The sequence below is a fragment of the Pseudenhygromyxa sp. WMMC2535 genome (assembly GCF_011083025.2).
This window is the reverse complement of sequence record NZ_JABJWV010000001.1, coordinates 5,646,373-5,761,715: the sequence shown is the minus strand read 5'-3', so window position 1 is coordinate 5,761,715 and position 115,343 is coordinate 5,646,373. Positions and strand designations below refer to the sequence as shown.

Sequence of the window (115,343 nt, the reverse complement as noted above, 5' to 3'; positions counted from 1 at the left end):
GCGAGCTCGAGCTCGAGGCCTGCCTGGGCACCGAGCCCGATCCCGATCCCTGTGAGGTCGCGTTCGAGGCCTGCATGATCGACAACCCCGACGAGCCCGAGGTCTGCGAGCTCGAGCTCGAGGCCTGCCTGGGCACCGAGCCCGATCCCTGCGAGCTCGCGTTCGAAACCTGCATGCTCGACAACCCCGACGAGCCCGAGGTCTGCGAGCTCGAGCTCGAGGCCTGCCTGGGCGGCACCCCCGATCCCGACGCCTGCGACCTCGAGTTCGCCATGTGCGTGGAGGTCGCCTACGACGAGGAGGATCTCGCGGCCTGCGAGGCTCAGTTCGACGCCTGCATCGACGACTGAGCGACGGCTGCGCTCGACCGAACTCGAGCGCTCGAGCCTCCGCGCGGGGTATTGGCGCGGTGTACTCTGCGACTGGCAGGGCACCGCGCTATCCTGTGCGGAGGCAGCCATGTCCAACTCGACGTCACTCACCAGTCACACCAAGCGTAGACACCCCCACCCACTTCGCTGCGGGCTTCCTGGCCGGGGGGGATTTTGGATGAAGACCTGGCTGTCGCGGCTCGCTAGAGCGGCGATCGGTTTGAAGGCGCGCCGTCAGGTGCGTCTTGGCGGTTCCGTGGCTAGGAGCGAGGCCGAAGCTGTGGTGGACCCACTGCGAGCGCCGAGCGACAACGACCACGGGGCCGCCAAGATGTGCCTGGCGGTGCGAATTCAAACCGGTCGCCGCTCTAGCGTGCTCGCCCTGATGACAGCGCTGTCCTCACTGAGCGCGTGCAACATCGTCCGCATCCAGGAGCGCTCGATGGCCCGCAAGCTCGAGCGCCGCGGGCTCCAGCAGCACGACACATCGCTCGGCGAGGACCGCCTGCGCTATTGGGAGGGTGGCGATGGCCCGCCCGTGCTCTTGCTTCACGGCTTCGGCGCCCACGCGATCTTTCAATGGACGCCGCAGGCGCGTGCGCTCGCCCAGAGCTTTCGCGTGGTGATGCCCGATCTGCTGTGGTTCGGAGGCTCGAGTTCGACGCTCGCCGACTATTCGCTCGATCACCAGCTCACGGCGCTGCTCGCCCTGCTCGATCATCTCGGGATCGAGCGCGTCCACGTGATCGGGGTGTCTTACGGCGGCCTGTTGGCCTACGAGCTGGCGGCGATCCATCCCCAGCGCGTCGAGCGGGTGGTGATCGTCGACAGCCCAGGTCGAGTCTACAAAAGGGAGGACTACCAGGCCCTGCTGACACGCTTCGAGGTCGAGGACTTTGGTGAGGTCCTCGTCCCGGACACGCGCGCGGAGGTCGAGCGCCTGTTGGCGATCGCCAGCTACCGACCTCCCCCCCTCCCAGGCTGGGCCGCGGACTCGGTGCTCGAGGAGCTCTACAGCAAAAACCAGCGAGAGCAGCGCGGCCTGCTCCAGGCGGTGGTCGCCGAGGCCGACACCGCCAGCGAGCGCCCCGGCGCGCTCACGCAGCCGACCTTGCTGGTCTGGGGCCGAGAAGATCCCATCTTCCCCCTCGGCCTCGGTGAGCGCCTCGAAGCCTCCCTGCCCGCGGCCGAGCTCGTGGTCCTCGACGAGGCCCGCCACGCCCCCAACGTCGAGCACGCACGCGAGTTCAACGCGCTCGTCGAGGCCTTTCTGCGCGGCGACGAGTGAGACCGAGCGAGCGGCGCTGTCCCCAGCGCCGACCGCGGCCGGGCTCAGGCTCCGGTCATCCGGGCGCGGCCGCGAACGCCCCGTCTTTGGTGCCCCGCCCCGGGGCTGCTAGATTCGCGCGCAGATGAGCAAGCAGCGCCTCGCCCTGATGTACGGCGGTCGATCCTCTGAGCACGAGGTCTCCATCCGCAGCGCCACGGAAGTCATCGCCGCCGTCGACCGCGAGCGCTTCGAGCCGGTGCCCGTGGCCGTGACCCGCGAGGGCCGCTTCAAGACCGGCCTGCCCCACGAGGCCCTCGACCGCATCGCGCTCACCGGCGAGGACGTCGAGGACCTCGGCATGCTGCTGCGCTCCTGCGACTGCGTGTTCCCGCTGCTCCACGGACCCCACGGCGAGGACGGCACCTTTCAAGGCCTGTTCGAGGTCTTCGGCGTGCCCTACGTGGGCTCGGGCGTGCTCGCCTCCTCGATGTGCATGGACAAGGGCGCGTTCAAGCACCACGTCGGCAACGCCCCCTTCGACGTCCCCGTCACCCCGGGGGTCAGCATCGACGTGCAGATCGAGGGCCACGAGCACGCCATCGCCCGGGCCAGGGGCGCCGCCGCGGAGCTCGGCTTCCCGGTGTTCGTCAAGCCCGCCAACCAGGGCTCGTCCGTGGGCGTGAGCCGGGCCGACGACGCCGCCACCCTCGAGGTCGCCCTGGATCTCGCGCTGCGCTACGACAGCCAGGTGATCGTCGAGCGGGGCCTCGACGCCCGCGAGATCGAGCTCGCCGTGCTCGGCGACGGCGGGCCCGAGACCATCGTCAGCCAGCCCGGCGAGATCATCTTGCCCAAGGGCCAGTGGTACACCTACGAGACCAAGTACGTCGACGACGTGGCCCGCTACGCGATCCCGGCCGAGCTCCCCGAGCAGAGCGTCGAGCTGCTGCGCGCCCTGGCCCTGCGCGCCTTTCGAGCCACGCGCTGCACCGGCCTCGCCCGCGTCGACTTCCTGGTCGAGCGCGACTCGCTGACCCCCTGGCTCAACGAGGTCAACACCATGCCCGGGTTCACCTCGATCAGCATGTACCCCAAGATGATGGCCCAGGCCGGCGTGCCCTACTCGGCGCTGATCACTCGCCTGGTCGAGCTCGCCATGGCCACGCACGGCCGGCGCTCGACGCTGAGCATGGTTCGCTAGCGAATTCGCATGCGGCCAGCGCCCGGGTCTGCACGAGGCCCCCGCGCCCGAGCGGCTTCGCGCTCCGCTCGCTTGGACTCGCCACCGGGGCGTGGGGTTTCGGCCCTCGCTCATGCCACCGGGCAGCCTCGCTGGCCCTGACGCTGGGCTATGCTGGCGACCATGGAGCCGGAGCTCGCAGCGACCGCGACCCCCGAGGGCGAGGGAGCGAGCGGCTCCCCCCCGGGCGCCAGCGAGGCCCTGCCCACGCTCCACCGCGGCGGACAGATCTCGCGCTACCTGCTGCTCGAGCGCGTCGGCGCCGGGGGCATGGGGTTGGTCTGGTCGGCCTATGATCCCGAGCTCGATCGCAAGCTGGCGATCAAGCTGCTGCGCCCGCGCGAGTCTTCGTGTGTGGGCTCGCCCGAGGCCCGGGCCCGGCTGCTCCGCGAGGCCCAGGCCATGGCCCGGCTCAGCCACCCCAACGTGATCGCCGTCCACGACGTGGGCGAGCACCACGGCCAGGTGTTCGTGGCCATGGAGTACGTCGAAGGCGGCACCCTCGACGACTGGCGCCGCCAGGCCGCGCGCCCATGGCGAGCGATCATCGAGCGCTTCGCCCAGGCCGGGCGCGGGCTCGCGGCGGCCCACGGCGCGGGCCTGGTGCACCGCGACTTCAAGCCCGACAACGTGCTGCTCGGCGACGACGGGCGCGCCCGGGTCACGGACTTCGGCCTGGCCCGCTCCCTCGACGGCGAGCCCGACCCGCTGACCCCGACCGACGAGTCCGAGCCCGGCCGGCCCCGCGCCGACACCTTCGAAGACGTCGAGTACAGCAGCTCGAGCGGGCTGCGCTCGGCGCTGACACGCACCGGGGTGATGCTCGGCACCCCGGCCTACATGGCGCCGGAGCAGTTCGACGCCCCGACCCAGGCCGCCGCCCGCGTCGACGCGCGCAGCGATCAATTCTCGTTTTGCGTCGCCCTGTGGGAGGCGCTCTACGACCAGCGCCCCTTCACCGGCCACAGCCTGCGCGAGCTCGGCGAGGCCGTGCGCGCCGGGGACATCGTCGCGCCCCCGGCCGAGGCCCACGTCCCCGGCTTCCTCGAGCAGGCCCTGCGCCGCGGGCTGAGCGTGGACCCCGAGCGGCGCTGGCCCGACATGGAGAGCCTCGTCGCCGAGCTCGAGCGCGACCCCGCCCAGGGCCGCCGGCGCTGGCTGGCCGCTGGAGGTCTGGTCGCCTGCCTCGTCGGTGTCCTGAGCCTCGCCCCGCTGCTCGGCCCGCGACCCCAGCCCGAAGCCGCGCCGCTGTGCCCCCGGGCCGTGCAGCAGCTCGAGGGCGTGTGGGGTCAGGGCCACCGCCGCGTGCTCGAGGCCGCCTACGAGCCGGCCGAGGCCCGCGAGCTCGCCGAGGTCCTCGATCGCTACGCCGAGGACTGGCTCGACATGCACGCCGACGCCTGCGGCGACACCCACCTGCGCGGCGAGCAGTCCGAGCGCATGCTCGACCGCCGCATGCAGTGCCTCGACGAGCGCAAGCGTCGGCTCGCGGCCAGCGTCGAGCTGCTCACCGACACGGCGGCCCGCCCGACCCTCGACGAGGCCGCGCTCATCGTCGGAGAGCTGCCCAGCGTGGCGCGCTGCGGCGACCCCGACTACGTCGACTCGCAGCTGCCCCTGCCCGACGACCCCGCCGCGGCCGAGGAGGTCCTGGCGATCCGCGACGAGATCGCCGTCGCCCGGACCTTGCTCGACGCCAAGCACGGCTCCGAAGCCACCAAGATCTTCGAGGCCGCCCGCCCCCGCGCCGCGGCCCTCGAACAGCGCCCGCTGCTCGCCCAGATCGACGCCGAGCTGGCCGTCGCCACGCTCGAGGGCAGCTCCGAGTCGAGCAGCTCCTGCGAGCAGCTCGAGCGCGCGCTCTTCGAGCTCGTCGAGACCGGCCAAGACGAGCTCGCCGCCCGGGCGGCGATCAAGCTCGTCTTGTTTCGTTCTTGGCGCCGCGCGATGAGCATCGAGGAGATCGAGAGCTGGCTCGCGCTCGTCGAGGCCTGGCACGAGCGCAGCAAGGCCCCGCCCATCGAGCGCGCCCGCGCCCAGCTCGCCGCCGCCCAGGCCTACCACCTCTCCGGCGAGCGCGAGGGTGGCCAGGCGCGGACCATGGCGGCGCTCGAGCTGCTCGGCGTCGACGCGGACTTTGGCGGCCTCGGGGACCTCAGCCTCGGCGAGGCCAACGTCGCCGCCGCGGCGCTGAACATGCTCGGCGTGTGGCACTACCACCACGGGGAGTACCGCGCGATGCTCGAGGCCCTCGAGCAGCTCGACCACCTCCAGCGGATCTACCCGATCCGAAACAAGGCCCAGCGCCTGCTCGTGGTCAACAACACCGCGACGACCAAGTTCAACCTCGGCGAGTGGGGGGAGACCCAGGCCGGCTACGCGAACATGCGTCGGCTGCTCACCGGCGACCGCAGCATCGACGACTTCGACAGCGCCTACCTGCTCACCAATTTCGTCGAGCTGTGGCTCGCCCAGGCCCAGGTCCTCGGCGACGACCCCCGCGATCTCGACGAGCAGCTGATCGCGGACATGCTGCGCATCCTCGGCGTCGCCAATGACGCGAGCCACGACGCCGTCGAGGAGGGGCTCGTGCTCGCGGCGCTGTTCTACATGCGCCGCGGCGAGCTCGAGCGGGCCCACGAACTGCTGGCCCACAGCCCCATGGCCGAGCTCGAGCGCCGCGAGGATCTCGGCAGCGCCCGGCCGATGCTCGCCCACGCCGAGCTCGCGCTGCACGAGCGCGACCCGACCCAGGCCCTCGCGATCTTCGAGCTCGCCGAGCGCCGCGCCCTCGCCAACGGCCCCGCCGAACAGCCGATCGTTGGCCTGGCCAGGACCGGTCAGGCCCAGGCGCTGCTCGAGCTGCGCCGCCCGGCGCAGGCGGACGAGCGCCTCGACGCCGCCATGGCCAGCTGGGATGGGTTGTGGGCCGAGCACGACCCCTACGGGCACCCCTGGGCGACGCTGACCCTCGATCTGATGGTCGCGCGCAGCACCAGGCAGCCCCAGCGCCAGGCCGAGCTGCGCGAGCGCGCGGCGGCCATTCGCGCGCGCCTGCGCCGTGAACTCGAGGGCGGCGGCTCGCCCTCCGCGGCACCGCGCGCACGCTGAACGCCGGCCGCCTCTGCGTCGGCCCAGCGCTCGACCCGGGCGCGCGTCGGCTCGCGGCGCGCGCTTGCCCGCGCTGCGCAAACCAGCCACCCTCCTCCCCCATGCCCGACGCCAACGTCGAGACCGTCCGCGATCCCCAGCCCCAGCGCGTCCTCTCGGGCATCCAGCCCTCGGGGGTCATCCACCTGGGCAACTACTTTGGCGCCATCGCCCAGCACATGGCGCTCCAGCACGAGTTCCCCGGCGAGTGCTTCTACTTCATCGCCGACTACCACGCGCTGACCACGGTCCGCGACGCCGAGGCCCTGCGCAGCAACGTCTTCGACGTCGCGCTGACCTACCTCGCCTGCGGCCTCGACCCCGACAAGGCCCTGCTCTTTCGCCAGAGCGACATCCCCGAGGTCACCGAGCTGACCTGGCTGCTGGCCACGGTCACCAACATGGGCCTGCTCGAGCGCGCCGTGAGCTTCAAGGACAAGGCCGAGGCCGGGATCAAGCGCAGCACCGGGCTGTTCTTCTACCCCGTGCTCATGGCCGCCGACATCCTGCTCTATCAGTCGACCATGGTCCCCGTGGGCAAGGACCAGATCCAGCACGTCGAGATGACCCAGGACATGGCGACCTACTTCAACGAGGCCTACGCCAAGGGCGCCGAGCAGCCGCTGCTGCGCCGCCCCGAGTACCGCCTGTCCAAGGCGCCCTACGTCCCCGGCGTCGACGGGCGCAAGATGAGCAAGAGCTACGGCAACACCTTGCCGCTCTTCGCCAGCGGCAAGCAGCTCAAGAAAGCCGTCGGCGCCGTGGTCACCGACTCCACCGCCCTGGGCGAGCCGCTGACCGTCGAGGGCAACAACGTCTACGCCCTGCTCGAGTTGTTTTGCGAGGCCGACGAGCTCGCCGAGATCCGCGGCTACTTCGAGGCCGGGCGCCGCGGCGACGATCCCTTTGGCTACGGCCACGCCAAGCAGCTGCTCGCCGCCAAGATCAGCGAGCACTTCGCCGACGCCCGCGAGCGCCGCGAGCACTACCAGGCCCACCCCGAGGAGGTCGAGGCCGTGCTCCAGCGCTCGGCCGAGCGCGCCCGCGCCATCGCCCGCGAGACCCTCGACGCCTGCAAGCGCGCCTGCGGGCTGCTGTGAGCGTCACCCTCGTCGGCGGCGAGCGCCTCGCTGGCGAGCTGGCCGCGCTCGCGCCCGTGGCCGAGGCAATCTTTGGCGCCGGCCAGCGCACGCCAGGGTGGTTCGCCCGCAAGCTGCGGCGCGAGGGGGTCGAGGCCCGGCTGTGCACCCTGGCGGTCACCGGCGACGCGCCCTTCACCCGCGAGCGCGTCGTCGGCTACGCCCTGCTCGGACGGGCGGCCTCGCTCGGTGATCGAGCCCGCGGCGCAGGGCTCGGCCTGCTCCCGGCCCTGCGCGGCCGCGGCCTCGGTCGCCAGCTCATCGAGGCGGCCTGCGCCCGCGCCCGCGCCCACGGCTGCGCCCACGTCGAGTTCCTGGCCGAGCCCAGCCCGGCGCGCTGGTACGCGGACCAGGGCTTCGTCGCGCTGCGCGAGGAGCTGACCTTGCTCGTCGAGGCCGAGGCCGACGCCCCCCACCCGAGCTGGGCCACGAGCGAGGACGATCTCCCCGAGGCCGACGCCGCGTGGTCGTGGATCCCCGAGTGCTGGCGACGCACCCCCGCCAGCGAGCGCGAGTGCCTCGTGGCGCACTGGCGCGGTCAGCAGCTGCGCGCGTGGCTGTCCCGCGAAGGCCGGGCCGTCCTCGCCCAGCGCCTCGAGCTCTCGTGCGCGCCCGCGCTGCGAGATCACGAGCGCGATGAGCTGATCCGCGCTGGCGTCCTCGGGCTGGCGGCACACGCTGGCGAGCGCCCCCTGGTGCTCTACCCCTGCCCCGCCTCCGCGCGTTGGCGAGAGGGTCTCGCGAGCGCCGTGCTCCAGCGGGCCTTCGTCATGTCCCGCACGCTGTGACAGTGGACAGGGCCCCGGCCTCGCACTAAGCCGAATTCGTCGGCTCATGGCGAACATTCGAGGCAGGAACACATACATGGTGATGGCCACACTTGCGGCCACATTGACATTGTCGTGCACCATGAACAATCCGGCCTTCAATCCCTCGGATTCGGACTCGGGCTTCGATCTCGACACTGGCGTCGACACCGAGCTCGGCCCGGAGGAGGACGAGCACGAGTGGGGCGAAGAGACAGCCGAAGAGGGCGAGGGCGACGAGGGCGAGGCTGGAAATGGGGATGAGGGTGAAAGTGAGGACGAGAGTGATCCCGACGCTGGAGACGGCGACACCGTCGGCTGTGACACCGCCTTGCTATCCCCGCCAGATCCGGCCATGGCCTGCATCCCCGCCGGCCCTCGGGTGATGGGCTGCGCGCAAGACAACCCCGCCAACTGTGCCCCCGACGAGCTCCCGGCCCACCCCGTCGAGCTGTCGAGCTTCTTCGTGGACCGCTACGAGGTCAGCGTCGACGACTACGCTGCCTGCGTGGCCGAGGGCACGTGCACCAGCTCGGCCGACAAGCAGGGCTGCAACACCCTCGACACCCCCGCGCTCCCGATCAACTGCGTGTCTTGGTATCAGGCGCAGGCTTACTGCCAGTGGCGAGGCAAGCGCCTGCCGACCGAGGCCGAGTGGGAGCGGGCCGCCGCGGGCTCCGGCTCCACCACCTACCCATGGGGCTGGGACGCCCCCACTTGCGAGCGCGCCGTGATCTACGGCTGCGATGGTCTCCAGGCCGTCGACAGCCTCGCCGAGGGGGCCAGCGAAGACGGCCTGCACCACACCATCGGCAACGTCAGCGAGTGGGTCTCCGACTGGCACTCGCCCTCGTACTACGAAGACAGCCCGGTCCACGACCCCGGCGGGCCCGAGGCCGGCAACAGCAAGATCGTGCGCGGGGGCTCCTTCGAGACGGCCTCGCTGTGGGAGCTCGAGGTCTACGATCGCGGGCTCCCCGTCAGCCCGGACCTCCAATCCCCGATGTACGGCTTTCGCTGCGCCGCTTCGCTGGCGCTCTGATCCCCGGGGCCCTCGGCCGGCTATGCTCGGGCGTGGCCGAGGACACCCGAGCGCCCGCGCGCGAGCAGCCGAACCTCGCCTACTACCTCGCCTGCCGGGGTCGCTGGCGCTGCGCCCTCGACATGCAGGTCCGCGACCGCGCCCGCCTGCGCGACAGCGAGATGTCCGTGTTCGACCGCGCGACCCTGCGCCTGGTCTCGGCCTGGCCGGCGTGGCTCGGCCGCCTGCGCCTCGACACCTCCGTGCACTTCGAGGGCCCCGTCGTCGTCCACGCCACCCGGGTGCGCTGGCTGGGGATCCCGATGATGCTCAGCGTCGAGCGCATCGAGCTCGGAGACGACGGGCACAGCTTCACCCTCGCGGGCGAGCAGCGCGTCGCACCGCTGTGGTGGCGCGCCCGCTCCGTCTCCGGCGCGGGCGAGGTCGACGAGGACAGCGCGCACGCGCGCTACAGCCTGACCTGGCTGGGCGCCCCCCTCCATCAGTCCACCGTCCGCGAGGGCGACCGTCTGGCCCTGCGTCAGCGCGGGCCCGGCTTCGAGGGCACCCAACACCTGCGCCGCTTCTCGACAGAAGTCGGCATGAAGAAATCACCATGAAGGGCTCTCCATGCGCACCACGCCCGGAACCTTGCACCTGCTGATCGGCCCCGTCGGCGCGGGCAAGTCGACCTACGCCAGGCGCCGCGCGCTCGAGACCGGGGCGCTCTTTTTCGATCTCGACGCGTGGATGGTCCGGCTCTACGGCGCCGACGAGCGCCCGGCCGAGGGCACCCTCGACTGGTATCTCGAGCGCCGCGAACGCTGCCGCGGGCTGCTCTGGGACACGACCTGCGACGCCCTCGGCTGCGGCGTGGACGTCTTCCTCGAGCTCGGGCTGATCGGGCGAGGCGAGCGTGAAGACTGCTACCGAAGGGCCCGCGCGGAGGACCTCGAGCTGCGCGTCCTCCTGCTCGACGCGCCGAGGGACCTGCGGCGCGAGCGTGTCCTCGCCCGCAACGACGCGCCGGGGCCCTTCACGCAGATCGTCCCGCCGGCTTTCTTCGAGCGGGCCACGGACGCCTGGGAGCCGCCGAGCGCAGACGAGCGCGACGCTTGGGAGATCGTCAGCCTCTGAACCGCCGGCCCGAGCGCATCTCGCGTGCTACCTTGCATCGATGCGCTCTCGCTTCGTGCTCGACTCGCTCTTGAGCGTCACTTGCTTCGCCCTGGCCTGCACGGACGACGCAGACGACACGGGCGACACCCTCGCCGAGGAGAGCGGGACCCAGGACGAGGCGACAGCCGAAGGCACGAGCGCCGAGTCAGAAGATGACAGTGACGACTCGAGCTCCGGCTCCGAATCCGATTCCGACTCCGATTCCAGCTCTGATACCGACGCCGACGCCGACGCCGACGCCGACGCCGATTCCGACGCCGAAGCCGAAGCCGAAGAGAGTGACGAGAGCTCGAGCGAGACCGGCGATCCCCTCGACCCCTGCACCTGCGCCCAGCCCTGGACTTTCGTCGGCGCGCTGACCATCGACGCCGCCAACCCGGCCCAGCTCGAGCCCTGCCTGACCCGCATCGAGGGCAACCTCGACGTCGGCAACGTCGCGGGCCCCGAGGCCCTCGCGGGCCTCTCACACCTGCGCGAGGTCACCGGCCTGACACTGATCGACGACACCCCGCTGACCGACCTCGAGCCCTTCTCCTGCCTCGAGTCCGTCGCCAGCAACCTCTTCATCACCGACAACGACCACCTGACCAGCCTCCACGGCCTCGAGCGCCTCTCCCTGGTCAACAACCTCACCATCCAAAACAACCCCGCGCTCACCGATCTCAGCGGCCTCGAAGGTGAGATCAGCAGCACGGGCTTGCTGGTGTTAGCGAACAACAACGCCCTCGTGCACCTCGACGGCCTCACCGGCCTGAGCGGCGCGTTCAACTCGGTGCGCCTCTACGGCAACGCCTCGCTCGTCGACCTCCAGGGCATCGAGGGTCTGTTCAGCGGCGTCGTCCCCCGCCAGCTCGAGATTCACGACACCACCGCCCTCGTCAGCCTGTCCGGCCTCGAGCAGCTCGTCGACGTCCCCCGCTTGCTGCTCGAGAACGTCGACGGCCTGAGCGAGCTCGACGCGCTCGGCGGCCTCGAGCACATCGGCGACCTTCGCCTGTTCGAAAATGACCTGCTCACCGATCTCGGCGGCCTCGACAGCCTCGCGGCGGTCGAGTGGATGTTCATCCGCGACAACCCAAACCTCACCACCTTGGCCGGCGCCCCCGCGCTGACCGACATCGACCACCTCGAGCTGACCCGCAACCCCGCGCTGGTCGACTTCATGGACCTGAGCGCCGCGGCGATCCAGGCCCAGCGAGTGATCCTCGACGACGATGATCTGCTCACGGGTCTGCCCGAGTTCACGGGCGTCAGCGAGAGCCCCGTGTACCTGAGCATCGCGCGCTGCGACGGGATCGACGGCCTCGAGGACCTCGCCGCGATCACCAGCCTTGGCGGCCTCGAGGTGACCGAAAACCCGCACATCGACTCACTCGCGGGCCTCGAGCAGCTCGGCGACATCAACCGACTGATCATCTCCAACCAGCCGGAGATCACCGAGCTGAGCGCGCTCGCCAACCTCGACACGATCCAAGGCTGGCTCGAGCTTCGGGGCACCGGGCTCGTCGATCTCGCCCCTCTGGCTGGGCTCCAGACCCTCGGCAACCTGTGGCTCGAGCAAAACCCCGCGCTCGCCTCGCTCACGGGGCTCGAGCAGATCAACGTGATCCCGGGCGACGCCAGGCTGTCCGCCAACCCCTCGCTCCTCGATCTCCACGGCCTTTCTGGGCTGCAGGAGGTCGGCGGGGCTCTCGAGCTGGGCGCGTGCACGATCACCGAGTTCAACAACCAGGGCTCGGCCACGGGCACCCCGGCGCTGCACAGCCTCGCCGGGCTCGACCAGCTCGAGCACGCCGAAGGCCTGCTGATCGCCGGAAACTCGCAACTCACCAGCCTCGCCGGCGCCCCAGCGCTGACCAGCGTCGGCGAGCTCGACATTCACGACAACGCCAACCTCAGCGCGGCAGAGATCGACGCCTTCATGGCCGCCATCGACATCTCCGAGGCCAGCGTCTGCGACCTGGGCAACTTCGACTGCGACTGGTGTCAAAGCGGCTTCATCCCCCAGTGATCCGACACTGACCCGAAACTGGACCCCCCCTGAGGGCGCGCTCACTCGCAGTACTGCGCGGCGCCCAGGGAGCAGGCCCGGGCGTAGAAGCGCTTGGCGTCGCGCTTGCTCTTGCGCACTCCCTCACCCTGCTCGTGGAGCTTGGCCATGCCCACGCAGCCAAAGGCGTAGCCCTGATCGCAGCCGCTCTCGTAGCGAGCGCGGGCTTGCTCGGGGTCCGCCGCGACCCCGCGCCCGCGGTGATAGGCGAGGCCCAGCCACACGCAGGCCACGGGCTCGCCCGCCGCACAGGACGCGTCCAGCAGCTCGAAGGCCCGGGCGTAGTCCGGCTCGACGCCGGTGCCGGTGATCAAGATCTGCGCCTCGTGGGTGCAGGCGACGGTCGCCCCGGCCGCGCAGGCCTTGGCGTAGCGATCCACGGCGGCCGCGAAGTCCCTGTCCACGCCCAGGCCGCGCATGTAGTAGGCCCCGAGCACCATGCAGTCTTCGGGCGCGCCGGCCTCGCAGGCGGTCTCGCGCAGGGATCGGCCGCGAGCCCACAGCGCCGCGGCGTCCTCGGCTCGGGCGGGCTCGTCCTCGAGCCAGGTCGCCAGGACCTCGCAGCCTTGCTGATCCCCGAGATCGCAGGCGTAGCGGAAGTAAGCCTCGGCCGTGCTCCGGTCCTGCTCGACCTGCCAGCCGAGGGCAAAGATCTGCCCCGCCAGGGTGCAGCCCGAGGCGCTGCCCTCCTGACAGCCGTAGCGCGCCAAGTCTATGGCGAGCTCCGAGTCCCCGACCTCGCCCTGTGGCCCGTCGATGAACGAGACCGAGAGCGCCGTGCAGGCGTCGGGGCTGCCCAGCTCGCAGCCGCGTCGCCAGTAGCGCGACGCGCCCTGGCCAGGGCTGGGCGACTCCGCCAGGTGTAGGCCGACGCGGTAGCAGCTGCGCCCATCGCCGGCCCGGCAGGCGTCGGCGAGCAGCGCCGCGCCGCCGTCGCGGTCGACGGGGAAGCCCAGGCCCTCGAGGTGCATCCAGCCCAGGTTGCCGCAGGCCACGGCGTCCCCCGCCTCGCAGGCCGTGGCGAAGAGCTCACCGGCCCGGCCGAGGTCGCGCTCGACCCCCGCGCCCAGGGAGTAGAGCAGGCCCAGGCCGCCGCAGGCGTAGGCGTCCCCTGCCCGGCAGCCCTGCTCGTAGAGCGCCGCCGCGGCGGCCTGGTCGACGGCCACGCCGATGCCCGAGACGTGCGCCGCGGCCAGGGTCGTGCACCCCCGGGCCTCGCCGAGCTCGCAGGCCTCGCGCAGCCGCCGGGCGCCGCCCTCGACGTCGGCGGGGATCCCATCGCCGAGCAGCTGCGCCACGCCCAGGTGCACGCAGGCATAGAGATAGCCGCCCGCGCAGGCCCGGTCGTCGTAGCTCGCGGCGAGCGAGGGATCCTCGACGCGGACCAGCTCCCCGCGACCGACGCAGGCCTCGAGGTCCCCCCAGTCGCAGGCCCGGCCGTAGAGCGCATCGGCGAGCTCGAGGTCGGCGGGCACGCCCACGCCCTGGACGTGGAGCAGCCCGAGCGCCGCGCAGCTCGACGCCTGCTCCTGGGAGCACTCCTCGCGCAGGTACTCCACCCCGCGGGCGAGCAGCAGCTTGGACACCCCGGGGTTTTCGAATTCGACGAGCTCGCCCAGGCCCACGCAGGCCCGGCCCTCGCCCGCGTTGCAGGCGCTCTCGTAGAGCCGGCTGGCGCGCTCGCGATCCTCTGGGACGCCGATCCCAAACTCGTAGCTCGACCCCAGATAGGTGCAGCCCCCGGGGTAGCCCGCCGAGCAGGCGCGCTCGAAGAGCGCGACGGCCCGACCCGGATCGCGGGCGGTGCCGATCCCCACGGCGAACATCCGCCCGGCCGCGAAGCAGGCCTCGGGCTCGGCGCTCGAGCACCGGCGCTCGCAGCTCAGGGGATCGTCACAGGCGGCCACCGGCGGCTTGCAGCCGAGGGCCACCAGTCCGAGGATCAGAGGAGCGCTCCGGAGCCTGCCCATGCCCCCCGAGGATACCCGAAGCGCTCCCCTCCGCGGGAGACCGATACAATGCCCTCGCCCATGCCCTCTCGCCCTCGCCTCGTCCCCGCGGCGCTCTCGTGGGCGCTGAGCCTGAGCGCGCCAGCCCTGCTCGCGCCGGGGATCCTGGGCTGCGCCGGCAGCCCGAGCGCGTGGCCGGAGGACGGCAAATTCGACGATCACAGCGTCGCCCGCCTGCGCTCCATCGAGCACTTCGAGACCCTCGCCGCCCGCAACGAGACGGGCGCGGCCGTGGTCAAATTCGTGATCGTCGGGTTTGGAGATCCGCACCAGCAGATCCGCTACCTCGACGGCCGCTTCTACGAGTTTCACGACCAGTGGTACTGGTTTCGCCTCGCCAACGGGCACCGGGTCCCCGGCGCGCGCGGGCGGCCGCTGACGGACCAGCACTTCGAGTCCGTCGCGGCGGTCACCGAGTGGTCTCGGACCAAGCGCGCGCCCTTGCCCCTGGGCCTGCGGACCGTCGACGAGCGGCTCTACTCCGACTACTTCTACGAGATCGCCGTGCACCGAGAGCAGCGCGTGCTGGGCATCGGCACCTTGATCCACCTGCCCGCGCGCAGCCACCCTCAGCCCCGCGAGGCGCTGTGGGCCTTCGAGCTCGAGTACGCCGACGAGGTCGATAGCGGGGCGCTCGAGCGCTTCTTCTCGGCCCTGGGTGAGAGCCTGCCCCCGGCGATCGCCGAGGACCTGCGCTTCATCGCGCGCTCCCCCGCCCAAGAGCAGCTCGTGAACCGCCTGCGCGCCCGCGACAAGCCCCTGGCCGACAAGCTGCTGACCTACGCCGAGCTCGCCGTCCCCGGCGAGATCCAGGTCTACAACCCCGGGCTGATCGCCGGGCGCCTGCGCAAGCTCCCGGCGGATCCTCAGCAGGCCGCGGCGCTGCTCGCCTCCGGGGACGAGGGCGCGATCTGGATGCTCGCTCGCGTCCCCGACGAGCTGCCCACGGGCGCCGGGCTGCTCACCGGCGTGCCACAGACCCCCCTGGCCCACGTCAACCTCCTCGCCCGCGACCGCGGCATCCCCAACGTCTACCTGGGCGGGGTCATGGACGATCCCCAGCTGGACTCGCTGGCCCGGGTGCACGCGCCGGTGGTCCTGCTCGCCGAGCCCGGCGGGGTCCTGCGCATCGAGCCGATCAGCGAGGGCGCCTACGCCCGCTGGCGAGGGCTGCGAGCGAGCGCGCGCGCCCCCACGCTCACCGCCGTGGATCCGGCGGCGTGGCCCTACACTCTCGACCTCGACACGGTCGACCTCGCGGAGGTCCCCGCGCTCCGACCGGCGATCGGCGGCAAGTCGGCCGGCTTTCCCTTCCTGCGCGCGGCCAAGGTCGAACGCCCCGAGCGCCCGCTTGCGATCACCGTGCGCGCCTACGCAGAGCACCTCGCCGCGCTCCGTCCGCTGATCGCCGCGGCCCTCGACGAACCCAGCTTCGACCGTGACGGACGCCTGCGCTACCTGCTGCTCGAGGGCCGCGAAGACTTCGAGCAGCGCTTCTCGAGCGCAGCCGACCGCCGCTGGTTGGCAGACTTCGACGCTGCCCACGAAGACGCCTCGGACAAGGATCCCATCGCGGCGCTCCTGGCCCGCGGCGGCGTCAAGCGGGCGATCCGCGACGCGCCCCTGGACCCCGCGGCCGCGGCCGCGATCACGGACGCGCTCACCCAGCACTTTGGCCACTTCGCCGCCAACCAGGGCCTGCGCTTCCGCTCGTCGAGCACGGTGGAGGACGTCGAGGGCTTCTCTGGCGCGGGGCTCTACGACTCGAACACCGGCTTCTTGCACCCCGAGGCCCAGGCCAGCAAAAAAGACCGCAAGCGCAGCGTGGCCTGGGCGCTGCGCAAGACCTGGGCGTCCTACTGGAGCTTCGAGGCCTTCGAGGAGCGACGGACCGCCGGCGTCGACCACCTCGCCGGCAACATGGCCGTGCTCGTCCACGCCCGCTTCGATGACGCCCTCGAGCGCAGCAACGGCGTGATCACCTTGACCCTCGACCTCGGCGAGGACCGCCGCGGCGCGCTCCAGCGCCCTGCCCCGGCGATCGCCGACATGGAGGTCGACGTCCAGCTGGGCGCCCTGAGCGTGACCAACCCGCCCCCCGAGCGCGCGGGCGAGGTCCTCCCCGAGGTCTCTCGCGTGACCCGAGACGCCCAGGGCCGCGTGGCGATCAACCGGCTCGCCGCGTCCACGGAGCTCCCCGCGGGCGCGCAGATCCTCGACGACGTCGCGCTCATCGAGCTCCTCGACGCGACCACCGCCGTGGCCGAGCGCTGGCTCGCCGCCGAAAACCGCGAGCTCGACCACCCTCGCGCCCGCGGCAGCGTGACCTTGGACCTCGAGTTTCGTGCCCTCGCGCCGGGCTGGCCGGCCTACGCCAGCGGCGAGCAGGCGCCGAGCCGCGTGGTGATCAAGCAGGTCCGCAGCCTGGACCCCGGCCTGCCCGCGGGCAGCGAGCGGCTCCTCGACCAGCCCTTGCCCCGAGACCTCCTCGCCCACGCCGACCGCGTCGAACAACGCAAGTGCCAGAGCGGCCGCGCCTTCGTCCAGGTGGTCGAGCTGTTCACGGATCCCATGGCCGCCCATGACCTCGGCCACGCGAAGGAGCCCTTTCTGGCGCGGATCGGCGTCCGTGCCGAGGGGCTGCCTGGTGGGTCCAGGCACTTCGACCTCGACCACCAGGAGTTCATCGCCGTGAGCCACGGCCGGCTGGACCAGGGCATGCCCTGGTCACTGCGCGTCGACCTCGAGCCCACCGTGGTCCCGGCCGTTGGCATTGGCGTGGACCGCATCGAGCTCGAGGCGGGGTTGCTGCGCCTCTTTCTAGACGGACACCTGATCCTGGAGGAGCCAGCCCCCTGCACCCTCGAGCTGATGCTGAGCACGCCGCAGGTCTACCTGCGCTCGCTGCTGCCCGCTCAATGAGACGCGTGCATATGGCCAAACTTCGGGCCACTTCCAGCAAGCCAAATGCAACAGCGCCACCAGCGCACACTCGTCCCAACCCGCCCCCCTCGGCCCGTGGTCGGTTTCGCCATGGACTGCTAGGGTCCCGCCGATGTCCGCCCTCACGCGCGCCGCCGTCTTGCCCCTGAGCCTGTCCTTGCTCACCAGCTTCGCCTGCAAAGACCAGGTCGACGCCAAGGTCGAGGAGGCCAAGGCCAAGCACGACTACGTCGAGACCCCCAAGCCCCCGCCGGACGAGGGGCCCCCGGTCATGAAGGGCCACACCGCCATCGAGCGCGAGCCCCTGGCCGAGGAGCGCCACTTCGCCAAGCTGCGCCAGCTGACCTTCGGGGGCGAGAACGCCGAGGCCTACCTCAGCTTCTCCGAGGAGAAGCTGATCTTCCAGAGCACCCGCGACGACCTGAAGTGCGACCAGATCTTCACCATGGATCTGCAGGGCAACGACGTGACCATGGTCAGCACCGGCAAGGGCCGCACGACCTGCGCCTACTTCCTGCCCGGCGACGAGCGCATCGTCTACGCCTCGACCCACGCCGCCGCCGACGACTGCCTGGCCAACCCCGACCGCAGCAAGGGCTACGTCTGGAAGCTCTACGACGAGTTCGACATCTACGTGGCCAACGCCGACGGCAGCGACCCCAAGGTGCTCTCGGCCTCGCCGGGCTACGACGCCGAGGCCACGGTCTCGCCCAAGGGCGACAAGATCGTGTTCACCTCGACCCGCGACGGTGACCCCGAGCTCTACCTGATGGACATCGACGGTCAGAACGTCCAGCGCCTGACCGACGCCCCCGGCTACGACGGCGGGGCCTTCTTCAGCCTCGACGGCAGCAAGATCGTCTGGCGAGCCAACCGCCCCGAGGGCGAGGAGGAGCTCGCCAAGTACCAGGAGCTGCGCACCGAGGGCCTGGTCCGACCCACGGCCCTCGAGCTCATGGTCATGAACGCCGACGGCAGCGACAAGCGAGTGATCACCGACAACGGCGCGGCCAACTTCGGGCCGTTTTGGCACCCCGACGGCAAGCGCGTGATCTTCTCCAGCAACCTCGGCGAGGAGAGCGGGCGCGAGTTCGACCTGTTCATCATCGACACCACCGCCGAGAAGCCCGAGCCCGAGCAGGTCACCCACAGCCCCGAGTTCGACGGCTTCCCGATGTTCACCCGCGACGGCAAGCAGCTGATCTTCGCCAGCAACCGCGACCACGAGAAGGACGGCGAGACCAACGTCTTCGTCGCCGACTGGGTCGACTGATCAGGCTCGCATGAAGCGCTCGGCGTAGGGAAAGTCCGAGCCGAGCGCGTCGAGGCCCGCGAGCATCTGCGCGTCGAGGGCCTCGGCGTGGGCCGGGGAGAGAAACTCCCCGCTGTCCCCGGCTCGACCCGCGCGGACCATCTGCCCCCGGCGCGAGCCCGTCAGCAAGGGCATGCGCGGGGGCGCGAAGCAGGACTCGTGGGCCTTCATGTAGGCGAAGCCTCCGCGGCGGACGACCTCGGCCCGCTCCTCGGCGGTGAGCTTCACGTCCATGAGCGCCGCGATCGCGTCCACCGAGGCGCCCAGGTCGGCGCCGAGGTCCGCGTAGAAGAGCAAGCGAGTGTTGGGCCGCTCGCGCCAGCGCCAGTAGCCGTCCGCGTGCGCCGGCCAGTCGGTGATGAAGGAGCCCGGGCGCAGCATGTGCTCGATCCACTCCTGCGGGCTGACGTGCTCGCGCAGGCCAAAGACCCCCGTCAAGAAGTAGTAGGCCGAGACCAGGATCTCCTTGGGGTCCCGGACCACGCACAGGTAGCGCGCCTTGGCTGACCAGGGCACGTAGTCGGCCTCGAGGGCGGTCTTGATCGCCCGCATCTTCGCGGGCGCGCTTGTCCATGGGCCGGGGTCCTCGAGGCCCACGACCCCCGGCATGCGCCCGTCGGGCCAGGGCACGAGGTGGTGAATGTGGCGAAACTCGGCCGCGCCGCGGTTGGCGATCTGGGTGACCAGCTGCATCGCCCAGTTGGTCCCGGACTTGGAAAAGCAGGTCACGAACACGTCGTGGGCCTGGGGCTCGTAGCCGGCGAAGACCGCCGGCTTGCGGTCCTTCGAGGCCATGCGCTGAAGCATCGCCATGAGCACCGGGACGCCATGGCCGAGCCTGCGGCCGGCGCGAATGAACAGCTGCATGGGCAGCAGCGGGCTCAACAAGGGCGCCGTTTCGTGCATCGCTGGTTCCTCTCCCAACCCCGAGGTGGGGTGACTCGAGTCTACAGCAGCGCGCCGGCTCAGCGAGGATCGAGTCGTCTCAGCGCTCGCCCCGCTCATCCGCGACGGGCCTCACCACCTTCGCCACCTTTGCGATCCGGGCCTCGACCGCCGCCGGCGGGACCTCGCGCTGGCGAACCTGGGCGAACTTGTCGGCGAAGCTCTCGGGGTTTCCCCAGCCGGGCTCCTCGTAGCGAGCGCCCGAGCCCGGATCCACGCGGGCGTCGCAAAACCAGCTCTCGAGCGCCGGCGGCTCCGCCCGCGGATCCGCGGGGATGCTGGTGTGCACGTGGTCCGCAGGCACGCGCAGATAGGCCCTATCTGCGCTATCGCCACCCGCGCCGAGATAGGAGGCGAAGGCCATGGCGCGCTCGTCGAGGCGCAGTCCCACGGCGGCGCTGTCGACCGCCACCGCGCCGGGGGCCAGCAAGAAGCGCTCGAGCTTGCTGCGCACGACCACCGCCCGCAGCGCCTGGCCGCGGCCAAGGACGCTGTCGACGATCACACAGTCGCGCACGCTCCCATCCTCGGGGACCCGCGAGTCCCCGGCGATCCAATTGCCAAAGCGATCGCGGCGGACCTCGGCCGGATCGTCGAGCAGCGCCAGGGCCCGGGCAAAGTCTCCGCGCGCGCCGGGATCGACCAAGCTCGCGTAGACCGCCCGGGCCTGGGCGAGCTGGCCGATGTCCCCCCAATACAGGCCCTCGCCGAGGTCGATGGCCGCGATCCGCAGGGGATGGCCGCGCTCCGCCTCGATCCGCCCGCGCAGCATGCGAACGCGCTCGTAGAAGTCGGGGCAGCGCTCGAGCAGCGCGCGCAGGGCCGGATCCCGGGCTCGCTCGGCGGCCCAGGCCGCGGGCTCGTGGGTCAGGGCCTCGAAGAGGTAGCCGTCGACGTCGAGCCAGCCCGAGCAGTCGGCGAACACCGCCTCGGCGTGGCGCAAGAACAGATGCGAGAACGCGGGGCTGCCCGTGTGCACGTGGGCCCGGGCCGCGTCGCTGCTGTCGGGGTCGAGGCCCAGGCGCGCGAGCAGCTCGGCCCGCGGGCGCCGGCGCAGCTGGGTGATCAGGTCGCCGGTCTGCGGATCCACGTGCAGCCACTCCTTGTTGCGAGCGAGCTCCTCGGTGATCGGCGAGGACGCGCCAAAGCGCAGGGCGTCGACCTGGCTGAGATCGCGGTCGAGGGCCGCCAGCGCCCGGGCGGCGATCTGCGGCTCGTCTCCCCACTTCCAAGCCACGCCGCGAAAGCCGAGGCGCTCGAGGGTGTGGGCGATCAGCGTCCAGGTCCACAGCGACGCGGTCGCCCCCTCGAGCCGGATCGGGCCGTGGGGGCCGCGGATCCGCAGCGGTACGGGCAGCAGCGGCTTGATGCCGTGCAGGCGCTGGGTCAGCGGGCTCAGGCGCGTGCCCTTGCCCGGGAGCATGATGCCCAGGGCGACGCGATCGCGGTCGAGGGCCCCCTCGGCGTGGTGCGCCCGGTGGGCGTCGAGCAGCCCCAGCAGCTGGCCGCGGCGCGTACGCTCCTCGTGAACGAAGATCTCGCAGCTCCCGTCGGCGCAAAAGAGCGCCGGGCTCAGGGCCGCGAAGCGCTCGGCGATCGCCGGTCCATCGCCGCTGTTGACGATCGCCAGGACCTGCGCCGGCCCGGCGCAGCGCGGCGCCAGCTCGCGCAAGGCCGCGAGGTTTCGCCACAGCCCCGCCTTCGCGCCTTCGCGCTCACCGTCATCGTCATCATCGGCGCGAGCCCGCGGCGTCTTCGCCTGCGCCGACGCCTCCTCCACGCCCCGCGTCTCATCGCCCGCCGGGGCTCCACCTGCGGCCTCGGGATTCGCCGCGTCGAGCTCTCCTGCGCCGGGGATCCAGACCTGCAAGACCTCGACCTCGCCGCGGCCTTCTCCGTCGTCATCCCCGTCCCCCTCTCCCTCATCACCCCCCGCCTCGAAGCACAACATCGCCGCCCCCAGCTGCGCCGGCAAGAGCAGCGACTCCCCTGCCCCGGCGCTCCCCCACGGCTCGGACTCCCCCTCGAGCACCACCGCGACCCGCCCACGCAGGACGTGCAGGGTGCTCACCGAGTCCGGCCGGGCCACGGCCACGCGCTGGCTCGGCGTGGGTCGCAGGTGCTCGACCACGAAGGCCGGGCAGGCGATCGAGCGCCAGGCCCCGGGGCGCCCAGGGATCGCCCGCGGCGCGACCACGAAGTCCGCCGGGTCACTCGCCTCGAGGTTCATGGTCGAGATCGCCTGCTCGATGGCCAGCTCGCGCATGGGGAAGCGCAGGTGGTCCCAGGCGCGAAAGGTCGGCCCCGGGCGGCGAACCTCGAGCACCAGCATCGAGCGCCCCTCGAGGTTGCCCAGGGCGTGGACCTCGGCCGAGGGCGTGCTCGCGCTGATCGCCTGCGGCGGGTTGGCGTTGAAGATCACCTGACCCGGCTCGACGGGCAGCGCGTTGAGTCGGCCCAAGGTCCGGTGGACCAAGGCCACGAGCTCGCCCAGCCGCTCGCCCAGGCGCGGGCGGTCTTCGGCGCGGCGCAGCTGCGGCGCCAGGGCATCGACCAGGGCATCCACCGGCCCGCTCAGACCCGCGGCCAAGCTCGCCTGGAGCGCGCGCGGATCCACCTGCGGATCCAGGAGCTCGAGCAGCGCCTGCTGACCCTGGCGACCGGCGAGCAGCTCCGCCGCGAGGGCCTCGCCATCCACCCGCTCGCGAAAGCCCAGGCGCAGCGTGGCACCGGGCTCGCGCTCGATGACGACATAGACCTCGGGGCTGGCCGGCGGGTGGGTCTGGACCGAGAGCAGCGCCGCCACGTCCAGGGTCTTGGGCAACAGCGGCAGCCGCGGACCGTGGGCCGCGAAGAGCTCCGCCCCGAGCAGCTCCGCCCCCACGAGGCCGAGCAGCTCCGGCAAGGGCATGCTGGATCCGTCCGCGAAGACCACCGTCGAGGGGTGGGCCGCGGCCTCGGGATCCGAGGGATCCGCCGCGACCTCGAAGGCCTCGCCATAGCGTGTTTCGCCCGCGTCGGCGTCCAGACCCTTGTAGCGCAGCAGCGCTCGCCCGCCCCACGGCCGCTCGACGAGGTTGTCTCGGCGCAGACGGATCGGGCTCGCGCACAGGGCACGCGAGGCTGCGCGATCACCCGCGCGCAGAGCAGTTGCAAAGGTCGCCTCGTGCTCGCGCATGCGCCCAGAGTATCGCGGCAGATCCTCGACGCGACGAGCAGCCAAGCTCGACTTCGCGCAGCTTCGCCCGCGACCCAATTGCGACGCATACTCGGATCCTGCGCCCTCGCGCTGCGCGGGCACCTTGGAGACTGAACATGCGTCTGAAACCCAACCCTCTCGCCCTGACCCTGCTGCTCTTGCCCCTCTCGCTGTCCGCCTGCGCCGATCGGGTCGGCTTTGGCGAAGACACGACGGCCGACGACGAGATCGGCGGAAGCGGCGAGAGCGAGACCCTCGACGGCTCCGAGGACAGCCAAGACACCCTCTCCACGGGCTCGGGCGAGAGCGAGAGCGAAGGCGAGTCCGGCTCGGCCGACACCAGCTCCGAGTCCGGCTCCGGACCCGACACCAGCGAGAGCGAGTCGGGCTCCGAGTCCCTCGATACCAGCTCCGAGTCCCTCGACACCAGCTCCGAGTCCCTCGACACCAGCGAGAGCGAGTCGGGCTCCGAGTCCCTCGACACCAGCGCCGAGTCCCTCGACACCAGCGCCGACACCGACCCCGGCCTGTGCGCGGGCGCCTGCGGCAGCCCCGGCTGCGGCGACTGCCCCGAGGGCCCGCACGCCGACGTCGGCGGCAGCTACGAGATCGACGCCACCGAGGTCCGGGTCAGCGACTACGCGCTGTTCATCGACGCCGCCTACGACCCCGCCGCGCTCCCCGAGACCTGCGCCTGGAAGGAGGGCTTCGTCCCCGACAACTGGACCACCCAGCTCGACGACGACCTCGCGCTGCCCGTGACCTACGTGGACTGGTGCGACGCCTCGGCCTACTGCGCGTGGTCCGGGGGCCACCTGTGCGGGCGCATCGGTGGCGAGCCCGCGGCGCTGGACGAGCTCGACGACGGCAACCAAAACGAGTGGTACCGGGCCTGCTCCAACGGCGGCACCCAGGAGTACCCCTACGGCGACAGCTACGACACCGCGGCCTGCAACGGCACCGACCTCGGCGTCGGCGAGAAGGTCCCCGTGGGCTCCCTGGAAGGCTGCGAGGGCGGCGTGAGCGGGATCTTCGACATGAGCGGCAACGTTTGGGAGTGGACCAGCGCCTGCGAGAGCGCGGCCGACACCCCCGACAACGACGAGCAGTGTCGCTACCGCGGCGGCTCCTACTTCTCCGGCGAGACGGTGCTGCGCTGCGCCGTCGACGGGACGCGCGCCCGCGACTTTCGCAACAGCAACACCGGCATCCGCTGCTGCTACTGATCCGCGTCCCCCACATCACCGAGCCGGGCGGCGATGCGCTCGAAGACCACCCGGATCCGCCGGCTCGTCCGCAGCTCGCGGTGGCAGGTCAGCCACGAGGGAAAGACGAAAGGAGCGATGTGCTCGGGCAGCACCCGGCGCACCAGCGGCTCGGGCTCGCCGACCTCCTCCATCATCGCGCACATGCCCACGCCCTGCTTGACCAGGGCCCACTGCACGAGGTGGTTGGCGCTGCGCACCGGGAAGCGCTCGCGCCCGACCTCGAGCCCGAGGGTGGCGAGGGCCGCGATGAACTGCCCGACCTCCTCGAAGCCGATGATCTCCGCCCGCGCCGCCAGCTCCTCTGGGGTCTGCGGATCCCCGATGCGCGCGAGGTAGTCGGGCGAAGCGTAGAGCCACGCGCGGCTGTCCCGGAGCTTGCGGGCGATCAGCTCGGGGCCCTGCGGGCGAAAGTTGCGGATCGCAACGTCGGCCTCGCGGCGCTGGAGATCCGTTGTCTGGTTGGCGGCGACGATCTCGATCTCCAGCTCGGGGTGATCCCGGCGCAGCTCGGCGACGACCCCCGGCAGTAGATAGGCCGAGATGACCTCGCTGGCCGCGACGCGCACGACCCCCGCCAACGCCAGGGACTGACCCGCCGCCGCCAGCGACACCCGCGTGGCCGCCTCGGACATGGCCCGGACGTGCTCGACCAGCTCGAGGCCCGCGGCCGTCAGCTCGAGGCCCTTGCCCACCCGCTCGAACAAGGTCACGCCCAGCTCCTCCTCGAGGGCGGCGACCTGACGACCGAGGGTCGGCTGCGCCACGCCCAGGGCCCTTGCGGCCGCCGAGAAAGTCCCCTCTTCGGCCGTCACGAGGAAGGCCCGGGCCCGGTTCCAGTCAAAGGCGACGCTCTGCCAGTCCATGCAAAACCGCATGGTACCGATGCAGATATCGAAATTGAACCTTCATCCTCGCATGGCTATCTCTAAAAAGCGCGAGGGAGACGAACTCGCGTGATGTCCGCCGCGCGCATCGCCCCGCGCGTCGACAGCGCTCCTCGGGCGAATCGGAGTCAACGAGATGGAAAAAGTCTGCATCATCGGCGCCTCGGGCAAGCTCGGGCAATACATGATCGAACACGCCCTGGCCCGCGGCTATGAGGTCGTCGGCGTGTGCCGGGCCCAGAGCGTGGACAAGCTCGCCCGCTTCGCCGACCGGATCACCGTGGTCCCGGGGGCGACCAACGATCCCGCGGTGATCCAGCGCGCGGTCGCAGGCTGCGACGGCGTGCTCACGGTGCTCGTCCCCTGGGGCGTCCACGGCTACTCCACCGGCACCGCCCAGGCGGTGCTCGACCACGCCGAGCCCCACGCCCGGCTGATCTTCTCGTGCGGTTGGCACATCACCCGCGACGGCAAGGACCGCTACGGCCTCGGCTTTCGCGCCTTCGTGTGGCTCTTTGGATTGATCGCTCGACTCGTCCGCGCCGCCGACATCGACGACCAAGTCGAGGCCTGCCAGCGGATCTTCGCCAGCGACCGGCGCTGGACCGTCGTGCGCGGCAGCGGCCTCGAGGAGGGCGAGAGCGAGGGCCTGCCGGTGTGGAGCCGCCACGTCGGGGATCCGGTGCTCGCCAGCAACCTGACCCGCCGCGTGGACTTTGCCCTGTTCATGGTCGAGGCCCTGCGTGACGATGGGCTGGTCCAGGAGACGCCAGCGATCGTCGGCCGCCGCTCGCCCTCGGCCCAGGGCTACGCGCCGGATCACGGGCAGCAGGCGCTCGCGGCCTAGACCCGCACCAGGTACGCGCCATGGGGTCGAAGTGGACGCGGCCGTGGGCATGAAGCCCGAGGGATCCGTGCGCGCCAGCGGCTGGTTGAGGACTTGGGGTTCGGCCTGGCCCATTCAGGTCTTCGAAGGCCTCTGCTTCCTGCCTCATGGGTCTTGTATCGTAGCTCCGGAAACCGAGGGGGCCCTACTCTTTGTGCATTTTTTTCAACTGATCAAGTGTCAATTCTCCTGAATTCCACTTCTGAGCCAGGAGGATACCTTCATTCTGACGACTTACCTCTGCTTGCATCAACTCATGTTCCGACACCCTTGCATCTCGATTGAATGTTCGAGCGCCAGTATCAGCCTTCTCGTGTATTCCCATGTCGACACTGTCAAATGCGAGAGATGAGATATCGAGGCACAAAGACTCGTCTTTCGAATCCGCAAATTGAAGAGTCAGTTCGATGGCTGCGGAGGCATCGAGTGCTCGAGATGCGTTGGTGGAGCAGAAGTCTTCGGTTTCTGGCTCTTGATCTGCCACTAGACTAGTCATTTTCTCGATTTTTTCTTTCGAGATTTCTTGACCTGCGAGGTGGCTCCAGAGCATGTCAAGTGCATTGCGCAGCACTTTTACATCTCCCCACCCCTCAGCTGTACTAAATTCATGGTAACGAGGCAGCATTCGTTCACAGCATGATATGGAGAACGCAAGTTGCTCGGATGCGTTGAGTTCTTTTATTTTGTTGAATATGTCTTGTTTTTTCGGCATGTCTTTCCTACCGTAGTGGGCTCAGGGTTTGAACTCCCTCAGCTTTGAGAGAGGATGCGCAATTTCCACATGTTGGTCGGCTTGCAGCGGTTCCTGTAGGCGTCAAGCCAAGTTCCCGGGCTGTGGCCAGCCCTGTTGTTTCTGCATGTCCAAGGCCAATCCCTTCAATTTCGCCTTGGTGAAGAGCCGCACGCTGGGATGGACGTAAGCTGCGTTCGCTAGAGCTGACTATCCGCGTTCCTTCTTTTGTCTCCGTGACAGCAATCGTTGTTCGCCGGCGTGTTGGTTCAGGAACGAGATCATGGATTTCTTTTGCTCGGGTAGCTGCATCAACATTTCCCTTCTTCCCTTTACGCTTAATGGACCCCGCGATCAAGATCTCCCCGCCGTCCTCCGCCAGTTCCCGCACCGCCTTGCGCTGCCCTACGTGCAGGATCCCCCAGCGCAGCGCGCCGCCCACCATCTCGACGTCTCCCGAGAGGAAAAACATCGCCAGCTCCACCGAGACGACCACGTGCGTCGGTGGGTCTTGCATCGTAGCGATCACGCGTGCGCCTGCCTCCTGTGAGACCTCCAGCCGGCGCCGCTCTTGCGAGGGGTTCTCCCGCCGGACCATGGCGTCGGTGAAGCCCTGGAATGGCGGGGCGTTGAGTTGGCGCACGATCCCCGCGCCGCGGGCTCGGGCGCTGTCGTGGAGCTGCTGGATCTGCGCTGCGCTCGGGCCGATGTCGCAGGCTTGCTGATCCGCCCGCGCGCTCGCGCTGCCGCCTCCACCAATGCGTCTTTATACATGTAAAACCATTTTTAGTGCATCTGGCAGGTTTTGTATGCTCCTGGACTTCTGCTCGAGATCAGGGGGAAGCCTGGGAACTGTGTCAATCATGTCGAGCAGTTCTAGTCGCCGCTCCTCGCCCAGGAGACCATCGAGTAAGATGACCGCAGCCAAGTATCGTTCTTCGTCACTTGCCGTGGCGAGATTGTTTTGTTCAATCAGAATCTCAATTTTTCCATCTTTGAGCCGATAGAGTATGTACATCCATGGGCTTCCGTCGATAGCTATTTCTCCTCCGTCATCGCCTTCGATCGTGAAGCGAAGCATGTCCTCTCGTGGAGGTTTTGCAGGCAGAGGAGACCAGCCTTTCATATGGGGTGCCCGTGACACAATTTTTCGTGTCACGGCGAGAAGATCGGAATTTCCGTCGGGAGAGATGGCAATAAAAAGACCGTCATCATCTGAGGGGCCGATTTCCCAGGATAGATCTCCCAGGGCTTCGAGTTTTTCGCTAAGCTCGTCACAGAGAGCTTCTGTCATGTTGCAGCTAGAGAAACGGTGCGAGGCTTGACTGAACCACGTCCAAAAAAAATCTATTTTCTCATTTGGAGGGAGGTTTGATTCCATTTTCTTCCCAGTCCTTCATGCGGATCTCATTGCGTTTGTTGTCGAGGCTGTCAAGCCCGCCCTCTTTGTTCATGGCACGCTGTTCGGCTTGGCGCCCCGCAGAATTGTCGCTTGCATCATAGACGTCGAGTATTTCAGCATTTCGTCGGTCCCGGCCGTCTCGACGACCACGCCTTGATGGTTTTGACTGTTTTGTGCGTCCAATATAAGCTTTCCCGCTAGGTGTGTCACTTCCATCTACCCGATAGATTTTTCCTGTTTTTTTGCCTTGAGATTTCTTGACGGACCCCGCGATCAAGATCTCCCCACCGTCCTCCGCCAGCTCCCGCACCGCCTTGCGCTGCCCCGCGCGCTGGATCCCCCAGCGCAGCGCACCGCCCACCATCTCGACGTCTCCCGAGAGGAAAAACATCGCCAGCTCCACCGACACGACCACGTGCGTCGGCGGGTCTTGCATCGTGGCGATCACGCGTGCGCCTGCCTCCTGTGAGACCTCCAGCCGGCGCCGCTCTTGCGAGGGGTTCTCCGGCCGGACCATGGCGTCGGTGAAGCCTTGGAGCGGCGGGGCGTTGAGTTGGCGCACGATCCCTGCGCCGCGGGCTCGGGCGCTGTCGTGGAGCTGCTGGATCTGCGCTGCGCTCGGGCCGATGTCGCCGGCTTGCTGATCCGCCCGCGCGCTCGCGCTGCCGCCTCCGCCGATGTCGCTTTGTTGGGCTTGGCCGCTGCCGGCGACGCCCTCGGCGGTGCGCGTGCCGACCACGGGCACGGTCATCTCGAAGCCGAAGTCTTGGGGCTCCCTGTCGCTGCTGCTGTCGGGATCGGTGGACGCGGCCGTGGGCATGAAGCCCGAGGGATCCGTGCGCGCCAGCGGCTGGTTGAGGACGTAGGCGTAGCGGTTCCAGCCGCTGCTGCTCAGGGGATCCACCACGAAGGGATCTGCGGAGGCCATCCGGCCCAGGTGCGGGTCGTACATGCGGCCGCGCATGTGCAGCAGGCCGCTGTCCGACTGGGCTTCGTGGCCGGTGTAGCCGCGGTTGATCGGGCTGAGCGCGGCGAATTCTTCGGGCAGGGTCCAGTCTTCGGGGTCGCGGGCCTTGCCCCATAGGTCGTAGGACTGGCGGTGCTCGAGCACGCCCGCCTTGGAGCTCAGGGCGTCCGTCGAGCCGAGGTGATCCACGTGGATGTAGTGGGTGTCGCGCGTGGCTTCGAGGTCGCTGTGCGTGTCGACGACGTCGGCGATCAGCCGTTCGGGGCCGGGGATGTAGTAGTGGTGCTCGGTGGTCTCGGCGGTGCGCTGGCGTTGGTAGAGATCCGTGACGTAGATGGTTTCGCGGGGGCCGCCCTGGGCTTCGGCGTAGCGGTAGACCCGGGTCTGATCGGCGTCGTACTCGAGCTCGGTGAGCAGGTTGTTTTCGAGGAGCTGGGCCGGGGCGTCGAAGGCGGTGTAGGTGATCTTCAGGGTCTCGCCGGGGGCTTCGCGGGCGAGGAGGTTGCCCTTTGGGTCCCAGGTGTGGGTGCGGCCGTCGGCGTAGGTCAGGCGTCCGTTGGCGTCGTAGTCGTAGGCGCCGCGATCGCTGGCGAAGGCGAGGTTGCCGAGGGCGTCGTAGGCGAAGTGGCGGACGTGCTCGCTGCCGGACTTGGTGGTGGTCGTCTGGATCGGGCGGTGGAGGTCGTCGTAGCTGAAGACTTCGGACTGAGCGCCGAGCAGGTCTTGGCGGCGCAGTAGCGTGCCGTCGGGGTTCCAGTCGTAGCGCAGGTTCTGGAGGTCTCCGCCGAGCAGGGAGTGGGTTTGGATCTGCTCGACGAAGCCGCGCAGGGGGTCGTAGCTGCGGGTGGTCTGGGCGCCGTTGCCGAGGCGCTCGGTGCTGATCTGGCCGGCTTGGGTGAGGGACTCGAGGGTCCACAGCGGGGCGTCGTCGGAGCCGCGGCGGACTTCGACGAGGTCGCCACTTTGGGCGTGGAGGTTGCGGATCCAAAACGGCTCGCTGAGCTCGTTTTCGGGGTAGTGGATCTCGGCGAGGCGGTCGTGCTGGTCGTAGGCGAAGCGCAGGGCGAAGGGCTCGCCGGCGATGACCTTGGTGAGGGCGCTGAGGCGGCCGTGGGGGTCGTAGTCGTAGAGGTCTTCGTGGCCGCTGGGGCTTTGGGTGTGGGCGAGGGCGCCGATGAAGGTGGTGTCCCAGGTCCAGGTGGTCTGGCCGTCGGGGTCGTCGCGGGTGATGAGGCGGCCGAGGCCGTCGTGGGTGAAGGTGGTGAGCTGGTCGTTGGCGTCGAGGATGGCCTTGAGCTCGCCGTGGCCGTTGTAGGCGTAGCTGCGCGGGCCTTCGCTGGGGTCGTGGCTGTGGGTGAGGCGGCCGAGGTCGTCGTAGGCGAAGGACTTGATGGTGGGTGGGGCTTCGCCGGCGGGGAGGTCGATGCCGGTATGGGGAGTGATGCAGTTGGGGCGGACTTGGGTGAGCTGCTCGAAGCTCGAGTAGTCGAAGCACAGGCGCTCTTCGTCGGGGGAGCCGAGGGCGCGGACGCTCTCGACGAGGCGCAGGGCGCCGTCGTAGCGCAGGCGGGAGGCAGTGCCGCCGAGGTCGTGGTGGAGGACTTCGTGGCCGGCGTAGTCCCAGCGTTCTTCGCTGAGGTCTGGGAGGAGGTGGCGGACGAGGCGGTCGTCGTGGTCGTAGAAAAAACGCTCGTAGCCGTCTGGGAGGGTGCCGACGAGGGTGGGGAGGGACTGGGCGATGTGGTGGCCGGCTTGGTCGTAGCGGCTGTGGGTGACGCGCTCGAGGCCGTCGGCGAAGAGGGCTCGCTCGTGGATGATGCGGCCGAGGCGGTCGAGGGCGAGGCTTCGGTGGCCGTGGCCTTTTGTGGTTTGGCGGAGCTCGAGGACGGGGGCGTCGGGGTCTTGGTCCGAAAGCGCCGCGTAGCTGAAGGTGATGTCGTCGCCGCGGGGGTCGTCGCCGGCGAAGTGGCGCAGGGCGGTGACGTGGCCGAGGCCGTCGTAGTTGGCGACGAGGCGGAGGTTGTTTGGGTCGCGGGTCTCGGTGAGTACGCCAAGGCCGGGGTGCCAGCGGAGCTGTGTTTGGTGGCCGAGGGCGTTGGTGGTGGAGATGGGGAAGACGCCGTGGTCGTCGAACTTTGTGGTGTCCGTGCGGACGATGCCGTTGCCATCGATGGCGGCGCGGGTGACTTCGTTGCCGTGGGCGTCGTAGGCGTAGCCGGTGACGAGGCGGAGCTCGGCGTCGTTTGGTTGGGTCTCGTGGTGGAGCAGCGCGCCGGTCTCGGGGTCGTAGGCGGCGATGGACTCACGCGTGCGGATGGGAATGCCCGGCTGCTCGAAGCTCAGGATAGTCTTCGTGGGTAGGCCCAGGAGCCAGGTCTCGGCGTCGTTTTGGTAGCTGGTCTGGGTGCGGTAGGTGAAGGTCTCGCTGCCGGTGGAGGTCGTGCGCGTCCAGTGGGTGGGGTTGCCGAAGTCGTCGAGGGTGAAGGCGGTGTGGACTTCGCGGGTGATGCGGTGGTCTTCGTCGAGCTCCGTGAGCGTGCAGAAGTCTTCTTCGCAGGCGTCGAGTTCGTAGCGGCTGGCGAGCGTCTGGGCGGCGTAGGGGAGGTAGCTTCCCGAGTCGGTGGTGTGTGTTTTGAAGCTGTGGCTGGTGACGCGGACGACGTGGCGGCCGGTCTCGGGGGCTCGGCGGTCCTCCATGACCTGCCAGGGCATGCCCGCGAAGGGGAAGGCGTGCAGGTCGTCGTCGTAGCTGGGGTCGAAGCGGACGAGCCGGCGGTAGATGGGGAGCGCGTCGCGCCACTCGGTGGTCTCGTGGAAGCGAAAGCCCAGGCTGCGCTGGGCCTCGCGGTCTCGCCGGGCGGTGCCGTAGCGGTGCGTGAAGGTCTGGGGGGCGTCGCTGATGCCCGAGTCGACGCGGTGGGCCTCGACGAGCAGCCGGGGGCAGCGGTCGCAACGGGCGGGGTAGAGGCAGTTCGGACTATCGAGCTCGGCGTCGGCGTAGTCCTCGGGGGCGTCGATGTCGGCGCTCGCGCGGTAGTCGACCTCGATGCGCGCGCCCAGGCCGTTGGTGATGGTCTTCAGCTTGTCGGGGACTTCACCGGCGTGCGTGCGCAGCTGCCAGCTGCTACCCAGGAACACGCCGGGGTCGTGCAAGCCGTCGCCGTCGAGGTCGAAGGCGCCCACGCTGTGGACGTTGGATGCGAACTCTTGAACCGGGCTGTGAAAGACCTCGGGGTGCTCGTGCAGGACGCCTTGGCTGTCGAGATTGAAGATCGACCAGTTCCAGGTGTCGTCGTTGGGATCGCTGACGGGGGAGAGCAGATCCAGGCGACCGTCGGCGTCGTAGTCGAGCACGCCCGCGGCCAGGAAGCGGCGAAAGCCGCCTTTGCCGGGCTCGGGGCTGAGCAGCAGCCAGCCGCCGTCGACGAAGCCTGCGCCGGTGTTGCGCCACAGACGGATGCCGCCCTGCTCCGCCCAGGGCGGATCCGTGACGACGATCGTCTGCATGAGCACGCCGAGGTCTTCGGCCGTGTCGCCGGAGACCAGCTCATAGCGGAGGATGTCCGAGAGGCCGTCGCCGTCGATGTCGAGGATCTTGTCGAGGCCGAAGCCTTGCATCGAGCGGGGGAAGTCCTCGTCGAGGTAGGCGTCGTTATAGTGGGCGGTCAGGCTGGGACGCCAGCGTTGCGCGAGGTCGGGTGGAAGGCCGGTGTCTTCGAGCGAGAGGCTCCAGTCGCCGGGGTCGAGGCGCAGGGCGTGGTAATTGGGCCACTTCGACGAGGGGATCCAGGCGCCGAGCTGCGCGTCCCAGGTGGGGATTACCAGCAGTGAGGCGAGGCCATCGCCGTCGTGGTCGAGGGCGAGGAGCTTGTCGTAGACGGAGCAGGGCTCGCCGCTGTCGACGACCTGCTCCGAGATGAACCCTTCAGTGGGGAGGTTGGGGGTGAAGTGCCAGGTGCCGGTGCCGAGCTCGGGCTCGTCGAGGGCGTTTGGCAGCGAGTCGCCAGCGCAAAAGAGCAGGTCTCCGAGGCCGTCGCCGGTCTGGTCGTGGGCGGTGAACTGCCAAATGGGAGAGACGCCGGGGTCGAACTCGACTTGCTCGACGCCGCCCTCTGGGCGGGCGAGGGCGAGGTAGAAGGCGCTGCCGGCTGGTGGGGCGCCGCCGAAGTAATTGATGGAATCGCCGAGGCCGACGGCGTCATCGCGGCCGTCGCCGTCGATGTCGGCCGCGAAGAGCGGCGGCGTGGCCGGGGCGAGGTCGTCGTAGCTGGGGCCGGCGAGCAGGCCCGAGATGGGGTCTTCGTGGACGAGGTAGTGACCCAAGCCGAGGCATTGCGCGAGGTCGTCGTCGCGGGTGCTGCACGGGGCGACGGCCGTGTCGGCGTTGGGCTGAGAGGTCCAAAGCTCCCAGCCGCGGCCTTCGGGCGCGGGAGTGTTGGACTGGCCGACGGCGAGCAGGAAGTCGCTGCGGCCGTCGCCGTTGGCGTCGAGGATGGTCTGGGCGAGGACGCGGGGAGCGAGGGTGTTGGGCGTGTCGGACCAGATGCTGGCGAGGTAGGGCCAGGCGTATTCGATGGCGAAGTTCGTCTGCTGGGGGACGGTGTCGAAGTCGAGGGAGCCGGCGGTCCACGCGAAGGTGGTGTCTGGCCGGCAGACGCCTTGCGCGTCGCACTGACGGACGGCGTGGAGGAGGCTGCGGCCCGTGATGGAGGGGGTGTCGTAATCGAGTTCGTAGCGGTGAACGAGCTCGCCCTCGGCGAAGGTGCTCAGGGCCGCGAGGCGCTTGGTCTGGCGCTGCGGCGCGCCGAGGCGCCAGCCCTGGGCCGGGTCTGGGCGGTCTTCCCACTCGAGGCGGACGTGGCGGGTGAAGGCGTGGAGCGTGGTGTGGCCGCCGTACTCGAGGCTGGTCAGCCAGCGCTCGACGTCGGCCTCGCCGTCTTCGAGGAGCTCGGTCTCGTTCGTGTAGTTGAGGGCGTAGACGTTGCCGAAGCGGTCGCGGCGCTCGGCCAGAGACCAGCTGGCGAGGCCGCGCGGATGCAAGGCGACGGCGTCCCGGCGGCAGCCGTAGAGGTCGATGGTGCCGTCACTACGCCGGACCTCGAAGCCGAGACCGCCAGCACAGGACTGCTTGCTGTCCTCGGCGTGGGCGATGGCGCGGACAGACGAGAGGTCATCGCGCTTGGGCCGGTAGCGGGCGCCGGGCTGGAGGTGCTCGCCCTCGACGAGGCGCAGGCGCTGCCCATCGAGGCAGAGCGCGTCCTCGTCATCGAGGTGGACACCGCGAAAGTAGCCGTCATCAGCGAGCGTCCGCGGACAGCGGTCGATGGCCGACGCCCCCGAGAGCGCCCAACCAACGCCGAGCCCACCGTCCCCGCGCTGGCTGTCGTACTCGAGAGACAGCACCGGCGCGAAGCCGCGAGCAGCCGGCGGAAGCGCGAGCGGAACGCTGTAGCGCGCAGCCCCCCGATCATCGACCACAAAGGTCCCGGGCAGCGTCCCGACGGGCGAGGAAGCAGTGAGCTGAGGCGCGCTCTCAGCCAGCGGACCCGCGAGGGTCAAGCGCTGGACAAAGCTCGCCGCCAGCGACGTCGCACCAACCCGCGGCGGCAGCACGAGCACCACCACAAGACCGAGGAGCGCGAGCAGCGAGTTTTGACGGGCTCGACTCGGCTTCACGGCCTGCATCGCCCAAGCATCGCCGATCCCTCCCAGGAGATCAGTGGCAAACATCTTCAGTCACCCAAGACAACAACACGTTCACGCAGAGGCTTCGCACCTGGCCATGCGCGGTATACCTGCCCGAGTCATCCAAGAACTCGCGGGGCATACCAGCTTGATGACCACGGAGTGCTACATGCACCTGGCCCCGGGACTGACCCACGCTGCGATCGCTTCGCTCGAAGCTCCCCCACCGGTGGGGCTCCCTCCCGGCGGATCTTCGCCAGCGACCGGCGCTGGACCGTCGTGCGCGGCAGCGGCCTCGAGGAGGGCGAGAGCGAGGGCCTGCCGGTGTGGAGCCGCCACGTCGGGGATCCGGTGCTCGCCAGCAACCTGACCCGCCGCGTGGACTTTGCCCTGTTCATGGTCGAGGCCCTGCGTGACGATGGGCTGGTCCAGGAGGCGCCAGCGATCGTCGGCCGCCGCTCGCCCTCGGCCCAGGGCTACGCGCCGGATCACGGGCAGCAGGCGCTCGCGGCCTAGACCTGGTCTGGGCCCACGTGGGGGTCGTGGGGGTCAGCTCAGTGGCGGTGCGTCCGCCAGTAGCGGGCCATGTGCGCGAAGCAAGGCACCACGCTCTCGCGCCGCCCAGCCCCGGAGAACTCGCGGTAGAGCGTGTCGACGTTGACAACCACGCGCTCGCGGTCCAGCCAGCCCGAGAACGCGCCCATGGAGATGTCCCAGGCGGCATCGAGGGCGCTCATGCCCGCCTCGTAGCGCAGCTTGGCCTCGCCGTGCACGTACTCGAGGTAGTCACGGACCGCGCGAACGCCCGCCCGGTCCGTGAGCGGCCCGTGACCGGGGACGATCACCTGCGCGTCCATGGCCTCGATCCGCTCGCAGGCGGCGATCCAGTTGGACACGGGCCCCTCCCAGACGATCGGGTGGCCGCCGATGAACAGGATGTCGCCGGTATAGACCACGCGATCCTCGGGCACCCACACGAGCACGTCGCCCTTGGTGTGCGCCGGGCCGACCTCGATCAGCTCGACGCGCTTGTCCCCGACCTGGAGGCTGAGCGCGTCGTCGAAGGTCCGCGTGGGCAAGGTCAGCTGGATGTCCTCGAAGTCGAAGGCGCCGAAGCACGCGTCGAGGTAGGGGGCCGCGCCGACCACCGTGGCCAGGGCCTCGATACCCAGGGCGCCGAGCAGCCGGCCCACGCCCGGCGCGAGCGGGCCGAGGCGCTTGGCGATGCGCGCGGCCTTGGCGAGCTTGGCCATCACCGCCGGGGGTAGCTCGCTCATTTCTTCGGCGCCGCGCCGCGAGGCGACGATCTCGGCGTCGCGGACCAGCTGGTTGCCCCAGCAGTGGTCCCCGTTGGCGTGGGTGTTGACCACCACCTCGATGTCCCTGGCCGCGGGCACGGCCCGGCGCATGGTCGCCAACATCTGCGCCGTCAGCCCGGGCGTGAACAAGGTGTCGACGAGCAGGCTCGCCTCGCCGCTACAGATGAGCCCCGCGTTGTTGAGGCCCCAAGATCCATCCGGCTGTAGGTAGGCGAAGCAGCCATCGCCGAGATCCTCGAGCCCCTTGGCATACTTGGCATTCTTGGCATCGCGCGCAGCCATGCGCTGGGCGTACTACTTCACGCGGGTCAGGTCGAGGTCCAGGCGGTTGGGGCTGGGCTTTTCGAGCACCTCGATGCAATAGACGCGGCCGACGTCGTCCTCGACATAGAGCGTGTCTCCCGGCGCCACGCGGATCTTCTCGTGGCTGTCGTCGCCGTCGATCAGCTCGGTGCTCGAGAGCTTCTGACTCAGGCCCGCGTCGGCGAAGAACCCGGGGTTCGCGTAGGCGTAGGGCCGCTCGGGGCCGCTGTCGTCCACGGGGATGTCGTCCTCGGTGACGAAGAACAGCCAGTCGCCGACGATGGCCTCGGCCGCGCCCGGGGCCGGCTTCCAGTAGTAGAAGTCCGAGAAGCCATCGCTGTTGTCGAGCAGGTTCTCGGCAAGGTCCTCGAGGGCGACGGGGTCCGCGGCCAGGTTGCTGCGGATCTCCTCGACGATGTCCGCCGAGGACACGCCGAGCGGGACGTCGGTGAGCGAGAAGGCGATGTCGGCCTCGCCCTCGCCCAGGCCGCCGTCGTGCTGACGAACCTGGGCGAGCTCGAGGATCGTGTCCCAGGCGTAGGCGGGCGGCGGCGGGCTGCCGACGTTGTTGAAGGTCTCGAACACGATCCAGTGATCGGCGTCGATGCAGGCCGAGAAGGCCTGGACCCCCGTGCCGAGGTCGTACTCGACGCAGTGGTCGGAGATCTCGGCGGCCGCGAGCACGGTCATCTCGGCGACGACCCGCTCGAACTCCCAGGGCGGCAGGTCCCAGACCGGCGAGTTGCCCAGGGGCGCGGGCTCCTGATCGTCGCCAGCGGCGATATAGGCGTCGTTCTCGACCATGACCACGGTCATCAGCGAGATCGAGGGGTCCTCGACCAGGCCGTCGACCTGCATCCAGTCGGGGTCGTCGACGGGGAAGACGTCGGCGATCTGACTGGCCACGCTGTTGACGCTGGTGTGGCTGGCGTCGGTCATGTCGACCCCCTTGTAGGGGAGCGCGTTGAGGTTGACCTTGACCACCATCTCGAAGGCCTCTTCGACCACCGAGAAGCCCTCGGCCTCGGAGATGAAGCCGGGGTGCGTGCCGAACTCGGTCTCGACCGGGCCAAAGCGCTCGGCGAGGCCGTCGAAGTTGTTGACCACGTCGCCCAAGGTGATCGGCAAGGAATTCGGCGCGACCGCCCACTTGCCGTCGGGGTGCTCGTCGTCGATCGGACCGTCGCGCAGCTGCGTGGCCGGGTGGCTGGCGATCAGCCCCTCGACCACCGCCTGGGTGTTGGCCGCGATCGGGATGAAGGTGTCGTTGATCCCGATCTCGAAGATGTCGGCGAGGGCCCGGGCCGGGGGCAGGCCGACCGCCTGCGACAGGCCGATCAGCTCCTCGATCGAGGTGCCCGAGAGGTCGGCGTTGTCGGGGGTCATGGCCAGCAGCCGGCGCATGTTCTGGGCCGCCACCGACAGCTCGGCGGCCTCGTCGCTGGGCAGCTCTCGCAGCTGCGTGAGCGCGTTGTGGACCAGGGGCGTGAGCTCGAGATCCAGCAGCCAGACCCCGTCGAGGGTCGTCTGAGGCAAGGCGCGCAGCTCCTCGAGGCCGAGGCGCTGCTCGAAGCCCTCGACGTCGAAGCGCAGGTAGCGAAGCTCGACGCGGCGGGTCTCTTCGAGGGCGAGCTCGGCCTGGGGGAGGTCCTCGTCGACCTCCAGCGCCTCGATGCAGGCGCTCGTCGAGCACAGGGCGGCGGCCGCCACCAGGTAGGCGCCGAGGATCGGGGGGAGCGCTGGCTTGGTCATCGCCATCGCTCAGTCGACCCGCCTGGAGGTCAGCACCGTGATCTCGGTTGGGTCGCCCTCGGGGGCGATGATCCGCAGGCGGTAGGTCTCGCCGCTGTCGTCGGCGAGGTAGACCGTGGTCTCGCCCGCGGTGATCGCCAGCTTCTCGTGGCTCGTGTCCCCCACCCCGTCCAGGCTCGCGCGCGACAGCTTCTCGCTCAGGCCGGCGTCGGCATAAAAGCCCGGCGCTTCCCAGCCGTAGCCCGCGCCCTCGGGCAGGTCCTCGGGGGCGACGAAGAACAGGTAGGGCACGCCGTCGTCGGCGCGGCGAAAGTAGAAGTCCACGGGATCGCCGTTGTCCTTGTAGTTGCCCAAGAGGTAGCCGGCGATCTCCGAGGACTGGGCCTGGAGGAAGGGGCGCACGGCGTTGGCCGCCTCCTCGCCGGTGATGCCCACCGGGATGTCCTCGAGGGTGAACTGCACGTTGGCCGTGCCCTCGGCGAAGCTCTCGGGGCCGTTGGGATCGAGGTAGTGCAGGTCGTGCTGCGCGACCTCGTTGATCATCTCCCACACGAACTGCGCCGGCGGCTCGCCGAGGCCCAGGGGGATGTTGAACACCGCCCAGCCCGGCGGCGTGCCGTCCTGACCGATCACGACCAGGTCGATCAGCAGCTTGTTGACCACGTTCTCGAGGGTCGAGTACTTGATGATCCCGGCCTCGGCGACCATGTACTCGAGCTCCCAGGGGTCGAGGGTCCAGACCAGGCCGTCGCCCACCGGGTTGCCCGGCATGTTGTCGACGCAGCCCTCGCTGACGTCGCTGGTGCACGAGGCCACGAAGCCCTCGTGCTCGGAGATCGCAAAGCGCAGGTCCAAGGTGGGATCGGGGTTGAGGCCCGAGAGCGAGAAGCGCTCGGGGTCGTTGAAGTCGAACTCGGCCTCGTCGGTGTAGCTCGGGCCCTGGAGGTCGACGACCACCGAGATGAAGCCCTTGCCGCTGCCCAGATCCACCCCGTCGAGCACGCGCAGGTTGGACTCGGCGACGACCTTCATCGAGAACTCGGGGCCAAAGACCTCGCCGTAGGTCGGGTAGTCGGGGACCAGCACCCCGGGGTGCTCGCCGACCGGCCCGAGGCGCTCGGCGATGGTCGCCATGTCGGTCAGGGCGTCCTCGAGGGTCACGCTGAGCTTGCCGTCCTCGGACACCTCGGGGTGGGTGCTCAGCAGGTTCTTGCGCAGCGAGGCGACCACCGAATCGGTGTCGAGGAATTCGTCGGTCTCGGCGATCTCGAGGGTCTCGGCGATCATCCCCGAGAAGCCCCCGGTGAACAGGATCAAGAAGTCCGAGAGGCCCTGGACGCCCTCGAGGCTCGTGCCATCGACCACCGAATTGGCCGGGGTCATCGTCAGGATGCGGACCATGGAGAACTCCGGCGAGTTCTCCCAGTCGCCGTCGCCAAAGCTCTGGCCCAGGGCGGTCTGCGAGCAGTCGTGGTTGGGGTCTTGGTTGTCGAGCTGCCAGTCGTCGCCGCAGGCGAACTTGATCGCGTCGAGGGTGTTGGTCAGCAGCACCGTCGAGTCGAGCTCGAGCAGCTGGATCTCCTTGGCGACCTCGCCAAAGAGCTCGCCGACCTCGTCGCGGCCCATGTCGAGGACGAGGTCCGGCGGGGCCTCGTCGGTGATCCTCAAGGTCAGCTCCTGCTCGTCACCAAATACCGCCTCGCCCGCGTCCCCGCCCGACTCGTCGGTCCCGCCCGACTCGCCGGTGCCCTCGCCCTCCCCCGCCTCCGCGCCTCCGCCCGGATCTCCCCCCGTGCCGCAGGCGGCCGTAAACAGACAGATAGAGGAGATCAGCGAGACGAGCGAGACAGGCGGATGCAGCTTCACGGGCAACCCTCCAGACCAGGGCCCAAACTCTATCACCAACGCCGGGTCTGGCAGCGCGAGGAATCATCCAATTGGGCCATCGGCCCAAACATAACAACGTTATTCCGACTGTGAATTCGATTGCTCACCTTCGGAGGATCCCTCGGGCGCCGCCTCCGAAGCGGCCGCGCGCTGCTTTTTGGTCAGCTTGCCGCCGTCCCCAAAGCGAACCTGGAGGTGGAGCATCACGGCCGAGAGCAAGAGCTCGTAGCGACCGTTGCCGAGGTCATAGTCCGAGTCCTCGACGGTGCGCGGCAAGATGCCCTGGATCTCGGCGTCGGCGAAGAGCGCCAAGCGCTCGCTGGCCTGGAAGCCGACGCCCAGGGCGCCGATCAGCCGGTGGCCATCGGGCGAGGCCACGTCGATGGTCTCGTCGGGGCTGGCCGGCGAGTGGTAGCCAAAGGTCCCGGACAGGCGCACGCGCTCGCGGGCGCCCACCCGCGCGCGCACGCTGGCCTCGGCGTGGACCGTGCCCTTCCAGTCGCGGGCCAGCGAGACCTGCGTGCTGCGGCCGATGCCCAGGTCCGGCTGGGCGAGGTCCGCCGAGTCCAAGGTGATGTCGAAGCTCGACAGATCCGACCAGAACACATAGGCGAAATTGCCCTCGACGCGGAGCCGCCGCGAGATGTCGTAGGCGATCCCCAGCATGATCCGCTTGGGCAGGCGAAAGCTGAGCTTGGCGCGGCCCTCGATCAGCTTGGGAAAGGCCAGGCCCTGGGAGGCGAGATCTTGGGTGAAGAACTCGTCGTCCATGTCGAGCTGGAAGTCGCCCCAGAAGTTGGCCCGCGAGCCGTGGTCGTAGGTCAGCCCGAGCCACAGCGGGTCGATGGGGTTGGCGGCGATCGCCACGTTGAAGGTGGCGTTGTGCGAGACCGCGTTGCGCAGGGTGAAGGGCCGGGCCAGGACCTCGAGCTCGCGCACGCTGCTCGGCGCGTCCTCGCCAAAGTCGTTGGGCTGGTTGATCGGCGGCTGGGCGAGGGCCTCGCCAAATAGATCGACGGCGCCGAAGTCCTGGATCCGCGCGAGCTGGGCGAAGCCGAGCACGTAGGACACGCTCGCGCCGATCGACACGCGCTCGTGGACCTTGACCGCCAGGCCCGCGGAGATCCGCGAGACCGCGATGAAGGCCTGCTGAAGCGCGAAGCGCTGGTCGCCCTCGGGGTCGAAGGTCAAGGGCGCCGCGTAGGGTACGTAGACGCCCACGCCCATGGACAAGCGATCTCTGAGGAGCGGGATGGCCACGAAGCCCCCGGCGTTGGGGGCGAGGATCGGCGAGCTGACCCGGGGGAAGGCGCCGGTCTTGCTGGGATCGATGGCCGATGGGTCAATCGGCTCGGCGAAGTCGAGGTTGTCTTCGTATTGATAGACCCCCAGGCGATCGCGCTGATAACCCACGACCCCACCGACGACCCCGGCCCCGAGGAGCACCTCTTTTTGCGGGGCAAAGCCGAGCATCGCCGGGTTCCAATAGAGCGCCGCCGCGTCGTTGGCAGTCGGGCTCGAGAAGGTCGTGCCAATATGCGGTACGTCCAAACCCGAGGCCGCGGCCTCGCACGGGACGAAGCCGGCGAACACCACCGCAACCCCGACCCCCAGCCATGGGCGTGCGCAGCGATCGAGGGCGATTGCGAGCCTGGCGACCATCGCCGACATGCTCTCACACTCCCTCGGGCGAGGACCATCGCCAGCGAGCCTGCAATGGTCTATTTTTGGAGCGACATGGCCCAAGTGTCCCCCAAGCCCACGGAGCTCGGCGGCGCCCGAGCTGCCATCGCAGTCGTGCTGGTCCTCCTGTCTCTGGCCGGCGGCGCCCTGTGGGGCTGGCGACTCTCGGGGCCCATGGGCGGGCTGCTCGGCGTCTTGCTGGGCGCGGCCGTCGGCGCCTTGGTGTTCACCCTCATGCGAGCCACGGTCACCGCCCAACAGCTGGCAGAGCGTGACGCCCCCGACGTCCGCGAGCTCCCCCCGGATCAGGCGATTCAGGTGCTCTCTGCTTTCATGAGCGCCGGCGCCAGCTCGGGCGACAGCCTGGTGAGCATGACCGCCTTCGCCGGCGGCCTGCTCGGCGAGGTCGGCAAGGCCCGCTCGCTCGCCAAGAAGGGCGACCCCGAGGGCGCCATCGCTATGCTCGACGGCCTCGCCAAGGACAACCCGCGCAGCCCGGCCATCCCCGCCGAGCTCGCGCGGATCTATCGCAAGCAAGACGAACTCGACGCGAGCCGCAGCGCCGCGACCCGGGCGATCCAGCTCGCGCTCACCGGCGGCATGAACCGCCTCGCCGCCAAGGTGTTCTCGGAGCTCGAGGACGAAGACCGCGACGAGCTCGGGCTGAGCAGCGAAGAGTGGCTGACCCTCGGCAAGGTGCTCGACAACGCCGGTGACACCTTCGTGGGCTTGGCCGTCCTCGCACACGAGCGCACCAAGTGAGCGCGACGAGCCGGCGCCCTTCGCCCGGGCCGCGCCCGAACCGCTAGGAGCCCGTGGTGAAACCCAACACGACACCTCGCTTGGTCTTTTCGCCGAGGGCTTTGTCGCCAAAACTGGCAGTACGCCCGGTACAGCGGCGTTTTGGCTTCGCGCCCTCGACGAAAAACCCGGCGCCAGGAGCCGCGCTGGGTTCCACCACGGGCTCCTAGAACAAGCCCGCGTCCTCGGTCGCCTGGCGGCCCCTCGGGTCCTCGCCACCGCCTCACCAGGCAGTGCTCCGAGCACCCCGGCGTCGGCGCTTGACGTCGACCCGAAGCGAGTACTAGTGAGAGGGACGTGGCCAAGCGCTACTTCTCCCTCGACGAGGCGCAAGCCCTCGTGCCTCGCGTCCGCGAGATGATGGGCCGCGCGCTTCAGCTCCACGGCCACCTCCGCGCGGCCATCGCTCGCCTCGACGCCACCGGCACCGAGGTCAGCTGGCCGGTGCTCCGCGGCGAGGAGGCCCTCGAAGATAGCGACGAATTCACCGAGGGCCTGCTCCGCCGCGCCCGCGGGCTCTACTTCGCCCTGCGCGAGACCATCTCCGAGACCGAGGCGATCGGCGTCGAGGTCAAGGGCGTGGTCGATGGCCTCGTCGACTTCCGCAGCTGGCGAGACGGCCACGAGGAGGTCCTGCTGTGCTGGAAGCTCGGCGAGGACGAGATTGAATGGTTCCACGGCGTCGACGATGGTTTCGCCGGTCGCCGCCCCATCGCCGGTCACCGCTTCACGGCGGAGCGCGAGCGCCCGGATCAGGCGCTGCCCACAGATCCCAGCTGATCGGCCCAGTCGTTCGCCCCCCAGTTGATCGGCCCCAGCGAGTAGACTCAGACGCCCATGGAGGCCGACAAGACCAAGGATCTCAGCGCCGAGGCTACGAGCGGCTCGGTCGCCGAGCCGCTCGCAGGTGAGGTCATCGGCCAGCGCTGGCAGCTCGACGCCTTCATCGCCCGCGGGGGCATGGGCCGGGTGTGGCGAGCCACCGACCTGCGCCTGCGCAGCGAGGTCGCGCTCAAGCTCATGGACCCCGCGCTCGGCGAGACCCAGGTCGCCCGCGAGCGCTTCATGCGAGAGGCCCAGGCCGCGGCCCAGCTGCGCGGGCCCAACGTCGTCCAGGTCCTCGACTTCAACGTCGACCCCCACAGAGGGCTGCCCTACATGGCCATGGAGCTGCTGCGCGGCGAGGACCTCTCGGCCCGGCTCGAGCGCGGGCGCCTCGACTTCGCCGAGACCCTGGCCGTGCTCGCCGACGTCGCCGCGGCGATCAGCCGCGCCCATCGCCAGCAGATCATCCACCGCGACCTCAAGCCCGGCAACGTGTTCCTGGTCGAGCCCTCCGACCCCAGCCACGAGGGCGTGGTCGCCAAGGTCCTCGACTTCGGCATCGCCAAGCTCGGCGTCGAGTCGCTGACCCGCGACGGCGAGCCGCTGACCTTGACCGGCGCCACCCTGGGCACCGTCAGCTACATGAGCCCCGAGCAGATCGAGGACTCGCAGAGCGTCGACCACCGCACCGACCTGTGGTCCATGGGCGTGATCGCCTACGAGTGCCTGTGCGGCCGTCGACCCTTTCGCAGCGCCTCGCTGGTCGAGCTGATCCGCGAGATCTGCCTGGGCACCCCGCCCTCTCCCTCGAAGATCGCCGAGGTCCCCCCGGGCTTCGACGCGTGGTTCTTCCGGGCCTGCGCCCGCGAGCCTCGCCGGCGCTTCGCCACCGCCGACGAGCTCCTCGACGCCCTGCGCGCCCTCGCCCCCACCCCCGGGGACGCGGCCGCGGCCAGCTCGGCCCGCGACGAGGCCCGGCCGCAGAACCTCAGCCTCGAGAGCTGGGCCTCCGACGCCAACCAGATCGACATCCGCGCGCTCAAGCACCTGACCTTCCGCAACGCGGTGGTCAGCGAGTTCCTCGACAGCGCCAACAAGCACTTCATCTCGGGCAGCAAGGGCCTGGGCAAGACTCTGCTGCTCACCTACAAGCGCTCGCTGCTCAGCGAGCACTACCAGGCCGGCACCGGCCGCGGTCAGGTCAAGTTCATCCCCGAGGGCCGCCCCTACCTCGACCTCATGGGCGACCTGCCCAGCGTGCGCCAGGGGACCATCGACCTGATGACCGAGCTCGGGCGCTGCAAGCGGATCTGGGGCTTTGGCCTGCGCCTGTCCGCGCTCTCGCACCACCCCAACTTGCTGCGCCGCGACCAGGACGAGCGCGAGAACCTCGCCCGCCTGCCCACGACCTTGAAGGCGATCGCCGAGGGCCGCCAGGCCGAGCCCACCATGGTCGTCAAGGAGCTGCTCGCGCTCCCGCTCAAGCAGATAAACCAGGTCCTCGACGGGCTCGAGAACTTCCTCGAGCACAAGCTCCGCGCCCTGCACAGCGGGCTGTACATCTTCATCGACAAGCTCGATCAGGCTTTGCGCACGCTCCCGCGCGCGGCCTGGGTGCACATGCAGGCCGGCATGGTCGAGGCGGCCTGGGATCTGATGAACACCAACCGCCACGTCAAGGTGTTCGCGACGATCCGCGAGGAGGCCTTCAGCGGCTACGAGTCCGACATCAAGACCAACCTCTACGGCGCGACCACGGTGCTGCGCTACACCAAGCACGACCTGCTCGAGCTGCTCGACAAGCTGACCTACTTCTACGAGCGCCTGCCGCTGCGCGACTTCGTGCTCCTCGACGTCGACCGGACCTTCGACTTCATCTATCGCCACACCCTGGGGCGGCCGCGGGACCTGGTGATCATCGCCTCCGAGATCTCCCGCAACCGCCGCTCCCTCGACGTCGCCGGCTTCGAGCGCATCGTCCAGGAGACCGCCGCGGGCATGCTCGTGGCCAACGTCTTCGACGAGATGGGCGCCTTCCTCGAGGTCCTGCGCGACCGCGACCAGCGCAACCGCTTCCTCGCGCTGATCCCCTACGACGTGCTCACCCAAGACGAGCTCGTCGAGGTCTGGTGCCGCTTCCACGGCTTCGACCGCGAGTACTACGACCTCCACGGCCACGACGCCGAGGGCGTCTACCACCCCTTCCGCGAGCTCTTCGACTGCGGCCTGCTCGGCGTCGTCGAGCGCGACTCGAGCACCGGCGAGCGCAGCCAACGCTTCCGCCAGCCCCACGAGCCCGTGCCCGGCTCCCAGCGCCAGCTCCCGCGCTCGCGCGAGTACCTGCTCCACCCCGCGCTCCAGCGCCTCGTGGCCCGGCTCAGCGGCGGCGGCAACTTCCAGATCCTGCGCGGGCTGACCATCGGCCACGGCCTGCCCTGGCCGCGGCACTACGGGCTGCTCGTCGAGGTCCAGCGCGCGCTCTACCGCGTCGGCGCGGGCCTCGACGAGGCCAGCGAGGACACGGTGCTCGAGCTCATCGACGAGCTCCTGCGACGCCTCGCCCGCGGCCAGCGCTTCGCCGACGCCCGCGCCGAGATCGCGGCCACGGCCGAGCTCGACGGCCTGCTCGCCAGCCTCGAGCGCCGCGGCTGGGACGAGCTCCACCTCGCCCTGCTCGAGCTCTTCCCCACGCCCACGCCCAGCCAGCGCGCCGCGCTGACCGACCGCGCCGAGGTTGCGATGCTGCTCGTCGACATCGTCAAGTCCACGCGCATGGTCCAGGACATCGGCGACACCGGCTTCGTCGAGCACCTCCAGTCGATCCACGACACCCTGCGCGGTCAGGGCCGCGGCCTGGCCACGCCGCGGGTGCTCAAGGGCACCGGCGACGGCTTCCTGGCCGTCTACGACGACGTCGACCTCGCCCTGCTCGCCGCCCGCCAGCTGCGCCAGGTCAGCGACCCCCGCCGCCTGCGCCTGGTCATCCACCGCGGGGCCGTGCGCCTGAGCCCAGGCGACGCCTACGGCTCCGAGGTCCACCGCCTGTTCCGCATCGAGGCCGTCGACGAGTCCAAGCGCGTGGGCACGCTCAGCGAGCGCAGCGAGCTCGTCGAGGCCCCGCGACCCGGGCGGGTGATGCTCTCGCAGGCGGCCATCGCCGCCTTGCCGCCCGGGCAGCGCGAGAGCTTCGCGTGCCTGGGCCGCTTCAGCCTCGACGGCTTCGACGAGCCCGAAGAAGTCTGGGTCGAGCGCTGAGCCCAACGCTGAGCCCAGGCCGGCCGCTCAGCGCTCGTCGAGCTCGCAGGTCGCGGGCGCCGGCGCGTAGCCCAGCGGCGCCTGGCAAGCCCGGACCTGACCGGGCGCGAGGATCCCCGGCGCCTGCTGAGCCCAGTCCACGAGCGCGGCCGTCGCCTGCGCGCGAGGGCTCCAGCCAGACATGGCCGCGTAGCCGCTGATCGGCGTGAAGGCGACGAAGCCGGCCTGCTCGTCCCCAAAGGACGCGTCCCCAGGGCTGTCCACGAACACCTGCATCATCGACCCCCACGGCCGCTCGCCGCAGTCCGCCATGCGCTCGAGCGCCTCGACGTCGCGCCTCAGCTGCTCGTCGAAGACCGACCCCAGCACGATCACCGCGTCGGCCTCGCGCAGCAGCACTCGCGCCAGCTCGGCGTCGACATCGGCCGAGCTCCGCACCCGCAGCCCGCCGGCCGCGAGCGCCCGGGCGAGGGCCTCGGCCTGCTCGCGATCGGCCTCCGCGTGGTCGATGAAGACCTCCGCGCTGTGCTCCCGCTGGTAGCGCCAGCTCGGCCAGAAGGCCACGCTGAAGCCGAGCACCACCAGCAGGCCCATGGCCTTCAGCGGCTGGCGACGGATCAGCCGGCTCGCGGCCGAGTCCGCCCCGCCCAGGCTGACGCAGGCCCGCAGCACGAAGCTGCCGATCAGATAGATCCACACCCACAGCGAGGTCAGGAATGTCGAGTAGATGTAGAGCCCGGCCGCGTCGTAGTTGAGCGTCCCCGGAGGGCTCTCGAAGCGCAGGCCCGCGACGAAGAGCTCCCAGGTCGTGGCCAGCGAGTAGGTCTCGGGCGTCAGACAACCAACCTCGATGTCCAGGACCGGGCTGACCACCGGGAGCAGCAAGCGCGCGCCCAGGTGAATCGCAAGGAAGGAGATCGCCAGGGTCGCCCCGCCATCGAGCACCAGCCAGGCCAGGCGCCGCGGCCAGCTGCGCGCCGCGGCCATCTTGGCGATGATCACCCGGCTCTCGATCAGCGAGAGGTAGTCGGGGATCCAGTTGGTGATCAGCGTGGCCCCGCCGTAGACGAGCACCAGGCGCGTGGTCATCTCCCAGCTGTGCGGAGTCACCTGCGCATGCGCCATGGCCCGACCCATGCCCGGAAAATTCGCGACCCAGACCAAGGTCAGCACGAGCATGCTCAAAAACGAGACCAGCACCGAGCGCAGGAAGCTCGGCAGCGGGACTTCGCCGATCGCGGGGAGCCGGCGGACGCGGACCGCGAAGGCCTGGTCGAACCACCGCACGAAGCTCTCCGCCCAGCGCTGATCCTCATCCGCTGCGCCTCGCCCGCGAGCGCCGTCGAGCCAGCGCTGCATCGCGCCGTGGGCGTCGGCGTCGAGGCGGCGAGCGCTCACCCAGAACAAACCAAAGAGGATGGCCACGAGGACGGCGTAGCTGGTGAGGGCGATGGCAGGGGTCATGGTCTCTCTCGCCGCCCAAGGGTAGCCCATCGGCGAGCCTCACACATGCACCTACCCAGTTCGACTACCTGCTTTGCCAATGCGACCAGTTGTGCGCGTTTTTGCGCGATCACATCACCCACCACCAGATCGAATGTCCGTCGACATGCGACGAGCGCCGCCTCTCGATCGATTGAAAAATAGATCAGATTCACTTTGGATAATGTGTTCATCGCTCGCGACACCTTGCAGTCCTCGGCACAAAGACCACGCGAGGGGCTGCTTGGCGTTCAATGGCCATTGCACCTCAATGCGTTCATACCGCGGGCAAAAGGACAGCGCTTCGATTTTTTTCACCAGATGTCAATTTAACATTGAACCCGAGCGGGCGCTTCTGCTAATGACTCAGCCACATGGATGTTCGGCGGCGGGAAGGCTGTTTCACGCCCCCCTACCCGAACCCTAGTGTGCGCGCCAGAGGACTTGAAGGGCCCCAGGCTTGGAGCACCGGCCGCTGACTTCGTTGCTCGTCAGTCACTTGTGCCCGACAAACTCCCTCCTCGCGCCTCGTCAGCGACCGGCGGTCCGGCGCCTGAGACCCTTCAAGTCCTCTGGCGCGCACACTAGTGATTAGAGGAGAAGATTCGAGATGCTGAAGAAGTCGCTTGGTTGCGCCGGTTCCCTGTTCGTCATTGCCGCCCTCTCCGTGGGCTGCGCCGCCGAAGACGGCGAAGACACCATCCCCGACGCCAAGCTCCACAGCGAGCAAGACATCATCACCGACTACCTGATCGAGGCTGGCTACCCCGAGTCCGAGATCGAGATCGACGCGGAAGGCCGCGTGCTGGTCGGCCGCGACGCCGTCGTGACCATGCAGGCCGCCCGCGAGATCGCCGGCCACATCGACGACTTTGGCAGCGAGGAGGACGACTTCCGCCAATACCGGACCACCAACATGGTGAGCCCCGACGTCGCCACGATCTGCATCACGACCGACTCGACCTTCGACAACAACGCCGCCAGCGCGGCCCTGGACCTCGCCATCCAGCGCTACAACGAGCTCGGCATGAGCTTTACCATGGTCCGCAACGGCAACAACTGCGACGCGACCATCGACGCCAACATCGACAACAGCGGCGGCGGCGTGTCTGGCTTCCCCGCGAACGGCCTGCCCTATCACGAGTTCTATATCGGCAAGGACGTGACCGGGAACTACGGCACCGCCGTGGGCCCGCACGTCATCGAGCACGAGCTCGGCCACTGCCTGGGCTTTCGCCACACCGACTACTACGATCGCTCGATCAGCTGCGGCGGCGCCAAGACCAACGAGGGCGCGTCCGATGTCGGCGCCGAGCACATCACCGGCACCCCGACCAACGCCGTGATCAACGGCTCGGTCATGAACTCCTGCTACAACACCAGCAGCGACGGCGTGTGGACCGACTCCGACGAGGTCGCCTGGACCTGCATGTACGTCACCGGCGACTGCGCCCCGCCGCCCCCCGCCACCTACGACGTCAACGTCGAGACCCTCACCGGCCTCGCGGGCGGCGGCAAGAACAACAGCTACGGCCCCTTCAGCGCCGACGGTCTCTCGGCCATGCGCTTCGCGACCAACGCCAACAACGGCGACGCCGACCTCTACGTCGGCCAGGGCTACGTGCCCTCGAGCAACAACTACGACTGCGCCTCGGCCGGGGCGACCAGCGTGGAGAGCTGCGAGGCCAACCCCGCGTCCGGCGACTACTACGTGACCATCAAGGCCTGGTCGTCCTTCAACAACCTGACCTTGACCGTCGACGGCGCGTACTGATCCCACCCGACTCGAAGGGCGCAGCGTCGCAGGGCCTCGGCCCTCGACGTCTGCGCCTCTCGTGCTGGGCGCGTCGGGCTCATTCGCCGGCGAGCAGCACTCGGGCCGCGTCTCGCGTCGCAGCGGCGATCCCCTCGTCGTCGACGATCGGCGCGAGCAGGGCCTGCACCGACTCCTCGCGGCCGCGCGCCCTGGCGACCTGCGCGTGGCCGATCTGACAGCGCGCGATCCAGGTCTGCGAGGGCACGTCGCCGCGGCGAAACTCGAGCAGCGCCTCGTCGAAGCCGCGCTCGGCGACCGCGAGCTTGTCTCGGGCTAGGGCGATGCGCGCGAGCCCATAGCGCGCTCGGCCGCGTCCTTCGGGATCGGGGTGTGCTTCCTCGGGCTTGGGGTAGCGACCCAACGCGCGGCCATAGAGCAGCTCGGCTTCGGCGAGATCGGCCTCGGTCCCGCGCTCGACCAGGGCGTCGGCCAGGTTGGTCATCGTGTCCGCGGTCGCCTCGTGCTCGTCGTGGGCCTGCTCGTGCAGCTCGAGCGCGTGGCGGTAGGCCGCGACCGCCTCGTCGAGGCGCCCTTGCGCCCGGCGCACGTCCGCCAGGGTGTTGTAGCCGTCGCCGAGATCCGCGTGCGCGTCCCCGTCGTGGGCCTCGCGCCAGACCGCCATGGCTGCCTCGAGGGCGCGCTCGGCCTCGTCGTAGCGCCCGAGCGCGAAGGCGTAGGTCGCCACCGTCGCCTGGACGCGCGCGGTCCTCGGGCTGTCCTCACCGTAGAGCGCCTCGAAGACCTTCAGCGCCTCGACGCTGCCGGTGTAGGCCGGCTCGAGCTCCCCGATGTCGTAGCGCGCGGCGGCGAGGTTGAGCGAGACCTGCGCGACCATGCGGTGCTGGGGACCGCCGAGCTCGAGCCACAGCGCGAGCGCCCGCTCGTACATCACGATCGCCCGCTCGTAGGCGCCCCTCTCGGCGAGCATGATCGCCATGATCTCCAGGCGCCGCGCCTCGGCCCGCGGGTCGTCGCCCCCGCTGCGCTCGTAGTAGACTCCGGCGAGCTCGGCCCAGCGGATCCCCGCGTCGATGCGACCGAGCTGATAGCCCTCGATGAAGGCCAGGTTGCCCGCGGCCGCCGCTGCCGTGCGGTCGTCGCCGACCTGCACGGCGATCCGAAAGGCCTCCGACCACTCGCGGACCGCCGCCTCGAAGTCGCCCAGGAGCTGATGAAAGCTGCCCAGCTGGTAGCGTGCGCGGGCCTCGAGGGGCGCGTAGTCCAGGGCCTCCACGCGAGCGAGCAGCGTCTTGGTGGTCGCCAGCCCGCGGGTGTACTCGCCGAGCTGGTGATCCACGCGAACGCGCTGCAAGGCGATCGACAGGTCCGCGACCTGCCCGCGGACCTCGGGGTCCTCCGGCAGCGCCGGCATGCGCATCAGGGCCTGGTCGTCGGCGCAGCGCTCGAGCGCGTCCGGGCCAATCGCGGTCTCGAGGGCCCCGCCGACCTGCGCCGGGCTCGGATCCCCAAACACCGCCAAGAACGCCTCGAAGGCGGCCCGGCGCTGGTCGAGGCAGAGCTGGCGGCGCTGGGCGAGGCTGGCTTCGATGTCGTGCTCGACGGTCCTCGCCAGGCACAGCGCGCGCCTCGCCTCGGACCAGGCCGCGACGAACTCGGCGTTGCGAGCGGCGAGGGCCTCGGCGGTCTGCGCCGCGTTCGGGGCCCCGGTCGCCACGAAGGCCGCGACCAGAGACTCGGCCTGCGCCTCGGTCCAGCCCAAGGCCGCGGCCTCGCGCTCGCAGGCGACGATCGCCTGGGCGCGCTCCTGGCTGCGGCGGTGATCGAGGACGCCGAGGATGACGCCCAAGCCGAGCCCGCAGGTCGCCAGGGCTCCCACCGCCAGCTGACGACGCCGCCGCAGCCGACCGGGGTCACGGCGCCGGCGCGCGTCTTCCAGCACCCCGAGCAGCGTGGCGAGGCTCGGCCAGCGGCGCGCCGGATCGGTCGCCAGCCCACGGGCGAGGGCGCGGCGGATCACCCGCGGGACGCCGCCTCCCGTCGCGGGGTCGACGTCCCCGGGCGGGCGGACGCCAAAGAGCGCCTCCCACAGCGCCACGCAAAACGCGTACTGGTCCGCCCGCGCGTCGCTGACCAGGCCCACGCGCTGCTCGGGGGCCATGTAGGCCGGCGTGCCCGCCACCTCGCCGCCCTGGGTCAGCGTCCGCAGGTCCGGGCTTTCCGGACCCATCGACGCGGCGCCCTCGCCCCGCTCGGCCGCCACCAGGCGAGCGAGCCCAAAGTCCACGACCCGCGCCACGCCGCGCTCGTCCACGAGCACGTTGTCGGGCTTGAAGTCGCGATGGACCAGGCCAGCCTCGTGCGCCGCGACCAGGCCGCGCCCGGCAGCGAGGAAGGTGTCGAGGAGCGCTGGCCAGGCGCGCTCGCGCTCGGCGATCCACACCCGCAGCGAGCAGCCCACGATCCGCTCCATCGCGATATAGAGCAGCTCGCCCTCGGTGCCCACGTCGTAGATCCCAACGACGTTCGGGTGGGCGAGGCGAGCCAGGGTCTGAGCCTCGCGCTGAAGCCGGGCCTGCGCGCGCGGGCTGTGCCGACCGGGGGGGAGCACCTTGAGCGCGACCTCACGGTCGAGCTGTGGATCATGGGCGGCGTAGACCACCCCCATCCCACCCCGGCCAAGCTCGTCTCGGAGCTCGTAGCGCCCCAGCAACGCGGGCATCGAGCCCTGGCCGCGGACTCGAAACTCGAGGCTCTCGAGCGCGCCGTCGCCCGTCGCCGTGAGCTGCGTTTCGTCGGGCGCACCCGCCGTGTCGGTCGCGCATGGACCCGGCTCATCCAGCGCGCCGATCCCTTCGGATCGCGTGTCTGTCACCAGAACATTCTAACCGAGCGACCCTCCCGTGGTGTGCTCTCCCCGCGAATCCGTTGCGGCAAAAAGGCGCGCGAGCTAGATCGTTTTCAGTGACTCGCTGGCGACTCGAGTTCGAGCTCGGCGGGCAGTACAGCCTGCGTCCTGGCGCGACCTCCCTCGGCCGCCACCCGACCTGCGACATCATCTTGACCGACTCCACGGTCAGTCGTCGGCAGCTCCTGCTCAACACTCGCGTCGACGGCGTCGAGCTCATCAAGCTCGGCCGCCAGTCCGTGCGCTGCAACGAGCGCGAGCTCGACGAGGAGGCCGTGCTCGCCGGCTCCGGCGACGTGATCGTCATCGGCGGCCGCCCCTTCGCCACGCTGCGCGTGATCGAGGAGCCCGCGAGCGAGCCGCCCTGGCTGCTGAGCGTCGACGGCAGCCCCGGCTTGAGCCTGGGTCACGCCCCCTTCGCGATCGGCGGCGGGGCCGAAGACCACTTCGTGATCCCCGACTGGCCAGCCGGGGCCGCCCAGCTCCACGCGCTCGAGGACGCGGTGATCATCGAGCTCTCCGACGCCCTCCGAGCCCAGCTCGAGCCCAGCGAGCGCGCCCGCCTCGGCGACGAGGGCTTCCTGCGCGCCGAACCCGGGCACAGCCTACGCGTCGCCGGCCACGACCTCGCCGTGACCGCGTCGGCCTCGGCGGGCGTGGCCACGACCCAGTTCAGCGTCGCTGAGGACGCGCTGATCCGGCTCGAGTCCTACCGCCGCGGCGGGGTGATCACCATCGAGCGAGGCGCCCAGATCGCCAGCGTCTACCTGTCCGCGCTGCGCTTCGCCCTGCTCCGCGCGCTGCTGTGTCCGCCCTCGCCCCACGCCCCCGGGGAGTTCATCGAGCTCGAGCAGCTGTGCGCGCTGATCTGGCCCGACAAGCCGCTCAAGAACGAGTACGACTTCAACGTCTTGCTCCACCGCGTGCGCCAGGACCTCGTGCGCGCCAAGCTCGACGTCGACGCCTTCATCGAGCGCGCCCACGGCTCGGGCCGCGTGCGCGCGCCGATCGCGATCGGCGCGCAGATCCTCGACCAGGTCGACTGAGCCCCACAAAGACGAGCGCCCCCCGTCCACCAGGGACGAGGGGCGCGCGTTCACGGCCCGAGCCGTGGGCGCTCGGCTGGGCGCTCAGAAGATGCTGGTGATCGCGTCCCAGGCGTCCTTCACGTAGCCGTAGCCGTCCTCGGCCAGGCTCGGGATGGAGCCCGCGACGTCGAGCAGGCCCTGGTCCAGGAAGTCGACCAGCTCGCCCAGCTCCAGCAGCTCGCCAAAGGCGACCACGTAGGTGAAGCCAGCCTCGCCGATGTCGGCGACCTCGACGGCGTAGGTCACCACGTCGATCTCGAGATGGACCTCGAACACGCCCGGGATGTCGATGTAGCCCGAGAGTACGCCGTTGCTGAACTCGGCCCCAGCCACAGAGAAGGGGCCGACGTTGATGCCGATCTTGATGTTGATGTCACCGGAGCTCGTGATCATGAACGAGCTCTCCCAGATCCCCTTGCGCACACCCGCGCAGACCATCTCCCGGGAGATCGAGCCGCAGGTGTAGATCGAGGGGCCGACGATGTTGATCGTCTGGCCGAGCACGGGGATGTCGACCTGGGTCGCGTTGACGCCGATGTTGCAGGCGAGGTCGTCCCCGTCGAAGGCGCAGCCGCCATAGACCGGGTTGAAGTCGACCTTCACGTCGTCGCCGTCCTGGCGCACGCAGGTCATCATCCCGAGGTCGCGGACGTCGTAGCCGTCCGCGTCCGCGTGCGGGTAGACGATCGTGCACTCGTTGACCTCGAGGGTCGTGTCGGCCACGAGGGTGAGGCCCTCGCTGGCGAGGTTGGCGATGACCTCCTCCGGCGTGTACCGGGTCGGGTCCCCGGGGACGCCCACCAGCGTGGGATCGGGGTCGGTCTGGCCGCCCCAGACGTCGAAGTTTGTGCGCCCGTCGCCCTTGCTCGGGGCGATGGTCACGAGCTCGGCGTAGCCGTCGCTGTCGAAGTCGCCGGCGGCCACCTTGGTCCTGGGCGAGTAGCCGATCTGGCTGTCGCGGTGGTAGCTGAGCATCTCGAACCAGTCGTAGACGCCCGTGCCCGAGCGGTAGAGGATCATCCCGGCGCGCGCGTCCTCGGTCGGGCCGTAGACCATGATGTCGTCGCGGCCGTTGACGTCGAAGTCACCGACGGCGGTGTTGAGCTCGCCCTCGAAGCCCTTTTGCGCGGTCATCCAGCGCTCGGCCCCAAAGCCCGCGCCCGACGAGCGGTAGACGTCGATGCTCACGTCGGACACCTCGACCTCGAAGTCCAAGCCCGTGAACCCATCCCCGCCGCTGAGCCAGTCCGGGAGCGAGTAGATCACCGACTCCTGGAACACGCGGGCGATGTCGTCGTCGCCGTCGCCGTCGAAGTCACCGGCGAGGAAGTCGTCGTCCTCGCTAAAGCCGCCGCCGGCGTTCGAGATCCAGGTGGTGAAGGGCTCGAAGCCCGAGCCGGTCGACAGGTAGACGTCGACCCAGACCTGGTCGCCGTAGTTCCAGACCTTGGCCACGTCGTCGCGGCCGTCGCCATTGTAGTCGCCGGCCACGAACTTCTGCGCGGCCCAGTGCCCGCCCTGGCGATCGGCCCACGTGCCAAAGCTCGGCAAGCTGGTCCCGTTCGACAGGTAGACGTCGAGGGAGGTCAGCCCGCTGTTGTCCCAAGCCTTGACCAGATCCGTGGTCCCGTCGCCGTCGAAGTCGCCGACGACGAAGTCCATGCCGCCCCAGTGACCGCCGAGCTTCGTCGCCCAGCGCTCCATGACCAGGCCGTCCCCGGTGTTGACGTGGACATCGACGGTCGTCGCCCCGCCGTCGTCGTACACCCGCGCCACGTCGGGCGAGCCGTCGCCGTTGAAGTCGCCGGCGAAGTAGAGCTGCGCGTCCCAGAAGCTGCCCTGGCTGCTGGCCCAGCGCATCGCCAGCTTGCCGAGCTCGGGCTCGCCGTCGTAGGGCGAGCCATCGGGGGTGAAGACCACGAGCTCGAAGCTCCCCTCCTCCTCGTAGGCGACCGCGACCTCGGCCTTGCCGTCGCCGTCGTAGTCGCCGACGAGCTCGAGCTCCTCGCCGCTGGACAGCGAGTCGCTCGAGAAGAGCTGGCGCGAGGCCATGGTCTCGCCGTCGTTGAGCAGGACCAGGACATAGGGATCATCGGGATCGAGGATCGCCAGGTCGTCGAGGCCGTCGGCGTCGAAGTCACCGCTTCCGATCGCGTCGTTCTTCTCGATCCCGACGTTGGACGCGTAGCTCGCGTAGCCGAAGGCCGCGCCATCGGACCACAGCATGTCGACGTCGTAGCCGCCGTTGAGCGTCGCCGTGGTCCGCGAGATGTCGTCCTTTCCGTCGCCGTCGTAGTCGCCCGCGTTCCAGCGGTTCTCCCCGTAGATGTACTCGAGGTCCGTGGCCCAGGACTCGTTCGCGAAGGACTGGTCGCCCGCCTCGAACACATTGATGTTGGACAGCTGGTTGCCGCCCAGCCAGACCCGCGCGACGTCGTCCTTGCCGTCGGCGTTGAAGTCACCGCCGAGGTAGACGTCGGTGGTCTTCCACACCGAGATCCCGGTGGCGTAGCGGCTGTAGACGAAGCCCTCGTACTCGCTGGCTCCCGCCGTCGAGTGCAGCACGTCGACGCTGGCCAGGCCGCCGTCGTCGAACACGCGCACGATGTCGTCGCGGCCGTCGCCGTTGCAGTCGGCGACCAGGTACTTCTGCCCGGCCCAGAAGCCGCCGAGGCCGACCTCGCCCCAGTTCTCGACCTCGAAGTGGTCGCCCTGTGAGCGGAACACGTCGACGCGCGTCTCCCCCGCGAAGCCGCGCACGCGAGCGACGTCGGTCTTGCCGTCGCCGTCGAAGTCGCCCTCGAGGGTGTAGTCCGAGCCATCGCTGGCCACGTCGTCGAGCATCGAGCCCCACGCGTCTGGCAGCGCGTCGGTCTCGAGATCGTCTTGTCCGGCGATGGCCACGCTCGGCAGGCCCAGGCCGAGCCCGGCGAGCAGTGGGATGAACATGGCCGCGCGACCGCGTGGTCGCGCGAGTGAGGGGATCTGGAGGCGAGCAGTCATCTTCGGTTGGCTCCTGACGCCGGCTGCGTTCCATGCCGGCGTGGCCACTGAGATAACGGCGCCCGAGCCCGAGGGGTATGTCAGCGATATTTCAGGTCCGCGGATCCGGGCCGAGACCCGAACCCGCGGACAGCGAGGCGCCCGTGGAGGATCAGTCCTCGCCGACCCAGGGCGTGTGCGTCAGCGGCCCCTTGAGCAAGGTGAAGGAGCGGGACGAGGCGGAAGACAAGTTGACCCAGCCGAAGCCGTTGGTCACCCGCGAGGGCGCGCCGACGTAGACGCGCACGTTTGCGATGTCGCAGTCCCCGATGATGTGGCCGACCCGGATCGGGTTGCTGGCCGCGGTCGTGGACTTGGTCAGCAGCTGCTCGCTGGTGGTCACGCCCGCGCTGACCGAGAGGTTCCCGGGCACCACGCCGCCGCTCACCACGTAGAAGCTGTAGTTACCCACGCCCTGCGGGTGCCAGGCTCCGTAGTCGATCTCGACGAGGTCGTCCTTGGTGGCGTAGGTCAGGCAGCCGCACTCCAAGCTCGGGTAGACCCCCGCGGCCGGCGCGGTGTTGGCCGTCCCGATCCGCGGCAGCTGCATCTTGGTCTTGTAGCGGGTGTTGTCGATCATCACGAGATGCTCGAAGTTCCCGTCGTCGCCGACCTTGACCCCCTTTTGCCCGCTATCATAGAAGTCGACCACCACGTTCATCAGCCCGGTGTCGCTGGCGTTGGTCGTGATCTTGGCCGCGAGGTAGGGGTTGTACCAGAGCTGCTCCGGATCGCGGACCGGGTACAGGTAGGTCGAGTTGCCGATCGAGATCGGCGTGATGTTCTGAGGCTCCCACAAGCTCGTGACCTCGTTCCACAGCAAGTCGACGAACCCGGCCTGGATCGCCCGCTCGGTCATCTGATCCACGTTCTCGACCTTGACCGCGTAGTAGCTGACCCCGTTGTTCCAGGCCAGCTCATGGTTGAGCATCAGGCTCAAGGTCCCGCCAAAGGCGAGGTTGGGGTGGCCCGAGAAGTAGTAGCCGGCCGGCGTGGTCGCGGATCCGTCGACATCGTCGATGTACTGAAAGGGGATCAGCCCGATGCCGAGCACGTACTCACCCTCGGCGACCTCGATGACCCGCTCGAGGCTGGCGATCTGCGTGTCGAGGCTGAGGAAGAGCTTGTTGTCACTGGCGCGCACGGCCTGCCAGGGCGTGGGCAGCGGGGCCTCGAGCACGCTCGCGAGGTCGAGCTCCTCGCTGATCTCGCCGGTCGAGAGATCGAAGCGCATGATCTTCTTGTTGTCGCGATCCGCGACGAGCACGGCCTGGCGCTCGTCGTCGGCCCAGCTCAAGAAGCCAGGCGTGAAGCCGAGGTTGAACTTTGGCGCGGGGCTCGAGTTGAGCTCCCCGGAGGTGATGTCGAGCTGATAGACGTTGCCCAGCTCGTCGGCGATGACCGCCTGGAGCACCGAGTCGACCACGTCCACGAGCAGACCCACGCCGGCCCCCGCGAGCCCCTCGACGATGGCGCCTCCGGGCGAGCCGTCGGCAAAGAAGAGCCACAGCTTGTCCCCGTCGACCGCGTAGACGGTGTCACCCCCGTCGGAGGCGATCTGCTGCGGGTTGGTCAGGTTGGCCTGGCCGCTGATCTCGACCAAAAACCCGGAGTACTCGGGCGAGGGCTCGTCGCTGAGCCGCCGCGCGTAGCAGATCATCGGGCCGTAATACCCATGATTGATGGAGAGATAGATCCGCGCGCCATAGTCGGTGACGACGAGGTCGCGAATGTCACCGCCCCAGGCCAGACCGGCGCTGACGTCCTGGTTGCGGACATCGACGAAGTAGCTCTTCCAGTCGATGACCACGCTGCCGTTGAGGGTGTGCACCCTCAGCTTCGTGTAGTGATACTCGTTCGCGCTGCTGAGCCCAATGCGCAGGACATAGAACTTGTCCGCCGCGAACTGCCCCGGATCCTCGACAGAGCTGCCCGCCGCGGCCCAGTCCTGGGCGACCATGCTGTCCGTCGAGATCTCATCGAGGCTCGCGGCCGCGACCTCGACGATCCGGGTCTGGATGTTCCCGGCGCAGATAATCGTCTGCGCGTCGTCACGCTTGATGTCGGGGAGGTTGATGTTGTCGAGCTGGCGGCTGGTACCGACCGAAAACGAGGATCCTGCCCCCTCGGAGACCACCGTGGCCGGCTTGTCCGAGATCCTCGACAGCGTCCCCGCGAGGAAGTTCGCGCCGCTGCTGTAGTAGAGGAAGCCCGACGAGTCGTCGAAGTGAATGCCCCGGACATTGCTCAAGTTGCTGATCAGATTGCTGAATGACATCGCTCACGCTCCGCTCTGGCGGCCGCCCCCCGGAGGCCAATACACCATGCACCGGCCGCCTCGGGCAAATGCCCTCCGCGAGGGCCGCCAGAATACAACAAAGACTGCCACCAGCAATCTGTCAGTCAAGACAGTTGCCGATATTTTAATTACCCCCACCAAGGCATGGCCCGAGAACCACGACATTTTGATTCACAGCCAACAACCATCACTCACACGCTCCACCACCGGACCAATCCAATCGCTACACCCATAGCACTCACCAAATGGCATGCTCACGGCCAGCCCTCATGAATGGCACATTCAAATATACAACTCGAGTGTCACATGATTCGAGATATCAGCAACCTGGCGGTCCGAACGCCCCAGCTTCTTCGTAGGGGCAGACCTCGCCCCCCCCCGGCACAGCGTGACACTAGGTGAAGAGTGGCTCTCGGGGGCGAACGGCCGGCCTTTCACCCAAGTCTTGAAAACAGTTTTCATTTCCAATATGAAGCAGAAGCGTGGCCCTCCCCGACGTCTTCAACTACTTCCTGCCCGTCGCCGCCGTGGCCATCGTGCTCGAGTGGCTGTGGCTGACCCGCAGGCTCCACCGGCCCTACCGCGGCCGCGAGGTCGGGCGCAACGTGGTGCTGTGGCTCGGCTACGAGGGCCTGACCTGGCTGACCGGCGGCCTGTTCATCGTCATCGGGCTGTGGGGCTACGAGCACCGGCTCCTCGACTTCGGCTACAGCCTCGGCGCCTTCGTGGCGCTCTTCTTCGTCGAGGACTTCGTCATGTACGCGACCCACGTGCTCAAGCACAGGTGTCGGTTCTTTTGGGCCGCGGATCACGAGGTCCATCACTCCTCGTCGGAGTTCAACTTCACCACGGCCTTTCGCAACTCTCCCCTCGCCCCGCTCAGCGGCGCGTGGCTGGCCTGGCCGATGCTCTGCCTGCTCGGCTTTCCGCCGGCCATGGTCTTCTTTCAGGCCTCCCTGTCCCGGGCCTACCAGTGCTTCACGCACACCAGCACGGTCCGCCGGCTGCCCGCGGCGATCGAGTGGGTGTTCGTCACCCCCTCGCACCACCGGGTCCACCACGCCAAGAACCCCGCCTACATCGACAAGAACTACGGCGGGATCCTGATCATCTGGGATCGCATCTTTGGCACCTTCCAGGCCGAGCGCGACGACATCCCCTGCGAGTTCGGGGTGCTCAGCGAGTTCGACACCTCTCGAGTCGGGCGCGTGGTCTTTCACGGCCTGGGCAGCATGATCGCCGACATCAGGCGGCGGCGCGGCCTCGCGGCCAAGCTGGGCACGATCATTCGCGCCCCGAGCTGGACGCCTGCGAGCGAAGGCGGTCAGACCCTCGGCACCGACGAGCTGCGCTGAGCAGGCTCGAGCTCGCGGCCGAACTCGCGTCGGCCGAGCTTGGCTCAGCGCTGCGTGCAGGGCTCGTCCCGTGCGGCCTTCGGGCAGGTGTCGGGGCAGCAGCGCCAGCCCTCGGCCTGCCCGTCGAGCACCGCGAGCAGCTCGTCGAGGCCCGGGCGTCGCCCGCCGAGCTTGCGGTAGCGCAGGGTCCGGTCCTCGGCGAGCACCCACACGGCGAAGCCCAGCTCTGGCGCCGCGCCCAGGCCCAGCGCCTCGGTGAGCGCCCCCGCCTCGTCGGCGAGCACCGGCGCCTGCAGGCGCAGCTCCCCCGCCCAGCGCAGCGCAGAGGCCCTCGGCAGCGAGCGCGCGAACACCAGCGTGGTCCCGCGCGCGTCGAAGTCCGCCAGACCAGCGGCCAAGGACACCACCCACTCGCTGGTCTGCGCGTGCTCGGCCGCGCCGACCCACACCAGCGTCACCGGGCCGGCCTCGACCAGGGTGTCGAGCGCCATCGTCACGCCGTCGACGGTCTCGAGCGCGGGGAGCTGCCAGCGATCGCCGGGCGCCAGGGCCTCGGGGTGCGCCGGCGAAGCTCCGTAGCGCGGATCGAGGATCTCCACGCGCGCCTCGTCAGAGCGCGCCTTGGGCGGCTTGGCTGGCGCAGGCTCGGCGGAGCTGCGACAGCCCGGGCCCAAGAGCGCCAGCGCCAGCGCCAGCGCAGCTCCCCGCCGAGCCGCCCGCGGCCCAGGAGTCCAGGCGAGCGGACGCCCGCGCCTGGCGCGGTGGACTGCGGAGCGCTCGGCCATGAACGCCGGCGATGATACTCCCCGACGCCGACGCGCGGTGGCTTGCCCTCGTCCCCAAACACGCGCCAAGCTCGGCCCATGCAGCTGCGCGCATGCGTCCTGCTCGTCGCCTCGCTCTTGGCGGCCTGCTCCACGACCACCGACTGCCCCCCAGCCGCCTCGGCGCCCGCCGAGCGAGATACGCAACAAAGCGAGGACGCCCCGCTCGCCCAGGCCGACGAGGGTCCACGGATCCCCGCCGAGCCCGAGCTCGTCGCCGTCACGGCCGACGATGGCCACGCCCTGCACATGTGGCGCCTGACCGCCGAGGGCGTCGACGATCCCCCGGCGATCCTGCTGATCCACGGGCGGACCTGGTCGAGCGCCCCCGACTTCGATCTTCGCGTGGGCGACGACCGCTCGCGCTCCTTGGCCCACAACCTCGCCGCGGCCGGCTACGCCGTCTATGGCCTGGATCTGCGCGGCTACGGTCAGACCAAGCGAGACGCGAGCGGCTGGCTCGAGCCCGATCGCGCTGTCGAGGATCTCGCCGCGGCCACGGCCGTGATCCGCGAGCGCGAGGGCGAGGCCCCGGATCTGCTCGGCTGGTCGAACGGCGCCCTCGTGGCCCACCTCTACGCCCAGCGCCACGCCGAGGGCCTGGGCAAGCTGGTGCTCTATGGCTACCCCCGCGACCCCGACGTGCGCGCGGCCGAGGCGCCCAAGTCCGGCGAGCCCGCCCGCGCCAAGACCACGGCCGAGGCCGCGCGCAGCGACTTCATCACGCCGGGCACCATGCCCGAGGCGGCCGCCGACGCCTTCGTCGAGCAGGCCCTCGCCGCCGACCCGGTCCGCGCCGACTGGCGGAGCCTCCAGCAATTCGACGCCATCGACCCCGCCGCGTTGACCTCGCCCACCTTGGTGATCCACGGGGTCCACGACCCCTACGCCAAGCAGCTGTGGATGGCCAAGCTGTTCACGCGCATGAAGGTGGAGGCGCGCCAGTGGGTGATGCTCCCCAACGCCGACCACGCCGCCCACCTCGAGCACCCCGAGGCCTTCACCCGGGCGCTGCTCGCCTTCCTCGCCGACTGAGCGGGCTCAGTCCTCGTCTTTGCGCGCGCGCAGGGCCTTGCCCTCGAGCTCGTCGAAGGCGCGCAGGAGGTCCAGGGGCGAGACGATGCCGACCAGCGCGTCGGTCTTGTCGAGCACCGGCAGGCAGCCAAAGTGGTGCTCGAGGAACAGCTGCACCGCCTTGTGCAGGGTGTCGTAGGTGTGGACCGTGATCACCGAGGTCGTCATCAGGTCGCCCACCTTCATCTCGTCGTCGAGGTGGTAGACCAGAGCCAGATCCGGCGCCTGATCGACCCAGTCCGGCCGCCGCAGATCGCGATCGCTGACGATGCCCACGAGCTCGTCTTCGTCATCGACCACGGGGATGTGCCGGATGTCGTGCTCGCGCATGCGGAAGAAGGTCGTCCGCGAGCCGTCTTCGGGCCGGGCTGTCACGAGCTTGCTGGTCATGTACTTGCTGATGCGCATGTGGTCCGGAGATGATCTGACCTCGCTGGATTTGCGCTCAGCGCAAGACATGCACCATGGGCACACCGTGATCGCAATCTTTGCAGGCCCATCCTCTCTTGCCTGGAGATCAGCCCCGGAGACCAGTTTTCGGAGCATTTCGTCCGAATGGCCATGACGGCAATACCCCCCAGCACGCAGAAGGTGCCGCCTCGTGACACTCGAGCACGCATTCCATGCGTAAATTCTAGCCTTTTGAGGATCCTGCGAAGACTTTGCTCCTCGATCAGCTCTAGTCACGCACGTCTTGCGCGATACCCCAGCTTATCGGCGAGCCGGGATTCAGTCAGGGTACGCCCAGGACTGGGAGCTCTCACGTGAGCGTCATTTACTTCCTGCTTCCCCTGGCGGGGCTGATCGTGATCGCCGCGGTGATCGCTTTTGCGTTCGCCGTACACGACGGTCAATTCGACGACCTCGACACGCCTCCCCTCCGGGTCCTCTTCGACGACCCGGTACACACCCCAACCCCCAAAAAACGCGAGGAGACGCCGTCATGAGCGAGACTCCGCAAACCGAGACCATCCGCTACGACGACGCCGTCGTCCGTAAATTCGCCTACGCGACCATCATCTGGGGCCTGATCGGCATGCTCGCCGGTCTGTGGTTGGCCCTCGAGCTGGCCAGCCACAAGTTCAACCTCATCCCCCAGATCGCCTTTGGGCGCCTGCGGCCGCTGCACACGAACGCGGTGATCTTCGCCTTCGTGGGTAACGGGATGTTCGCAGGCATCTACTACTCGACGCAGCGTCTGCTCAAGACGCGCATGGCCAACGACCTGCTGTCCAAGATCAACTTCTGGGGCTGGCAGGCGATCATCGCGTCGGCAGCGGTGACCTTGCCGCTGGGCTACACGACCTCCAAGGAGTACGCCGAGCTGGAGTGGCCGATCGACATCGCGATCGCGCTGGTCTGGGTCATCTTCGGCCTCAACTTCTTCCTGACCCTCAAGCAGCGCCGCGAGAAGCACCTCTACGTCGCGCTGTGGTTCTACATCGCCTCGATCATCGCGATCGCGGTGCTGCACATCTTCAACTCCCTCGCCGTCCCGGTCGCCGCGCTCAAGAGCTACTCGGCCTACGCGGGCATCCAGGACGCCCTGGTCCAGTGGTGGTACGGCCACAACGCCGTCGCCTTCTTCCTGACCACGCCCTACCTGGGCTTGATGTACTACTTCGTGCCCAAGGCGGCCCAGCGCCCGGTCTACAGCTACCGCCTGTCGATCATCCACTTTTGGGCCCTGGTGTTCATCTACATCTGGGCGGGCCCCCACCACCTGCTGAACTCGGCGCTGCCCGACTGGGCCCAGAGCCTCGGCACGGTGTTCTCGATCATGCTGCTCGCGCCCAGCTGGGGCGGCATGATCAACGGCCTGCTGACCCTGCGCGGCGCGTGGCACAAGCTGCGCAGCGACCCGGTGCTCAAGTTCTTCGTGGCTTCGATCACCTTCTACGGCATGTCGACCTTCGAGGGCCCGATGCTCTCGCTCAAGGCCGTCAACTCGCTGTCGCACTTCACCAACTGGACCATCGCCCACGTCCACGCCGGCGGCCTCGGCTGGAACGGCTTTTTGACCTTCGGCCTGCTCTACTGGCTGCTCCCGCGGCTGTGGAAGACCGAGCTGCACAGCAAGAAGCTGGCCACGACCCACTTCTGGTTCGGGCTGATCGGCATCGCCGCCTACGTGCTCAGCATGTGGGTCAACGGCGTGACCGAGGGCCTGATGTGGAAGGAGTTCGATCCCGACGGCAAGCTGGTCTACGGCACCTGGGACGAGATGGTCCCGGCTCTGCGCCCGACCTACATCGTCCGCGCCGTGGGCGGTGGCCTCTACATCACGGGCGTGTTCTTGATGATCTGGAACTTCATCAAGACCTACCAGACCCGCGGTGAGCTCACCGACACCGAGGTCGAGGTCCCGGTTCGCCGTGACCTCAGCAAGCCCGAGGGCAGCAGCTGGCACCGCCGCCTCGAGGGCAAGCCGCTCGCCTTCACCTTGCTGACCACCGTGGCCGTCGCCGCCGGCGGCATCCTCGAGCTGATCCCCAGCATGGCGATCAAGACCAACGTGCCGACCATCGACAAGGTCCGGCCCTACACGCCCCTCGAGCTCGAGGGTCGCGACGTCTACATCTCCGAGGGCTGCGTCAACTGCCACTCGCAGATGGTCCGCCCCTTCCGCGAGGAGACGCTGCGCTACGGCGACTACGCCAAGGCCGGCGAGTTCGTCTACGACCACCCCTTCTTGTGGGGCTCGCGTCGCATCGGCCCCGACCTGCTCCGGGTCGGCGGCAAGTACCCGGATCTGTGGCACTACAACCACCTCGTCGATCCGCGCTCGACCTCGCCGCGCTCGCTGATGCCCAGCTACGCGCACCTGGCCGAGGCGCCCCTCGACCTGAGCCTGACCAGCGCCAAGTCCTCGATCCACGCGACCTTCGGCGCGCCCTACACCGAAGGTGAGATCGGCGCGGCAGAGGCCCTCGCGCGCATGCAGGCCGACACCATCGCCGACGGGCTCATCACCCAGGGCGCTCCCGACATCCGCGACCGCAAGATGGTCGCGCTGATCGCCTACCTCCAGCGCCTCGGCACCGACGGCAAGGGCGCCGTCGTCGAGGGCTCTCCCCACGTCGAGCCGCCGGCCCAGGGCTTGCCCGAGCGCCTGCAGCAATAGGAACCGCACCATGAAGAACGACATCTTGTCTCTGAGCGAGTACGCCTACCTGGCCGAGATCAGCATCGTGATCTTCGTCAGCGTGTTCCTCGGCGCGCTCTACAGGATCCTCCGCCCGGGCGCTCGCGAGGCCTACGAGGCCATGGCGAGCATGCCCCTGGACGATCAAAACCCCGTCGAGCCCCTGCCTCGCACCGCGCACGAGTAGGAGAACCCAAGACCATGGCTGCACCCCCCGACGATCTGCTCGATCACGACTACGACGGCATCCGGGAGTTCGATAACCCGCTGCCGAAGTGGTGGCTCTACCTGTTCTACGGGTCGATCCTGTTCGCGATCGTGTACATCCCCTACTACCACTTCGGCCCCGGGGCGCTCCCGACCTCGGCCTGGGCCGAGGACATGGAGGCCTGGTACGAAGCCCATCCGCCCCCCGAGCTGCCCAGCGACGCTGAGCTCGAGGCGATGGCCGCGGACCCGACCTTCGTGAGCGCCGGCGAAGCGACCTTCAAGATTCGCTGCGCTGCCTGCCACGCCGCCGACGGCGGCGGCGTCGTCGGCCCCAACCTGACCGACGACTACACCCTCTACGGCTACGGTCGCGATCAGATCGTCGCCGTCATCTACCACGGCACCAAGTTCGGCATGCTGTCGTGGAAGGACCAGCTCAGCCTCGACGAGATCTATCAGGTCGGGGCCTACGTCCACTCGCTGCGCGGGACCACGCCCGCCAAGGCCAAGGACGCCGAGGGCGTGCTGATCGGCTCGGCCGCGGCCGCCGATGACCAGCCCGAAGACGCCGTGGCCGACGACGCCGTGGCCGATGACGCCGCCGCCGAGACGGGCGACGAGACTGGTGAAGAGACTGGGACCGAGACCGGTGATGAGACCGGGACCGAGACCGGCGACGAGACCGGAACCGAGGGCGAAGCCGCCGATGTCGAGGCAGCTCCCAACACGGTTCAACCCGCTGAAACGGGCACTACCACGGGTTCCGCCGCTGACGCAGGACCCACTGCGGAGCAGCCCAGCTAGCCCTAGGAGCCCGTGGTGAAACCCAACACGACACCTCGCTTGGTCTTTTCGCCGAGGGCTTTGTCGCCAAAACTGGCAGTACGCCCGGTACAGCGGCGTTTTGGCTTCGCGCCCTCGACAAAAATCCCGGCGCCAGGAGCCGCGCTGGGTTCCACCACGGGCTCCTAGCGCCCTCGCCTGCGACAATGCGTCCGATCGTGTTGTCGCAGGCGTCGACTTGGGTCAAGCATGCGGCAACGAGGAGGGAATCGAGCAATGGCAGGACTCGCTGATAATGACACGGTCACCACAATCGGTGAGGGCGGCAAGCGAGTGTGGCTCTACCCAAAGTGGATCCGCGGCAAAATGCTCACGGCGCGCACCGCCGTGCACTGGTTGCTGATCGTCTTGTTGCTGATCGGCCCATGGATCGACATCGGTGGCCACCCGGCCACCCGCATCGACATCCCCGGGCGCCGCATCTACTTCTGGGGCGCCACCTTGATGGCGACCGACGGCGCCTACCTACTTTTCCTGTTCGGCTTCGTGGTCTTCGGAGTGTTCTTCGTGACCGCGCTCTTCGGCCGCGCCTGGTGCGGCTGGAGCTGCCCACAGACAGTCTTCTTGGAGTCGCTGATCCGCCCCGTCGAGCGGCTGATCGAGGGCGAGCCCAGCAAGCGTCGCAAGCTCGACGCCGCGCCCTGGAAGGGCAGCAAGTTCGTCAAGAAGGGGCTCAAGTACGCCTTCTACCTGGTCGTCGCAGGCGGCGTCGGGACCACCTTCACGGCCTACTTCCTGGGCCGCGACGGGGTCATCGAGGCCCAGCTCAACCCGCTCTCGCACCCCGGCGGCACGGCCACCTTCGTGATCATCACGGGGCTGCTGCTCTTCGACTTCGCCTACTTCCGCGAGCAGACCTGCCTGGTGGTCTGCCCCTACGGCCGCTTCCAGTCCGTGCTCCTCGACCGTGACTCCCTCGCGGTGCTCTACGACGAGGGCCGCGGCGAGCCGCGCGGCAAGGCCAAGGATCCCAACGCCGGCGACTGCGTCGACTGCAAGGCCTGCGTGCAGGTCTGCCCCACGGGCATCGACATCCGCAAGGGCGTGCAGATGGAGTGCATCCAATGCATGGCCTGCATCGACGCTTGCGACTCGATCATGGTCAAGCTCCAGCGCGACCCGGGGCTGATCCGCCTCGATAGCGAGCGCCACATCTCGGCCTCGCTCGCGGGCAAGGGCAAGACCGACGCGCCCGCCGCCGCCGACTCCACCGCCTCGAGCGCGGGAGCCCCGGCCGCCAACACCAACTGGCTGTCCCGGGCCTTCCGCCCGCGCGTGGTCATCTACGGCCTCGGCCTGATCGCCGTGTTCTCGATCCTCGTGTTCGTGCTCGGCAACCGTCAGCCCGTGGGCCTCGACCTCCACCGCCGCTCCGGCGTCGCACCCTACGTGCAGATGGGCGACGGCAGCGTGCAAAACTCCCTCGAGCTGCGCATCCAAAACCGCAGCGGCGAGCCACGACAGTTCACCGTCGAGCTCGTCGACGAGGACGGCACCAACTTGCTCGTGCCCGGCGGCCAGCTGACCGTCGAGGCCGAGACCACCCGTCAGTTCCCGCTCTTCTTGATCCGTCCGAGCGAGCTCGGTGGCGGCGACGTCGAGCTGCGCGTCCACGACGAGCAGGGCTTCACCGACAGCGTCTCGATCGAGTTCCTGGCTGGCTCCCGGCCGGCCGACGATCCCCGCACCGGAGGTGAAGCATGAACGACGCAGCCCCCACACCCGCCCCTGGCACCGCCGGGAGCCGCAGCAACCTCGCCTGGCCGATCGGCATCGTCGTCGGCCTGGGCATCGTGCTCGTCGCCAACGCGATCATGATCACCGTGGCCGTCTCGCACCCCTCGGTGCCCGCGGCCGAGGATCACTGGCGCGAGTCGATGGACTGGGACCGCGAGCTCGAGGCCCGCGAAGCCTCGGCGGCCCTGGGCTGGACCATGGGCGAGTTCACGCGCAGCGACGAGGGCGCGCTCGAGATGCGCATCCTCGACGCCGCCGGTGAGCCGCTGCCCGGCCTCGCCGGCGAGCTCCGCCTCGAGCGGGCCGACGACGCCAGCCGCGACGCCAGCTTGACCCTCGTCGACCTCGGCGAGGGCCGCTACCGCAGCCAGACCAGCGCGCCCGAGCGCGGCCTGGTCCGCCTCGAGCTCGACGTCCACGACGCCGGCGGACGGCGCTTCGTCGCCAGCCGAAACGTCGAGCTCGACGCCCTCGAGCTCGACGCCCTCGGGCCCGACGCGGAGCCCGAATAATGGACGCCCTGGGCCCCTCACTGATCGCCGTGCTCGGCGCGAGCCTGGTCGGCAGCCTGCACTGCGTGGGCATGTGCGGCGGCTTCGCCACGGTCATCGGCGGGGTCGGCTCGGCCAGCGGTGCGCGCCGCGAGATCGGCCCGACCCTGGCCTACCAGGGCGCCCGCGGCCTCGCCTACACCGCCCTCGGGGCCATCGCCGGCTTGCTCGGCGCGGGCCTCGACGAGGGCGCGGGGCTGCTCGGTCTCCAGCGCCTGTCCGCGCCGCTCATGGGCGTGACGCTGATCGCCATCGCGATCGGCTCGCTGTGGCCGCGGCGCGCGGCCACGACCGCCGGCGAGGGCTCGCTGATCTCCCTGGGCGCGGGCCCGAGCAAGCCCGGGCTGATCGCCCGCCTGCGCCTTTACCTGGCCCGAGCCCTGCGCACCCGCGGGCTCACGGCCGGCGCCGCCGCGGGCCTGCTCAGCGCGCTGCTGCCCTGCGGGTGGTTGTGGGCCTACGTGATCGTGGCCGCGTCCACGGGCTCGCCGGGCATCGGCGCCCTGGTCATGGCCGTGTTCTGGGCGGGCAGCGTCCCGGCCTTGCTCGGCGCGGGTCTGCTCGCGGGTGAGCTCGGCCGCCGCCTCGGCGCCCACGCCCCCAAGATCACCGCCGCGGCCATGCTCGCCCTCGGCCTGCTCAGCCTGGCCGGCAAGCTGACCCCCAAGCCCATGAACCACATGAAGCACGGCGACGCGGCCATGCACGAGAGCGGTGATCACGATGATCATGATGCTCACGACGCTCGTGAACAGGGCGCACTCACCGAGCACGAGCAGCCCAGCGACGCGCCCGTCGCCATCCCCCAAGACGCGCCCTGTCACTGATCAGCCTGCGGGCGCCGCATGAAAGGGGCGCCCGCGCACCCTCCTCTGCGCGTCGACTAAGCTGTGAACCATGACCGTCCCTTGCGCCCACTGCGGACTGCCGGCCCCCGCCGGCTCCGAGGGCGAGCCCAGCTTCTGCTGCCGGGGCTGCCGCGCCGCCTGGGAGCTCGTGCATCAGGCCGGGCTGACCGACTACTACGCCCTGCGCGAGCGCCTTGGCGATGACCCCGGCGCCGCGCGAGCCGAGACCGCCGCCGACGAGCCCGCCTACGCCCACCTCGACGACCCCGAGGTGATGGCCAGCATCGCCCAGACCCCCAGCGGTCCGGGCCGCGCCGCCGCCGAGCTGCACATCGTCGGCCTGCACTGCGCCGCCTGTGTGTGGCTGATCGAGCGTCTGCCCGCCGTGCTCGAGGGCGTCGAGTCGGCCCGCGTCGACTTTGGCTCGGCCCGCCTGCGCGTCGAGTGGGACGCCGAGCGCGTGCGCCTGTCGCAGATCGCCGACTTCCTCCACCGCGCCGGCTACCAGCTCCACGCCCTCGACGCCCAGGCCGAGGGCGCGCGGCGAAGCGAGCGTCGCCGCGAGCTGATCCGCCTGGCGATCTCCGGCGCCAGCGCGGGCAACGTGATGCTCGTGGGCTTTGCCCTGCACGCCGGCTCGATCTCCGGCATCGAGGACAACTGGAGCCTCTTCTTCTCCGTCGCCGGGCTGATCCTCGCCCTGCCCGCGGTCACCTGGGGCGCCCTGCCCTTTTATCGCGCGGCCGTGGCCAGTTTGCGCTTGGGACGGCTGCACATCGACCTGCCCATCGCCCTGGGCGTCGCCGGCGGCTTCTTGGCCAGCGCCTACGCCACCTTCGCCGGCGGCGAGGTCTACTTCGACTCGGTCACCATCTTGGTCTTCCTGCTGCTCGTCGGCCGGTGGATCCAGCGTCGCGGCCAGTCCTGGGCGCTCTCGCAGACCGACCTCTTGCAGCTGCTGATCCCCGCCCGAGCCCGCCGCCGCCGCCCCGACGGCGCGCTCGAGACCTGCGCCGCCGCCAGCCTCGAGCCCGGCGAGCGCGTGCAGGTCCGCCCCGGCGAGCGCGTGCCCGTGGACGGCACCGTGCTCAGCGGCCACGGCAGCGTCGACGCCAGCAGCCTCACCGGCGAGTCCATGCCGCTGAGCGTCGAGCCTGGCTCGGCCATGCTCGCCGGCACTACCTTGCTCGCCCGCGAAGGCGCGGGCCCAGGCGATGATGGCGGTGGCGATGGCGATGAAGATGGTGACGGTAGCGGAGGCGCCGTCGAGATCGAGGTCGAGGCCGTCGGCGCCGAGACCCGTGTGGGCTCCCTGGCCGCGCGGATCATGGAGGCCGACCGCGCCCGCGCGCCGATCCAGCGCGCCGTCGATCGCGTGAGCAGCTACTTCGTCGCCGCCGTGCTCCTCGCCGCCAGCTTGGGCGGGCTCGCGTGGTGGTTCATCGATCCCAGCCAGGTCTTCGAGGTCGTCGTCTCGCTGCTGGTGATCTCCTGCCCCTGCGCCCTCGGCCTCGCCACCCCCGTGGCCCTCGCCGTCGCCCGCGGGCGCGCAGCGCAGCGCGGCATCCTGTTCGCCTCCGCCGGCGCCATCGAGGCCCTCGCCCGGGTCCAGCGCCTGGTCTTCGACAAGACCGGCACGCTCACCGAGGGCGCCCCCGCGGTCCGCAGCGTGGCCACCGTCGGCGACGATGACGATCCCCAGCTCGCTCCCCTCGTCGCCCAGCTCCCCGCCCTGCTCGCGCTGATCGAGGGCGACAGCGGCCACCCCTCGGCCCGCGCCCTGCGGCGCTGGGCGGACGAGCAGCCGCGCCCCGCAGACGCCCCCGATCTGCGCCTGCGTCAGTGCAAAGATCTCCTGGGCCGCGGCCGCGAAGCCACCGTGGAGTTCGGCCAGCGCAGCCTACGAGTCCGCCTTGGAAGCCTGACCTGGATCGATCCACAGGGGAGCTTTTCACGAGCCATCGAGGCCGCCCTCGAGCGCGCCGAGAGCCCGCTCCTGGTCGAGGTCGACGGTCGCCCGCTGGCCATGCTCAGCCTCGCAGATCCCCCCCGAGACGACGCCCCAGAGGCGCTGGCGGCCCTGCGCGACATGGGCCTGAGCCTGGCGATCCGCAGCGGCGACCACCCGCGGGTCGTCGCCGCCGTCGGCCAGCAGCTCGGCGTGGACGACGTAGCGGGGGCGCTCTCGCCCGAAGACAAAGCCCGCGAGCTGGCCGCGGCCGGCTCGGAGGCCGCGATGATCGGCGACGGGGTCAACGACGCCCCGGCCCTGCGCGCAGCGGCCGTGGGCATCGCCGTGCGCGGCGGGGCCGAGATCGCCCTTCGCGTCGCAGACGTACACCTGGCCCGCGGTGGCGTGGGCGAAGTCGCCGTCCTCTTGCAGGGCGCGCGGCGGACCATGGCCCTGATCCGCCGCAACTTGGGCTTCTCCTTGGTGTACAACCTGCTCTTCGCCAGCCTGGCCCTCGCCGGCTACATCGACCCGCTGGCCGCCGCCCTGCTCATGCCCGCCTCATCGCTCACCGTGCTGCTGTCCTCGGTGTTGGCCAAGAGTTTTTCTGTCTCGTCTCAACACGCGTCGCGGCCGTTCCAACGACACGCCCAGAGCGACGCTCCCATCGCGGCAAGCCAAGATTCCCCCACGGGCCACGAAACGCTGCAAAGCTTGCACTCACCGGCCCCTGTTCAGCCAACCAACTCTCTCTAGACTCCCCACCAACCCCACCCCTACTTCGCTTCAAGGAAGGAACACCCCACCATGTCCCGCATTCTCGCAGTCACGTTGTTCGCCTTCGCCGGTCTGACCACGGCTTGTGGTGGCGGCAGCAAGGGCGGTGGCGGCAGCGACGCCAACGCCGAGGCCGTCGCCGAAGCCAACAAGGTCTGGACCGAGCGCTGCGTCACCTGTCACGGCAACTCCGGCAAGGGCGATGGCCCTGGCGCCGCAGCTCTGGCCGTCAAGCCGCGCTCCTTCTCCGACCCCAACTGGCAAGCCAGCGTCGACGACGCGCGCATCAAGTCGGTGATCGTCGGTGGTGGCGCCTCCGTCGGCCTCAACGAGGCCATGGCCGCCAACCCCGACCTCGAGGGCAAGGACGCCGTCCTCAACGAGCTGGTCACCAAGATCCGCAAGCTCTCGCAATAGGTCGAGCGCCGAATTTCGAGGTCGCACTCCGGCCTCGAGGTCGTCCGAGTCGAGGGAGGTCCGCAGGGACCTCCCTTCTTTCGTTTGACAGATCTGTTGGACGCTCGTGACTCAGTCTGCCGACTCGAGCTCCGCCTGGCGCTTTCGGACGCGGCGCTCGTGGACGCCTCCGCCGATCAGCGAGCCCGCCCCGGCGAGCACCAGCGGCGCGCTGATGCCCGCGCCGATCGCAAAGCCGCGGCCGCCGATCATGCCCAGGAAATTCAGCCCGAGGCTGGCCAGGAACACCGCACCGCCCAGGGAGAGCAGCGTCGTCCCGGCGGCCTTGGCCTTCTTGGCCTTGCCGAGCTCCGCGTCTCCCCAGCTGAGGACCAGCTGCGCCTGCTCGCGCTCGACCGCTGCGATTGTCGAGCTCGCCTCGCTCTCGCGCTGGCCGAGCTCGGTCAACGCCGCCTCCACCTCGGCCTGCTCACCGCCCACGCGCTCGAGCTTGGCCGAGAGATCCTCGCGTCCCTCGGCCAGCGCTGCCGACACCGGCGGCAACGGATCCGGCGGCGTGGGGACCGAGCTCTCCCCGACCCCATCCCAGCTCTCCGAGAGCCCCGCCGAAGCCAAGATCGCCTCGCTCAGCTGCTTGGGCCCGTCGTCAGGCACACAGCTGAAGGTGCCATGGCTGTTGCGAAGCGTGACCTTGGAGAACAGCCCCGAGCCGACGACGCACCACGTGTCAGCCTGATCCTGAGAGTGGCGCGCGCGGCCCTCGAAGTTGCCGCGCATCTTGACCTCGAGCTTCGTGCCCGAGACCTTCGCCTTCAGATCCCCCCGGCTGTAGGGGTTGTTCTCGTCGAAGTTGTCCTCGATGGTCTCCGCGAACTCGCGCTGACTGTCTTTGAGCTGCGCGCGGATCAGCTTGCGGCTGGGCTCGAGAAGCGCGCGCCGACAGTCATCGAGCGCCTTCAAAGCCGCGTCGCGCCGGGGCTCCGCCGCGTAGTCCTCCAACGAACGCGCCAACGCGACGCCTCGCTCTGCCCACTCGAAGGGCGACGCCGTCTCGCTACAGTCCACCGCGTGCTCCTCGGCCGCGGACACGAGCTGCTCGTAGTTCGCGTAGGCACTCTCTTGCTCGCGGTGCTCCGCCTCCGCCGCGCTTCGCTCCGCGCCGAGGACCTCCAGCTCCCGCTGATAGTCCGTCTCCTCGGCCACGAGCGCCTCGTGCTCGGCGCGAAGCTGCCCGCGCGTCGCCTCGGCCTCGCGCAGCTCGGTCTGCGCCGCCCGCTGCCTGCGCTGCGCCTCCGGTGAGATCGAAGGCGGCGTCAGCGAGCAACCACTGACCACCAGCGCCGATGAAAGAATGATTGAGATGAATCGATGGCTTGATTGCATGAGCTCGGTGCACGAGGCCCCCAGCGAGCCCAAGCCTCGCTAGCAGCCCTTGCGCATGCTCTCCTTCGCCCCGGGGGTGCGGGCAAAGCCCGAATGGATCACCCGGATCGATATTTTTTTTTCATCCTGGCCAAGGCCGCGCCTCGGGCTGCGGATCCAGGGCCTCCTCGAAGCGCCCAAAGCCGAGCTCGGCAAAGAAGGCATCGAGGGTCTTGCGCGAGGGCACCCAGGGCGGGACCTCGGCGAGCGCCAGCGGCAAGGCCAGCTCCTTGCGCAGAGCCACCAGCTCTCGACTGATCCGCGCGTCCTCGGCGTGGGCCAGCAGCGCCTCGCGGCGCTTGGTCTGGGTGATGATCTCGGCCCGGCTCAGCACCCCCTCGAGATCCCCAAAACGCGCCAGCAGCTTGGCCGCCGTCTTGGGCCCGATCCCCGGCACCCCCGGGATGCCCTCGCCCCGCTCGCCGGTCAGCGCCAGCAGATCCACCAGGCGCTCGGGTCCGACCCCAAACTTCTCGCGGACCTCCTCCGGCCCCACCCGGCGATCCGCGAACACATCGAGCTGACGCACCGAGCCCGAGCCCTGCGCGGGCCCGCGGATCAGCTGCATGAGGTCCTTGTCGTTCGACACCACCGTGACCTCGAAGCCCTGGACGACGGCCGCCTCGGTGTAGGCCGCGATCAGATCGTCCGCCTCCACCCCCGGCTCGCGGATCAGCGGCAGGCGCAGGGCCTCGGTCGCGCGGTGGATCCACACCCACTGATCCTCGAGCGCCTGCGGCGGGGCCTCGCGCTCGGCCTTGTAGCCAGGGAAACGCGCGTGCCGCCAGCTCGGGCCGGGGCCGTCGAACACCGGGAGCACCACGTCCGGGCGGTAGCGCTGGCGCAAGGCTCGAAACTGCCGGACCCAGGCGACCGTGGCGTTGATCGGCGTGCGCTCGTCGCTGGGCGCGAAGGCCAGGGCCGACGCGTGGAAGAGGCGGTGGACGAGGTTGTTGGCGTCGACCAGGTAGATGCGGGCGGGCGGGGGTTGTCCGTTGGGGTCGGACACGGGGGGAGTGTAGCCGCTGGTGGAGGCTGGGTCAGCGGGCTTCGGATTGCGGTGGCCAGCCGAGGAGGGCGCGTTCGAGGCGGTCTTTCTCGGTGGGATCGGTGGGCCAGGCGAGGTGGAGGGTGGTCGTGCCCTCGGCGTTCTCGGTGAACTTCCAGTGTTCGTTTTCGAGGTCTTTGTAGGCCGAGAGGGCGACGCGGTAGCGGGGGTCTTTGGGGCCGTCGAGGGTGGCGTCGGTGCAGATGTAGCCGAAGTGGCGGTAGAGCTCGGGGTCTTCGGGGTCGTTGGTCCAGGGGCCTGTGAGGGCGATGGGCCAGTCGTCGTTGGTGAGGCGGTAGGCGAGGCTGACGCGAGGGGCGAGGGGGGTGAAGATGGCCGCGAGTGTTTGGGTCTCCACGTTCCACGAGCGCACCGTCCCGTCGTCGCCCGCGGACGCGAGCTTGCCCTCTCCCACCGCGCACACGGCCCTGACTTCACCTTGGTGGCCGCGCAAGGGTTCCCCGACCGCCTCCCCGGTCTCCACCTTCCACAAGCGCACCGTCCCGTCGTCGCCCGCGGACGCGAGCTTGTCCTCTCCCACCGCGCACACGGCCAAGACCCTGCCTTGGTGGCCGCGCAAGGGTTCCCCGACCGCCTCCCCGGTCTCCACCTTCCACAAGCGCACCGTCCCGTCCTCGCCCGCGGACGCGAGCTTGCCCTCTCCCACCGCGCACACGGCCCAGACCCTGCCTTGGTGGCCGCGCAAGGGTTCCCCGACCGCCTCCCCGGTCTCCACCTTCCACAAGCGCACCGTCCCGTCCTCGCCCGCGGACGCGAGCTTGCCCTCTCCCACCGCGCACACGGCCCAGACTGGACCTTGGTGGCCGCGCAAGGGTTCCCCGACCGCCTCCCCGGTCTCCACCTTCCACAAGCGTACCGTCCCGTCGTCGCCCCCGGACGCGAGCTTGCCCTCTCCCACCGCGCACACGGTCCAGACTGGACCTTCGTGGCCGCGCATTGGCTCCCCCACCGCCTCGCCGGTCCTCGCGTTCCACAAGCGCACCGTCCCGCCGTCGCCCACGGACGCGAGCTTGCCCTCTCCCAACGCGCACACGGCCCAGAGCCTGCCTTGGTAGCCGCCCATGGGTTCCCCGACCGCCTCGCCGGTCTCCACGTTCCACAAGCGCACCATCCAGTCCAAGCCACCGGACGCCAGCTGGCCCTCTCCTACCGCGCACACGGCCCTGACCCTGCCTTGGTGGCCGCGCAAGGGTTCCCCGACCGCCTCGTCGGTCCTCGCGTTCCACAAGCGCACCGACCCGTCGGAGCCCGCGGACGCGAGCTTGCCCCCTCCCACCGCGCACACGGCCCAGACTAGACCTTGGTGGCCGCGCAAGGGTTTCCCGACCACCTCGCCGGCCTCCACCTTCCACAAGCGCACCGTCCCGTCGTTGCCCGCGAACGCGAGCTTACCCTCTCCCACCGCGCACACGGCCCAGACTGGACCTTGGTGGCCGCGCAAGGGTTCCCCGACCGCCTCGCTGGTCTCCACGTTCCACAAGCGCACCGTCCCGTCGTCGCCCGCGGACGCGAGCTTACCCTCTCCCACCGCGCACACGGCCCTGACTGGACCTTGGTGGCCGCGCAAGGGTTCCCCGACCGCCTTGCCGGTCTCCACGTTCCACAAGCGCACCGTCCCGTCGGAGTCCCCGAACGCGAGCTTGCCCTCTCCCACCTCGCACACGGCCCTGACTGCACCTTCGTGGCCGCGCAAGGGTTCCCCGACCGCCTCGCTGGTCTCCACCTTCCACAAGCGAACCGTCCCGTCGGAGCCCGCGGACGCGAGCTTGCCCTCTCCCACCGCGCACACGACCAAGACTGCACCTTTGTGGCCGCGCAAGGGTTCCCCGACCGCCTCGCCGGTCTCCACCTTCCACAAGCGCACCGTCCCGTCCTCGCCCGCGGACGCGAGCTTGCCCTCTCCCACCGCGCACACGGCCCAGACCCTGCCTTGGTGGCCGCGCAAGGGTTCCCCGACCGCCTCGCCGGTCTCCACCTTCCACAAGCGCACCGTCCCGTCGGCGCCCGCGGACGCGAGCTTGCCCTCTCCCACCGCGCACACGGCCATGACTGCACCTTGGTGGCCGCGAAAAGGAATTCCTGGTGTAATCGGAGAGGGGGCAACACTGTACAGTGCCTTTAGCCCCTCGGGGCGCTCTCCCTTGGATTCGCGCAAGTCGGACGCATCGCCCAACCGCTCCCCAATCCCCTCCAAATCGAGTCCGCGTAGGTAGTACCCCCGAGCAAAGCGGCCCCCCACCTTGGGCTCCACCAGTCCCTGCAATGAAATCGTCGCCTCGGCCTCCGCCCGCGTCGGCGGATTGACCGCTTCGCAGAGCGTACTCAGCGTCGACGCGAACATCCCTGGGTCCTCTCGCACACGGTCGAGCAGCTTTGTCCCCCCATAAATCTCGCGCAGCTGCACCCCGCTCAAAAAGCGTCGAAAGCGAGCCACCCACCTCAGGCTGATCGCATCTGGCTGAGCCCGCGCTCCCTCGAGCAAGCGACCAAAGCTCTTCTCATCGAGCACCGCGTCGACGAAGCGCTCTCCATCGGAGGCCAGCGCACGCTGCCACCCTTCCTCGTTCCCCGACAGCGCCGACGCCACGAAATCATCGATATCCAGCGGCGCGAGCCCTCGCAGCTGCCGTCGACGCCTCGGGGGTGCCTCCACCCTGCGGCTTCCCACGTCACTCCCCCGCGCCGTCTCCTTGTCGCCACGCTCCTCCTCACCCACCACGTCCGCCACGATCCGATAGTGAAAAGCAAGACGACCAGCGCCATCCCAATTATAGAGTTCGTCTTCATCAAACAGATTGACAACACGAAAGTCCACGCGCTGCTCGAGCACCCGCTCGTACGCATCGAGAATCCTCGCCCGAAGCTCGGCGACCTTGCGACGATTGACACGCTGCTCGACCGTCTCGAACATGTCGACTCGATCGAGCTCTGCATCGGCGTTCTCACGTAGAACCTTCACGGAGCTACTTCGATCCTCGACCAACATCCCCCTCAGCACGGACAAAAATGTCCTCTGCAGCGGCCGACGCCCCATACGATAGAGCTCCGGCGCAAACAGCTGCAACAACACCAGCCGTGCCAGCAAGATCGGCTCATACTCGAAGCCTCGACCGACCGGCATGCACTCCGAAGCGAGCTCATCGAGCATCTCGAACAGCTCCATGAAACGAATGATCTTGCGCCACTCGTAGGGCAAGCAGCGCTCGAGCAATTCGAGGAGCGACTCGCTCGGAAGCTTCCTGGCAACCGCTTCTTCAGGCGCCTCTTCCCCTCGCTCGTGACCAGCCCCTCGCCGGCCTACCTGATCCATCCGGCCGAGCAGCCCCTCGTACTCTCGGCGGATGAACTGAACAATCTCCCGCCAACTCGGCGGAGGCACCCGCACCGGCAAGTGCACGATCTTCTCGAGATACTCCGCCCCGGTAATCGGCGCCCGCAGGCGGTTCTTGTCGTCCCGGTTCGCCGCGAAGCGATAGTCCCGATAGCGATGCAGCACCCCACGCTCGATCATCTCGTCATCGACAGCCAGCACGAAGGCGCAACCCGGCACCTCCAAGAAGAGCTTGATCGCCTCGAGCATCTCCACGGCCTTCTCCGGCAGGCAGCGATCGAGATCATCGATCAAGAACAGCAAGTTCAGACGAAACTCAGACTCGTCCCCGCCATCGCCACTTGCTGCTGGCAAGGCTTGCAACTGTTCGATCTCGGCGCTGACAGTCCGACGCTTGAAAAATCGCCGCCATCCAGGCTTCTCACGCTGCTCGCCGAGTACCGGAGCGTTCTCCAACCACTCCCAGCCCTTGGGCGGCTCACCTCTCCCCGTCAGCGCACACATCAACCGCCGCAAGTCGAAATAGAGCGACTCATAAGCCTCCAAGGGCGAGTGAACCTCCGCATCCTCGGCCCGCTTTTGCCTGCGCGCCGCGAAGGTCTCGATCACCTTCCCAGCGTTGATCTCAACGCTCCGCCCAGCGCTGAACTCGACACTATCTCCAACCTTGACTCTCGCCCCCAGCGAAAAGCGCCCCGACAGCCCAGAGGCGAGCGCCACCGATGCATCTCCAAGCATCTGCCCCGAGCGCTTCAGCCACCCCACAAAGCTCTCCGCACCGCCCACAGCCTCGAGCTCCTCCACCGCCTCGCGCACCGCCACCTCCGCCACCTTGAGCAGCGGAATGATCAAGTGCTCCTCACGCTCGAACTGCCAGGCGTTGAACATCACCGGCACCGTCAGCACCCTCGGCCCGGGCTTCTTCTCGCCCACCAACTCGCCGACTTCCTTCAACCACCGAGTCTTCCCACTCCCCCACGGACCATAGATCCCCACGACCAAGGCCTGGTCCCCTCGCGCCGGCCCCGAGCTCGCGCCGCCCTTCTCGCTCGTCCGGCGCTCGGCGAACTCACGCTCGATGCGAGCCGCCAGCTTGCGAACGTGCCGACCATACTCCTTCGACTTGCCCGCTTCGGCCACGACCCACGGTAGCAAGGCCGCGTCGCCAAGAGCAAGCCTCTCGTCACTCCCGGCGACGAAGACCGAACACCAGCAGAGGCAGCCCCAACATCAACAACCCCAGCCGATGACCAGGCTCCTCCACCGCGCAGCCCTCCGCCTCATCCGGCGGCGCGCACTCGAGCCCGTCATAGGCAAAGTCGAGATCCTCGTCGTCCCACCACACCTTGTACGAGAGCCAAAAGTCCGCGTGATAGCGATTCTCCTCGCACTCGTCCCAGTCGTAGCCATAGAGCGCGCTGAAGGCCAGGCACTCCTCGAGCAACAAGTCCGCGAGCTCCTCGTCACGGTAGCCGCTCTCGAACTCTTCCTCGCTCATGCACGTGCACACCGAGATGCTCGTGCCGGCCTCACGATTGTGCATTCGCTCGCGGCGGCCATCCTCCCAATGCCCAAAGGTCCCCGCCAAGACTGCACAGGCAGGTTCACGATGAACATCGGCGAGGCTCTCCTCCAGGTCCAGCTGCCGTTCGGAACAGCCCAAGGCTCCGCCAAGCAGCGCCGCCGCTGACAACATCCAGAGCCTCTGCGAACGTCCAACCATCGTGTCCTCCAGCCAGAGCGGCGCTACCCCTCGGCCTCATCCCCCGCATCGTCGCTCCCGGTCTCGTCGCTCCCCCCGTCGGCCTCTTCGTCGTTGCACTCGTAGGGGTCGAGTTCCCGGCAGCTACCACCAGGGGGAGGGTTCACGAACTCGCAGTGCCCAACACAGTCCTTCGTCGACTCTCCGGCGATTGGCAGCGTGAACCCCGGCGAGTCATCGCCCTCTTCCTCATCGCAATTATGGCTGAAGCCATCGGGAACGAGCGCCGCACAGCTTTCACGCGCGCTTTGTTCGATCTCGGCAACGAGCGCGCCATATTGTTCTTCGGGCATCGCGTCGTTGAGGATCGTCTCCTCCGCGTCGTTGAAACAAACGCAGCTAAAGATCTCTTCTGCCACCGGCTCGGCGAGCTCAGGTTGGCCTTCGGGCCACATCAACGCCCCCTCCATCCACATACACCAGTCGATCCCCGAGTAGTTGATCCGGATGCAGTAGTCCAAGCCCAGACACCCGCCACCAGGTACGAGTAGCGCCACAACGAGCCCCGAGCATAGCCCGGTGAGCAGCCCCGCGATCTTCCGGCGTCCGGCGAGCATCACGTCACCATAACCACCCGCAGCCCGCGCGACAACGGATCTCGCTTGCGCACCTCTCCTGCCAGCCCACCGGCTTCTGAGGCCACCACGAGCTCAACACCTGGCCGATACGAGATAGGTGCCCCGCTCACTCCCGGCGACGAAGACCAAGCACCAGCAATGGCAGCCCCAACATCAACAACCCCAGCCGATGACCAGGCTCCTCCACCGCGCAGCCCTCCGCCTCATCCGGCGGCGCGCACTCGAGCCCGTCATAGGCAAAGTCGAGATCCTCGTCGTCCCACCACGCCTCGACCGCCAGCCAGTACTCCGAGCCGTAGCGGTTCTCCTCGCACTCGTCCCAGTCGTATCCATAGAGCGCGCTGAAGGCCAAGCACTCCGCCATCAGCTCATCCGCGAGTTCGTCATCACGATAGCCACTCTCGAACTCCTCTTCACTCATGCACACACAAGCCGAGATGCTCGTGCCTTCCTCATGATTCATGATCCGCTGCCGAGTCCCGTCGCTCCAGTACCCCCAGGTATCGATCAAGACTGCACAGGCAGGTTCACGATGAACATCGGCGAGGCTGTCCTCGACACCCAGCTGCCGCTCGCTACATCCAAGAATCCCACCAAGCACCCCCGCGCACCCAACCCACCAGAGCAACTCGACTCGCCTCATCCCCCTCATCCCCCTCATCCCCCTCATCATTGCACCCACCCCACTCACCACTCACCACTCACCCCGCCCCCACAAAAGAAAGCAGATCTCCCGCGCTCCTCGCACCTTCTCCTCCCCACTCACTCCCCCCTGAACGCTCGCGCAGATCTCGGGCGCAACCCCCTCCCCCATCGCCACCTCCGCGCCCCCCGCAGGCCAGCAACGAAAAACGCCGCCCAGGTCTCCCTGAGCGGCGTCCTTCTTTGTGCGAGAGGAGGGACTTGAACCCTCACGTCCGAAGACACCAGATCCTTAGTCTGGCGCGTCTACCAATTCCGCCACCCTCGCTTGCCTTGGGGCGTTTGGTTCCCGTCGCCGTCGACGATCGGGACGCGGTTTATAAACCCCCCTCAGCCGAGACGCAAGGTCTCTCCGACTTTGTGCAACTTGAGCAAATTCACCGAGGTGTGGGCCTTCACCGGCCAGCCCAGGGCGATGACCACGCGATCCCCGCGCTCGAAGAGGCCGAGCTCGAGCATGGCGTGGTCGAGATCGATGAAGATGCCGTCGCCCTGGGGCGAGGAGGCCTGGAAGCGCACCGGGATGACGCCCCAGTAGAGCGAGAGCGCCTGGAAGGTGGCCGGCTGGGGGGTGAAGCCGAAGATCGGGACCTTGGGGCGGTAGTCGCTGACGAGGCGCGCGATGCCGCCGCTGCCCGTGTAGCAGATGATGCCCTTGCAGTCGGGGAGGCTGCGCGAGCTGGCGACGGCGGCCCGGGCGATGGCGTTGGTGGTGTGGCCCAGCTCCATGTCGCGGGGCGGCTCGAGCCAGTAGGTCTCGGTCTGCTCGATGCGCCGGATGATCCGGTCCATGGTCTGCACGGCGCGGATCGGGTACTTGCCGGCGGCGGTCTCGCCCGAGAGCATCACGGCGTCGCTGCCGTCCAAGATGGCGTTGGCGACGTCCGAGGCCTCGGCGCGGGTCGGCCGGGGGTTGCGGATCATCGAGTCGAGCATCTGCGTGGCGGTGATGACCAGCTTGCCGCGCTCGTTGCTGAGCTTGATGATCTGCTTTTGGATCAGCGGGACCTCCTCGGGCCCGATCTCCACGCCCAGGTCGCCGCGGGCGACCATGATCCCGTCGGCGTTCTCGACGATCGCCCGCAGGTTCTCGGGGCGCACGGCCTCGGGCTTCTCGATCTTGGCGACCAGCGGGACCACGCGGCCGACCTCCTTCATGATCTCCCGGCAGTGGGCGAGGTCCTCGACCTTGCGCACGAAGGAGAGCGCGACGAGGTCGACGCCGAGCTCGAGGGCGAAGCGCAGGTCGGCCTCGTCCTTGGCGGTCATCGAGGGCAGGGTCAGGCTCGAGTCGGGCAGGTTGACGCCCTTGCGGGACTCGAGCACGCCGCCGTTGACGAGCTCGGCGTGGATCTCGTTGCCCTCGATCGCGGTGATCTGAGCCTCGAGGGCGCCGTCGTCCATGAGCACGCGCTCGCCGACCTTGGCCTCGTTCTCGATGCCCGGGCAGTCGATCCCCACGCGGCCGTGGCTGACCTCGGTGTTCGGGTCGGCGACGAAGATCAGCCGCTCACCCGCCTCGAGGGCCATGCCAGGCGCGGGGATCTTGCTGACCCGGATCTTGGGGCCCTGGAGATCCGCGAGCACGGCGATCGGCCGCCGGCGGATGCTGGACTGCTCGCGGATCCGGCGGAAGGTTTCAGCGTGGTCGTTGTGAGTGCCGTGAGAAAAGTTGAGGCGCATCGCGTCGACGCCCGCCTCGATGAGGGCGTCGATCATCTCGTCGCTGTTGCTCGCCGGCCCCAAGGTGGCGAGGATTTTGGCTCGTCGCTGGGTCATTCACCGGGAGTGTTGCACAGGCCAGGCCGCTGTGAAGGGCCTCCGGGTTGCACCTCGGCAACGAGCTGTGCGCCACGTCTCTCGACTTCGTCGCCACTTTTCACGGCTTCGCCCGCGGGTCTTCGGCCGATCCTGCGCAGCTGAGAGCAACTAAACACGATTACGCACAGCTTTCATGGACACCACGACGTCACAATGGTGTCGATTCAGACTTGGCCGTTGGATCAAGCGCCAGCCAACGGCCCGGTCTTGCCACACGAGGGGACTTTTGGGTCTACCCGGCCGGCTGCACGGTCTCATCGACTGGCAATACTAATCATTGACAATTCAACACAGCACTCGTTATGGTCGCGGCCCGTTCCGGACGAACAGGGGTGACGCCCATAGCTGCGTCTCCCCTGGGGCGCGTGTGCATATTACTGCGCGCCACGGGATGTTGTGGAGAAGGTGGCTACCCATGGCTGAAGTCAACTCCTTGATCTCGCCCGCGACGCTGCAAAAGAGCATGCAGACGCGTCTGTGGGCCGGTGGACGTCGCGGCACCAATGTCGTCTGGCAAGACCGCGGCTCGTCCGTGGCCGTCTATCCAAGCAGCCTCCGCTTGCGCGTCGAGGCGGGCTTCGTGGTCGCGGCCGTGGACCTCGAGACCGACCAAACGGGGCGCGAGGCCGTCGAAATGGTGTTCTTCCTCGGTCGCAGTGATCGCGGCGATGGCCTGGTCGCAACCACTACAATGGATGGCGACGACCCCAGCGGCCTGCGGACGCGCTGGGGCGAGGCCCTGCGCGCAGCCTTGTGGGACGGGGTCCTCGACCTGGTCGACGCTCAGCTCACGTCCCTGCGCAAGCAAGCCAACAAAGGTGGCTCCTACCTCGCCGGCTTCCACGGCAGCGAGAAGGGCCTGCACCTGACCATCGTGGAGGCGAAGTCGTGAACAATCCAATCCCCGCAGAACTCGGCGACGGGGTCCTCCTCGACCTCGGCAAGGCCCTCGGCGTGATCGCGGCCGACGGCTCCTTCGACACCAGCTGGTTCGAGCACCCCGGCGATCGCCTGATCGCCCTGGTCCAGAGCCCCTCCCCCGCCGACCACGAGCGCCGCCAGGCCCTGCTGCGCGTGCTCTCGGAGATCTTCGAGGACGGGTCCAGCAGCCTGCGCGACGACACCTGGTCGCTGGCCCTGGCCGACTCGGGCCTCGATCTATTGATCAGCGCCCGCGAGAGCGACGGCGGCTCGCAAAGCGAGATCGAGATCGGCGTGGGCGGCAGCTGGGTGGTCTACGACGGCACCGAATCCGGCAACCCCAAGGTCGAGCTCGAGCTGCAATTCGGGGCTCTGGCCATCGATCTCGACGCCGCGGGCGACAAGATCAAGCTCGCCGAGGGCCTCGATCTCCGCGCCGTGATCAGCGACTTCGTGCGGGGCGACGACGACGTCCTCGACGCCATCGCGGTCGAGCTCCACCTGCCCTTCCACACGGCGGGCACCGAGACCACCGTGGCCATCAAGCTGATCGGCGCCGGCCCCGACGACGAGGATCTGGCCTTCACCTTCGACACCTCGCCGGACTGGGAGGACTTCGAAGATCCGGTGCTCCGGCTGATGGTGCTCGGGCTGATCGTGCTCGCCGGGCAGCTCGAGGCCGAGGCCCAGCAGGTCGTGCGCAGCTTCCTGGCGCTGCTCGGCTGGTACGATCCCAACACCGAGGGCGAGGGCACGACCGGTGACTACCCCAAGCTCGAGCTCGACGCGCTGATCACCAACCCCGGGCTCGCCATGCAGCGCTGGCTGCAGACGATCTGGGCGGACATCGACGAGGCCACCGACGGCACCTTCGAGGCCGACAACAAGATCCGCCTGTTCCTCGAGCGCATGCTGGGCATGCTCTGCGCCGACGAGGCGCTGACGGTCGAGGCCGACGGGCGCTACGTCATGGTTCGGCTCAGCGCCTTCGACACGGGGCCGGTGCGCTTCGAGCTGCTGATGTGGTCGGAGGCCGACAGCACCGGGGCCGAGCGCCTGCACCTGGGCGTGCGCGTGTCGGCCCAGGCGGAGCTCGGCAGCAGCGGGCCGCGGCTGACCTTCGAGGCCCTCGGCGACGTGCTCTCCTTCCCCCTCGACGGGCCGATCACGCCCGAGGTCGTGGGTGAATTCGCCGTGGATCTCCGCCTCGGGCCGGGCCGCGGCCAGAGCCACGCGATCACGGTGGCGGCCGGCGACCTCGACGGCGACCTGGCGTTCATGGGCGGGCTGAAGATCGGCGAGCTCGTCGCCGGCTTGCAGCTCGACTACACCGGCAAGTTCGAGCCGCTGCTCGAGCTGCGCGAGCTCAGCATCGGCCCAGTCGACGGGCCAGCCACGCGCAGCTGGCCGGTGCTCGATCTGACCGACGGCGGGGCCGTCGTCGAGGTCGGCACCGAGGCCGGGGTCTACGCCGTCGCGGGGGCGATCCGCAGCAAGCTCGGCGAGACCGCCGCCGGCAAGTGCGTGGCGATCCTCATCGGCCTCGACAAGCCGGTGGGCCCCGCCAACGAGGACTACCCGCAGCTCGACCCCATGGCCCTGGTCGACAGCCCGCTCGACGCCTACGAGGTGTGGATCGGCCGGCTGCTCGGCGACCGCAGCCCGGCGCCGTGGTTCGAGACCTGGCTCGACACCCTGCATCAGCTGCTCACCGAGGCCGGCTTCACGGGCCCGGCGATCTCTGGCCAGGGCAGTGCGGCCGAGCCGTGGCGCCTGGTCCTCGCCCAGGGTGAGGGCGCCGATCCGGGCGCCGTGGGGTTCGAATTCCACATCCGCCCGCTGCCCACCGGCGGCCCGGCGCGGACCTTGGGCGTGGACCTGGCCGGCAACCCGCCGCGGCTCGAGCTCGGCAGCCTCGCCCGCTTCGAGACCCGCGCCGTGGCCGGGCTGCTGCGCCTGCACATCGACGATCCCGCGGCCAGCGATCCCAGCGTCAGCTTCACCCCGATCCCCGGGGCCTGGGTCGACGCCGCGCTGATCCCCCCTGCTGGCGAGTCGCGTATCGCCTTGGATCTCGACCTGCTCACCCTCGAGGTCGCCCGCCTGGTCGCAGGCGTCGACTGGGAGCGCGGCCTCGATCCGGTCCCGGCCTTCGACATCGTCGACCCGGCCATCGCGCTGAAGTCCGGGGGCGAGCGCTTCGACCTCTCGGATCTCGTCACCGGCCTCGCGCTGCCCGGCGGCAGCCTGCCCTCGCTGCGCTTCGAGGGCGGCGGGCTCTCGGGCTTCGGCCTCGGGGCCTGGGACGGCGCCGGCGTGTCCCTGCCCGCGCTCAGCCTGCCCAACTTCGGCGACCTCGACTTCAGCGCCCCGGATCTCGGCCTCGGCTCGAGCGGGCAGTGGTTCGTCGAGATCGGCGAGTTCGTGCTCCGCCTGCTCAGCCTCGGCCTGCCCAGCTGGGCCCTCGACGGCGACGAGGGAGCGTGGCGCTCGTGGGTGCTCGGGCCGATGCAGCTGCTCGGCGGCTGGCCGAGCTTCGACCTCGGCAGCGCTGGCGGCCGCCCGATCAGCTGGCCGTCGGCGAACTTCGACTTCGATCTCCTGGCCTTCGCCCGATTCCTGCGCAACCCCTTCGACGGCCTGCGCATGCGCCTGGGCCAGCTCTTCACCATCGAGGGCGGCGGACCGGCCGGCCTCGCGCTGATGTGGCGATGGTTCCGCGGCGAGATGCCCGACCTCGAGGGCACGCCGAGCCTGGCCGAGATCCCCGAGATCACCGGCGAGGGCAGCTACGCGAACCCCTGGGCGATCCGCCTCAACGACGCCCCCGAAGACGCCGACACCCTCGACGTGCCCGTCGAGCTGATCGTCTGGGTCGACCCCGACGGCCCGCGCGGGGCGACGCCGAGCCACGTGGGCTTTGGCCTGCGCCTCGACCTCGCGCCCCAGCCCCTGCCCGAGGTCGAAGGGATCACCTACGCCCTCGACACCTACTTCCGCGCGGACCTGTTCACCATCGACGTCCGCGAGCTGACCGGCGCGACGGCCGAGGCTCGCCCGACCCCGGCGCTGGCCTTCGAGGCCGCCATGCGCCACGCCAACGCCGACGGCTGGCTGATCAACCAGGAGAGCTCCGCGGTGCTGCTGCGCGCCCTCGAGTTCGGCCTGAGCTGGTCGCCCCTACACGACGACGAGGACCAGCGCCTGGTCCCGCGCTTCGAGCTCGTCGACGCCGGCTACCAGCCGGGCATCGCGGGCCCCGTGTCCACGGCCACGCTCACCGGCCTGCTCGCGCTCTCGGCCGGCGGGGCGCTCCTCGATCGTCTGGCCGCCCCCGGCGGACCGCTGGCCGACGAGCGCATGTCGCCGCTGATGGCCGTGCTCTGCTCCCTGGGCGTGGCCACGGCCGAGACCACCGGCGGCTATCGCTTCTTGGCCGTGCCCATGCACCGCCTGCTCAGCGAGCCGGTCGACTACCTCGGCGAGCGCTTTTGGGACGCGGCCACCGGCGTGCCCCGCCTCGCCCCGCTCAGCCCGGCCTTCATCGAGCTCGGGTTCACGGTCCGCAGCTACCACGGCGAGCTCGCCGACACGGCCGCGCTCGCGGCCCTCGCCAGCCCGCGCCGAGGTGACTACGCCGCGCTGGCCAGCACCGGCACGCGCTGGGAGTTCGACGGCACGCACTGGCTCGACACCGGCGCGGCCGCGGGCAGCGGCGAGTCGTGGTGGGTGGAGGTACCCCTGGGCAGCCAGGTCCTGCGCCTCGACCAGGACGGCACATTGCGCATCGCCGTGGCCGAGGGCTTCGCCGACACCGTCGACTTTGGCGCGGCGGTGATGTTCAACCCCTTCAGCGGGCGCACCGAGGGCCTGCTCAGCGCCGCCGTGGGCCCGGCCGACCTCGAGCTGGTGATCAGCTGGCAAGACCCCGACGGCTACGGCGGCGTCGATCCCAGCTTCTCCCTTGGCCTGTTCCCGACCCCCGACAGCGACATGGCCCACACCTTCGGCACGCCGCTGGTGCTGTGGCCGGTGCCCGAGGGCGACGCCGCGGCCCTGGGCGAGCGCGTGCTGACCATCGGCTACCGCCTGGCCATCGAGTACACCGTCGCGCTGCTCTTCGGCGAGTTCGTCGAGCCGCACCTCTCGACCCAGGCGCGCAGCAACCTCGAGGCCTTTGGCCTGCTCGATCCCCTCACCCACAAACCCGAGCCGCTGTGGGAGCTGTTCGAGGATCCCGCGGGCAAGATCCTCGGCAAGCTGCGCAGCCTCGAGGGCAGCTTCCCGCTCGTCGGTGACTTCGAGCTCTTCGCTGGCACCATCGACGGCAAGCACCGCCTGGTCCTGCGCACCAAGGACGGCGACCCCGTCAGCCTCGGCAGCGGCTGCTCGCTGAGCACCGCGCTGGGCGTGCTCACGGCAAACTGGGATCCCTCGCTCGCCCTCGGCTTCAGCTACGACGACGCCGACATCGGGCTGATCGAGGTCCAGGCCGGGCTCCAGGGCAGCCAGCCCCAGCTGAGCGTGTGCGGCCTGCAGCTGCTCCCGACCTTCGCCGGCTTCTCTGGCGCGATCTCGGTCGAGGGCGCGCTCGCGGCGATCATCCCCGCGGCCCTGACCGGGACCTTGGTCGGGCTGCGCAAGATCGATGAAGCCCCGGTCCGCGACACCCTGGTCCCGGCCCTCGACACGCTGCTCGGCATCCCCAGCGGCTCGCCAGCGGTCAGCGCCCAGCTCTCGGCGGTGCGGACCTTCGTGGATCAGCTGATCAGCTTGGTGGATCAGCCCAACATCACATGGTTCCAGACCCATGCTCCAAACCTGCTCGGGGCCCTCGAGCAGTGCCTTGGGTTGATCTCCGAGGTCAGCACCACGCGCTTTTCGGGCAGCGCCAGCGACTGGAGCGCCACGCCCACGGCGAACGCCAGCGGCACGCGCACCCGGATCGCCATCGACGATGTGCCGGTCGCGGTGATCCTCGGCTGGAACGAGATCGAGAGCCGCTTTGGCATCTGGCTGGTCCGCAACGGCGCCCTCGAGCTCGGCTACGTCGACATCGATCCCGCGTCGATCATCGGCGCCTACGTGAGCGGGACCGGGACCAGCGTCGTGCCCGGGGCCGAGTGCACCCTCGGACTGACCGGCCACATCCCCGCGCCGGTCAACCTCGATCCGGTGCTCCGCCTCGATCTCGACACCACGGGGCCGGACGCCTCGGCCACCAATTTGGCCGTGCTGACCTTGTACCTGCTCGGGGGCGAGACCGAGGACGAGGGCGACGATCTCGCCTTCCAGTTCCTGCCCGAGTTCAGGTTCAGCTGCGCCGACCCGATGAAGGCGATCCGCGAGAAGGCCCTGCCGATGGTCATGGCCATCGCCGAGGCCGCGGGGCTGACCGAGGAGGTCTTGAACCAGGAGGTGCTCGGCCCGCTGACCCTCGAGCACGTGCTGCTCGGCTCGGGGGCGATCATCGCCGCCGCCGGCGGGATCACCTGGGCGGTGCTCAACCCCACCGAGGCCTGGACCTTGATCGGCGACTCCGTCGGCGCGCTCGAGGGCGCCATCGACGGGGCCCTCGGCCTCGACCTGCTCTACATCGAGGAGGTCAGCGGCGGCAAGCGCTTCGGCGTGCAGATGCCCGAGCTCAGCTTGCCCAAGCTCGTGGAGGATCCCGAGCTGACCTTGGTGCTCGGCACCGACGAGGCCCGGCCGCGCATCCCCCTGCTCTTCGTCCCCACCGACGCCTCGCAGACCCGCTTCGAGATCGGCCTGGATCTGCGCAACGTCGGCCTGCGCGTGGGCGGAGCCAACGGCCAGCCCCTGCTCCGCGAGATCATCGGCCTGGGCAGCGTGCAGGCGACCTTCGACTTTGGCGTCGGCCCCGGCGACTGGTCCAACCTCGACCACTTCCCGTGGACCGCCGACACCATCCGCTACGCCTTCGCCCTCGGGCTCCAGGGCATCGCCCTGCCCTTTGGTCAGGCCAACCAAAGCGGAAGCGGCGGCGGCGGCGGCAACCCGGTCGCCGAGTCGCTGATGAGCGAAGGCGGCGACAACCCCGGCTTCGACGTCGAGGTCAGCTGGACGCAGGAGGCCGGCCAATCCGGTGAGTTCGACCTGCGCTTCCCCCAGGCCAGCGACCCCGAGGGCGGGCGCCTCGAGCTGCCTTTGGACATGCAGTTCGGCCCGCTCGAGCTCGCGGCCTTCACCATCGCCACGGCCGCCGGCGCGGCCGCTGCCAACGCCGTGGCGCGCACGCCCATCGACTTCACCTTCGACGGCAGCTTTGGCCTCGGCCCGCTCGATATCCAGGTCGACGACTTTGGCCTGAGCGTCCCAGCCGGCTCGATCGCCAAGCCCGGCGACTGGTCGCTGACCCTCGGCGGCCTGGCCCTGAAGTTCGAGCAGGACCCGATCCTGATCGCCGGCGCCCTGCTCAAGACCGGCACCGAGCCCAACGTCGAGTACGTCGGCATGGCCTCGGTCCGCGTCGCGACCTTCGAGCTCTCGGCGATCGGCGCCTACTCCAAGCTCGCGTCCGGGGACGCCTCGCTGTTCATCTTTGCGATGATCCCCGTGCCCCTGGGCGGCCCGCCGATGTTCTTCATCGAGGGCGTGGCCGGCGGCTTCGGCTACAACCGCGGGTTCACGACCCCGCGCATCGACGAGGTCGCCACGCACCCGCTGATGGTCGCCCTGAGCGGCCAACTGCCCGACGATGGCCTGATGGGCCTGATGCGTCAGGTCCAGCCGCTGCTCCCGCCCAAGCGCGGCTCCTACTGGTTCGCCGCCGGGGTCAAGTTCAGCTCCTTCGTGTTCATCAAGGGCTCGGCCCTGCTCTACATCCTCTTCGATCAGGGCTTCGAGCTCGGCCTGCTCGGCCAGGCCTCGATCAAGCTGCCCGACGCCTCGGCGCCGGTGTTGTCCGTGGGCCTGGTGCTGTCCGTGGGCTTCACCACCCGCGGCGACCAGGGCCCGATGCTCTGGGCCGAGGCTCAGCTGACCGAGGACTCGTGGGTCCTGCACCGCAGCATCCAGCTCTCGGGCGGCTTCGCCCTGCGGGTGTGGTTCGAGACCGGCGAGACCGTGCTGTCGATCGGCGGCTACCACCCGGCGTTCACGCCCCCGGAGCGCTACGACTACCCGGTGGTCCCGCGCGTGGGCCTGCGCTGGAAGGTCAGCGACTCGGTCTCGATCAAGGGTGAGTGCTACTTCGCAATCACCCCGCGCGAGGCCATGGCCGGCGGCCTGCTCGAGGCCGTCGGTAAGTTTGGCCCGGTCAAGGCCTGGTTCAGCGCCGGCGTCGACGTGCTGATCGGCTGGGATCCCTTCTACTACGACCTGCGCACGCACATCTCGATCGGCTTCGAGGTCGATCTGTGGCTGACCACGCTGCGCGCGAGCGTGGGCGTCGCCCTGCAGATCAAGGGCCCCGAGCTCTCGGGCAAGGCGACCATCGATCTGTCCCTGGTCAGCTTCACGGTCCGCTTTGGCTCGGACAAGGAGCCCAAAAAGCGCGCGATCACCCCCAAGGAATTCGCGCAAAAACACCTCCAGCTCACCTCGCTCAGCGGCAGCGACAGCGCGGTCGTGGCCAGCACCGACGCCGAGGGCCGCGGACCCTTCGAGTTCACGGTCACCCGCGGCGTGATCGCGGAGAAGGAGGAGGACACCGAGCAGCCGATCCGCATCGACCCGGAGGCGCAGATCCAGATCCGCACGCCGATGCCCTTCACCGCCCACGGCGGCAGCGCGTCCTTCGCTGGCCCACGCGTCGACATGCTGCCCGCCGGCAAGCTCGACGTGCACTCCAAGATCACCGTCAGCGTCCCCGGCGCGAACTCTGGCGACTTCGACTACAGCGTCCAGAACACCAACCTGCCCGTGGCCATGTTCCGCGGCAAGGCGGACGCCGGCGACAGCAGCGACGGCAAGCTCGAGCCCGACGACAGCGGGGACAACACCATCTCCCTGCCGACGGTGCTGGTCATCGACATCGCGCCGAACCTCAGCGAGACCCCGACCCTCACCACGGGCGGGCGCGAACGCGCCGAGTACGACCATCACCTGCCCCTCGGCCGCGCCGACAGCTGGGGGGCGTCGATCGGCAGCGCCGCGGTCCACGGCTCCGTGCTCGGTCAGTTCACGGTCGCGGCCTCGGCCGCGGGCAAGGGCGTCGAGCTCATGTCCAAGGCGCGGATCAACAACACCGCCGAGTTCGCCACCGGCGTCAGCCAGGTCAGCTACCTGAGCGCGGCGCTCGATCCCGCGAGTGCCGCGAGCGCGCCGGTCACCATGTCCGCCTCCCAGAGCTCGGACGAGGGCCAGAGCGACACCAGCGGCTCGCTGTGGCGCTACGAGCCGATGCTCGAGGCCGTCGGCGTGGTCTTCCCGACCACCGCACGCCTCGCGCAAGTCTCGGCCCTGACGCTGACCTCGACCTCGACGCTGCGCACGACCGCGAGCGCGTCCAAGGTCGCCGCGCCCACCCCGAGCGCGCGCAAGCACTACCTCGCGGGCGTCCGCCTGCAGACCGTCAGCGCCAAGCGCACGGCCCAGAGCCCCAGCAAGATCGGGCGCAGCGTCTATCGCAAGGGGCGGGTCAGCGCGCAGACCGAGGCGTCCTTCGCGACCTTGACCAAGCGCGTGCGCGGCCTCGACACCAAGGCCAAGCAAGGCGCGACCCTGGCCGCCGGCATGACTCAGGTCTTCGACGTCCCCGGGGACGGCGTGCCCCCGCCAGCGCACCAGCGCGAGCGCATGCGCATGCGCATCCAGGGCACGCAGGCTGGTCGCCTGGTCTTCATCGGCCTCGGCGGTCGGGTCATCAGCGACCTCGAGTTTGGCCCGGGGCAGCACGCCATCATGCTGCCCGCGGGGACCAAGCGGGTGGTCGCGGCCGGCCTGGGTACGCCCACGGCCTATCGCCGGGTCAAGCAGGCCAGCCAGGCCATACCGGTCACGCCCGTCACGCCTGTCACGCCCGTCACCCCGGTCACTCCGGTCACGCCCGTCACCCCGATCAAACCCATACCAGGCATCGTCGGGATCGAGGAGCCGGTCATCACCGAGTCGATGATCCTGCCAGGGCTGCAAGGCACCCCCACGGCCAACATCTCCACGAGCAAGCCGGCGACGACGACCTCGACCTCCACCTCCAAGCCTGCGGCTACCAAGCCCGCGGCCACCAAGCCTGCGGTTACCAAGCCTGCGGTTACCAAGCCTGCGGCTACCAAGCCTGCGGCTACCAAGCCCGTGGGCATCATCAGCAAGCCAGGGGTGGTCAGCAAGCCCGCGGTGGTCATCAGCAAGCCCACGGCCGTCCCGAGCAAGCCGGGCTCGGGGCTCAGCGCCGCGCAGCTGCGGGCGGTCGCCAACATGCAGCGCATGCGCCGGACTCAGTCCATGTCCAAGCTCAGGATGCTCGGCGGCACGGCGAAGTCCACCAAGGCCACGGCGACCAAGGCCACGCTCTTCAACCGCGGCAAGGTTCAGACCCTCGCCAGCCTCAACACCAACAAGGCCGCGCTGATCGCCGAGCTCGCTCGCAGCAAGCAGATCGCCGAATCGCTGCGCGACCGGGTCGTCGACGCGCGCAAGGACACGCAGCCCATCAACTTGGGGCTGCCCGGCGGTCACGGCCAGGCGCTGATCACCAGCCGCTACGCCCGCCGCGACGTCGCCACCGTCGGCTTCGACGACGGCTCCCGCTTCGTGCGCGTGGGCGCCCGGACCTTCCTCGCCCGCGGCGCGACGGTCGAGGTGGTCGAGGGCCTGTCGCGGGTGCGCCCGCTGCAGACGGCCCTGGCCCGCGACGTGCTCGCTGGCGTCCGCAACATCCGCGTGACCATGCCGGCCTCGGCGACAACCGTGATGGTCATCGCAACCAGCTCGGTGTCCGGCAGCGTGCCCCTGGCCAAGGCGGTCGAGGTCGAGCTCGAGGGCGCCAACCGCAGCCGCGCCAAGCTCGTCGTCGCCCCCGGCCAGGGCGGGCTCGTCTTCCAGGTCAGCGGCGGCCGCGAGTACGTCGCTGACGTCAGCGTCCCCCGGGGCTTCCGCATCGTCGGCGTCGCCGGCGGACCGGGGACACAACAAGAATGGGCCAGTCGCCTGGCCGCCATGGACGAGTGGGACATCGTCGAAGACGGCCCGCTCGCGCCCAGCGGATCGACCACGCTCCGCGTGGAGGTGTTGAAGTGACCACGACCAATCAACTCTCGGCGGGGGAGCTCGAGCTCTACGACAACGCAGTCCCCGATCTCAGCGCCGGTACCTACACGATCAACGTCAACCAGCAGGTCCACCCAGATCTGACCACGACCGCGTCCATGCTCAGCATGGCCGGCAGCTTTCAGATTGAGGTCACGGGGCCCAAAGACCGGCTCTCGCCCCGCGACGTGCTCGGCGTGTTCCCGGCCGCGGGCTCGCGCGAGGCCAGCGACCTGAGGGTCCCGCACATCGCCCTGCGCCGGCGCACGCTGCCCTGGGAGCGCGAGGTGTTCGCGGACAAGAAGATCCCCTGGATGGCCCTGCTGCTGCTGAAGGTCAACCCCGAGCAAAGCGAGGACGGCGGGATCGCCCTCGAGCCCAAGGCAGATGGCACGAGCTCGGGCGCCAAGCTCATCCGAGCCAGCGGCGGCCAGCCCGATACGCTGCGCATCCCAGGCCCGCTGCTCACCAAGCTCGCTCCGCGCAAGCAAGAGCTCCGCCTGCTCAGCCACGTGCGCCGAGTCAGCCTCGAGGACACGGAGGGTGAGTTCGCCGGCGACGACGATGGCTTCGTGGCCATGGTCCTCGGCAACCGTCTGCCCGCCGCCGGCCACGACTGGATCGCCGCGCTGGTCTCGCTCGAGGGGAAGCACGCCGCCATCGACAACTGGGGCGCCAGCACCCACTCGCTCACGGTGCTCTACTACTGGGCCTACCACACCGCGGCCCTCGGCGGCGACTTCCAGGTCTGGGCCCAGGGCCTGCACTACAACGGCGGCGTCCACCTCCTCGGCCACGTCCCCGACGAGGACGAGGCCAAGCGCGAGCCCAAGCTCGACGGCATCGGCGGCGTCTCCCTCGACCACCGCGAGCGCGACGGCTCACCGGAGCGCGGGATCTACCACGGGCCGGCCATGGCCATCCCCATGGCGCGCTCGCAGGAGATCATCTTGACGGCCGAGCGCGCCCGCCAGGTCGCCGCCGGCAAGTACGACGCCAGCTACGCCGCCGCCTTCGAGCTCGGTCGCCTGCTCGCGATGTCCGACCGCGGCATCCTCCAGGCGCTGATCGGCTACCGCCGCCGCCAGTACGAGGTCCACCGCGAGAAGCTGTTCTTGCCCAAGGCCCTGCCCAACCTCCCCTTCCTGGATCAGGGCAAGATGGAGAACCTGATCGATCGCCTCAACGGCAGCTGGTTCATGGATCAGATCCTCAGCCAACAAGATCTGCTCAGCAACCCCCTCGATCAGTTCGGCAACGGCCTGTTCCACGATCCCACGGGTCTGCTCGGCGAGTTTGGCAACCTCCCGGGGCTCCAGCCCGAGCGCCTCGGCGCCATCGGCCTCGACACCATCCCTGGCCTCGACAACCTCCCCGGCCTCGACAACCAGGTCCCGGGCTTCGAGGGCGGGCTCGGCTCGCTCGATCTCGACCACGAGATCGGCCTCGCCGAGTCGCTCGGCGTCGACATCCAATCGCAGCTCGACCTCGGCATCGCGGACCTCGAGGCCGGCCTGTCCAACCTCATGACTCAAAACTTCGCGGCGAAGCTCGAGGGATAGCGCCATGGCCAAGAACGACTTCTACCCCAGCTCGTCCACCGTGATGGACACGCACCAGGGCGCACGCGTCCCGGTCGGCGCGCTCGTCCAGTCCCAGCTCGGGGGCAGCGAGACCCTCCCCCGCGAGCTCCCCGACGACCTCCAGCGCTGGCTGGTCGGGCTGCGCCTGCTCGAGCACGTGCCCTTCCACTACATCGTCCCCGACGCGCGCATGCTCCCGCCCGAGAGCGCGCGCTTCTTCTATATCGATCGCACGTGGACCGATCGCCTGGTCGACGGCGCGTTCGCGGCCGGGGCGATCAGCAACGGCGAGCTCGAGCTCGCCCGCGACGTGGCCGCGGCCGCGCGCAGCCGCCTCGACGCCGACACGGTCCCCAAGGGCGAATACATCACGGGCATGCTGCTGCGCTCGACCCTGGTCCGCCGCTGGCCGCGGATGGAGATCCGCGCGCACAAGCTGGCCAACCCCCGCCTGGGCACGCCGAACGCCGCCAACCGCCGCCGCAACCTGCGGATCAGCCGGATCTCCGAGAGCATCCTGCTCGTGCTCTGGCACGGCGTCCCCAACTACCTCGCGCTCGAGGAGCCCAAGCACGGCGTGCAGTACGGGGTCAACGACGAGGCCGGGCGGCGCTACGTCGAGCCGCGCAGCCTGGCCACGGGAGAGGCGCTCGAGGACGTCGAGATCAACGTCCAGTATCGCAGCGGAAAGGCCGAGGGCGTGCTCGACATCAGCGCGCTCGCTAGCCAGCTCACGACCGAGCTCGGGACCACCGCCGACTCGCGCCACGTATCCCTGGCGCTCCAGCAGATGCCCTTCATTCAGCCGTTTCGCACGAGCTCCAGCAACCACTATCCCGACGATCCGCCGCAGAGCAACACGCTGATGTGGCAGCAGATCGCCGTCGCCGTGCCGCGCATCGCCGCCGCGATCGAGCACGACCTCGTGGTCTCCCCGGTGCTCGGCGCTCAGGTCGACGTCACCCAGGCCGTCGCCGCCGCGATCGACGAGGGCATGCAATTTCTCACCGCTCAGCTCAACGAGGAGAACTCCTGATGGCCAAGGTGATCAAGGTCCCCATCCACCTCGACGCCATCGTCGTCGACAAGCGCTCCGCCAAGACCGTGTCCGGCTCCAACGACGGCTGGGCCCCGGCGATCGTCGCCGGCAACCCCGACGCGCTCTTTCAGTCGGCGCCCCTCGGCCTCGAGGTCGGCGTGCACCTGCACTGGGCCCTGCCCGACGCGCTGTGCCAGGCCCACGAGAGCGTCGACGGTCAACGCACCGAGTTCTTCTCGGTCCCGGATCTGTGGCTGGTGATCCGCTACCTGCCCCCGGCCAAAGACGGCCAGGCCAAGCGCAGGCTGGTGGTCTGGGCCGTCGACTCGATCTCGGGGCGCAAGTACGTGCTCCAGGGGCCGAGCGAGTCCACGACCCAGCTCCCGAGCACGCCGGTGTTCGAATACCCCCTGGGCATGCGCGCGGGCGGCAAGCAGGTCACCATCAGCGCCGCCGACAAGAAGGTGCTCAGCTCGGTGATGAGCCAGGCCAAGACCAAGGCCACGCTCGAGGCCCAGGCCTCCCCCCAAGCCGTCCAGCTGATCGCCCAGGCCCAGGCCAACGACTGGCAGCTCGCCCCCGGCAGCCAAAGCGTGATCGAGAGCCTGCTCGAGCAGCTGCGCGGCGAGGGCAGCCTCGGCACGCCCATCGACAGCCTCGCCAAGGTCATCGAGCAGCGCGACGATCGCCCCGAGCGGCTGACCGCCTCGGGCTTCCAAGATCGCAACACCGGCGAGTTCCCCGAGCCGGCCCCCGCCGAGGCCGCGCCGGGGCCGATGTGGGCGGCCTACTACCCCAACGCTCGCAACCGCTTTGGTATCCACGACTCGCTCAGCGACCTCGAGCAGGGCGAAGGCCCGGTCTCGTACATGGTCGTCGGCTGGTACCACGACCCCGACGAGGACCCCCTCTACGCCGCCGGCACCGCCTCCGCCCGCCGCCAGCTGCTCGAGGCCTTCAACTGGACCTACCGCGAGCCCAAGGGCCAGACCTTGCCCGAGCTCTTCGAGCAGATGCCGCAGATCGAGGACCTGCGCGAGTACATCACCGAGATCGAGGAGCTGGTCCACGAGATCAACCCCGACGATCTCCTCGACGAGCTGATCAACCCCGGCCCGGGCGGAGGCCTGCCCGACGAGTACGATCCCCTGCCCGGCGGCGTCTTCGACGACGTCCCCGAGCTGCCCACCGACGTGTTCAATCAGCCCGACATCGGCCTGCGCCACCGCCAGCCCGACATCGTGCGCGTCGGCGCCGAGGGCTTCGACCTCGCCATCGGCCAGGGCCGCGCGCTGACCCAGCAGCTCGCCGCGCGCACCGAGCAGCTCGACGCCGCGAGCACCCGCACGCGCGCCGCGACAACCACCAAGTCCGGCCCCAAGCTGCTCGGCGGCACGACCACCCTCAACAAGGCCGCGAGCCTGCGCAGCGCCAAGCTGGCGGCCATGGCCGGCTCCAAGGCCAAGCTGGTCCGCGATCGTCAGGCGCTGCTCATGCGCCGCGCCCAGCAGCAGCGCCTGCGCGAGCGCGCCACCGACGTGGTCGTCGCCACGCCGAGCAAGCAGACCACCACGAGCACCGCCAGGACCGAGCTCGCCGTCGATCGCAAGCTCGCAACCAGCAGCCGCGCCGCCGCCGTGTCCAAGCTCGTCACCCGCGCGAGCCAGGGCTCGCTCGTCGCGGGCATCTCCCAGCACGAGCTGCTCGGCGCCCTGGCCGACACCAACCTCGGCATCGAGCGCGACTCGAGCCTGCTCGACATCGTCCCCGGCCAGCTCATGCGCACGCCCGCGCCCAGCCGCATCGTCTGCCACGGCGCGGTGCTCGGCGTGGGCGTCAAGGGCAGCGAGGGCATCTACGTCGGCGCGAGCCTGGGCATCATCGACGAGGGCGAGTCCAGCGAGGCCGTGCTCGGCTCGTCCTACGCCTCGGCGATCGCCGATGAGCTCTCGCAGGACTATAGCGGCTCGACCTCGGCCAAGAAGGCCGTGCTCGAGGCCCTCCACGCCGGGCTCCAGAGCCGCCTGAGCTCGGCCTCGGGCGCCGAGCGCCTGCCTCAGCTGCTCCACCAAGACAGCTTCGACCCGAGCCACGTCGATGACGACGGGCCGCGCACCCGCAAGCTCGTCTTGGTCCCCGCCCTGCTCGAGGGCGAGCCCGTGGCGATCCCCGCGGACGCCGAGCGCCCGGGCGTCGGGCTCGCGGTCGACCAGTCCGAAGATCGCAGCCGCTGGCTCGGCGGCGACGAGCCCGTGGACCTCGTCGAGATGCGCCCGGCCGCCGAGGGCCAGCGCGTGGCGATGCGCTACCTCGGCCAGATCACGGCCGGCCAGGCCATCGCCGGCACCTCGCCCTCCGCGCTCGTCGTCAAGCAGCAGTGGGACGCCCGAGAGCAGCGCATCGTCGAGGATCCAGCGATCCGCTGGTGGCGGCCAGCCGATCCCATCGTCCTGCTCGAGGGCGCGTCCCGGGGCCTTCGCCACGGCAAGGACGGGCGCTTCGATCCCGACGGTCGCCTGAGCTGCCGACTCAGCGGCCAGGGCGTCGACGTCAACGACATCAGCTTGCTGTGGTCCTACTTCCTGCCTCAGGACGGGGCCGTGCGCGAGCCCATCCGCGGCGAGGACCTGGTGTTCACCGGCCCCTTCCTCGCCCAGCTCGGCGAGGAGCTGCGCCCGGCGATCGACGAGCTCGTCAGCGAGACGGCGCTGCTCGATCCGACCAACAAGCGGCGCATGAGCAAGGTCTGGACCAGCAGCGCGAGCGCCAAGGTCGCGCCCGACGACGTGTTCGAGACCCACTGCGAGATGTGGCGGACCCGCAGCCACCCCAACGTCGACGACGAGGCCATCGACGCGCTGCTCGGCTTTGGCAAGGATCTGCCCAGCCCGATCGCCATCAAGTTCAACGATCGCGTGTGGTCGCCGATCATCGCCGAGTACGAGGCCAAGTTCGAGGCCGCCTCCGGGCGCGACCAGAACCTGACCGACAACTGGGTCCTCGGCGACGTCGAGCACGAGCTCATCCCCTCGCATGCGAATATTTTGTCCAACGACAAGAGCCGCACCTACGAGGGCCGGGCCTTCCCGACCCCCGCCGCGGCCGAGACCATGGCCGAGGCGATCAGGGACGCGGCGAGCGGGGATCAGGAGCTGGCCGCCAAGGCCGAGACCGTCGCCCAGCACCTGCGTCAGCTCGACGTGCTCGGGTTCTCGATCCCCGACATCGACGAGACCGCCGCGACCGAGGCCTCGACCCACGCCGGCCGGCTCCGCCTGACCCGCGTGCGCGTGGTCGACACCTTTGGCCAGACCCACAAGTTCGAGCGCAAGAAGGTCGCCCACGACGACTGGGCCCCGGGCTCGCGCCGGAACGACGCCGCCGAGCAGCGCATGCTCTTGCGTCCGCGCCTGCCCTACCTGGCCAAGCTCCACTTTCGCTTCATGGACGCCGAGACGCTGCCCAAGGCCGATCCCGAGGACGCGCGCCCCTGGCTGTCTCCAATCTGCGGCTACCTGCTGCCCGATCACATCGAGCACGCCATCGAGGTGTTCGACAACCGCGGCCGCGCCCTCGGACAGATCCGCCACCGCGGCAAATTTGGGCTCAGCGAGGCGGACATCGCCAACAAGCAGGACCTCTACGTGGTCTGGGATCCCGCGCCCGGCGTCGAGCCGCGCCTGGGCGACGAGGCCGCGAGCATCGACAACCCCTTCTTGCGCGGCGTCATCCGGGGCATCCTCCGCTACAACAAGGCGATCGCCGACGCCGCGCTGACCGGCGCGCCGGCGCCCGATGAGAGCGCCCTGAGTGCGATGATCCGCGCCATCGATACGGTCCAGGACACGGTCGATCGCAAGGTCGGGCGCAACGAGTTCATTGCGACCCTGGTCGGGCGACCGGTCGCCGTCGTGCGGGCCCGCGCTCGCCTCGAGATCCGTCCCCCGGCCGAGATGACGACTCGGCCCCGCGGCATCGAGGCTCGCCTGGGCTCACTCACGCAGTTCGAGGACGGCCTGTTCGGTTACTACGAGATCAAGAACAAGATCCAGGCCGAGGCCAAAGGCGACACCGACATCGACGTCGAGGACTTCATGCACTTCCACCCGCCCCACGACGCGGTCTTGACCCACGCCCGCCCGCGCCTGGGCAGCGCCGACGTCGAAGCGACGACCCAGCCGATCACCCACGACTTCATCCAGAACGACCCCACTGTGGACCTCGCGCCCAGCGAGGACGTCGAGCTGGTCTTGCTCATGGATCCCCACGCCGGCGTCCACGCGACCACGGGCCTGCTCCCGCGCAAGCGCATCATGCTCGATCGCACGCAGTACGAGGACGCGCTCGGGCGCATCGCCCCGACCTTCAAGGTCGGGCCGGTGCTCCTCGATCCCAAGACCAAGGCCATGCCGGTCCCCGGCCTCGAGCGCTTCGACTGGGCGTGGACGCGGCGCGAGCAGCCGGCCTCGGGCCCCGACGGCTGGTCCGTCAGCGAGGTCGGCACGCTGCCCGACAGCGCCGTGCTGCCCACCCAGCCGCTCGAGCTCCACGAGGGCTGGCTGCGCCTGCTCGCCGACGAGGAGTCGGCGGCCAGCTGAGCCCCGGCTGCGCCCGAGACGAGGGGTCCCGCGCCGCGCTCGAGCAATCGGGCGCGGCGCGAGTGCGATCAGTACTCGAACAAGCAGCGCGTCAGCGGGACGCCGACGTCCTTGGTCACGTAGAGGTAGTAGGTCTGCCCCGGGACCAGGCCCGTCGGCGCGTCGTCGGCGGGGTAGCGCTGGCTCAGGCCCGCGGGCAGCTCACCGTAGACGAGCTCGCCGCTGGCCACGGGCTCGCCGTCTTGCCAGGGCACGTCGACGCGCCACAAGGTCCCGTCGGGGAGGTCGAGGTTGGGCGGCACCGTCGGGTTGCCGCTCTCGGCCTCGAGCACGTAGATGTAGCGCGCCGTGCCGCCGGTCCAGGTGATCGTCCCGTCCACGCCCACGCCCTCCCCGTTGGCGCAGGCCTCGGGCTCGTAGATCAGCTGCTGATAGAGCGGCCCGCCAAAGGCCTCGGCGTCGACGAAGTCCTCGGCCCCGAGCCCGCGATACTCGAGCTCGGCCATGAAGAAGGCCACCATTCGCTCGGGGTCCGTGCTCGGGATCCCCGAATTGATGCGATCGAAGCCATTGTTGTCTTCGGGGTCGTAGGCGCCAAAAGAGGTCGAGTCGACCCAGCCAGCGCCGAGCGCCAGGCCGGTGTCGTAAAAGGAGTTCATCCAATTGTTGGGCGCCTCCACGTACCAATTCGAGGTCCCATTCGGCGCGACCTCGGTCGAGTGGCAGCACGCGCACGCGCTGGCCTCGATCTGCTCGCGCACCCAGTCGAGCTCGGCCATGTACTCGGGGTCGTCGAGGCGCGGATCCGGCTCCTCGGGGATCGGCGCGGTCGCCACGGCGTAGTAGGGGCGCTGGCTGTAGATCACCTCGCAGTCGCCGTAGTCGACGAAGCGCCGGCCCTCCTCGGTGCTCGCCGAGACCGCCTGCCAGGTGCAGACCTGCCCGCCCTCGCTCTGGCCCTCGGGCTCGCCCTCGAGCGGCTCGCGGCAGTCCAGGTAGGGCTGAATGAACACGTCCTCGTCGCCGCCCGAGTCCCCGCCGGTCTCGCCGCTGCCCTCGCAGATCTCCGCCGGCTGCCAGACCCCGCCGCCAAAGGTCTCGCAGCCCAGGGCCTGGGTCTCGCACAGCCCCGCGTCGCTGCCGTAGATCACGGTCTCGACCTCCCACTCGGTGCCCCCGTCGAGGACGCAGACGCCGAGGGCGCCCGCGGTCGCGCAGCCCTGCTCGAGATCCAAGCTGCCCGAGACGCCCGAGCAGTCCGCGCTCACGTCCGCCTCGGTCCACGCCGAGCCGAGGTAGTCGCGGCACTCGGGCTGGCTGGTGAAGGGGCTCGTGTAGGCGCAGCTGGGGTTGTCCCCCGGCTCGTCCCCGTCTTCACCCGCGTCCGTCTCGCCCGTGTCGCCGAGCTCGTCTCCGCTCCCGCCTTCAGCGCTGGTCGCGTCAGCTGCGTCGTCCACGTCGTCGCCGTCGCCGGAGAGATCGCCAGAACAGGCGGTCATGAGCCCAAAAGGGGCGATCAAGGTGATGGAGAGGATGCGCTCACGCTTCATGACGAGGCCTTAGCCTAGCCCATCCGGCTTTCAATAGAACACGTTTTAAATTTTATAAATCACCCAGTAGCCTGTCTGTAGGGCATCATCGGACTTACGCGTCACTCACGCATACCCTGAGGGGCGCCGGGCCGGCCTCGCCGCGCGCCCTTGACAGTTCCTCCTCAGTGATCCACTGTCCGCGTCCCTCGGGAGCCCCAACCATGTCGCAAGTCTGTCAGGTAACCGGCAAGCGCCCCTTGGTGGGCATGAACGTGTCCCACTCGCACATCCGCACCAAGAAGCGGAGCCTGCCGAACTTGCACTGGAAGCGCTACTGGGTGCCCAGCGAGAAGCGTTGGGTTCGCCTGCGAGTCAGCACCAAGGGCATGCGCATCATCGACAAGCTCGGCATCGAGGCCGTCCTCGCCGACATCCGCGCCCGCGGTGAGAAGATCTGAGCACGCGCTCTCTTTCGGGCCTCCCGGCCCCCAACTTTCATTCGCATAATGCGACCGCGCCGTGATGCTCACGAGATCGGCGCGTTTGATCTGGGCGCTCGGTGGTGGTGACGCCTGAAGCTATGCTGTGGGGCAGATGTCACTGGTAGACGCCCACGGTGAGCTGATGCTGATCGCCTGCATCGCCGCCCTCGCCCTCGGGCCGGCGCTGCATTGGCTAGCGACGCGAGCCAGCCGGATCTTCTCGCTCATCGACGGCTTCGTGGTCGTCGGCGTCCTCGGCCTGGCGCTGCTCGAGATTGTCCCGGCAGGCATCGAGGGCGCGGGCTGGATGGGCGTGCTGGCGATCGTCGCCGGGCTGCTCCTACCTCGGCTGCTCGAGCCGCGCCTGGGCGGCCGCCAGACCCACACCGCGGCCGCCTGGATCGCCCTCGCCGGCCTGGCCGTGCACGCGCTCACCGACGGCATGGCCGTGGGCGGGAGCCACATGCACGGCAACTCCGGCCACGCCCTCGAGTGGGCGGTGATCCTCCACCGCGTCCCCATGGGCCTCGCCGTGTGGTGGATGCTGACTGGCCCGGAGCGCGGGGGTCAGCGCGCCGCAGGCCTCGCCCTGGCGACCATCGCCGTATCCACGATCGTCGGCTTCTTCCTCGTCGGCGTCGTCCCGGTGTTCGAGGACGAGCTGCTCTTTGGCCTGATCCAGGCCTTCGTGGGCGGGCTGCTGCTCCACGTGGTCAGCCACGGCGTGGGCAGCCCGAGCGCGCACCGAGCCGAGGCCCACCCGCTGCTCCCGGGGCTCGGCGGCCTCGCCGGCCTCGCCATGGTCCTCGCGCTCTTCGTGCTCCCCCACCTCAGCGGCGACGGCCACGGCCACGAGCACGGACACCACCAGGAGATCATCCTCGCCTTTTGGTCATTGGTGCTCGAGAGCGCCCCCGCCCTGCTCCTCGCCTATGGCCTCGCCGGGCTGATCTCCAAGACCATGGGCGAGGCGCCGGCGCGTTGGCTTCGCCAGGGCTCCTCCCCCCGCGAGGCCCTGCGCGGCGTGATCTTTGGCCTGCCCCTGCCGCTGTGCTCTTGCGGCGTGGTCCCGGTCTATCGCTCGTTGATCAAGCGCGGCGTCCCAGCGACGGCGGCCCTGGCCTTCCTGATCGCCACGCCCGAGCTCGGCCTCGACGCGCTGCTCTTGTCCCTGCCCCTGCTCGGCAGCGAGCTCACGCTGCTGCGCGTCGTCATGGCCTTCGTGCTCGCCCTCGCCATTGGCTGGGGCCTGGGCCGCTGGGCGAAGCGCCTCGACCAGGAGAGCGCGGAGCAATCGACCGATCAATCAACTGATCAAACTGATCAGTGCTCAGACCAATGCGGTAGCTGCCATAGCCACGATCACGATCACGATCACGACCACGACCAGCACGGCTGGGCGCACAAGCTGCGCGCAGGGCTCCAGGTCGGCTACGGCGAGGTCCTCGACAGCACTGGCCCGTGGATCATCTTGGGGCTGCTGATCGCCGCGATGATTCAGCCCTGGCTGGACACCGACGCCCTGACCCGCTTTGGGCCAAACATCCAGGTCCTGGTGTTCGCGCTCATCGGGATGCCCGTCTACGTGTGCGCGACCGGAGCGACGCCCCTGGTCGCCGTGCTCGTCGCCAGCGGCCTGTCACCGGGCGCAGCCCTTGCCTTCTTGCTCACGGGCCCCGCGACCAACGCGACGACCTTTGGCGTGCTCGAGCAGCTCCACGGCCGCAAGGTCGCCATGGCCTTCGTCGGGACCATGCTGGCCGCGGTCCTCGGCATGGGCTGGGCGATCAATCTCACCTTCCCCATGCTCGAGGTTGGGACCGGCGCACTACGAGGAGCGAGCGAGCACGGGCCATTCGCAACTATCTGCGCCGTGGCACTCGGCTCGCTCTTCTTGGTCTCACTCGTCCGCCAGGGACCCCGGCGCTTCTTGGGCCGGCTATGGGAGCAGGGTGGTCATAGTCATGGGCATGATCACGATCATGGCGAACATGCCCCCTGCTGTAGTAGCGCCCTACCCAGTGACTCCGCAGATCACGCGGACCACGACCACGACCATCACCACCACTGACACAATCGCTACTGAACTTTGGACCAAGTCCGACCAACAATGACAGACATTGGAGGCGGACATTGGTCAGCGACCAGCAAAATGACTAGACCAGCGAGTAGCGGGTCCCGCGGGCCTTACCGGTGAAGGTCACGGCGCCAGACTCAATATGACGGTTGAGTGACGTCCGCAGCTGGTGCGGGGAGGCGCCGAGCTTGTCGCGCAGCTGCTCGGCAGCGACGTCCTGGCCGCCAAGCTCCTTGAGCGCGTCGAGGACGGCGGCGTCGAGGTCGGCGCGGCCTTGCTCCGTACGCACATTCCAGCCCTTGCGACGGCCGGCCTTGTCGCCCTTCTTGGCCTCGACGGCCTTGGCCTTGCCCTTGGCCTTGGCCTTGCCCTTGGACTTGCTCTTGAGCTCGCCGCCGACGACCTCACCGAGGGTCACAGCACCCAGCTCGGGGTGCTCGTCCAAAATCGCGCGAAGATCGCCAACGCTCAGACCGGGACGGTCGGAAGCGAGTTGAACGAGTGCGGTGGTAGCGAGGCTAGCGAGAGCGGATTCGAAATCGGAGAGAGCGCTCATTTCCTATTGGTTTGCCTCATTGTTCCTCAATTGCCAAGGCCCCCCGGCCGGTTTTTTACAAAGAAAGATGAAAGAAGCCCCCAATCCGAGCTAGAGCTCCCAAACGCGCGCAAGCGCATCTTTGGAGCCGGCCAGCGCAAAACGACCGTCACGAGATAGGTCGAGCGCATACACGGACTTTGTGGGGATCTCATCTTGGTCCAGGACTTTGCCGGTCTGGGAGTCGAAGCTTCCAATCGCTCCCTCCCAAATGCAGACGACCTGCTCATGGCCAGGACGCAGCGCGGCCCCGCCCAGGTCCTTTTCGATGATGGGTAGTACGGCGACGTAGGACCAAGTTTTCGTCGACCAAATCGTGACTGGGCCGCGCCAGCCACGAGACACGACCCATTCACCGCTGGGATCGGTCTCGAATGCGCCAACGGTCCCGGGCCCCGCAACTTGCTCCCAAGCCAGGCTGCCGTCCTCCAGCGACCAAAACCGCAGCGTGTCCCCCCCCTCTCCAGTGACCAGGTGTTCGCCATCGCCAGAGAACGCGTGGGACATCCCACGTGGCCCAACATCGAGTCGATGGAGCAGATCGCCGCTTTCGAGCGCCCAAATGCACACCGTCTCATCGGCGCCACCGGTCGCCAGGAGTCGACCATCGGCGGAGCAACCCATGGTGTAGATAGCGCCTTCGTGGCCCGAAAATGCGTGCAGGAGCCGCCCGCGCGGCCAGCTCCAACGCTTGATCTCTCCGTCCACGCCCGCGCTGATGAGTTCACCCGCAGGGGTGAAACACAGCGCGCTCACCCCTCTCCGATGCGCATCTAGACGGCGTTCCAGCTTCCCGGTCCGCAGTGACCACGAGCAAATGGTCTTGTCTCGGGATCCGGTGACGACTCGCTTGCCGTCGGGATCGAAACGCGCGCTGAGAATGGCACTCGAGTGCCCCTGCAGGGTCTTTCGAAGCTGCATGTGCAACGCCGATAATACACTCAGATTCTCCTGAGAATGCCCCCGCATCCCGCGAGGATGGGTTGACTTCACGTTCCGTTATTTTGTTGGCCATCCTCGCAAATACGGCGCACGGGCGCATGAAGCCCAGCGGCGATTGTCCACACCCAAGTGTCATTTTCGGCCGAGAGGGGGCAAGGGGCGCACTGTAAATGGTCTGTTCAGCGCTACAAAATCGACCAAAACGCCGTTGTGAGAGCACCCCATGCATCGAAACGATGCAAAAATTGCCCAAAGCAGGTGCCTCACGCCCCGAGCGCGGCAAACGCTCACTCTACACGGAGCAGCTCGATCCGCCCCTCGAGCTTCGTCGCCATGGCCTCGTCGATGCCTGCGCCGACCCACACCCACCCGGGCTCGCCCCCGCGTGGGTCGAACCATTGCGCAAAAGCCTCACGAAGATCTTCGGGCTCGACCGCGAGCATTTCCTCGGCTTCTCGGGCCAACGCGGTGAAGATCTCCCGGTCCTCGCTGGCGAGATCGATAGATTCGCTCCATAGCGCGGTCCAGTCCTCGCCCTGGAGGCTCGCCGCGACCACGCGGGCACCCAGCCACAAGCGGGCCGCCTGCTCGACGCGATCGCGGGGGTGGAGCTCGCCACCAAATGCCTGAATGCGCTCGATGATGCGCGTCAGGCTTCGTACCGGGTCGTCTGGCGAAATGCGCACGCGCACCGCGAATACGCTAATTGGGCCGGCGTCGATCAGCCGGGCGTCGAGCTCCTCTTGCATGAGGCGCTGACAGAGCCGGATCAAAATGCGCTGCTTGGCCGTGGGGGTGGGGATCAGCCGGCCGAGCATGACCTCGCCCCGCCCTCCGCGCCCCGGCTCGCCGGCGTAGACCGACATCGCCGCGGGGCTGGACTCGGTCATCAGCCAGGTCTGCGCGGGCTTGCGCGGCACGTGGTCCTGACCACGCAGGCGCGCCGTGACTGAAGGCTCACCCGACCGCAGGGCCAGGCGCGCGTGCCAGCGCTCGCTGAGATAGGCGACAGACTGCGCGATTCCCTCATCCTCGAGGGACAGGCCAGAGTGAACGATAATTGTCGCGTCTCGAGGATCAGTGAGCAATGACCACGAGCGCTCCTCTCGCCCCTTGGATAGGTCGATCAATCCATCTTTGATGATCAGCTCATGCTCGAGGGGGCGATTCGTCAGCGTCGCAATCAGGGCCGCCGCCGCCACAGTCGCCGGCTCGACCTCGGCTCGTGCCGCCAAGACCTTGCCCTGCGCGACAGAGAGCAGCTTGGGATTACCGGCATCTGCCAGCGAGTCCGCGACCGCCGCGATCACGGCCTCCGCGTCGACGTCGCGGCCGTGGACCGCGAGCTCGACCCGACCCGGGCGACTGCGGAGAGCGAGCTTCACCCCACCAATGCGACGCAGCCGCGCGCTCAGGCGCAGCTCGAGGGCCTCGAGCGCCACGGCGACCTCCGCGGCGGTCAGCCGCTCTGCATGGATCGAGGTCGGCAGCAGCACCCGCAGGTGAAAGGCAGGGCTGTCGACCTCGCGCAGCCAATGCAGCAGCGCGCCATTGTCGAGCTGAGCGATCGCCGGCGCCTGCCAGGGCGGCGCCAGCACGTGGGCGGGATCGATGGGCTCACGGTCCTCGTTCTCGTCGAAGACGATCGGCGCGAGGGTCTCCCCCTTGCACCGACAGCCCCCCCCGAAGGTCGCGCCGATCAGACAAGCGATGGTCAGCGCGCGAGCACGCAGCTGCACGCCGGTGCGCCGGCACGCCGTGTCTGGCTGCCCCTTCGCGCTCATTGGGACTCCTGGGGCTGCGTGTTCACGGGGCTCTGTGTCTGTGCGGCTGGCTCGGGCTGCGCGGCTGGCTCGGGCTCGGGCTCGAGCCCAGGGGGCAGCTCGTGCTCGGGATCGATGACCAGCAAGGCCGCGCGGGTGTCGAGCAGGCTCGGGATGGTCTCGATGAGGGCCGCCGCCGCGGCGCCCCCCACCTCGCTCGCCTCGTCCCCCCTCGCCGCGCTCGCGTCGGCGTCAGGGTCGGCGTCGGCGGGTTCGGCCTCCGCCCCAGGGCCACCTTCGCCAGGCGCCAAAACCGGCAGCCCGAGCACGACCTCGCTGCGCCGCCGCGAGCTGCCCACGCGGAGGCTGACCTCCTCGGCCGAGGACAGATAGGTGGCGAGCTCCAGGGGCGTGCGCAGGGCGAAGGCGATGTCGGCCTCCATGCGCGCGCGCTGGGCCTCGATCAGCGCGTCGAGCTCGGGCTCGTCGCTGGGCTCGCCCGCGGCCGCGCGCTCCCCCGCGGCGCGGATTCGGCCCAGGCGCGCGGCGATCATCGGCTCGGGGCCCTGAGCGAGGTCGTAGCCGACGGCGCGCAGCGAGAGCAGCGGGCGGCGCGGGTCGTCGAAGAATGTGCAGCGCACCTTGGCCTTGACCGACTCGTCCTCGCCGCGGCGCTGACGATTGATCGTCCCACACAGCACCTGCGCCCAGGCCCGCGACTCGGGGTCGCCGGGCACCGCCCACAGCAGCGTGTCGCCGCGCTCGCGCTCGCGCCTGTGCACCCGCGGGCCGGCGCTGCCGGGCTTGGGCGCAGGCGCGCTCGCGCCGGGGATGGTCCTGCGAGGGCGCGCGGGGAGGTCGGCGAAGAGCGGCTCGACCCGCGCGAGCAGGGCCTGGGGATCGTCGGGGCCGACCACCACCAAGGTCGCGGCGCGGTAGTCGAAGAGCCGCGAGAGCTGGGCGCCCACGGCCTGGTCGAGCATATCGCCCAGGGCCTTGCCGACCGCGCGGCCGTCGTGGGCCATGCCTGGATCGGACCAGGCCGCGGCCGCGACCTCGCGGTGAACCAGCGCCCGGGGCTGCGCGTCGGCGCGCGCGTAGCTCAGCGACTTGAGCCACAGCTCGCGCCCGATGTTGGGCGCGCGCAGGCGCGAGGCCTCGACGCGGAGCATGGCGTCGAGCTGGGAGATCGGGACCACCGATTCGAAGCGCACCTGGGCCGCGCCCACGGCCATGGACGCCAGACCGCCGACGTCGTGGGCGGTGGCGATGGCCTCGCCCGGGGCGAGCTCGCGGTTGCCCTGGTGCAGGTGATAGGCCAGCGCGTGGACCAGCCCGGGCAGGTTCTCGGGGTCGTCGCGGGTCCCGACCTCGATGGCCAGCACGACCGCGGCCACCGGCAAGCTCGCGTCGCGGGCCGCGATCACGCGCACGCCGCAAGGCAAGATCGCGTCGACGAGGTCGGCGCCAGCGGCATCGCCTGCGCCCTCGTCATCCCCCAGCGCCGCGTCTCGTGCAGCCTCCTCCTCCTCCGGCTCGGCATTCTCGGCCGGCACCTCGCTCGCGGGCGCCTCGGCCGAAGGCTCCTCCGCAGAGGGCGCCACGGCCCCCTCTGCGGAGGAGGCCTCCCCACCCTCGCCCGGAGCGGGCGCGCTGTGGTCCGAAGCTTGCCCGTCCGCGGCGTCAGAGGCTGCGGCTGGGGCCAAGAAGGCGATGAGCGACGCGAACGCGAGGTGGCGGATCATGACGCCTCAGCGAGCGAAGATCCTGCGGCCGGGGAACTCGGCCTCCTCGCCCAGGAGCTCCTCGAGACGCAGCAGCTGGTTGTACTTCTCGATGCGATCGGAGCGCGAGGCGCTGCCGGTCTTGATCTGCCCGGCCTCGGTGGCCACGGCGAGGTCGGCGATGAAGGTGTCGCCGGTCTCTCCGCTGCGGTGCGAGACCACGCAGGCGTAGCCGTTGCGATGGGCCATGCGCATGGCCTCGAGAGTCTCGCTGAGCGTGCCGATCTGGTTGACCTTGACCAGCAAGGCGTTGGCCACGCCCTCGTCGATGCCCCGGCGCAGGCGCTCGGGGTTGGTCACGAACAAGTCGTCGCCGACGAGCTGCACGCGATCGCCGAGGCGCGCGGTCAGCTGCGCCCAGCCGGCCCAGTCGTCCTCGTGCAGACCGTCCTCGATCGACAGCAGCGGGTACTTGTCGGCGAGGCCGGCGTAGAGCTCGGTCATCTCGCCCGCGTCGAGCTCGCGCCCGCCCTCGCCGGCGAGCACGTAGCGCTGCTTGGCCTTGTCGTAGAACTCGCTCGCGGCCACGTCGAGGGCCAGGCCGATCTGCTCGCCGGGCTTGTAGCCGGCGCTGGCGATGGCCTCCATCAGGGTCTCGAGGGCCTCGGCGTTGCTGCCCAGGCTCGGCGCGAAGCCGCCCTCGTCGCCCACGGCGGTGACCTTGCCCCGGGACTCGAGCAGCTTCTTGAGCGCGTGGAAGATCTCGACCCCGGCCCGCAGCGCGTCGCTGAAGCAGTCGAAACCAAAGGGGACCAGCATGGTCTCCTGGAAGTCGAGGTTGTTGTCGGCGTGGGCGCCCCCGTTGATCACGTTCATCAAGGGGACGGGCAGGGTCTGGCTTCGCGCGCCGCCGAGGTAGCGGAACAGGGGCAGGCCGACGTCCTCGGCCGCCGCCCGGGCGCAGGCCAGGGACACCCCCAGCAGCGCGTTGGCGCCGAGCCGCGACTTGTTGGCGGTCCCGTCGATCTCGCGCAGGACTCGATCCACCCGGCTCTGGTCGGCGACCTCGAGGCCCTCGACGGCCGGCGCGAGGGTCTCGTTGACGTTGGTCACGGCCTGGGTCACGCCCTTGCCGCGGTAGCGCGCCGCGTCGCCGTCGCGCAGCTCGTGGGCCTCGTGCTCGCCGGTGCTCGCCCCGGAGGGGACGGCAGCGCGGCCCATGTTGCCGAATTCGGTGGTGACTTCGACCTCGACGGTGGGGTTGCCCCGGCTGTCGAGGATCTCGCGGGCGTGTACGGAGACGATCGTGCTCATGAGCACGCGCAGGGTAACGCGTTGGCCAAGGACGCGCACCCGCCGAAGCCAGGCGCCCCTCCCCCGGCTGTGCGCCAATTCACCTGGGCCGCCAGCCCCCTCGGCGGGGCCGCGACGCGAGGTTTGACGCTGGCGGGGGCCACGGCTACCGTCCGCGAGCATGCGCAGCATCCACATTGGCATGCTCGGCCTCGGCAACGTCGGACAGGGTGTGCTGCGCATCCTCGATGAGAACGGACCTGCGATCTGCGACCGTATCGGCGCGCGCCCCGTGATCAAGCAGATCCTCGTCCGTGATCTCGACAAGCAGCGCGAGCTCGACGTCGATCCTGCCCTGCTGACCACGGATCCCGCGGCGGTCCTCGAGGACCACGAGATCCGCGTGGTCGTCGAGCTCATCGGCGGCATCGATCCGGCGCGCAGCTTCGTGCGCCGCGCCCTCGAGGCCGGCAAGCACGTGGTGACCGCCAACAAGGCGCTGCTCGCCGAGCAGGGCGAGGCCCTGTTTCGCCTCGCTCGCCGCCAGGGCCTCGACATCAATTTCGAGGGCTCCGTCGCCGGCGGCATCCCGGTGCTCCGGGCCCTGCGCGAGGGCCTGGCCAGCGATCGCATCGACCAGATCGTCGGCATCGTCAACGGCACCTCCAACTACATCCTCGACGCCATGGCTCGCGGGGGCATGCCCTACGCCGAGGCCCTCACCGCCGCCCAGGACGCCGGCTTCGCCGAGGCCGATCCGACCCTCGACGTCGAGGGCGGTGACGCCGCCCACAAGCTCGCGCTGCTCGCCCTCGTCGGCGTCGGCGTGCGCGTGGATCCTGCGCTGATCCACACCGAGGGCATCACCCGCGTGCGCCCCTTCGACATCCGCTGCGCCGCCGAGCTCGGCTACGTGATCAAGTCCCTGGCGATCGCCGACTTCAGGGGCGAGCGACCGATCCTCCGCGTCCACCCCACCTTCGTCCCCCGCGACCACGTGCTCGCCGGGGTCCACGGGGCCTACAACGCCGTCGAGGTCAGCTCCCGCGCCCTCGGCCAGTCGATGTACTACGGCCGCGGCGCGGGGATGATGCCCACGGGCGTCGCCGTGGTCTCCGACATCATCGAGGTCTGCCGCGACATCGTCGGCTTCTCCGAGGGCGGGCCCCCGCCCGGTGCCTTCCGCGAGATCCGTGACGTCGAGCCCGGGCCCCTCGACCCCCTCGAGTGCGAAAATTACCTGTGCGTGCACGTCCCCAACGTGCCCGGCGTGCTCGGCGAGGTCGCCAGCAGCCTCGGGCGCCACGGGGTCAGCATCAAGCGCATGAACCAGGACACCCCGAGCCGCGGCGAGGCCATCGACATGGTGATCGTCACCGAGCGCACGAGCGACGCCAAGGTCCGCGCCGCGCTCACCGAGCTCGACGCCTTCGAGTTCACCCTCGAGCCCACGCACCGCTTTCGCATCCTCGAGCCCGAGGCCGAGTAGGGTAGAACTCCCCGGACATGGCCAGGCGCATCGTCGAGCCCACGCAGCTCCCGCTGACCCGCACCGCGCGGATCCGAGTGATCTACGCCGACACCGACCGCATGGGCGTGGTCTATCACGCCACCTACCTGCGCTTCATGGAGCAGGCCCGGGTCGAGTTCATCCGCAGCCTCGGCTTCGCCTACGCCGACATGGAGCGCCTCGGCTACGGCCTGCCCGTCGTCGATCTCGCCCTGAGCTACCTCGCCCCCGCCGTCTACGACGACCTCGTCAGCGTGTGGGTCGGCATGGCCAAGCTCTCACCTGCGCGAATCAATTTCGTGTATCGGCTGACCGTCGAGCCCGGCGACCGCCACGAGTTCGCGGGCCCCGAGCCGCTCGAGCTCGTCCGCGCGCAGACCCACCACGGGTGCATGAGCCTCGATGACGGCCGCGCGGCGCGGATCCCCGACGCGGTCTACGAGGTCCTGGAGCGGCGCTGGGACGCGCAGGGCCGCGCCTGAGCCCCGGCGTGACTTCCCCCCTGCTCAGCGCGCCGCGCATGTAGTAGTAGGGGCCTCGTGATGATGAACGAGGACGACCTCAAGCCAATGGATCGCAAGCTCCTGCTCGAGTATGTCCGCGTGACCGAGGCCGCGGCCATCGCCTGCTCGCGGCTGATCGGCTCGGGGCGCAAAGAGGACGCCGACTCGCTGGCCGTCGAGGCCATGCGCCGCGCCTTCGACAAGGTCCCCGCCCGCGGCACCGTGGTCATCGGTGAGGGCGAGCGCGACGAGGCCCCGATGCTCTACATCGGCGAGAAGGTCGGGCCCAAGGATCCCAACCTGCCCGAGGTCGACATCGCCGTCGACCCGCTCGAGGGCACCAATCTGTGCGCCCACGGCAAGCCCGGGGCCCTCGCGGTCATGGCCATCGCCCACCGCGGCCGCCTGCTCAACGCGCCCGACACCTACATGGAAAAGATCGCCGCCGGGCCCGAGGGCGTCGGCGTGGTCAGCCTCGAGAAGAGCCCGGCGCAGAACGTCCGCGACCTCGCCGAGGCCAAGAACAAGCAGCCCGACGAGATGGTCGTGGTCGTGCTCGAGCGCCCGCGCCACGACCAGCTCGTCAACGATCTGCGCGCGGCCGGGGCCAGCGTGCGGCTGATCAGCGACGGCGACGTCAACCCGAGCGTGGCCACCGGCCTGCCCGAGAGCGGCATCGACATGTTCATCGGCAAGGGCGGCGCGCCCGAGGGCGTGCTCGCGGCCGCGGCCCTGCGCTGCCTCGGCGGCGTATTCGAAGGTCGGCTGGCCTTCCGCAACGAGCTCGAGCGCACCCGCGCCATCGCCATGGGCATGCAGGAGCCCGATCGTCTGCTCCGCCACGAGGACCTCGTGCGCGGAAATTGTTTCTTCGTCGCCTCGGGCGTCACCGACGGCCCGATGCTCCCGGGCATCCACCGCCGCGGAAAGTGGACCGTGGTCAGCTCCCTGGCCCTGCGCAGCGACACCGGCACGATTCGTCGCTTCGAGACCGCGACGATGCTCGAGCACCTGCCAGTCCACGACTGATCGCAATCACCGCCGCGCAGTGCTAAGTAGCATTCGTGGCCAAGGCAAAGACCCGAGACGATCAGCGCATCATCGTTCGTCGACTGCGCAAACGCGATCTCAAGCGCGTTCAGACGCTACACGAGGAATGCTACCCCGGCATGGCCTCGTGGAACCGCAAGCAGTACGACGAGCTGATCAACGTCTTCCCCGAGGGGCAGCTGTGCCTCGAATTCGACGGCCAGCTCGTCGCGGTCTCGAGCGCCGTGCGCG

The 115,343-nt window shown here is 69.4% G+C and carries 75 protein-coding genes, 1 tRNA gene and 2 pseudogenes (2 of these 78 only partly in view); 46 read left to right on the top strand and 32 right to left on the bottom strand.

Features of this window, described 5'->3' with window-relative positions; all coding sequences use genetic code 11:
- The 10 genes from G6O69_RS22580 to G6O69_RS22535 all read left to right on the top strand — a co-directional run.
- Positions 1 to 350 carry the 3' end of a hypothetical protein gene (locus G6O69_RS22580; protein WP_172305579.1) on the top strand. The gene continues 754 nt to the left of window position 1, outside the view, so only the last 350 of its 1,104 coding nucleotides appear in the window; the start codon falls outside the window, past its left edge; the stop codon is at positions 348 to 350.
- A 304-nt stretch (positions 351 to 654) separates the two neighbouring features.
- Positions 655 to 1,659 (top strand): alpha/beta hydrolase, encoded by a 1,005-nt coding sequence (locus G6O69_RS22575; RefSeq protein WP_176397030.1) that lies wholly within the window; start codon positions 655 to 657, stop codon positions 1,657 to 1,659.
- 124 nt (positions 1,660 to 1,783) lie between these two features.
- Positions 1,784 to 2,842 carry a D-alanine--D-alanine ligase family protein gene (locus G6O69_RS22570; protein ID WP_172305577.1) on the top strand — a complete coding sequence of 353 codons (1,059 nt, stop codon included), beginning with the start codon at positions 1,784 to 1,786 and terminating at the stop codon, positions 2,840 to 2,842.
- Positions 2,843 to 3,004: 162 nt separating this feature from the next.
- Positions 3,005 to 5,992 carry a serine/threonine-protein kinase gene (locus G6O69_RS22565; protein WP_172305576.1) on the top strand — a complete coding sequence of 996 codons (2,988 nt, stop codon included), beginning with the start codon at positions 3,005 to 3,007 and terminating at the stop codon, positions 5,990 to 5,992.
- Between the two features lie 101 nt (positions 5,993 to 6,093).
- Complete coding sequence (gene trpS / locus G6O69_RS22560) at positions 6,094 to 7,131, top strand: tryptophan--tRNA ligase (RefSeq protein ID WP_172305575.1); 1,038 nt, start codon at positions 6,094 to 6,096, stop codon at positions 7,129 to 7,131.
- Entirely contained in the window at positions 7,128 to 7,958 is an 831-nt protein-coding gene (locus tag G6O69_RS22555; RefSeq protein ID WP_172305574.1) for a GNAT family N-acetyltransferase, read from the top strand. The genes trpS and G6O69_RS22555 overlap by 4 nt, the downstream gene beginning before the upstream one ends.
- A 121-nt stretch (positions 7,959 to 8,079) precedes the next feature.
- The gene (locus G6O69_RS22550) at positions 8,080 to 9,018 is read left to right on the top strand and encodes an SUMF1/EgtB/PvdO family nonheme iron enzyme (RefSeq protein ID WP_172305573.1); all 939 of its coding nucleotides are present in this window, start codon (positions 8,080 to 8,082) and stop codon (positions 9,016 to 9,018) included.
- A 32-nt stretch (positions 9,019 to 9,050) separates the two neighbouring features.
- Positions 9,051 to 9,617: a hypothetical protein gene (locus tag G6O69_RS22545; RefSeq protein WP_172305572.1), complete on the top strand. Its 567-nt coding sequence runs from the start codon at positions 9,051 to 9,053 to the stop codon at positions 9,615 to 9,617.
- 10 nt (positions 9,618 to 9,627) lie between these two features.
- A complete protein-coding gene (locus G6O69_RS22540) occupies positions 9,628 to 10,134 on the top strand; it encodes an ATP-binding protein (protein WP_172305571.1) in 507 nt (168 codons plus the stop codon).
- A 40-nt stretch (positions 10,135 to 10,174) separates the two neighbouring features.
- Positions 10,175 to 12,187, top strand: a complete 2,013-nt coding sequence (locus G6O69_RS22535) for a hypothetical protein (RefSeq protein ID WP_172305570.1) — start codon at positions 10,175 to 10,177, stop codon at positions 12,185 to 12,187.
- Between the two features lie 41 nt (positions 12,188 to 12,228).
- Here the strand turns inward: G6O69_RS22535 and G6O69_RS22530 are convergent, their stop codons facing one another.
- Entirely contained in the window at positions 12,229 to 14,196 is a 1,968-nt protein-coding gene (locus G6O69_RS22530) for a tetratricopeptide repeat protein (protein WP_172305569.1), read from the bottom strand.
- Between the two features lie 60 nt (positions 14,197 to 14,256).
- Here G6O69_RS22530 and G6O69_RS22525 point away from each other — a divergent pair, with 60 nt between their 5' ends.
- Entirely contained in the window at positions 14,257 to 17,157 is a 2,901-nt protein-coding gene (locus tag G6O69_RS22525; protein WP_172305568.1) for a PEP/pyruvate-binding domain-containing protein, read from the top strand.
- 133 nt (positions 17,158 to 17,290) lie between these two features.
- Positions 17,291 to 18,451 (top strand): PD40 domain-containing protein, encoded by a 1,161-nt coding sequence (locus G6O69_RS22520; protein WP_172305567.1) that lies wholly within the window; start codon positions 17,291 to 17,293, stop codon positions 18,449 to 18,451.
- On the opposite strand, the gene G6O69_RS22515 is transcribed toward G6O69_RS22520, so the two are convergent.
- Positions 18,452 to 19,396 (bottom strand): sulfotransferase domain-containing protein, encoded by a 945-nt coding sequence (locus G6O69_RS22515; protein ID WP_172305566.1) that lies wholly within the window; start codon positions 19,394 to 19,396, stop codon positions 18,452 to 18,454.
- 79 nt (positions 19,397 to 19,475) lie between these two features.
- Entirely contained in the window at positions 19,476 to 22,613 is a 3,138-nt protein-coding gene (locus G6O69_RS22510; protein ID WP_172305565.1) for a hypothetical protein, read from the bottom strand.
- Positions 22,614 to 22,750: 137 nt separating this feature from the next.
- Between G6O69_RS22510 and G6O69_RS22505 the strand changes: the two genes are divergently transcribed.
- Entirely contained in the window at positions 22,751 to 23,860 is a 1,110-nt protein-coding gene (locus G6O69_RS22505) for an SUMF1/EgtB/PvdO family nonheme iron enzyme (RefSeq protein WP_172305564.1), read from the top strand.
- On the opposite strand, the gene G6O69_RS22500 is transcribed toward G6O69_RS22505, so the two are convergent.
- Positions 23,854 to 24,765, bottom strand: coding sequence for a LysR family transcriptional regulator (locus G6O69_RS22500; RefSeq protein ID WP_172305563.1), 912 nt, complete (start codon positions 24,763 to 24,765; stop codon positions 23,854 to 23,856). The genes G6O69_RS22505 and G6O69_RS22500 overlap by 7 nt on opposite strands.
- A gap of 157 nt (positions 24,766 to 24,922) precedes the next feature.
- Here G6O69_RS22500 and G6O69_RS22495 point away from each other — a divergent pair, with 157 nt between their 5' ends.
- Positions 24,923 to 25,633 (top strand): NAD(P)H-binding protein, encoded by a 711-nt coding sequence (locus tag G6O69_RS22495; protein ID WP_172305562.1) that lies wholly within the window; start codon positions 24,923 to 24,925, stop codon positions 25,631 to 25,633.
- A gap of 184 nt (positions 25,634 to 25,817) precedes the next feature.
- On the opposite strand, the gene G6O69_RS22490 is transcribed toward G6O69_RS22495, so the two are convergent.
- The 4 genes from G6O69_RS22490 to G6O69_RS22475 all read right to left on the bottom strand — a co-directional run bounded on the left by G6O69_RS22490 (position 25,818) and on the right by G6O69_RS22475 (position 34,456).
- Complete coding sequence (locus G6O69_RS22490) at positions 25,818 to 26,384, bottom strand: DUF416 family protein (protein WP_172305561.1); 567 nt, start codon at positions 26,382 to 26,384, stop codon at positions 25,818 to 25,820.
- A gap of 7 nt (positions 26,385 to 26,391) precedes the next feature.
- Positions 26,392 to 26,931 (bottom strand): hypothetical protein, encoded by a 540-nt coding sequence (locus G6O69_RS22485; protein WP_176397029.1) that lies wholly within the window; start codon positions 26,929 to 26,931, stop codon positions 26,392 to 26,394.
- A 237-nt stretch (positions 26,932 to 27,168) separates the two neighbouring features.
- Positions 27,169 to 27,696, bottom strand: coding sequence for a hypothetical protein (locus G6O69_RS22480; protein WP_172305559.1), 528 nt, complete (start codon positions 27,694 to 27,696; stop codon positions 27,169 to 27,171).
- A gap of 61 nt (positions 27,697 to 27,757) precedes the next feature.
- A complete protein-coding gene (locus G6O69_RS22475) occupies positions 27,758 to 34,456 on the bottom strand; it encodes an RHS repeat-associated core domain-containing protein (protein ID WP_172305558.1) in 6,699 nt (2,232 codons plus the stop codon).
- Positions 34,457 to 34,541: 85 nt separating this feature from the next.
- Here G6O69_RS22475 and G6O69_RS42295 point away from each other — a divergent pair.
- Positions 34,542 to 34,670: pseudogene (locus G6O69_RS42295) on the top strand (tyrosine-type recombinase/integrase); the annotation flags it as partial.
- Positions 34,671 to 34,699: 29 nt separating this feature from the next.
- Positions 34,700 to 34,972: pseudogene (locus G6O69_RS22465) on the top strand (NAD(P)-dependent oxidoreductase); the annotation flags it as partial.
- 38 nt (positions 34,973 to 35,010) lie between these two features.
- Here G6O69_RS22465 and G6O69_RS22460 read toward each other — a convergent pair.
- The 4 genes from G6O69_RS22460 to G6O69_RS22445 all read right to left on the bottom strand — a co-directional run bounded on the left by G6O69_RS22460 (position 35,011) and on the right by G6O69_RS22445 (position 41,379).
- A complete protein-coding gene (locus G6O69_RS22460; protein WP_172305557.1) occupies positions 35,011 to 36,057 on the bottom strand; it encodes an MBL fold metallo-hydrolase in 1,047 nt (348 codons plus the stop codon).
- Positions 36,058 to 36,069: 12 nt separating this feature from the next.
- Positions 36,070 to 37,836 (bottom strand): acetyltransferase, encoded by a 1,767-nt coding sequence (locus tag G6O69_RS22455; RefSeq protein ID WP_176397028.1) that lies wholly within the window; start codon positions 37,834 to 37,836, stop codon positions 36,070 to 36,072.
- Between the two features lie 3 nt (positions 37,837 to 37,839).
- Positions 37,840 to 39,696 (bottom strand): hypothetical protein, encoded by a 1,857-nt coding sequence (locus tag G6O69_RS22450; protein ID WP_172305555.1) that lies wholly within the window; start codon positions 39,694 to 39,696, stop codon positions 37,840 to 37,842.
- 99 nt (positions 39,697 to 39,795) lie between these two features.
- Complete coding sequence (locus G6O69_RS22445; protein WP_172305554.1) at positions 39,796 to 41,379, bottom strand: outer membrane protein transport protein; 1,584 nt, start codon at positions 41,377 to 41,379, stop codon at positions 39,796 to 39,798.
- A gap of 75 nt (positions 41,380 to 41,454) precedes the next feature.
- Here G6O69_RS22445 and G6O69_RS22440 point away from each other — a divergent pair, with 75 nt between their 5' ends.
- The 3 genes from G6O69_RS22440 to G6O69_RS22430 all read left to right on the top strand — a co-directional run bounded on the left by G6O69_RS22440 (position 41,455) and on the right by G6O69_RS22430 (position 46,281).
- Complete coding sequence (locus G6O69_RS22440; protein WP_172305553.1) at positions 41,455 to 42,162, top strand: tetratricopeptide repeat protein; 708 nt, start codon at positions 41,455 to 41,457, stop codon at positions 42,160 to 42,162.
- 336 nt (positions 42,163 to 42,498) lie between these two features.
- Complete coding sequence (locus G6O69_RS22435; protein ID WP_172305552.1) at positions 42,499 to 42,981, top strand: DUF2203 domain-containing protein; 483 nt, start codon at positions 42,499 to 42,501, stop codon at positions 42,979 to 42,981.
- A gap of 57 nt (positions 42,982 to 43,038) precedes the next feature.
- A complete protein-coding gene (locus tag G6O69_RS22430; protein WP_172305551.1) occupies positions 43,039 to 46,281 on the top strand; it encodes a protein kinase in 3,243 nt (1,080 codons plus the stop codon).
- Between the two features lie 27 nt (positions 46,282 to 46,308).
- Here the strand turns inward: G6O69_RS22430 and G6O69_RS22425 are convergent, their stop codons facing one another.
- The gene (locus tag G6O69_RS22425; RefSeq protein WP_172305550.1) at positions 46,309 to 47,745 is read right to left on the bottom strand and encodes a hypothetical protein; all 1,437 of its coding nucleotides are present in this window, start codon (positions 47,743 to 47,745) and stop codon (positions 46,309 to 46,311) included.
- 628 nt (positions 47,746 to 48,373) lie between these two features.
- On the opposite strand from G6O69_RS22425, the gene G6O69_RS22420 reads away from it, so the two are divergent.
- A complete protein-coding gene (locus G6O69_RS22420; RefSeq protein ID WP_172305549.1) occupies positions 48,374 to 49,537 on the top strand; it encodes a M57 family metalloprotease in 1,164 nt (387 codons plus the stop codon).
- Positions 49,538 to 49,616: 79 nt separating this feature from the next.
- On the opposite strand, the gene G6O69_RS22415 is transcribed toward G6O69_RS22420, so the two are convergent.
- Positions 49,617 to 52,412, bottom strand: a complete 2,796-nt coding sequence (locus G6O69_RS22415; protein WP_172305548.1) for a serine/threonine-protein kinase — start codon at positions 52,410 to 52,412, stop codon at positions 49,617 to 49,619.
- 89 nt (positions 52,413 to 52,501) lie between these two features.
- Between G6O69_RS22415 and G6O69_RS22410 the strand changes: the two genes are divergently transcribed.
- Positions 52,502 to 53,491: an FHA domain-containing protein gene (locus G6O69_RS22410; protein ID WP_172305547.1), complete on the top strand. Its 990-nt coding sequence runs from the start codon at positions 52,502 to 52,504 to the stop codon at positions 53,489 to 53,491.
- 84 nt (positions 53,492 to 53,575) lie between these two features.
- On the opposite strand, the gene G6O69_RS22405 is transcribed toward G6O69_RS22410, so the two are convergent.
- Positions 53,576 to 56,482, bottom strand: a complete 2,907-nt coding sequence (locus G6O69_RS22405) for a VCBS repeat-containing protein (protein WP_172305546.1) — start codon at positions 56,480 to 56,482, stop codon at positions 53,576 to 53,578.
- 205 nt (positions 56,483 to 56,687) lie between these two features.
- Entirely contained in the window at positions 56,688 to 58,853 is a 2,166-nt protein-coding gene (locus tag G6O69_RS22400) for a hypothetical protein (protein WP_172305545.1), read from the bottom strand.
- 503 nt (positions 58,854 to 59,356) lie between these two features.
- Between G6O69_RS22400 and G6O69_RS22395 the strand changes: the two genes are divergently transcribed.
- A complete protein-coding gene (locus tag G6O69_RS22395) occupies positions 59,357 to 60,229 on the top strand; it encodes a sterol desaturase family protein (RefSeq protein ID WP_172305544.1) in 873 nt (290 codons plus the stop codon).
- 44 nt (positions 60,230 to 60,273) lie between these two features.
- On the opposite strand, the gene G6O69_RS22390 is transcribed toward G6O69_RS22395, so the two are convergent.
- A complete protein-coding gene (locus G6O69_RS22390; RefSeq protein ID WP_172305543.1) occupies positions 60,274 to 61,014 on the bottom strand; it encodes a redoxin domain-containing protein in 741 nt (246 codons plus the stop codon).
- Between the two features lie 78 nt (positions 61,015 to 61,092).
- On the opposite strand from G6O69_RS22390, the gene G6O69_RS22385 reads away from it, so the two are divergent.
- The gene (locus G6O69_RS22385) at positions 61,093 to 62,088 is read left to right on the top strand and encodes an alpha/beta hydrolase (protein ID WP_217909888.1); all 996 of its coding nucleotides are present in this window, start codon (positions 61,093 to 61,095) and stop codon (positions 62,086 to 62,088) included.
- A gap of 6 nt (positions 62,089 to 62,094) precedes the next feature.
- Here the strand turns inward: G6O69_RS22385 and G6O69_RS22380 are convergent, their stop codons facing one another.
- Positions 62,095 to 62,535: a CBS domain-containing protein gene (locus G6O69_RS22380; RefSeq protein ID WP_172305542.1), complete on the bottom strand. Its 441-nt coding sequence runs from the start codon at positions 62,533 to 62,535 to the stop codon at positions 62,095 to 62,097.
- 356 nt (positions 62,536 to 62,891) lie between these two features.
- On the opposite strand from G6O69_RS22380, the gene ccoS reads away from it, so the two are divergent.
- The 9 genes from ccoS to G6O69_RS22335 all read left to right on the top strand — a co-directional run bounded on the left by ccoS (position 62,892) and on the right by G6O69_RS22335 (position 72,606).
- Positions 62,892 to 63,074: a cbb3-type cytochrome oxidase assembly protein CcoS gene (ccoS, locus tag G6O69_RS22375; protein ID WP_172305541.1), complete on the top strand. Its 183-nt coding sequence runs from the start codon at positions 62,892 to 62,894 to the stop codon at positions 63,072 to 63,074.
- Positions 63,071 to 65,251 (top strand): cytochrome-c oxidase, cbb3-type subunit I, encoded by a 2,181-nt coding sequence (ccoN, locus tag G6O69_RS22370; RefSeq protein ID WP_172305540.1) that lies wholly within the window; start codon positions 63,071 to 63,073, stop codon positions 65,249 to 65,251. The genes ccoS and ccoN overlap by 4 nt, the downstream gene beginning before the upstream one ends.
- A gap of 10 nt (positions 65,252 to 65,261) precedes the next feature.
- Positions 65,262 to 65,459, top strand: coding sequence for a cbb3-type cytochrome c oxidase subunit 3 (locus tag G6O69_RS22365; RefSeq protein ID WP_172305539.1), 198 nt, complete (start codon positions 65,262 to 65,264; stop codon positions 65,457 to 65,459).
- A 14-nt stretch (positions 65,460 to 65,473) separates the two neighbouring features.
- Complete coding sequence (locus G6O69_RS22360) at positions 65,474 to 66,286, top strand: cbb3-type cytochrome c oxidase N-terminal domain-containing protein (RefSeq protein ID WP_172305538.1); 813 nt, start codon at positions 65,474 to 65,476, stop codon at positions 66,284 to 66,286.
- 255 nt (positions 66,287 to 66,541) lie between these two features.
- Complete coding sequence (gene ccoG, locus G6O69_RS22355; RefSeq protein WP_172305537.1) at positions 66,542 to 68,029, top strand: cytochrome c oxidase accessory protein CcoG; 1,488 nt, start codon at positions 66,542 to 66,544, stop codon at positions 68,027 to 68,029.
- A complete protein-coding gene (locus G6O69_RS22350) occupies positions 68,026 to 68,574 on the top strand; it encodes a FixH family protein (RefSeq protein WP_172305536.1) in 549 nt (182 codons plus the stop codon). Before ccoG ends, G6O69_RS22350 begins: the two co-directional genes overlap by 4 nt.
- Complete coding sequence (locus G6O69_RS22345; protein ID WP_172305535.1) at positions 68,574 to 69,440, top strand: sulfite exporter TauE/SafE family protein; 867 nt, start codon at positions 68,574 to 68,576, stop codon at positions 69,438 to 69,440. Before G6O69_RS22350 ends, G6O69_RS22345 begins: the two co-directional genes overlap by 1 nt.
- 70 nt (positions 69,441 to 69,510) lie before the next feature.
- Positions 69,511 to 72,168 (top strand): heavy metal translocating P-type ATPase, encoded by a 2,658-nt coding sequence (locus tag G6O69_RS22340; protein ID WP_172305534.1) that lies wholly within the window; start codon positions 69,511 to 69,513, stop codon positions 72,166 to 72,168.
- 51 nt (positions 72,169 to 72,219) lie between these two features.
- Entirely contained in the window at positions 72,220 to 72,606 is a 387-nt protein-coding gene (locus G6O69_RS22335; RefSeq protein WP_172305533.1) for a c-type cytochrome, read from the top strand.
- A 111-nt stretch (positions 72,607 to 72,717) separates the two neighbouring features.
- Here G6O69_RS22335 and G6O69_RS22330 read toward each other — a convergent pair whose 3' ends face one another.
- The 3 genes from G6O69_RS22330 to G6O69_RS41650 form a co-directional block, all read right to left on the bottom strand.
- A complete protein-coding gene (locus G6O69_RS22330) occupies positions 72,718 to 73,941 on the bottom strand; it encodes a hypothetical protein (RefSeq protein WP_172305532.1) in 1,224 nt (407 codons plus the stop codon).
- 169 nt (positions 73,942 to 74,110) lie between these two features.
- Complete coding sequence (locus G6O69_RS22325) at positions 74,111 to 75,037, bottom strand: 5'-3' exonuclease H3TH domain-containing protein (protein ID WP_172305531.1); 927 nt, start codon at positions 75,035 to 75,037, stop codon at positions 74,111 to 74,113.
- Between the two features lie 31 nt (positions 75,038 to 75,068).
- The gene (locus G6O69_RS41650; RefSeq protein ID WP_275943127.1) at positions 75,069 to 77,438 is read right to left on the bottom strand and encodes a WD40 repeat domain-containing protein; all 2,370 of its coding nucleotides are present in this window, start codon (positions 77,436 to 77,438) and stop codon (positions 75,069 to 75,071) included.
- Between the two features lie 396 nt (positions 77,439 to 77,834).
- On the opposite strand from G6O69_RS41650, the gene G6O69_RS41645 reads away from it, so the two are divergent.
- Both G6O69_RS41645 and G6O69_RS40450 read left to right on the top strand, forming a co-directional pair.
- Positions 77,835 to 78,047, top strand: coding sequence for a hypothetical protein (locus G6O69_RS41645; RefSeq protein WP_275943154.1), 213 nt, complete (start codon positions 77,835 to 77,837; stop codon positions 78,045 to 78,047).
- A gap of 1,213 nt (positions 78,048 to 79,260) precedes the next feature.
- Positions 79,261 to 79,416 (top strand): hypothetical protein, encoded by a 156-nt coding sequence (locus G6O69_RS40450; RefSeq protein ID WP_255216813.1) that lies wholly within the window; start codon positions 79,261 to 79,263, stop codon positions 79,414 to 79,416.
- Between the two features lie 195 nt (positions 79,417 to 79,611).
- On the opposite strand, the gene G6O69_RS22315 is transcribed toward G6O69_RS40450, so the two are convergent.
- On the bottom strand, positions 79,612 to 79,971 hold the full coding sequence (locus tag G6O69_RS22315) for a hypothetical protein (RefSeq protein ID WP_176397026.1): 360 nt from the start codon (positions 79,969 to 79,971) through the stop codon (positions 79,612 to 79,614).
- Between the two features lie 24 nt (positions 79,972 to 79,995).
- Here G6O69_RS22315 and G6O69_RS40445 point away from each other — a divergent pair, with 24 nt between their 5' ends.
- The gene (locus G6O69_RS40445; RefSeq protein WP_255215849.1) at positions 79,996 to 80,118 is read left to right on the top strand and encodes a hypothetical protein; all 123 of its coding nucleotides are present in this window, start codon (positions 79,996 to 79,998) and stop codon (positions 80,116 to 80,118) included.
- 56 nt (positions 80,119 to 80,174) lie between these two features.
- Here the strand turns inward: G6O69_RS40445 and G6O69_RS22310 are convergent, their stop codons facing one another.
- The 4 genes from G6O69_RS22310 to pyk all read right to left on the bottom strand — a co-directional run bounded on the left by G6O69_RS22310 (position 80,175) and on the right by pyk (position 83,249).
- Entirely contained in the window at positions 80,175 to 80,747 is a 573-nt protein-coding gene (locus G6O69_RS22310) for a hypothetical protein (protein ID WP_172305528.1), read from the bottom strand.
- Positions 80,748 to 80,874: 127 nt separating this feature from the next.
- Positions 80,875 to 81,231: an MYXO-CTERM sorting domain-containing protein gene (locus tag G6O69_RS22305; RefSeq protein WP_176397025.1), complete on the bottom strand. Its 357-nt coding sequence runs from the start codon at positions 81,229 to 81,231 to the stop codon at positions 80,875 to 80,877.
- 425 nt (positions 81,232 to 81,656) lie between these two features.
- Positions 81,657 to 81,738, bottom strand: a tRNA-Leu gene (locus G6O69_RS22300).
- Between the two features lie 62 nt (positions 81,739 to 81,800).
- Complete coding sequence (gene pyk / locus G6O69_RS22295) at positions 81,801 to 83,249, bottom strand: pyruvate kinase (protein ID WP_172305526.1); 1,449 nt, start codon at positions 83,247 to 83,249, stop codon at positions 81,801 to 81,803.
- 457 nt (positions 83,250 to 83,706) lie between these two features.
- Between pyk and G6O69_RS22290 the strand changes: the two genes are divergently transcribed.
- From G6O69_RS22290 to G6O69_RS22270, 5 genes are read left to right on the top strand one after another with little or no spacing between them, the layout of a single operon-like run.
- Positions 83,707 to 84,183, top strand: a complete 477-nt coding sequence (locus G6O69_RS22290) for a hypothetical protein (protein WP_172305525.1) — start codon at positions 83,707 to 83,709, stop codon at positions 84,181 to 84,183.
- The gene (locus tag G6O69_RS22285) at positions 84,180 to 94,412 is read left to right on the top strand and encodes a DUF6603 domain-containing protein (protein ID WP_172305524.1); all 10,233 of its coding nucleotides are present in this window, start codon (positions 84,180 to 84,182) and stop codon (positions 94,410 to 94,412) included. Before G6O69_RS22290 ends, G6O69_RS22285 begins: the two co-directional genes overlap by 4 nt.
- Positions 94,409 to 95,983, top strand: coding sequence for a hypothetical protein (locus tag G6O69_RS22280; protein WP_172305523.1), 1,575 nt, complete (start codon positions 94,409 to 94,411; stop codon positions 95,981 to 95,983). The genes G6O69_RS22285 and G6O69_RS22280 overlap by 4 nt, the downstream gene beginning before the upstream one ends.
- A gap of 4 nt (positions 95,984 to 95,987) precedes the next feature.
- Positions 95,988 to 97,040, top strand: a complete 1,053-nt coding sequence (locus G6O69_RS22275; RefSeq protein ID WP_172305522.1) for a hypothetical protein — start codon at positions 95,988 to 95,990, stop codon at positions 97,038 to 97,040.
- On the top strand, positions 97,040 to 101,641 hold the full coding sequence (locus tag G6O69_RS22270) for a hypothetical protein (RefSeq protein WP_172305521.1): 4,602 nt from the start codon (positions 97,040 to 97,042) through the stop codon (positions 101,639 to 101,641). Before G6O69_RS22275 ends, G6O69_RS22270 begins: the two co-directional genes overlap by 1 nt.
- Before the next feature lie 68 nt (positions 101,642 to 101,709).
- On the opposite strand, the gene G6O69_RS22265 is transcribed toward G6O69_RS22270, so the two are convergent.
- Positions 101,710 to 103,191 carry a hypothetical protein gene (locus tag G6O69_RS22265; RefSeq protein WP_172305520.1) on the bottom strand — a complete coding sequence of 494 codons (1,482 nt, stop codon included), beginning with the start codon at positions 103,189 to 103,191 and terminating at the stop codon, positions 101,710 to 101,712.
- A 203-nt stretch (positions 103,192 to 103,394) separates the two neighbouring features.
- On the opposite strand from G6O69_RS22265, the gene rpmB reads away from it, so the two are divergent.
- Positions 103,395 to 103,631, top strand: a complete 237-nt coding sequence (gene rpmB / locus G6O69_RS22260) for a 50S ribosomal protein L28 (protein ID WP_172305519.1) — start codon at positions 103,395 to 103,397, stop codon at positions 103,629 to 103,631.
- Between the two features lie 136 nt (positions 103,632 to 103,767).
- Entirely contained in the window at positions 103,768 to 105,726 is a 1,959-nt protein-coding gene (locus tag G6O69_RS22255; RefSeq protein WP_172305518.1) for a permease, read from the top strand.
- A gap of 85 nt (positions 105,727 to 105,811) precedes the next feature.
- Here G6O69_RS22255 and G6O69_RS22250 read toward each other — a convergent pair whose 3' ends face one another.
- The 5 genes from G6O69_RS22250 to eno all read right to left on the bottom strand — a co-directional run bounded on the left by G6O69_RS22250 (position 105,812) and on the right by eno (position 112,070).
- The gene (locus tag G6O69_RS22250) at positions 105,812 to 106,177 is read right to left on the bottom strand and encodes a hypothetical protein (protein WP_172305517.1); all 366 of its coding nucleotides are present in this window, start codon (positions 106,175 to 106,177) and stop codon (positions 105,812 to 105,814) included.
- A 201-nt stretch (positions 106,178 to 106,378) separates the two neighbouring features.
- Entirely contained in the window at positions 106,379 to 107,248 is an 870-nt protein-coding gene (locus G6O69_RS22245; protein WP_172305516.1) for a WD40 repeat domain-containing protein, read from the bottom strand.
- A gap of 308 nt (positions 107,249 to 107,556) precedes the next feature.
- Entirely contained in the window at positions 107,557 to 109,053 is a 1,497-nt protein-coding gene (locus tag G6O69_RS22240) for a hypothetical protein (protein WP_172305515.1), read from the bottom strand.
- Positions 109,050 to 110,777: an insulinase family protein gene (locus G6O69_RS22235; RefSeq protein ID WP_176397024.1), complete on the bottom strand. Its 1,728-nt coding sequence runs from the start codon at positions 110,775 to 110,777 to the stop codon at positions 109,050 to 109,052. The genes G6O69_RS22240 and G6O69_RS22235 overlap by 4 nt, the downstream gene beginning before the upstream one ends.
- 6 nt (positions 110,778 to 110,783) lie before the next feature.
- Entirely contained in the window at positions 110,784 to 112,070 is a 1,287-nt protein-coding gene (gene eno / locus G6O69_RS22230; RefSeq protein WP_172305513.1) for a phosphopyruvate hydratase, read from the bottom strand.
- Between the two features lie 160 nt (positions 112,071 to 112,230).
- Here eno and G6O69_RS22225 point away from each other — a divergent pair, with 160 nt between their 5' ends.
- The 4 genes in view from G6O69_RS22225 to G6O69_RS22210 are tightly spaced (at most 60 nt apart) and all read left to right on the top strand, a layout consistent with a single transcriptional unit that may run on beyond the window.
- A complete protein-coding gene (locus tag G6O69_RS22225; protein WP_172305512.1) occupies positions 112,231 to 113,538 on the top strand; it encodes a homoserine dehydrogenase in 1,308 nt (435 codons plus the stop codon).
- 17 nt (positions 113,539 to 113,555) lie between these two features.
- A complete protein-coding gene (locus tag G6O69_RS22220; protein WP_172305511.1) occupies positions 113,556 to 114,041 on the top strand; it encodes a thioesterase family protein in 486 nt (161 codons plus the stop codon).
- Positions 114,042 to 114,101: 60 nt separating this feature from the next.
- Positions 114,102 to 115,091: a class II fructose-bisphosphatase gene (gene glpX, locus G6O69_RS22215; RefSeq protein WP_346017151.1), complete on the top strand. Its 990-nt coding sequence runs from the start codon at positions 114,102 to 114,104 to the stop codon at positions 115,089 to 115,091.
- A 35-nt stretch (positions 115,092 to 115,126) separates the two neighbouring features.
- Positions 115,127 to 115,343: the 5' end (the start) of a bifunctional GNAT family N-acetyltransferase/carbon-nitrogen hydrolase family protein gene (locus G6O69_RS22210; protein WP_217909887.1), read on the top strand. Its footprint extends 1,325 nt past the window's final position; the window shows 217 of its 1,542 coding nt (coding positions 1–217); the start codon lies at positions 115,127 to 115,129; its stop codon lies beyond the right edge, outside the window.

Excerpts from the sequence above, each read along its gene's own strand:
- G6O69_RS22570 (WP_172305577.1), top strand. The coding sequence starts at position 1,784 with ATGAGCAAGCAGCGCCTCGCCCTGATGTACGGCGGTCGATCCTCTGAG.
- G6O69_RS22565 (WP_172305576.1), top strand. The coding sequence starts at position 3,005 with ATGGAGCCGGAGCTCGCAGCGACCGCGACCCCCGAGGGCGAGGGAGCG.
- trpS (WP_172305575.1), top strand. The coding sequence starts at position 6,094 with ATGCCCGACGCCAACGTCGAGACCGTCCGCGATCCCCAGCCCCAGCGC.
- G6O69_RS22550 (WP_172305573.1), top strand. The coding sequence starts at position 8,080 with ATGAACAATCCGGCCTTCAATCCCTCGGATTCGGACTCGGGCTTCGAT.
- G6O69_RS22540 (WP_172305571.1), top strand. The coding sequence starts at position 9,628 with ATGCGCACCACGCCCGGAACCTTGCACCTGCTGATCGGCCCCGTCGGC.
- G6O69_RS22535 (WP_172305570.1), top strand. The coding sequence starts at position 10,175 with ATGCGCTCTCGCTTCGTGCTCGACTCGCTCTTGAGCGTCACTTGCTTC.
- G6O69_RS22530 (WP_172305569.1), bottom strand. The coding sequence starts at position 14,196 with ATGGGCAGGCTCCGGAGCGCTCCTCTGATCCTCGGACTGGTGGCCCTC.
- G6O69_RS22525 (WP_172305568.1), top strand. The coding sequence starts at position 14,257 with ATGCCCTCTCGCCCTCGCCTCGTCCCCGCGGCGCTCTCGTGGGCGCTG.
- G6O69_RS22520 (WP_172305567.1), top strand. The coding sequence starts at position 17,291 with ATGTCCGCCCTCACGCGCGCCGCCGTCTTGCCCCTGAGCCTGTCCTTG.
- G6O69_RS22515 (WP_172305566.1), bottom strand. The coding sequence starts at position 19,396 with ATGCACGAAACGGCGCCCTTGTTGAGCCCGCTGCTGCCCATGCAGCTG.
- G6O69_RS22510 (WP_172305565.1), bottom strand. The coding sequence starts at position 22,613 with ATGCGCGAGCACGAGGCGACCTTTGCAACTGCTCTGCGCGCGGGTGAT.
- G6O69_RS22505 (WP_172305564.1), top strand. The coding sequence starts at position 22,751 with ATGCGTCTGAAACCCAACCCTCTCGCCCTGACCCTGCTGCTCTTGCCC.
- G6O69_RS22500 (WP_172305563.1), bottom strand. The coding sequence starts at position 24,765 with ATGGACTGGCAGAGCGTCGCCTTTGACTGGAACCGGGCCCGGGCCTTC.
- G6O69_RS22495 (WP_172305562.1), top strand. The coding sequence starts at position 24,923 with ATGGAAAAAGTCTGCATCATCGGCGCCTCGGGCAAGCTCGGGCAATAC.
- G6O69_RS22490 (WP_172305561.1), bottom strand. The coding sequence starts at position 26,384 with ATGCCGAAAAAACAAGACATATTCAACAAAATAAAAGAACTCAACGCA.
- G6O69_RS22480 (WP_172305559.1), bottom strand. The coding sequence starts at position 27,696 with ATGACAGAAGCTCTCTGTGACGAGCTTAGCGAAAAACTCGAAGCCCTG.
- G6O69_RS22475 (WP_172305558.1), bottom strand. The coding sequence starts at position 34,456 with ATGCAGGCCGTGAAGCCGAGTCGAGCCCGTCAAAACTCGCTGCTCGCG.
- G6O69_RS22460 (WP_172305557.1), bottom strand. The coding sequence starts at position 36,057 with ATGGCTGCGCGCGATGCCAAGAATGCCAAGTATGCCAAGGGGCTCGAG.
- G6O69_RS22455 (WP_176397028.1), bottom strand. The coding sequence starts at position 37,836 with ATGGCGATGACCAAGCCAGCGCTCCCCCCGATCCTCGGCGCCTACCTG.
- G6O69_RS22445 (WP_172305554.1), bottom strand. The coding sequence starts at position 41,379 with ATGGTCGCCAGGCTCGCAATCGCCCTCGATCGCTGCGCACGCCCATGG.
- G6O69_RS22440 (WP_172305553.1), top strand. The coding sequence starts at position 41,455 with ATGGCCCAAGTGTCCCCCAAGCCCACGGAGCTCGGCGGCGCCCGAGCT.
- G6O69_RS22430 (WP_172305551.1), top strand. The coding sequence starts at position 43,039 with ATGGAGGCCGACAAGACCAAGGATCTCAGCGCCGAGGCTACGAGCGGC.
- G6O69_RS22425 (WP_172305550.1), bottom strand. The coding sequence starts at position 47,745 with ATGACCCCTGCCATCGCCCTCACCAGCTACGCCGTCCTCGTGGCCATC.
- G6O69_RS22420 (WP_172305549.1), top strand. The coding sequence starts at position 48,374 with ATGCTGAAGAAGTCGCTTGGTTGCGCCGGTTCCCTGTTCGTCATTGCC.
- G6O69_RS22405 (WP_172305546.1), bottom strand. The coding sequence starts at position 56,482 with ATGTTCATCCCACTGCTCGCCGGGCTCGGCCTGGGCCTGCCGAGCGTG.
- G6O69_RS22400 (WP_172305545.1), bottom strand. The coding sequence starts at position 58,853 with ATGTCATTCAGCAATCTGATCAGCAACTTGAGCAATGTCCGGGGCATT.
- G6O69_RS22390 (WP_172305543.1), bottom strand. The coding sequence starts at position 61,014 with ATGGCCGAGCGCTCCGCAGTCCACCGCGCCAGGCGCGGGCGTCCGCTC.
- G6O69_RS22385 (WP_217909888.1), top strand. The coding sequence starts at position 61,093 with ATGCAGCTGCGCGCATGCGTCCTGCTCGTCGCCTCGCTCTTGGCGGCC.
- G6O69_RS22380 (WP_172305542.1), bottom strand. The coding sequence starts at position 62,535 with ATGCGCATCAGCAAGTACATGACCAGCAAGCTCGTGACAGCCCGGCCC.
- ccoN (WP_172305540.1), top strand. The coding sequence starts at position 63,071 with ATGAGCGAGACTCCGCAAACCGAGACCATCCGCTACGACGACGCCGTC.
- G6O69_RS22365 (WP_172305539.1), top strand. The coding sequence starts at position 65,262 with ATGAAGAACGACATCTTGTCTCTGAGCGAGTACGCCTACCTGGCCGAG.
- G6O69_RS22360 (WP_172305538.1), top strand. The coding sequence starts at position 65,474 with ATGGCTGCACCCCCCGACGATCTGCTCGATCACGACTACGACGGCATC.
- ccoG (WP_172305537.1), top strand. The coding sequence starts at position 66,542 with ATGGCAGGACTCGCTGATAATGACACGGTCACCACAATCGGTGAGGGC.
- G6O69_RS22350 (WP_172305536.1), top strand. The coding sequence starts at position 68,026 with ATGAACGACGCAGCCCCCACACCCGCCCCTGGCACCGCCGGGAGCCGC.
- G6O69_RS22345 (WP_172305535.1), top strand. The coding sequence starts at position 68,574 with ATGGACGCCCTGGGCCCCTCACTGATCGCCGTGCTCGGCGCGAGCCTG.
- G6O69_RS22340 (WP_172305534.1), top strand. The coding sequence starts at position 69,511 with ATGACCGTCCCTTGCGCCCACTGCGGACTGCCGGCCCCCGCCGGCTCC.
- G6O69_RS22335 (WP_172305533.1), top strand. The coding sequence starts at position 72,220 with ATGTCCCGCATTCTCGCAGTCACGTTGTTCGCCTTCGCCGGTCTGACC.
- G6O69_RS41650 (WP_275943127.1), bottom strand. The coding sequence starts at position 77,438 with ATGTTCGCGTCGACGCTGAGTACGCTCTGCGAAGCGGTCAATCCGCCG.
- G6O69_RS22315 (WP_176397026.1), bottom strand. The coding sequence starts at position 79,971 with ATGCACAATCGTGAGGCCGGCACGAGCATCTCGGTGTGCACGTGCATG.
- G6O69_RS40445 (WP_255215849.1), top strand. The coding sequence starts at position 79,996 with ATGCCCAAAGGTCCCCGCCAAGACTGCACAGGCAGGTTCACGATGAAC.
- G6O69_RS22310 (WP_172305528.1), bottom strand. The coding sequence starts at position 80,747 with ATGCTCGCCGGACGCCGGAAGATCGCGGGGCTGCTCACCGGGCTATGC.
- G6O69_RS22305 (WP_176397025.1), bottom strand. The coding sequence starts at position 81,231 with ATGAATCATGAGGAAGGCACGAGCATCTCGGCTTGTGTGTGCATGAGT.
- pyk (WP_172305526.1), bottom strand. The coding sequence starts at position 83,249 with ATGACCCAGCGACGAGCCAAAATCCTCGCCACCTTGGGGCCGGCGAGC.
- G6O69_RS22290 (WP_172305525.1), top strand. The coding sequence starts at position 83,707 with ATGGCTGAAGTCAACTCCTTGATCTCGCCCGCGACGCTGCAAAAGAGC.
- G6O69_RS22275 (WP_172305522.1), top strand. The coding sequence starts at position 95,988 with ATGGCCAAGAACGACTTCTACCCCAGCTCGTCCACCGTGATGGACACG.
- G6O69_RS22270 (WP_172305521.1), top strand. The coding sequence starts at position 97,040 with ATGGCCAAGGTGATCAAGGTCCCCATCCACCTCGACGCCATCGTCGTC.
- G6O69_RS22265 (WP_172305520.1), bottom strand. The coding sequence starts at position 103,191 with ATGAAGCGTGAGCGCATCCTCTCCATCACCTTGATCGCCCCTTTTGGG.
- rpmB (WP_172305519.1), top strand. The coding sequence starts at position 103,395 with ATGTCGCAAGTCTGTCAGGTAACCGGCAAGCGCCCCTTGGTGGGCATG.
- G6O69_RS22255 (WP_172305518.1), top strand. The coding sequence starts at position 103,768 with ATGTCACTGGTAGACGCCCACGGTGAGCTGATGCTGATCGCCTGCATC.
- G6O69_RS22245 (WP_172305516.1), bottom strand. The coding sequence starts at position 107,248 with ATGCAGCTTCGAAAGACCCTGCAGGGGCACTCGAGTGCCATTCTCAGC.
- G6O69_RS22240 (WP_172305515.1), bottom strand. The coding sequence starts at position 109,053 with ATGAGCGCGAAGGGGCAGCCAGACACGGCGTGCCGGCGCACCGGCGTG.
- G6O69_RS22235 (WP_176397024.1), bottom strand. The coding sequence starts at position 110,777 with ATGATCCGCCACCTCGCGTTCGCGTCGCTCATCGCCTTCTTGGCCCCA.
- eno (WP_172305513.1), bottom strand. The coding sequence starts at position 112,070 with ATGAGCACGATCGTCTCCGTACACGCCCGCGAGATCCTCGACAGCCGG.
- G6O69_RS22225 (WP_172305512.1), top strand. The coding sequence starts at position 112,231 with ATGCGCAGCATCCACATTGGCATGCTCGGCCTCGGCAACGTCGGACAG.
- G6O69_RS22220 (WP_172305511.1), top strand. The coding sequence starts at position 113,556 with ATGGCCAGGCGCATCGTCGAGCCCACGCAGCTCCCGCTGACCCGCACC.
- glpX (WP_346017151.1), top strand. The coding sequence starts at position 114,102 with ATGATGAACGAGGACGACCTCAAGCCAATGGATCGCAAGCTCCTGCTC.